Source organism: Flavobacterium sp. UBA5153, from assembly GCA_002413745.1.
Taxonomy (GTDB): domain Bacteria; phylum Bacteroidota; class Bacteroidia; order Flavobacteriales; family Flavobacteriaceae; genus Flavobacterium.
Map to the genome: position 1 here is coordinate 70,572 of DHXP01000073.1, position 115,343 is coordinate 185,914.

At 34.0% G+C, this 115,343-nt stretch carries 97 protein-coding genes and 1 other RNA gene (1 of these 98 only partly in view); 54 read left to right on the plus strand and 44 right to left on the minus strand.

Features of this window, described 5'->3' with window-relative positions:
* Window positions 1-31: 31 nt before the first annotated feature.
* The 4 genes from B2145_RS14755 to aroB all read right to left on the minus strand — a co-directional run bounded on the left by B2145_RS14755 (window position 32) and on the right by aroB (window position 4,266).
* Complete coding sequence (locus B2145_RS14755; protein ID WP_291103841.1) at window positions 32-439, minus strand: DNA primase; 408 nt, start codon at window positions 437-439, stop codon at window positions 32-34.
* Between the two features lie 7 nt (window positions 440-446).
* Window positions 447-1,418, minus strand: a complete 972-nt coding sequence (locus tag B2145_RS14760; RefSeq protein ID WP_291103844.1) for a deoxyhypusine synthase family protein — start codon at window positions 1,416-1,418, stop codon at window positions 447-449.
* A 92-nt stretch (window positions 1,419-1,510) separates the two neighbouring features.
* The gene (locus B2145_RS14765) at window positions 1,511-2,908 is read right to left on the minus strand and encodes an arginine decarboxylase (protein ID WP_291103847.1); all 1,398 of its coding nucleotides are present in this window, start codon (window positions 2,906-2,908) and stop codon (window positions 1,511-1,513) included.
* Between the two features lie 290 nt (window positions 2,909-3,198).
* On the minus strand, window positions 3,199-4,266 hold the full coding sequence (aroB, locus tag B2145_RS14770; protein ID WP_291103850.1) for a 3-dehydroquinate synthase: 1,068 nt from the start codon (window positions 4,264-4,266) through the stop codon (window positions 3,199-3,201).
* A 92-nt stretch (window positions 4,267-4,358) separates the two neighbouring features.
* Here aroB and B2145_RS14775 point away from each other — a divergent pair, with 92 nt between their 5' ends.
* Complete coding sequence (locus B2145_RS14775) at window positions 4,359-5,528, plus strand: proline dehydrogenase family protein (RefSeq protein ID WP_291103853.1); 1,170 nt, start codon at window positions 4,359-4,361, stop codon at window positions 5,526-5,528.
* A 215-nt stretch (window positions 5,529-5,743) separates the two neighbouring features.
* Window positions 5,744-6,661 (plus strand): bestrophin family protein, encoded by a 918-nt coding sequence (locus B2145_RS14780; protein WP_291103856.1) that lies wholly within the window; start codon window positions 5,744-5,746, stop codon window positions 6,659-6,661.
* Window positions 6,662-6,670: 9 nt separating this feature from the next.
* Here B2145_RS14780 and B2145_RS14785 read toward each other — a convergent pair whose 3' ends face one another.
* Window positions 6,671-7,516: a UDP-2,3-diacylglucosamine diphosphatase gene (locus B2145_RS14785; protein ID WP_291103859.1), complete on the minus strand. Its 846-nt coding sequence runs from the start codon at window positions 7,514-7,516 to the stop codon at window positions 6,671-6,673.
* A gap of 196 nt (window positions 7,517-7,712) precedes the next feature.
* On the opposite strand from B2145_RS14785, the gene aroC reads away from it, so the two are divergent.
* From aroC to B2145_RS14800, 3 genes are all read left to right on the plus strand, one after another.
* A complete protein-coding gene (gene aroC / locus B2145_RS14790; protein ID WP_291103862.1) occupies window positions 7,713-8,777 on the plus strand; it encodes a chorismate synthase in 1,065 nt (354 codons plus the stop codon).
* Window positions 8,778-8,832: 55 nt separating this feature from the next.
* A complete protein-coding gene (locus B2145_RS14795; RefSeq protein WP_291103864.1) occupies window positions 8,833-10,113 on the plus strand; it encodes a dicarboxylate/amino acid:cation symporter in 1,281 nt (426 codons plus the stop codon).
* A gap of 228 nt (window positions 10,114-10,341) precedes the next feature.
* Complete coding sequence (locus B2145_RS14800; protein WP_291103867.1) at window positions 10,342-12,591, plus strand: response regulator; 2,250 nt, start codon at window positions 10,342-10,344, stop codon at window positions 12,589-12,591.
* 64 nt (window positions 12,592-12,655) lie between these two features.
* On the opposite strand, the gene B2145_RS14805 is transcribed toward B2145_RS14800, so the two are convergent.
* From B2145_RS14805 to B2145_RS14815, 3 genes are all read right to left on the minus strand, one after another.
* Entirely contained in the window at window positions 12,656-13,123 is a 468-nt protein-coding gene (locus B2145_RS14805) for an Hsp20/alpha crystallin family protein (protein WP_291103870.1), read from the minus strand.
* Between the two features lie 179 nt (window positions 13,124-13,302).
* Entirely contained in the window at window positions 13,303-14,556 is a 1,254-nt protein-coding gene (locus tag B2145_RS14810; RefSeq protein ID WP_291103873.1) for a DEAD/DEAH box helicase, read from the minus strand.
* Window positions 14,557-14,699: 143 nt separating this feature from the next.
* A complete protein-coding gene (locus tag B2145_RS14815; protein ID WP_291103877.1) occupies window positions 14,700-15,728 on the minus strand; it encodes a formimidoylglutamase in 1,029 nt (342 codons plus the stop codon).
* A gap of 88 nt (window positions 15,729-15,816) precedes the next feature.
* Here B2145_RS14815 and B2145_RS14820 point away from each other — a divergent pair, with 88 nt between their 5' ends.
* Window positions 15,817-16,707 carry a hypothetical protein gene (locus B2145_RS14820; protein WP_291103880.1) on the plus strand — a complete coding sequence of 297 codons (891 nt, stop codon included), beginning with the start codon at window positions 15,817-15,819 and terminating at the stop codon, window positions 16,705-16,707.
* Between the two features lie 49 nt (window positions 16,708-16,756).
* Here the strand turns inward: B2145_RS14820 and hutI are convergent, their stop codons facing one another.
* Both hutI and B2145_RS14830 read right to left on the minus strand, forming a co-directional pair.
* Window positions 16,757-17,995 carry an imidazolonepropionase gene (gene hutI, locus B2145_RS14825; protein WP_291103883.1) on the minus strand — a complete coding sequence of 413 codons (1,239 nt, stop codon included), beginning with the start codon at window positions 17,993-17,995 and terminating at the stop codon, window positions 16,757-16,759.
* Window positions 17,996-18,008: 13 nt separating this feature from the next.
* Window positions 18,009-19,058 carry a glutaminyl-peptide cyclotransferase gene (locus tag B2145_RS14830; RefSeq protein WP_291103886.1) on the minus strand — a complete coding sequence of 350 codons (1,050 nt, stop codon included), beginning with the start codon at window positions 19,056-19,058 and terminating at the stop codon, window positions 18,009-18,011.
* Window positions 19,059-19,146: 88 nt separating this feature from the next.
* Here B2145_RS14830 and ffs point away from each other — a divergent pair.
* The 3 genes from ffs to fsa all read left to right on the plus strand — a co-directional run bounded on the left by ffs (window position 19,147) and on the right by fsa (window position 20,892).
* An RNA gene (ffs, locus tag B2145_RS14835) (signal recognition particle sRNA small type) lies at window positions 19,147-19,244 on the plus strand.
* A 119-nt stretch (window positions 19,245-19,363) separates the two neighbouring features.
* On the plus strand, window positions 19,364-20,167 hold the full coding sequence (locus tag B2145_RS14840; protein WP_291103889.1) for an SDR family oxidoreductase: 804 nt from the start codon (window positions 19,364-19,366) through the stop codon (window positions 20,165-20,167).
* Window positions 20,168-20,235: 68 nt separating this feature from the next.
* The gene (fsa, locus tag B2145_RS14845) at window positions 20,236-20,892 is read left to right on the plus strand and encodes a fructose-6-phosphate aldolase (RefSeq protein ID WP_291103893.1); all 657 of its coding nucleotides are present in this window, start codon (window positions 20,236-20,238) and stop codon (window positions 20,890-20,892) included.
* 98 nt (window positions 20,893-20,990) lie between these two features.
* Here the strand turns inward: fsa and B2145_RS14850 are convergent, their stop codons facing one another.
* The 3 genes from B2145_RS14850 to B2145_RS14860 all read right to left on the minus strand — a co-directional run bounded on the left by B2145_RS14850 (window position 20,991) and on the right by B2145_RS14860 (window position 24,349).
* Complete coding sequence (locus B2145_RS14850) at window positions 20,991-22,427, minus strand: MFS transporter (RefSeq protein WP_291103896.1); 1,437 nt, start codon at window positions 22,425-22,427, stop codon at window positions 20,991-20,993.
* Window positions 22,428-22,590: 163 nt separating this feature from the next.
* Window positions 22,591-23,307, minus strand: a complete 717-nt coding sequence (locus B2145_RS14855; protein WP_291103899.1) for a LytR/AlgR family response regulator transcription factor — start codon at window positions 23,305-23,307, stop codon at window positions 22,591-22,593.
* On the minus strand, window positions 23,297-24,349 hold the full coding sequence (locus B2145_RS14860; RefSeq protein WP_291103902.1) for a sensor histidine kinase: 1,053 nt from the start codon (window positions 24,347-24,349) through the stop codon (window positions 23,297-23,299). Before B2145_RS14860 ends, B2145_RS14855 begins: the two co-directional genes overlap by 11 nt.
* Before the next feature lie 408 nt (window positions 24,350-24,757).
* Between B2145_RS14860 and nagB the strand changes: the two genes are divergently transcribed.
* A complete protein-coding gene (gene nagB, locus B2145_RS14865; RefSeq protein ID WP_291103905.1) occupies window positions 24,758-26,695 on the plus strand; it encodes a glucosamine-6-phosphate deaminase in 1,938 nt (645 codons plus the stop codon).
* Window positions 26,696-26,733: 38 nt separating this feature from the next.
* Window positions 26,734-28,776 (plus strand): beta-N-acetylhexosaminidase, encoded by a 2,043-nt coding sequence (locus tag B2145_RS14870; RefSeq protein ID WP_291103908.1) that lies wholly within the window; start codon window positions 26,734-26,736, stop codon window positions 28,774-28,776.
* Between the two features lie 168 nt (window positions 28,777-28,944).
* Here B2145_RS14870 and B2145_RS14875 read toward each other — a convergent pair whose 3' ends face one another.
* Window positions 28,945-30,354, minus strand: coding sequence for a TlpA family protein disulfide reductase (locus B2145_RS14875; protein WP_291103909.1), 1,410 nt, complete (start codon window positions 30,352-30,354; stop codon window positions 28,945-28,947).
* A gap of 155 nt (window positions 30,355-30,509) precedes the next feature.
* On the opposite strand from B2145_RS14875, the gene B2145_RS14880 reads away from it, so the two are divergent.
* Window positions 30,510-32,126 (plus strand): ABC-F family ATP-binding cassette domain-containing protein, encoded by a 1,617-nt coding sequence (locus B2145_RS14880; protein WP_291103912.1) that lies wholly within the window; start codon window positions 30,510-30,512, stop codon window positions 32,124-32,126.
* A 68-nt stretch (window positions 32,127-32,194) separates the two neighbouring features.
* Here the strand turns inward: B2145_RS14880 and B2145_RS14885 are convergent, their stop codons facing one another.
* Window positions 32,195-32,368: a hypothetical protein gene (locus B2145_RS14885; RefSeq protein WP_291103914.1), complete on the minus strand. Its 174-nt coding sequence runs from the start codon at window positions 32,366-32,368 to the stop codon at window positions 32,195-32,197.
* A gap of 298 nt (window positions 32,369-32,666) precedes the next feature.
* Between B2145_RS14885 and pyrR the strand changes: the two genes are divergently transcribed.
* The 6 genes from pyrR (at window position 32,667) to B2145_RS14915 (ending at window position 38,274) form a co-directional block, all read left to right on the plus strand.
* Window positions 32,667-33,209, plus strand: coding sequence for a bifunctional pyr operon transcriptional regulator/uracil phosphoribosyltransferase PyrR (pyrR, locus tag B2145_RS14890; RefSeq protein ID WP_291103916.1), 543 nt, complete (start codon window positions 32,667-32,669; stop codon window positions 33,207-33,209).
* 5 nt (window positions 33,210-33,214) lie between these two features.
* A complete protein-coding gene (locus B2145_RS14895) occupies window positions 33,215-34,141 on the plus strand; it encodes an aspartate carbamoyltransferase catalytic subunit (protein ID WP_291103918.1) in 927 nt (308 codons plus the stop codon).
* Between the two features lie 71 nt (window positions 34,142-34,212).
* Window positions 34,213-34,545 (plus strand): ribonuclease Z, encoded by a 333-nt coding sequence (locus B2145_RS14900; RefSeq protein WP_291103920.1) that lies wholly within the window; start codon window positions 34,213-34,215, stop codon window positions 34,543-34,545.
* Window positions 34,546-34,639: 94 nt separating this feature from the next.
* Window positions 34,640-35,545: a ribonuclease Z gene (locus tag B2145_RS14905; RefSeq protein WP_291103923.1), complete on the plus strand. Its 906-nt coding sequence runs from the start codon at window positions 34,640-34,642 to the stop codon at window positions 35,543-35,545.
* A 244-nt stretch (window positions 35,546-35,789) separates the two neighbouring features.
* The gene (gene pdxH / locus B2145_RS14910; RefSeq protein ID WP_291103925.1) at window positions 35,790-36,434 is read left to right on the plus strand and encodes a pyridoxamine 5'-phosphate oxidase; all 645 of its coding nucleotides are present in this window, start codon (window positions 35,790-35,792) and stop codon (window positions 36,432-36,434) included.
* A gap of 583 nt (window positions 36,435-37,017) precedes the next feature.
* Window positions 37,018-38,274 carry a nucleoside permease gene (locus tag B2145_RS14915; RefSeq protein ID WP_291103927.1) on the plus strand — a complete coding sequence of 419 codons (1,257 nt, stop codon included), beginning with the start codon at window positions 37,018-37,020 and terminating at the stop codon, window positions 38,272-38,274.
* 128 nt (window positions 38,275-38,402) lie between these two features.
* Here B2145_RS14915 and B2145_RS14920 read toward each other — a convergent pair whose 3' ends face one another.
* The 7 genes from B2145_RS14920 to B2145_RS14950 form a co-directional block, all read right to left on the minus strand.
* A complete protein-coding gene (locus tag B2145_RS14920; RefSeq protein ID WP_291103929.1) occupies window positions 38,403-39,509 on the minus strand; it encodes an NADH:flavin oxidoreductase in 1,107 nt (368 codons plus the stop codon).
* A 6-nt stretch (window positions 39,510-39,515) separates the two neighbouring features.
* Window positions 39,516-39,815: an ArsR/SmtB family transcription factor gene (locus tag B2145_RS14925; protein ID WP_291103932.1), complete on the minus strand. Its 300-nt coding sequence runs from the start codon at window positions 39,813-39,815 to the stop codon at window positions 39,516-39,518.
* Between the two features lie 256 nt (window positions 39,816-40,071).
* Window positions 40,072-40,410 (minus strand): four-helix bundle copper-binding protein, encoded by a 339-nt coding sequence (locus B2145_RS14930; protein ID WP_291103935.1) that lies wholly within the window; start codon window positions 40,408-40,410, stop codon window positions 40,072-40,074.
* Window positions 40,411-40,824: 414 nt separating this feature from the next.
* Complete coding sequence (locus B2145_RS14935) at window positions 40,825-41,967, minus strand: restriction endonuclease (protein ID WP_291103938.1); 1,143 nt, start codon at window positions 41,965-41,967, stop codon at window positions 40,825-40,827.
* Window positions 41,957-42,652, minus strand: coding sequence for a hypothetical protein (locus B2145_RS14940; protein WP_291103941.1), 696 nt, complete (start codon window positions 42,650-42,652; stop codon window positions 41,957-41,959). The genes B2145_RS14935 and B2145_RS14940 overlap by 11 nt, the downstream gene beginning before the upstream one ends.
* A gap of 202 nt (window positions 42,653-42,854) precedes the next feature.
* On the minus strand, window positions 42,855-43,385 hold the full coding sequence (locus B2145_RS14945; RefSeq protein WP_291103944.1) for a hypothetical protein: 531 nt from the start codon (window positions 43,383-43,385) through the stop codon (window positions 42,855-42,857).
* A 45-nt stretch (window positions 43,386-43,430) separates the two neighbouring features.
* Window positions 43,431-44,159: a hypothetical protein gene (locus tag B2145_RS14950; protein WP_291103947.1), complete on the minus strand. Its 729-nt coding sequence runs from the start codon at window positions 44,157-44,159 to the stop codon at window positions 43,431-43,433.
* Window positions 44,160-44,787: 628 nt separating this feature from the next.
* On the opposite strand from B2145_RS14950, the gene rpsA reads away from it, so the two are divergent.
* Window positions 44,788-46,563, plus strand: a complete 1,776-nt coding sequence (rpsA, locus tag B2145_RS14955; RefSeq protein ID WP_291103950.1) for a 30S ribosomal protein S1 — start codon at window positions 44,788-44,790, stop codon at window positions 46,561-46,563.
* A 119-nt stretch (window positions 46,564-46,682) separates the two neighbouring features.
* Window positions 46,683-46,925 (plus strand): hypothetical protein, encoded by a 243-nt coding sequence (locus B2145_RS14960; protein WP_291103953.1) that lies wholly within the window; start codon window positions 46,683-46,685, stop codon window positions 46,923-46,925.
* A 216-nt stretch (window positions 46,926-47,141) separates the two neighbouring features.
* Here B2145_RS14960 and pheT read toward each other — a convergent pair whose 3' ends face one another.
* The 5 genes from pheT to recG all read right to left on the minus strand — a co-directional run bounded on the left by pheT (window position 47,142) and on the right by recG (window position 57,710).
* Window positions 47,142-49,562: a phenylalanine--tRNA ligase subunit beta gene (gene pheT / locus B2145_RS14965; RefSeq protein ID WP_291103956.1), complete on the minus strand. Its 2,421-nt coding sequence runs from the start codon at window positions 49,560-49,562 to the stop codon at window positions 47,142-47,144.
* A gap of 154 nt (window positions 49,563-49,716) precedes the next feature.
* The gene (locus B2145_RS14970) at window positions 49,717-51,027 is read right to left on the minus strand and encodes a TolC family protein (protein WP_291104501.1); all 1,311 of its coding nucleotides are present in this window, start codon (window positions 51,025-51,027) and stop codon (window positions 49,717-49,719) included.
* 5 nt (window positions 51,028-51,032) lie between these two features.
* A complete protein-coding gene (locus B2145_RS14975) occupies window positions 51,033-54,131 on the minus strand; it encodes an efflux RND transporter permease subunit (protein WP_291103959.1) in 3,099 nt (1,032 codons plus the stop codon).
* A gap of 67 nt (window positions 54,132-54,198) precedes the next feature.
* Window positions 54,199-55,257 carry an efflux RND transporter periplasmic adaptor subunit gene (locus B2145_RS14980; protein WP_291103962.1) on the minus strand — a complete coding sequence of 353 codons (1,059 nt, stop codon included), beginning with the start codon at window positions 55,255-55,257 and terminating at the stop codon, window positions 54,199-54,201.
* 344 nt (window positions 55,258-55,601) lie between these two features.
* A complete protein-coding gene (recG, locus tag B2145_RS14985) occupies window positions 55,602-57,710 on the minus strand; it encodes an ATP-dependent DNA helicase RecG (protein ID WP_291103965.1) in 2,109 nt (702 codons plus the stop codon).
* Between the two features lie 393 nt (window positions 57,711-58,103).
* Between recG and B2145_RS14990 the strand changes: the two genes are divergently transcribed.
* The gene (locus B2145_RS14990) at window positions 58,104-58,736 is read left to right on the plus strand and encodes a hypothetical protein (RefSeq protein WP_291103967.1); all 633 of its coding nucleotides are present in this window, start codon (window positions 58,104-58,106) and stop codon (window positions 58,734-58,736) included.
* 209 nt (window positions 58,737-58,945) lie between these two features.
* Here B2145_RS14990 and B2145_RS14995 read toward each other — a convergent pair whose 3' ends face one another.
* On the minus strand, window positions 58,946-59,221 hold the full coding sequence (locus tag B2145_RS14995; protein ID WP_291103970.1) for a hypothetical protein: 276 nt from the start codon (window positions 59,219-59,221) through the stop codon (window positions 58,946-58,948).
* Window positions 59,222-59,335: 114 nt separating this feature from the next.
* On the minus strand, window positions 59,336-60,790 hold the full coding sequence (locus B2145_RS15000) for a hypothetical protein (protein WP_291103973.1): 1,455 nt from the start codon (window positions 60,788-60,790) through the stop codon (window positions 59,336-59,338).
* A 760-nt stretch (window positions 60,791-61,550) separates the two neighbouring features.
* Here B2145_RS15000 and B2145_RS15005 point away from each other — a divergent pair.
* The 8 genes from B2145_RS15005 to B2145_RS15040 all read left to right on the plus strand — a co-directional run bounded on the left by B2145_RS15005 (window position 61,551) and on the right by B2145_RS15040 (window position 73,535).
* Window positions 61,551-63,269 carry a type I restriction-modification system subunit M gene (locus tag B2145_RS15005; RefSeq protein ID WP_291103976.1) on the plus strand — a complete coding sequence of 573 codons (1,719 nt, stop codon included), beginning with the start codon at window positions 61,551-61,553 and terminating at the stop codon, window positions 63,267-63,269.
* A gap of 3 nt (window positions 63,270-63,272) precedes the next feature.
* Window positions 63,273-64,544, plus strand: a complete 1,272-nt coding sequence (locus B2145_RS15010; protein WP_291103979.1) for a restriction endonuclease subunit S — start codon at window positions 63,273-63,275, stop codon at window positions 64,542-64,544.
* A 10-nt stretch (window positions 64,545-64,554) separates the two neighbouring features.
* Complete coding sequence (locus tag B2145_RS15015; RefSeq protein WP_291103982.1) at window positions 64,555-65,061, plus strand: hypothetical protein; 507 nt, start codon at window positions 64,555-64,557, stop codon at window positions 65,059-65,061.
* A gap of 84 nt (window positions 65,062-65,145) precedes the next feature.
* Entirely contained in the window at window positions 65,146-65,727 is a 582-nt protein-coding gene (locus B2145_RS15020; protein ID WP_291103985.1) for a hypothetical protein, read from the plus strand.
* Window positions 65,728-65,848: 121 nt separating this feature from the next.
* Window positions 65,849-67,519: an RNA-binding domain-containing protein gene (locus tag B2145_RS15025; RefSeq protein WP_291103987.1), complete on the plus strand. Its 1,671-nt coding sequence runs from the start codon at window positions 65,849-65,851 to the stop codon at window positions 67,517-67,519.
* A 97-nt stretch (window positions 67,520-67,616) separates the two neighbouring features.
* The gene (locus tag B2145_RS15030) at window positions 67,617-70,628 is read left to right on the plus strand and encodes a type I restriction endonuclease subunit R (protein WP_291103989.1); all 3,012 of its coding nucleotides are present in this window, start codon (window positions 67,617-67,619) and stop codon (window positions 70,626-70,628) included.
* A gap of 12 nt (window positions 70,629-70,640) precedes the next feature.
* Entirely contained in the window at window positions 70,641-71,903 is a 1,263-nt protein-coding gene (locus B2145_RS15035) for a DUF6161 domain-containing protein (RefSeq protein WP_291103992.1), read from the plus strand.
* A 144-nt stretch (window positions 71,904-72,047) separates the two neighbouring features.
* Complete coding sequence (locus tag B2145_RS15040; RefSeq protein WP_291103995.1) at window positions 72,048-73,535, plus strand: DUF2779 domain-containing protein; 1,488 nt, start codon at window positions 72,048-72,050, stop codon at window positions 73,533-73,535.
* A 64-nt stretch (window positions 73,536-73,599) separates the two neighbouring features.
* Here B2145_RS15040 and B2145_RS15045 read toward each other — a convergent pair whose 3' ends face one another.
* The gene (locus B2145_RS15045; protein ID WP_291103998.1) at window positions 73,600-73,998 is read right to left on the minus strand and encodes a hypothetical protein; all 399 of its coding nucleotides are present in this window, start codon (window positions 73,996-73,998) and stop codon (window positions 73,600-73,602) included.
* 274 nt (window positions 73,999-74,272) lie between these two features.
* Here B2145_RS15045 and B2145_RS15050 point away from each other — a divergent pair, with 274 nt between their 5' ends.
* Window positions 74,273-74,896, plus strand: coding sequence for a recombinase family protein (locus tag B2145_RS15050; protein WP_291104001.1), 624 nt, complete (start codon window positions 74,273-74,275; stop codon window positions 74,894-74,896).
* 7 nt (window positions 74,897-74,903) lie between these two features.
* On the opposite strand, the gene B2145_RS15055 is transcribed toward B2145_RS15050, so the two are convergent.
* The gene (locus B2145_RS15055; protein ID WP_291104004.1) at window positions 74,904-76,739 is read right to left on the minus strand and encodes a recombinase family protein; all 1,836 of its coding nucleotides are present in this window, start codon (window positions 76,737-76,739) and stop codon (window positions 74,904-74,906) included.
* 48 nt (window positions 76,740-76,787) lie between these two features.
* Between B2145_RS15055 and B2145_RS15060 the strand changes: the two genes are divergently transcribed.
* The gene (locus B2145_RS15060; RefSeq protein ID WP_291104007.1) at window positions 76,788-77,330 is read left to right on the plus strand and encodes a DUF1697 domain-containing protein; all 543 of its coding nucleotides are present in this window, start codon (window positions 76,788-76,790) and stop codon (window positions 77,328-77,330) included.
* Window positions 77,331-77,518: 188 nt separating this feature from the next.
* Here B2145_RS15060 and B2145_RS15065 read toward each other — a convergent pair whose 3' ends face one another.
* Window positions 77,519-78,253: a diphthine--ammonia ligase gene (locus B2145_RS15065; RefSeq protein ID WP_291104010.1), complete on the minus strand. Its 735-nt coding sequence runs from the start codon at window positions 78,251-78,253 to the stop codon at window positions 77,519-77,521.
* A 223-nt stretch (window positions 78,254-78,476) separates the two neighbouring features.
* Here B2145_RS15065 and B2145_RS15070 point away from each other — a divergent pair, with 223 nt between their 5' ends.
* Genes B2145_RS15070 through B2145_RS15085 form a run of 4 tightly spaced genes read left to right on the plus strand, consistent with a single transcriptional unit; the run spans window position 78,477 to window position 82,242 of the window.
* The gene (locus B2145_RS15070) at window positions 78,477-78,629 is read left to right on the plus strand and encodes a hypothetical protein (protein ID WP_291104012.1); all 153 of its coding nucleotides are present in this window, start codon (window positions 78,477-78,479) and stop codon (window positions 78,627-78,629) included.
* Window positions 78,616-79,203: a transposase gene (locus tag B2145_RS15075; RefSeq protein WP_291104014.1), complete on the plus strand. Its 588-nt coding sequence runs from the start codon at window positions 78,616-78,618 to the stop codon at window positions 79,201-79,203. The genes B2145_RS15070 and B2145_RS15075 overlap by 14 nt, the downstream gene beginning before the upstream one ends.
* A gap of 13 nt (window positions 79,204-79,216) precedes the next feature.
* Entirely contained in the window at window positions 79,217-81,322 is a 2,106-nt protein-coding gene (locus B2145_RS15080) for a M1 family metallopeptidase (protein ID WP_291104016.1), read from the plus strand.
* Window positions 81,323-81,339: 17 nt separating this feature from the next.
* Window positions 81,340-82,242, plus strand: coding sequence for a patatin-like phospholipase family protein (locus B2145_RS15085; RefSeq protein ID WP_291104018.1), 903 nt, complete (start codon window positions 81,340-81,342; stop codon window positions 82,240-82,242).
* Here the strand turns inward: B2145_RS15085 and B2145_RS15090 are convergent, their stop codons facing one another.
* Window positions 82,243-82,764, minus strand: coding sequence for a hypothetical protein (locus tag B2145_RS15090; RefSeq protein WP_291104021.1), 522 nt, complete (start codon window positions 82,762-82,764; stop codon window positions 82,243-82,245).
* An 88-nt stretch (window positions 82,765-82,852) separates the two neighbouring features.
* On the opposite strand from B2145_RS15090, the gene B2145_RS15095 reads away from it, so the two are divergent.
* The 3 genes from B2145_RS15095 to B2145_RS15105 all read left to right on the plus strand — a co-directional run bounded on the left by B2145_RS15095 (window position 82,853) and on the right by B2145_RS15105 (window position 86,794).
* Window positions 82,853-83,620, plus strand: a complete 768-nt coding sequence (locus tag B2145_RS15095) for a sulfite exporter TauE/SafE family protein (RefSeq protein ID WP_291104024.1) — start codon at window positions 82,853-82,855, stop codon at window positions 83,618-83,620.
* Window positions 83,621-83,756: 136 nt separating this feature from the next.
* Window positions 83,757-86,090, plus strand: coding sequence for an ATP-dependent helicase (locus tag B2145_RS15100; protein ID WP_291104028.1), 2,334 nt, complete (start codon window positions 83,757-83,759; stop codon window positions 86,088-86,090).
* A gap of 83 nt (window positions 86,091-86,173) precedes the next feature.
* A complete protein-coding gene (locus tag B2145_RS15105; protein WP_291104031.1) occupies window positions 86,174-86,794 on the plus strand; it encodes an L-threonylcarbamoyladenylate synthase in 621 nt (206 codons plus the stop codon).
* Window positions 86,795-87,024: 230 nt separating this feature from the next.
* Here B2145_RS15105 and B2145_RS15110 read toward each other — a convergent pair whose 3' ends face one another.
* The 3 genes from B2145_RS15110 to B2145_RS15120 all read right to left on the minus strand — a co-directional run bounded on the left by B2145_RS15110 (window position 87,025) and on the right by B2145_RS15120 (window position 89,380).
* Window positions 87,025-87,858 carry an OmpA/MotB family protein gene (locus B2145_RS15110; protein ID WP_291104033.1) on the minus strand — a complete coding sequence of 278 codons (834 nt, stop codon included), beginning with the start codon at window positions 87,856-87,858 and terminating at the stop codon, window positions 87,025-87,027.
* A 67-nt stretch (window positions 87,859-87,925) separates the two neighbouring features.
* Complete coding sequence (locus tag B2145_RS15115) at window positions 87,926-88,918, minus strand: glycosyltransferase family 2 protein (RefSeq protein ID WP_291104036.1); 993 nt, start codon at window positions 88,916-88,918, stop codon at window positions 87,926-87,928.
* Window positions 88,919-89,380: a type I restriction enzyme HsdR N-terminal domain-containing protein gene (locus B2145_RS15120; protein ID WP_291104040.1), complete on the minus strand. Its 462-nt coding sequence runs from the start codon at window positions 89,378-89,380 to the stop codon at window positions 88,919-88,921.
* 87 nt (window positions 89,381-89,467) lie between these two features.
* Between B2145_RS15120 and holA the strand changes: the two genes are divergently transcribed.
* The 3 genes from holA (at window position 89,468) to ettA (ending at window position 92,480) form a co-directional block, all read left to right on the plus strand.
* A complete protein-coding gene (gene holA / locus B2145_RS15125) occupies window positions 89,468-90,472 on the plus strand; it encodes a DNA polymerase III subunit delta (RefSeq protein ID WP_291104044.1) in 1,005 nt (334 codons plus the stop codon).
* A gap of 57 nt (window positions 90,473-90,529) precedes the next feature.
* Window positions 90,530-90,712 carry a CAL67264 family membrane protein gene (locus B2145_RS15130; RefSeq protein ID WP_291104047.1) on the plus strand — a complete coding sequence of 61 codons (183 nt, stop codon included), beginning with the start codon at window positions 90,530-90,532 and terminating at the stop codon, window positions 90,710-90,712.
* Between the two features lie 73 nt (window positions 90,713-90,785).
* Window positions 90,786-92,480 carry an energy-dependent translational throttle protein EttA gene (ettA, locus tag B2145_RS15135; protein ID WP_291104050.1) on the plus strand — a complete coding sequence of 565 codons (1,695 nt, stop codon included), beginning with the start codon at window positions 90,786-90,788 and terminating at the stop codon, window positions 92,478-92,480.
* A 79-nt stretch (window positions 92,481-92,559) separates the two neighbouring features.
* Here the strand turns inward: ettA and B2145_RS15140 are convergent, their stop codons facing one another.
* Together B2145_RS15140 and B2145_RS15145 are read right to left on the minus strand one after the other, a co-directional pair.
* Window positions 92,560-92,973, minus strand: coding sequence for a thiol-disulfide oxidoreductase DCC family protein (locus B2145_RS15140; protein WP_291104055.1), 414 nt, complete (start codon window positions 92,971-92,973; stop codon window positions 92,560-92,562).
* 191 nt (window positions 92,974-93,164) lie between these two features.
* Window positions 93,165-95,330 carry an endonuclease MutS2 gene (locus tag B2145_RS15145; protein ID WP_291104058.1) on the minus strand — a complete coding sequence of 722 codons (2,166 nt, stop codon included), beginning with the start codon at window positions 95,328-95,330 and terminating at the stop codon, window positions 93,165-93,167.
* Between the two features lie 82 nt (window positions 95,331-95,412).
* Here B2145_RS15145 and B2145_RS15150 point away from each other — a divergent pair, with 82 nt between their 5' ends.
* From B2145_RS15150 to B2145_RS15165, 4 genes are all read left to right on the plus strand, one after another.
* Window positions 95,413-95,703, plus strand: coding sequence for a nucleotidyltransferase family protein (locus tag B2145_RS15150; RefSeq protein ID WP_291104061.1), 291 nt, complete (start codon window positions 95,413-95,415; stop codon window positions 95,701-95,703).
* The gene (locus B2145_RS15155; protein WP_291104064.1) at window positions 95,696-96,058 is read left to right on the plus strand and encodes a DUF86 domain-containing protein; all 363 of its coding nucleotides are present in this window, start codon (window positions 95,696-95,698) and stop codon (window positions 96,056-96,058) included. Before B2145_RS15150 ends, B2145_RS15155 begins: the two co-directional genes overlap by 8 nt.
* 284 nt (window positions 96,059-96,342) lie before the next feature.
* On the plus strand, window positions 96,343-96,882 hold the full coding sequence (locus B2145_RS15160) for a DUF4468 domain-containing protein (RefSeq protein ID WP_291104067.1): 540 nt from the start codon (window positions 96,343-96,345) through the stop codon (window positions 96,880-96,882).
* Between the two features lie 9 nt (window positions 96,883-96,891).
* Window positions 96,892-97,533 carry a hypothetical protein gene (locus B2145_RS15165; RefSeq protein WP_291104070.1) on the plus strand — a complete coding sequence of 214 codons (642 nt, stop codon included), beginning with the start codon at window positions 96,892-96,894 and terminating at the stop codon, window positions 97,531-97,533.
* A gap of 75 nt (window positions 97,534-97,608) precedes the next feature.
* Here the strand turns inward: B2145_RS15165 and ltrA are convergent, their stop codons facing one another.
* On the minus strand, window positions 97,609-98,904 hold the full coding sequence (gene ltrA, locus B2145_RS15170) for a group II intron reverse transcriptase/maturase (protein WP_291104072.1): 1,296 nt from the start codon (window positions 98,902-98,904) through the stop codon (window positions 97,609-97,611).
* 709 nt (window positions 98,905-99,613) lie between these two features.
* Between ltrA and B2145_RS15175 the strand changes: the two genes are divergently transcribed.
* From B2145_RS15175 to ung, 3 genes are all read left to right on the plus strand, one after another.
* A complete protein-coding gene (locus tag B2145_RS15175) occupies window positions 99,614-100,111 on the plus strand; it encodes a hypothetical protein (protein WP_291104074.1) in 498 nt (165 codons plus the stop codon).
* Between the two features lie 254 nt (window positions 100,112-100,365).
* A complete protein-coding gene (locus tag B2145_RS15180) occupies window positions 100,366-100,509 on the plus strand; it encodes a hypothetical protein (protein WP_291104077.1) in 144 nt (47 codons plus the stop codon).
* 109 nt (window positions 100,510-100,618) lie between these two features.
* Window positions 100,619-101,299 (plus strand): uracil-DNA glycosylase, encoded by a 681-nt coding sequence (gene ung, locus B2145_RS15185; RefSeq protein ID WP_291104080.1) that lies wholly within the window; start codon window positions 100,619-100,621, stop codon window positions 101,297-101,299.
* A gap of 46 nt (window positions 101,300-101,345) precedes the next feature.
* On the opposite strand, the gene B2145_RS15190 is transcribed toward ung, so the two are convergent.
* Window positions 101,346-102,863 carry a succinate CoA transferase gene (locus B2145_RS15190; RefSeq protein ID WP_291104082.1) on the minus strand — a complete coding sequence of 506 codons (1,518 nt, stop codon included), beginning with the start codon at window positions 102,861-102,863 and terminating at the stop codon, window positions 101,346-101,348.
* 171 nt (window positions 102,864-103,034) lie between these two features.
* Here B2145_RS15190 and B2145_RS15195 point away from each other — a divergent pair, with 171 nt between their 5' ends.
* Window positions 103,035-103,850: an AraC family transcriptional regulator gene (locus tag B2145_RS15195; protein ID WP_291104085.1), complete on the plus strand. Its 816-nt coding sequence runs from the start codon at window positions 103,035-103,037 to the stop codon at window positions 103,848-103,850.
* Between the two features lie 40 nt (window positions 103,851-103,890).
* Here the strand turns inward: B2145_RS15195 and B2145_RS15200 are convergent, their stop codons facing one another.
* The 3 genes from B2145_RS15200 to B2145_RS15210 form a co-directional block, all read right to left on the minus strand.
* Window positions 103,891-104,757, minus strand: coding sequence for a nucleoside phosphorylase (locus tag B2145_RS15200; protein WP_291104088.1), 867 nt, complete (start codon window positions 104,755-104,757; stop codon window positions 103,891-103,893).
* A gap of 98 nt (window positions 104,758-104,855) precedes the next feature.
* Window positions 104,856-105,185, minus strand: a complete 330-nt coding sequence (locus B2145_RS15205; RefSeq protein ID WP_291104091.1) for a translation initiation factor — start codon at window positions 105,183-105,185, stop codon at window positions 104,856-104,858.
* Window positions 105,186-105,279: 94 nt separating this feature from the next.
* The gene (locus tag B2145_RS15210; protein WP_291104094.1) at window positions 105,280-106,230 is read right to left on the minus strand and encodes an isopenicillin N synthase family dioxygenase; all 951 of its coding nucleotides are present in this window, start codon (window positions 106,228-106,230) and stop codon (window positions 105,280-105,282) included.
* A gap of 175 nt (window positions 106,231-106,405) precedes the next feature.
* On the opposite strand from B2145_RS15210, the gene B2145_RS15215 reads away from it, so the two are divergent.
* On the plus strand, window positions 106,406-108,382 hold the full coding sequence (locus B2145_RS15215) for an alpha-ketoacid dehydrogenase subunit alpha/beta (protein ID WP_291104097.1): 1,977 nt from the start codon (window positions 106,406-106,408) through the stop codon (window positions 108,380-108,382).
* Window positions 108,383-108,471: 89 nt separating this feature from the next.
* Here the strand turns inward: B2145_RS15215 and B2145_RS15220 are convergent, their stop codons facing one another.
* The gene (locus B2145_RS15220; protein ID WP_291104101.1) at window positions 108,472-110,016 is read right to left on the minus strand and encodes a hypothetical protein; all 1,545 of its coding nucleotides are present in this window, start codon (window positions 110,014-110,016) and stop codon (window positions 108,472-108,474) included.
* Between the two features lie 153 nt (window positions 110,017-110,169).
* On the opposite strand from B2145_RS15220, the gene B2145_RS15225 reads away from it, so the two are divergent.
* The 4 genes from B2145_RS15225 to ilvB form a co-directional block, all read left to right on the plus strand.
* A complete protein-coding gene (locus B2145_RS15225) occupies window positions 110,170-111,345 on the plus strand; it encodes a 2-isopropylmalate synthase (protein WP_291104104.1) in 1,176 nt (391 codons plus the stop codon).
* 50 nt (window positions 111,346-111,395) lie between these two features.
* Window positions 111,396-112,514, plus strand: coding sequence for a 3-isopropylmalate dehydrogenase (gene leuB / locus B2145_RS15230; RefSeq protein ID WP_291104107.1), 1,119 nt, complete (start codon window positions 111,396-111,398; stop codon window positions 112,512-112,514).
* 121 nt (window positions 112,515-112,635) lie between these two features.
* On the plus strand, window positions 112,636-114,309 hold the full coding sequence (ilvD, locus tag B2145_RS15235; RefSeq protein ID WP_291104110.1) for a dihydroxy-acid dehydratase: 1,674 nt from the start codon (window positions 112,636-112,638) through the stop codon (window positions 114,307-114,309).
* Between the two features lie 122 nt (window positions 114,310-114,431).
* Window positions 114,432-115,343: the 5' portion of a biosynthetic-type acetolactate synthase large subunit gene (gene ilvB / locus B2145_RS15240; RefSeq protein WP_291104113.1), read on the plus strand. The gene runs 783 nt beyond the window's last position; the window shows 912 of its 1,695 coding nt (coding positions 1-912); it begins with the start codon at window positions 114,432-114,434; its stop codon lies off the right edge, out of view.

Here is a 115,343-nt window from a genome sequence, read left to right on the forward strand (position 1 = left end):
GTTCCTTTTTTGTTTTGTTAAATAATTTAAATTACTCGTCTTCATCATCGTCATCGTCGTCTTCAGACGAATCACTTTTTTCATCGTCATCGTCATCATCATCTCCATCTTCGATTTCTGGTTTATCAAGGTTTTCGTCATCATCATCGTCATCGTTCACATCATCGTCGTCGTCGATACCAATGCCTTCTATTGGCTCAATTTCGGCAGCAATTTCGTCGTCTTCATCATAATTTTCAATTCTATCGGCAAGTTTGGTACTTACTTTTACTAAATAAATAGTATCTTCAGTTTTTACCTCGACGGCTTCAATCAATTCGTTTTTCGCATTTCTAAAACGGATAATGTTTGAATCATCATAGCCGTCAGGAAATCTTTCGACCAGAAGGTTCAAAATTTCGTGGGTAAGTTTTGCGTAATCAACAATTACTCTTTTCATAAATATTCTATAAGTCTAATAAATAAGCGAAAATTAATGGTGCTACAATCGTAGCGTCTGACTCTATAATAAATTTTGGTGTTTTTATGTCTAATTTTCCCCATGTGATTTTTTCATTGGGAACAGCTCCAGAGTAAGAACCATAACTGGTCGTCGAATCTGAAATCTGGCAGAAATAACTCCAAAATGGAATGTCATGCATTTCCATATCTTGGTATAACATTGGTACAACACAAATCGGGAAATCACCAGCGATTCCACCACCTATCTGGAAGAAACCTACTCCATTAGCACTATTTTTGGGATACCAATCTGACAAGTACACCATATATTCTATACCAGATTTCATGGTTGAGGCTTTTAATTCTCCTTTTATTACATAAGAGGCAAAAATATTTCCCATCGTACTATCTTCCCAACCTGGTACAATAATAGGTAAATTTTTCTCTGCAGCAGCATACATCCAACTGTCTTTTAAGTCAATTTCGTAATATTCTTCAAGAACTCCTGAAAGCAACATTTTGTACATAAATTCATGTGGAAAATATCTTTCTCCTTTATCATCAGCATCTTTCCAAATTTTGTAAATATGTTTTTGCAAGCGACGGAACGCTTCGTGCTCCGGAATGCAAGTATCGGTAACTCGATTTAAACCTCTTTCTAATAAATCCCATTCGTCTTGTGGAGTCAAATCGCGATAATTTGGCACTCTTTCATAGTGGGAATGTGCAACCAAATTCATTATGTCTTCCTCAAGATTTGCACCGGTACATGATATGATTTGAACTTTATCTTTACGAATTATTTCGGCAAAAATCTTTCCAATTTCAGCGGTACTCATTGCGCCAGCCATACTTACCATCATTTTTGCCCCATTGGCTAATTGTTGTTCGTATGCTTTTGCAGCATCAACTAAAGAAGCAGAGTTGAAATGCAAATAATGCTTTTCAATAAACTGACTTATTGGTCCTTTACTCATTTTTTTAAATTTAAAGATTTAAAAATCGAAAACCTTGAAAAACATTTTCAAATTTAACGAATTTTCAAATAGACTAATTATTAATTATATATTTATTTTGCGTAACCTAATATTTTTAAAACATCCTCGGCAGTTTGTTGTTCCGAGAAAACTTCGGTTGCCATTATCCCGTTTTCATCCTTATCTATCAGTATATGTTTAGGTTCTGGAATCAAGCAGTGATGCAAACCACCGTAACCACCTATGGTTTCTTGATAAGCTCCAGTGTTGAAAAAACCAATGTATAACGGTTTTTCCTTGTTGTATTTTGGCAAATAGATGGCATTCATGTTTTGCTCTGAGTTGTAATAATCATCGCTGTCACAGGTCAAACCACCCAATAAAACTCTTTCGTAGGTATCATTCCAGCGATTGATGGCCAACATAATGAAACGCTTGTTAATAGCCCAAGTATCAGGTAAAGTGGTTATAAAAGAGGAGTCAATCATATTCCATTTTTCCCTGTCATTTTGTTGTTTTTGATATAAAATCTGATAGATGGCTCCTCCGCTTTCTCCCACGGTATAAGAACCGAATTCGGTGAAAATATTTGGAACATCCACTTCGGCTTCATCACATGCGATTTTTATTTGATTGATAATCTCGTCAATCATATATTGATAATCATATTCAAAAGCCAATGAATTTTTGATGGGGAAACCTCCACCTATGTTCAATCCATCGAGTGTTGGACATTCTTTTTTTAATGCCACATATACTTTGATACACTTTACCAATTCGTTCCAATAATAAGCATTGTCATTGATGCCTGTATTGATGAAAAAGTGCAACATTTTAAGTTCCAGTTTTTTATTGTCTTGGATTTGTTTCCTATAAAACTGGACTATGTTTTTGTAACCAATGCCAAGACGTGAGGTATAGAATTCAAATTTTGGTTCTTCTTCTGCGGCAATACGTATCCCTATTTTAAATTTTCTTTTTATCTGCTCTTGCAAAAGATCAAGTTCTTCGTAATTATCAATTATTGGAATCGTGTTTTTATGGCCATTATTGATAATTCGGGCAATGTTTTCGATGTATTGATCTCTTTTGAAACCATTACATATCACATAAGTGCTTTTGTTGATTTTGCCGGAAGCCATTAAATTTTCGACAATATTGATGTCAAAAGCCGAAGAAGTTTCTATGTGAATATTATTCTTGAAAGCTTCATTCATCACATATTCAAAGTGGGAACTTTTAGTGCAATAACAGTAGAAATATTTTGCCTCATACTTGTTTTTTTCCATCGATTTTCGAAACCAGTTTTTGGCTTTGTTGATGTTATTGGAAATTTGGGGCAAGTAGGTAAATTTTAATGGAGTGCCATATTTTTCCACTAGTCTCATCAAATCGATATTGTGAAACTGAAGGTTGTCTTTGTCTAAAGTAAACTCTTCTTGGGGGAAATAATAGGTTTGATTTATTAAATCAAAATATTTTGTATTCATTTGTTTTTCAGGATTTTATATTATTAGCATTGTAAAATAAAACAAACTAAAATTCAAACCCTAATGTTTGCGTATATAATTTGAAGCTTCTCGTGATTGGCTTTCAAATATTGAAATATATCAAAACTAAAAGTTTCTTTAATAGTATAAAAACGTTTCAATATTCTTATAAAAGAGCTATTGTTTTCGTTTTTAATGGAACTATGATTTCTTTGATTTTGATTTTTTTTCATTGCTGCAAATGTAAAAAATATTATAGACGTAATGCAATCCTTTTTTGTAAAAAAACATTAAGATTTATAATCTTGGAAAGCTTTTAGAATTAATTCATTTTCAACAGATTGATTGATTTTTATTTTTCCAATGCCATCAATCAACGCAAATTGGATGTTTCCATACTCATTTTTTTTGTCGTGGATGAGCAATTCCATTATAGGTTCAATATCGTTTTCTTCAAAAACTACGTCATCATAAATAGTCTTTATCGCATTTTTTATTTGCTGGTATTCCTGTTGGCTTATCAAATCTTTTTCCAAAGAAATATAACTTTCCAAAATCATTCCAATGGCAATTGCCTCACCATGTAATAAGGATTTCTTGTTTTCATTCTCCAAAAAATAGCTTTCGATGGCGTGACCAAGGGTATGACCAAAGTTCAATGCTTTTCGGATATTTTTCTCGGTTGGATCCTGCATTACGATTTCGTTCTTTATTTCTACAGAACGATAAATCAATTCGTCTAAATCGGCAAAATCTAAGGCTTTCAAGTCTAAGAATTTTTCCCAATAATCTTTGTCGTAAATTAATCCGTGTTTGAGCATTTCGGCAAGTCCGGAGCGCATTTCTCTTTTAGAAAGCGTCTCCAAATATTGGGTGTCAATAAGAACCATTTTAGGTACATTGATAACGCCAATCTGGTTTTTTAAATTGCCTAAATCGACACCAGTTTTTCCTCCCACGGAAGCATCGACCATAGAAAGCAAAGTGGTTGGAATATGAATAAAATCAATTCCGCGCTTGAATGTCGAAGCAACAAAACCACCCAAATCAGTGACAACACCGCCACCAAGATTGATAACAAGACTTTTTCTGTCGGCGCCAAGTTCTGTCAAAATATTCCAAATTTGGACGCAAGTCTCGATATTTTTGTTGGGTTCACCGGCTTCGAATTCAACTATTTCTATGGTAAGATTAGTTGCTAAATAAGGTAGAAATTTAGACAAGCAAAACTCTTCTGTATTGTTATCTACAACAATAAATAAGTTTGAATATTTACTTTCGTTTAGGAACGAATTTAATGCTTCATATCCTTTTTCATTGAAATAAATTGGATAATTGTTGGCTTGAATTGTTTGCATTTTATTTTATTGATTGAAAGCGCAAAATAAGGTAAATTTTGCTGAATAATATTTAAAACTCTCTCTATATTTGTACAAAAATATAACAAAAAATGAAAAATTTATTCAATAACACACAAATTGCCTTTTCATTAAAAAGCGATACCGAACTCGATAGAGCTTATTTTCTTTTCAAATTAATTGACAATCAGCCATTGGTTCGAATAGGAACTGCGGTGACGAATTTTGCCATAAAGGCAAATCTTCCGGTTGAAGGTTTGATTCGTGCCACTGTTTTCGACCATTTCTGCGGTGGAGTTAGCGAAGACGATTGTATACCCGTTGTTGATAAAATGTATGCTAAAGGAGTTTCTTCCGTTTTGGATTATTCGGTTGAAGGGAAAGAAGAAGAAGAACAGTTTGATGCCGTTTTAAAAAAAACGTTGAAACTCATTGATTTTGCCAAAGAAAAAAAGGCAATCCCTTTTGCTGTTTTTAAACCATCTGGTTTTGGACGTATCGATTTGTACCAAGCAATTGGAGAAGGAAAAAAATTGACACTGGCCGAAACAGAAGAATGGAATAGGGTAGTGGCTCGTTTCGATAAAGTGTGCAAGGCATCTCACGGCAATGATATTGCATTATTAATTGACAGTGAGGAAAGCTGGATGCAAGATGCAGTCGATGATTTGGTCGAAGAAATGATGCGCAAATACAATAAATCGAAGCCAATTGTTTTCAACACGTTGCAAATGTATCGCTGGGATCGATTGGATTACTTGAAAAAACTCCACGAAAAAGCAAAAAAAGAAGGTTTCTACATTGGGATGAAATTAGTTCGTGGCGCTTATATGGAAAAGGAAAATGAACGTGCTCAAGAAATGGGTTACCCAACTCCGATTTGCTCTTCAAAAGAAGCTACTGATGAAAATTATGATGACACCGTGAGATATATGGTGGATAATATTGACAGTATGTCTGTTTTTGCAGGAACCCATAATGAATTAAGTACTTATTTCTTGATGAATTTGATGGGGGAAAAAGGATTAAAAGCCAATGATTCCAGAATATGGTTTGGTCAATTATATGGAATGAGCGACAATATTAGTTTTAATTTAGCCGCAAACGGCTATAATGTTGCCAAATACTTGCCTTTTGGTCCAGTAAAAGATGTGATGCCGTACTTAATTCGCCGTGCCGAGGAAAATACTTCAGTGGCGGGACAAACAAGTCGGGAACTGAAAATGATAAAAGCAGAACGCGATAGAAGAAAAGGGAAATAGATTGTAGCATATATGTTTTAGATTTCAATACAGATTGATTTATAAAACAGATCAACTATTTTGCATAAAAAAACTCCAATTGCACTAATTGGAGTTTTTTTATATTAAAATTTTTCCCAAAAATAAAGGTGCTTTCCAACACAGGCCAACTGACCAGTTATTTTTTGTAGGTAACTTATATTTTAAAACTCTTATTAATCATTTATATTTGCAGTATGATTACAAAGAAAAAAACAAACTGGTTTAGAATGCTTTTTGAATGGAATGGTTCAGTGCTTCCTCAATTATTGCCGCGTTTACTTCTACTTTTTAGCTATTCCTTATTAATTGTCTATTTTAGAGATGATTTACTCAAGTATCACCTTCAGATCAATCCGTCTATTTTTACTCTTTTTGGAATAGCTTTAGCAATATTTCTAGGATTTCGAAATACGGTAAGTTACGATCGATTTTGGGAAGGCAGAAAACTTTGGGGTTCATTGCTGAACGATACAAGATCTTTGGCTAGGCAAGCACATACAATTGTTGATGGAGAAGATTATGAAAATGAAAGAACCTATTTTATAAACTTGTTAATTGCATTGGTTCACGCATTAAAACATCAATTAAGGCAAACTGATGCAGATAATGATATGAAGCGTTTATTGTCAAATTCTGATAATAATCAAATTAAAACAGCTGTTTTTAAGCCAATAATGATTCTAAAAGAACTAGGTTGTTGGGTAAAAAAAGCAAAAGCTAATGGTAAAATCGATTCGATAATTCAGTCCAGTTTTGATGTCAATTTGAATAAATTGTCAGATATTATTGGAGGTTGTGAAAGAATTGCAAGCACACCAATACCTTATACTTACAGTATTCTACTGCACCGCACCGTATATATTTATTGTTTTTTGCTTCCTTTTGGTTTTGTAGAATCAATGGTTTGGATTATGCCTTTTGTGGTTGTTTTTATTACTTATACTTTTGTTGCGCTCGAAGCAATTGCTGATGAGCTTGAGGAACCATTCGGAATTCAGCCTAATGATTTGGCATTAGAAGCTATGTCTGAAATGATTGAAAACACCCTTGCCGAAATAAACAATAAGCAAATTCAACCAATCACACCTTCAAAAGAGTATTATATTATCTAATATAATACTTCAAGAAACGGAATTTAAAGGGAGTAATTTATTTGGGAAAATAAGAGGCACAAATACTTGATTACTCAGAATATTCTCCATTTCAAAAAGATCTTCTTCCTCGGCAAGAAAGGAATCTTGGTATCTAAATAATTTCCAACGTTTTTTATTGTATTCCAATGTGGTCAAATTTTCTACCCAATCACCGGAATTCAAATATAAAGTTGAACCCTGTTTATTCTCTTTTTTGACGATTTTTGGTTCATGAATATGTCCGCAAATAACGTAATCGTATTTTTTTTCTATTGCTAAATCAGTTGCCGTCAATTCAAAATCAGAAATGTGTTTTACCGCTTTTTTCACGCCTGCTTTTATTTTTTTGGAAAACGAATATGGTTCTTTCCCCATTTTATTTAAGCACCAATTTACAAACCTATTTATCAGAATGAGATAATCATAACCCCAACCACCCAATTTCGCAATCCATTTTGCATGATTTACAGAAGAATCAAAAACATCACCATGAAAAATCCAGGCTTTTTTGTCGTCTAATTCCAATTTGTCTACCAAGGCAAAATTTCCCATACTCATTTCGCTAAACTTTCGAAGCATTTCATCATGGTTTCCCGTTATGTAATACACCTTTGTCCCTTTGGAAGCAAAACCTATAATTTTTTGGACGACTTTTAAATGTTCTTTTGGAAAATAAGATTTTCTAAATTGCCAAATGTCGATAATGTCACCGTTTAATACTAAAGTTTTCGGCTTTATTGATGATAAATAATTGTTAAGTTCTTTAGCATGACAACCAAAAGTACCAAGATGTATGTCTGAAATCACGACTAACTCAACTTTTCTTTTTTTCAATGGATTATAATTTTAATTTTCTACAAATTAATGACACTACCATTAATTAAAATAAAATTTAAAGTTAATAAATCTAGTAAAATACTGTCTCAAAGTCAATAAATTGTGAATATTTTTTTTAAAATTTATCCCGAAAATTCGGGATAAATTTTAAAACTTTGAACTAAAATATTACATTTGTTCAAAACTAATAATAATGGCAGGAAATAGCTACGGAACACTATTTAGAATAACAACTTTTGGGGAATCTCACGGAGAAGCTTTGGGCGGAATAATTGATGGTTGTCCTTCTGGAATTGAATTAGATTTAGAGGCAATCCAATTTGAAATGTCTCGAAGAAAACCGGGTCAATCTGCGATAGTTACCCAGCGAAAAGAACCGGATGACGTACAATTTCTTTCCGGTATTTTCGAAGGAAAAACCACTGGAACTCCCATAGGTTTTATTATCCCGAATACCAATCAAAAATCAGACGATTATTCGCATATAAAAGATAATTATAGACCAAGTCATGCTGATTATGTCTATGAAAAAAAATATGGCGTTCGCGATTATCGCGGTGGTGGTCGAAGTTCAGCCCGTGAAACTGCCAGTAGGGTAGTGGCGGGAGCCATTGCAAAACAAATGCTGCCATCTATTAAAATCAATGCCTATGTTTCCTCCGTTGGGCCAATTTTTTTGGAAAAACCATACCAAATGTTAGACTTTTCCAAAACTGAAAATAATCCTGTTCGCTGTCCAGATGAAGAATCTGCCATAATTATGGAAGAGTATATTCGTGACATTCGAAAACAGGGAGATACTGTGGGAGGAACCATAACTTGCGTAATTCAAAACGTTCCGATTGGGTTGGGAGAACCTGTTTTTGATAAATTGCATGCTGAATTGGGCAAAGCCATGCTTTCGATAAATGCCGTAAAAGGATTTGAATTTGGAAGCGGTTTTTGCGGTTCACAAATGAAAGGAAGCGAGCACAATGATTTATACAATCCTGATGGATCCACAAAAACTAATCTTTCAGGCGGGATTCAAGGCGGAATTAGTAACGGAATGGATATTTATTTTCGTGTGGCTTTCAAGCCGGTTGCAACGATAATGCAAAAACAGGAATCACTGGACAATAAAGGAAATATTACAGAGATGACCGGAAAAGGCCGCCACGACCCTTGCGTTGTGCCACGCGCCGTTCCTATTGTTGAGGCTATGGCTGCCATTGTTCTTGCCGATTTTTATTTGATAAACAAAACTTACGTTAAATAGTCTTCAGTTTGCAGAAAAAACTGAACCCTGATTCCCGAATACTGAACACAAAAAAATGACACAAACCGAAACCAAGAAAACATCTTTATTAGGAAATTTGACTGTTCAAATTCTTGCCGCAATGTTTTTGGGAGCTATTTTGGGAATTATCATTCACAATTCAATCCCAGAAGAAGCGGCTGCTGGATTTAGCAATAAAATAAAAATGCTTGCCACTATTTTTATTCGTTTGGTTCAAATGATTATTTCTCCATTGGTATTTACCACCCTAGTAGTGGGAATTGCCAAATTAGGTGACGTCAAAACCGTTGGACGCATTGGAGGAAAAGCATTGGGCTGGTTTTTTACGGCATCTTTTACTTCCTTATTATTGGGAATGTTTTTTGTAAACATTCTTGAACCCGGGGTTGGACTTAATTTATCAAATGTTGACTTGGCTTCGGTATCAGAAGTTACAGCAAAAACACGAAGTTTGTCCTTTGAAAATTTTGTGGAACATATTGTACCGAAGAGCATTATTGAAGCAATGGCAACAAACGAAATTTTGCAAATTGTTATTTTTTCCATATTCTTTGGTTTAGCTGCAGCGTCTTTAGGAGACAATGTGAAACCTGTAATTAACGCACTGGACAAAACATCTTATATTATTTTAAAAATGGTAAATTATGTAATGAAATTTGCTCCGATAGGAGTCTTTGGTGCAATTGCAGGTGTATTTTCAGTCAGGGATTTTCAAGAATTAGTCTTTACCTATTTTAAATTTTTCGGATCTTTCTTAATCGGAATTTCATCCCTTTGGTTAGTTTTAATACTTGTAGGCTATATTTTTCTTAAAGGCAGAATGAGTTTGTTGCTCAAAAGAATTATTAGTCCATTAATCATTGCTTTCAGTACAACAAGTAGCGAAGCGGTTTTTCCTAAACTTACCGAGGAGTTGGAACGATTTGGAATAAAAGACAAGATTGTTTCTTTCATGCTGCCATTGGGATATTCTTTTAATTTAGATGGCAGTATGATGTATATGACTTTTGCCAGTATTTTTATAGCCCAAGCTTATGGGGTTCATTTGGATTTAGGAACACAACTAACCATGCTTCTAGTCCTGATGCTTACCAGCAAAGGAATAGCAGGTGTTCCAAGGTCTAGTTTAGTGGTTGTGGCTGCCACTTGTGGAATGTTTAAAATCCCTATTGAAGGAATTGCCCTGATTCTTCCAATTGACCATTTTTGTGATATGTTTAGAACCGCCACTAACGTTTTAGGAAATGCCTTAGCCACATCTGTCGTAGGGAAGTGGGAAGGTGACGATGAAAATGAAACTTCAATTTCAGAATAATGTCATTTTAATATTTTGGGCCATTTCACAAAAAAGTAACGAATTTATTTAAACGCATTTTATTCTTGTTTTGGATAATTCAACAGTTTTCATATTATTCCTAAAAATATTAGAAATAAACTGAAATAGTAATCCTAATTTTATATTGAGAAATAACTTATAATAAACTCAGTTATATCGATTTCTTATATAATTTATTATGTATATTTGGCTTATTAATAGATAGATATGATTAAAATTAAATTCTTCTTATTACTGGTGTTTTTTCTGGGTATTTTCCTTTTTAGTAATAATTGCCCAGCACAAACAAAAACACCTTCTAAAGGAGAAATCACGAAATTATCGAAACAAGCAACTAAATATTTACGGACTGCCGATTTTGAAAAATCTTTAGCTACATCAAGGATTGCTTTGCATTATGCAATTGCTATCAAGGATGATTATCTCATCGCAAAGACCTATAATATTATTGCGGCAAATTGCGAACAATTGTCTGAATTTGACAAAGCTATTTTTTATTATAATAAAGGCTTATTGTATGCCAATAAAACTGATAATGACACCATAAAAAATTGGATAAATAATAATTTAGGGAACATCTATTGTTTTGATAGAAAAGAACATATAAAAGGCATAAATTATTATAAAAAGGCATTAGAATACAGCCAAAAGACGGCCGATACGAGTCAAATCGTTTTTACAAAACTCAATATTGCATGGGCTTATTTTGATATTGGTCATTTTGATGAAGGATTTCCGTATTTAGAATTTAGCAATAAATACCACAAAAAATTCGGGAAGAAATCGACCATTGTTCCCTTAAATATGCTTAATGGTATGTATTATGGACACGAAGGAGAAAACAAAAAAGCCACATCTTATTTTCTGAACGCCCTAAAATTGGGAAATGAAGGAAATGAGAAATCGAATTTGTCTTATTCGCACCAAGAGTATTCCAAGTTTTTATTAAAAAATGGGAATTATAAAAAGGCGTATGAAAACTTGGCCCTTTATAATAAAATAACGGAAAAACTTTATACCCAAGAAAAACTTAAGAAGGCCAATGTAGCTGGAATTAATCTTGAATTGGACGAGTACAAAAGAGAGGTTGATAAAATTGTAACCGAAAAGGAATTACAATACCAAAGTTTGAGAAAATCCAGAATTATAGTTGTACTTTTTATCATTACTTTGTGTGTTTTATTACTGCTGTTATATTCTTTATATAAAAATTATAATTTCAAGAAAAAGGCCAATAATGATCTTACTCTTGCCAATGAAGAATTGCTTGTTGCCAAAGAAAAAGCAGAAGAAGCATCACAACTAAAAACACAATTCGTATCAACTATAAGCCATGAATTGAGAACTCCATTGTATGGAGTAGTTGGAATCACAAATATGCTTTTGGACGAGCACAAAGAACTTGCTGGTAGTCCTCATTTGGATTCTCTCAAATTCTCGGCAAGATATCTATTGTCACTTGTTAATGATATTCTCCATATTAATAAAATTGAAGAAAACAGGATTGTTCTCGAAAATCTAGCTTTCAATGTTTCAGATGAAATTATTTCGATAAAAAATTCGCTTTCCTTCATAGCACAAAGTCATAACAATAAAATATCCGTCGAAATAGACCCAAAAATCCCCGAATTTTTAATTGGAGACAAATTAAGACTTTCCCAAATTTTAATGAATTTAGTAAGTAATGCATTAAAATTCACAAAAAACGGAGAAGTAATTGTTACCGCAAATTTGATAAAAGTAGAAAACAAATCTCATTTTGTTGAATTCAAAATTAAGGATAATGGTATAGGAATTGCGGATGTTGATCAAGACAAAGTTTTCGAAAAATTTGTACAGGTTGGAAGAAAAGACAATGATTATCAAGGAACAGGTCTAGGTTTAGCTATTGTAAAACGATTGTTAGAATTGTTTAAAAGTTCTATTTCGCTCGAAAGTAAAATTGGCGTGGGAACTTCATTTACATTCACAATAGCATTTGAATATGATCCCTATGAAACAAATGAAATAATTAATAACATTCAGGTTGATTTGAGATCAAGCCAGATATTTAAGATATTGGTAGTTGAAGACAACAAGATTAACCAAATTGTCACAAAAAAAATAATAGAAAAAAATAATTGCAGCTGTATTCTTGTCGATGATGGATTCCAAGCCATAGAAATATTAAGTAAGGAAAGTTTTGATGTTATTTTGATGGACATCAATATGCCCTTGATAAATGGTTTTGAAACCACAAGAAAAATTCGTCAAAAAGGAATAGGTACGCCTATTATTGCTTTAACCGCTTTTACAAAAGACGAAATAACCGAGGAAGCTATTTCTGCAGGAATGAATGATATAATGATAAAACCTTTTGAACCCGTAAAATTATTTCAAGTAATTAATGATCAGATAACAAAACAAAAAACGCTGACCAATGCCAACGCTTCTCGTTTTATATTTGCAGATAATTAAATCAAAAATTTCATTAAAAACCTACTTAAAAAGTTTATGTTTCAAAATGAATGAAACGTGAATTTTATTTAATAGCAATAGTTTTTGTTGTTTTTTTTCTGCTGCCATCTTTTTTGGCAATGGCAACATGTAGAATACCATCTTTGTAGCTTGCTTCTATTTTATTTTCATCTACATATTCCGGAAGATAAAAAGACCTGAAAAAAGATTCATAATTAAATTCTTTTCTAACATAATTGTTTTTTTTTCTTTTTTCCTCTTTTTCCTCTTTTTTTTCAGATGAAATCATTAGCATATTGTTGTCGATTTCGATTTTAAAATCTTCTTTTTTCATGCCTGGGGCAGCCAAATCCACTTCTAATTCAGTATCTGTTTCTTTTAAGTTTACAGAAGGCAAATTATTGCCTATTGCTGAAAAATTTTTATCGGCCCAATCAAAAATATCCTTTGAAAAAAAATCATCAAAAAGGGTACTGACAGACGTATTCACTAATGACGGGAACAAGCCGCCTCTTTCAACTAATTTTTTCATAATTTTGTATATTTAAAAATTAATAATTTATAATATCAAAGTTAATTAAAATTAATCATATCTAAAAGAAAAAAAACATATAAGTATCTAATAATAAAACACTTACTGTTAAAAAAAAACACTCTTTAGTTTTGCTAAAAAGTGTTTTTTTTGAATAAAATTACGGGATAAATATGCAATTAATACCAGCGTTTCTTATTCTGTTTTGATACATCCGATTTCCTTGATTTATGCGCACCGGCACTTCGGTTTGAATTTTTTTGAGGAGAGGCAGGAGCGGTTTCAGGGCTTCCGGAATACCAAGGATATGGATGGTCATTTATGGTTTTTACATCCACTTTTATGAGTTTTTGAATGTCTTTCCAATACTGATGTTCGTCTTTGCTGCAAAATGAAATGGCAATTCCTTCATTTCCGGCACGACCGGTTCTACCAATTCTATGCACGTAGGTTTCTGGAATATTTGGCAAATCGAAATTGATTACAAACGGCAATTGGTCAATATCAATACCACGAGCTGCGATATCAGTTGCTACAAGAACACCAACTTCTTTCTTTTTAAAAGCATCTAAAACGCGTTGTCTTGCATTTTGTGATTTGTCTCCGTGAATGGCTTCGGCGGCGATATTGTTTTTTCGCAACGCTTTGACAACATTATCGGCACCGTGCTTGGTTCTTGAAAAAACCAATACATCCGATAAATTTTCATTTTTTATCAAGTGGTACAACAAGTTTCTTTTTTCTGTTTTTTCAACAAAATAGACACGTTGTTCTACATTTTCAGCGGTTGATGATACAGGAGAAACTTCTACTTTTGCCGGATCTTTCAAGAACATTTCGGCCAATTCTCGAATGGCGATGGGCATCGTTGCAGAAAACAGTAGCGTTTGTCTGTTTTTTGGCGTAAGCTTTACAATTTTTTTTACATCATTTATAAATCCCATATCCAGCATTTGATCCGCTTCGTCAAGGACTAAGGTATGCAAATGGTCTAAATCTATGAAACCTTGTTTGTGTAAATCAAGCAATCTTCCAGGTGTTGCCACAAGTACATCGACACCTTTTCGTAAAGTGTCTACTTGCGGAACCTGTGATACTCCACCAAAAATGGTGAGTTGGGTTAAATTGGTATATTTACCGTAAGTATCAAAACTTTGACCAATTTGCACCGCCAATTCCCGAGTAGGAGTTACTATTAAGGCACGAATTTCTTTGGCTTTTTTTGATGAGCCTACAATTCGGTGTAATTGATGTATGATGGGAATAGCAAATGCTGCCGTTTTTCCTGTTCCTGTTTGTGCACAACCTATTAAATCCCTTCCTGCTAAAACTAGAGGAATTGATTGTTCTTGGATAGGAGTGGGGTTAGTGTAGCCTTCTTCAAATACGGCTTTTTGTATACTTTTTGAAAGTGATAAATCTTCGAATAACATATTTTTTGTATTAAATATCATGTAATAAGTACATAGATAGTGGCGCAAAGATAGGATTATTTGTTGATTTGCTATTTTGGTTAGTCGGTTATTCGTTTAAACAAGATTCAAAATCAACAAATAACTGAATTACCAAATTAAGTTTACAAATTTGCTTTTATAAAATCGGTTACTAAATAGCCTATAAGTTTACCTATTAAATGACCGTTTTGATCTTCACATAAATCGGGAGCGCCTTCACAAATATGCAAATAAGACGCATTTTTATTTTTTGCAAAATAAGAAACAAACTGTCTAAGTTCTTCAATGGAGAAGCCGCTCAATGTCATGGCACTGCTGGCAATATTTGGAATCGCATCAAGATCTATTTCAATTCCGTAAAAATCAGTTTTTATAAATTCCAGGGCATTAACCAGTTCCTGATTAAACTCTTTTTCTTTTCTAATATTAATACTGTCATACGTAGTATAGCGTACACGGTCTTCGGTTTTTTTAATAATATCCAATACGCTTTTGGAAGTATAATTTTCATGTAAGCCAAAGACAAAATATTTTTTCAAAAAACCTTCTTCATAAGCATACGAAAAACCATTCCCGCTATGACGTCCTTCCAGAATCCTAAAATCAGAATGGGCATCAAAATTTATCGCATTAATGGGTTTCCCTTTGGCAAGCGCGGTTCCCTTTATGTTTCCGTAGGAATTATTGTGTCCACCCCCAATAATTATGGGAATTTTCCCAGATTTAATAATATTGAAAATAATATGGGAAACATCTTTGTCAATTTTTTTTACCAGTTGACTCAATTTTGAGCGATCGTCAGCATTGTTAAAATTCAGATGTTCCACTTCCTTCATTTCTTCACATACGTCAAGCTGTCCTAAAACAAGTAATTGATTGCCTTTGCAAAAACGATTGTGTTGAATATTGGCAATGCTTTTTATGGCACTTTCCCATGCTGATGCGGCTCCAGGTCTGCCAAAATTGGCTCTTATGCCTATATCTTCAGGGATTCCGAACAGTATATATTTTGCTTCACAAGTTTTTAAAAAAGAAACGGGATCCATTTCCTTTGGTATCGTAAGCATTTTTTCTCCAAACTTTATTTCGCCACTTCTGTGGTTAGTAATTTTTGCAAGGTCTTTGGTGGTAAATGCGATGAGTTTTTCCATGATGTTTAATAATATTCAAATATAATATAATTGTTGAGAATTCGTTATTACGTCATATTATATTATTAAATTTGTAAAAAAAAAAAATATGGAAGATCAACAAAGCAGTTCAAGTTCAAGTCTAAAGGTAATTATTGCCGTTTTAGCAATTCTGTTAATAGGAAGTTTAGTTTATATTTTTAAAGTGACATCTGATGCTAAAGATGTAAAAACTGAATTAACAAAAACGGTTACCGAAAAAGAGTCTGTTATGAAGGACTTACAAGAGTTAAAAACTACTTATGATACTGCAATTTCAGAGAATACCTCTATGTCTGAGGAATTAATTAAGGAAAGGGATAAGGTGGTAAATCTAATTGAAGACCTAAAAAAATCTAAAGGAGATGTGGCTTCATTGGCGAAATACAAAAATCAATACGTTGCTTTACAAGGAAACATGAAAGTTTTAATGGCGGAGAATGAAGGCTTGAAAACACAAAATACGACTTTAACCACACAACGTGACAGTACTACTGTTGTATTGGGAGAATCAAAAAAATACAATGAAGTATTAGTGGGTCAAAACGAGGAGTTGTCAAAAACAGTTGAAAAAGGATCAAAATTGACTGTTTTAAATATGAAAACGGCAGCTTATAAAGTGAGAAGTTCAGGTAAACAAGTAGAAACTGAAAAAGCGGGTAGAGCCAATGTTCTTAAAATCAGTTTTACAATTGCCGAAAATCAAATTGCAAAATCTGGCGATAAAACCTATTATGTGCAAGTAATTGACAGTAAAAACAATGTTCTTGGTGACAAGAAAACCGATACTTTTGGCGATAAATCGTTGACCTATAGTTTTGTGACCAATGTAAATTATGAAAACAAAACAGTTCAGGTTTCAGAGGATTTACCAGGTAAAAATTTTGAAAAAGGAACGTATTTTGTAAATGTTTTCGACAAAGACGAGTTGGTTTCTAAAACAAGTTTTACCTTGAAATAATAGAATAAAGTTTTAATAAAGAAAAGAGGAGCATTTTGTTCCTCTTTTTTTATGCAAAAACCTCACCTTCGATGAATGTGGCGTCGATTAGATTGCTGCCAAAAGCATAAGGTAGCTGATAATAGGAAGAAATAGGTTTTGTAATAATAAAATTGGCTTTTTTACCAACGGTAATGCTTCCGTGGGTTTCTGATATGCCCATGGCATAAGCTCCATTTATTGTAGCTGCATTTATGGCTTCTTCGGGAGTCATTCTCATTTTTATGCAGGCTGTCGCAACTACAAAATTCATATTACCTGAGGGCGTTGAACCCGGATTATAATCGGTTGCGAGCGCCAATGGCAAACCTGCCGAAATCATTTCACGGGCAGGAGAATATGGAATACCCAAAAAATAGGAGCAAGAAGGCAAGGCTACTGGCATTGTTTCTGTGTTTTTCAGCGCTTCAATATCTTCCGATTTCATTATTTCGAGATGGTCGACTGAAAGTGCATTGTATTTTACCCCTGCTTGGATTCCGCCAATGGAATTAAATTGATTGACGTGGATTTTTGGTTTTAAACCAAATTTTATGCCGGCAGCCATAATTTGTTCTGTTTCGGCAACCGTAAAATAATCAGTTTCACAGAATACATCTATAAAGTCTGCCAGTTTGTTTTGGGCAATTTCAGGAAGCATTTCATTAATAATCAAATCAATATACTCTTTGCGGTTTTCTTTGAATTCCAGTGGAATGGCGTGTGCGCCAAGAAAAGTTGCTTTTATGGTAATGGGATAATTTTTTGACAATCGATCGATTACCCGAAGCATTTTTAGTTCGCCATCTACAGTAAGCCCGTAGCCCGATTTTATTTCGACTGCACCAGTTCCCAGTCGCATTATTTCTTCAAGTCGCACTTTTGATTGGTTATAAATTTCTTCCTCGGTAGTTTTGTTGAGTTTTTTGGCCGAATTTAATATTCCGCCACCACGATTGGCAATTTCCTCATAAGAAAGTCCGTTAATTCTATCTACAAATTCCCGCTCTCGATTGCCCGCATATACAATATGAGTATGACTGTCGCACCAAGAAGGCAACACCATTTTTCCGGTGGCATCCATAACTTTATCGGCATTGATTTTAGGCAAATCATACATTGGGCCAAATCCTGCAATTAATTCATTTTTAATCAATAAAAAGGCATTTTTTATTGTGGGAAGGACTGCCATTTCATCACCGGAAACTTTCATAATCGATGCGTTTCGAACTTGAAGTAATTCCTTTATATTGACGATTAGTGTTGTCATTTATTTTTTGAAATTATTCAGAAACTCTGATTTCAAACATTTTATCCCAGTTTTTGCCTGTTACAAAAATGGTTTTTGTTTTCGGGTTGTATGCAATTCCATTTAAATAATCATTAGGAGTTACATTGACTAATTTTCTTAAACCTGACATATCTAAAATTCCTTCAACTGCACCATTGTTTGGATTTACAACTGCAATAGCATCCTTTTGCCAAACATTGGTGTAAATCTTACCGTTAATCCATTCTAATTCATTGACAGATTTAATTTTAGAATCACCCGAATATACATTGATATAATCAATCATTTTTTGATTATTCGGATCCATTTTCCAAATTTTCTCCGTTTTGTCGGTTTGATAAATGTATTTACCATCATTGGTCATTCCCCAACCTTCAATGTCTTTATCGAAAGTAAAAGTCTTTTCTAGTTTCCAGTTATCAGCATTATAAATAAATCCTGTTTTTTCTTGCCAAGTTAATTGGTATAATTTATTATTTAAAAAAGTGATTCCTTCTCCAAAATATTTATCATCCAACTTCAAATTTTTGTAAATTTTCCCAGTTTTATAATCCGTTTTCAAAAGTTTAGATTTTTTATATAATCCAATACTTTCGTATAAAGTATCTTTATAAAACTCTAAACCTTCAGTGAAAGAAGCCGTATCATGGGGAAATGTATTTATAATGGTGTATTTTAATGATTTAGGTATAATGTTTGAAACCAACTCAACTCTGGTCGAGGCTTGTGCATTTTCGCCTTCATAATATATTATGGCTTTCAAGTTTTGATACCCCAGTTTTTGGTCTTTTAATTCAAAAGATAGTTTGTCAAGTCCTTTTTTTACGGCAATTTTTTTATCGTTGGCATAGTAAACAATACTGTCCACGGTTTTTGAATTTGGATTTAAAATCCCCAGTTCCAAAGCGTCTTGCGGCTGATATTGCTCCTTAAATTTAGATTCGTCAAAACTAAATAGAGTATTGTCACTTTTTTTTGTATCGCCACAGCTCGTCAATGTAATTCCTAATAAAATGATAGATAGGAAGTTATAATTTCTCATAAATTAAAATTTTAATAATGCAATATACAACGTTATTTAATAGGTGCAAAGCTCTTGCAAAAATATAAAAAAGATTGTATATTTGCAGTGGCAAGTCCTACACGACCAGCTCCTGCAAAATCCCCCAGGATGGGAACATAGCAAGGGTAAGTGGTTGAGCGGTGCGATGTAGGTCGCTTGCCATTTTTTTTATTTTAAGCAAAAGTAGTCTTCCTAACGGAAGATTTTTTTATTTTTGGACTATACCAAAAAGAGTTAAGTAATTTAGTTTTTTATTATACCAACAATCTTTAAACTAGAAATAAATGAACAAAGTAGTTCTAATTACGGGAGGTTCCTCGGGAATAGGGAAATCTATTGGTGAATTTTTGCACAATAGAGGTTTTGTAGTTTACGGAACCAGCAGAAATCCGGAGCGAGTTTTAAATTCTGTTTTTCCAATGGTAGCTTTAGATGTTCGAAAAACGGATACAATTATTGCGGCTGTAGCCAAAATAATCGCCACTTCGGGGAAGCTTGATATTGTCATCAATAATGCCGGCGTTGGAATTACTGGTCCTTTGGAAGAAATTCCAACAGAGGAAATCAAGAATAATTTCGAGACTAATTTCTTCGGTCCAATCGAAGTGATGAAAGCGGTTTTACCACAAATGCGTTCACAAAAATCGGGTTTAATAATCAATATTACTTCTATCGCGGGTTATATGGGTTTGCCTTACCGAAGCGTTTATTCTGCTTCAAAAGGGGCATTGGAATTAATAACGGAAGCCTTGCGGATGGAAGTGAAGCCGTTCGGGATTCAGATTACGAATGTTGCTCCAGGTGATTTTGCCACCAATATTGCTTCGGGACGTTTTCATGCACCTTTAATCAAAGGTTCGGCCTATGAAATCCCTTATGGAAATACGCTACAAATGATGGACGAACACGTGGATAGCGGCAGTAATCCGAATGAAATGGCAGAGGCAGTTTATGAAATCATACAAACCAAAGAACCGAAAATTCATTATAAAGTAGGTGCTTTTATGCAGAAATTTTCGATTATTTTGAAACGAATTTTGCCTGATAAAGTTTATGAAAAAATGCTGATGAATCATTATAAGTTGTAATTTTGCACCGAATTTTATGCAAACCCCAAAAGGTTATCGATTTTAACACACAATTAAATAAACAAAATATGAAATTTTTTATTGACACGGCTAATTTGGATCAAATTAGAGAAGCACAGGCATTAGGCGTTTTAGACGGTGTAACCACTAATCCATCGTTGATGGCGAAAGAGGGAATTACAGGAAAAAACAATATCTTGAAACATTATGTTGACATTTGCAATATTGTTGATGGAGATGTGAGTGCCGAAGTAAATGCGCTTGATTTTGCCGGAATGGTAAAAGAAGGAGAAGAATTATCAGATTTGCACGAGCAAATCGTGGTAAAATTGCCAATGACCAAAGAAGGTATTATGGCTGCAAAATACTTTTCAGATAAAGGAATAAGAACGAATGTGACTTTAGTGTTTTCGGCCGGACAAGCTTTGTTGGCTGCCAAAGCTGGAGCTACTTATGTTTCTCCATTTATTGGTCGTTTAGACGATGTGTGTACGGATGGTTTGGCACTTATTGAAGAAATCAGGTTGATATACGATAATTATGGTTATGAAACTCAAATTCTAGCCGCTTCGGTACGTCACACGATGCATATTCTTAATTGTGCAAAAATTGGGGCAGATGTTATGACTGGACCACTTTCAGCAATTGAAGGATTATTAAAACATCCATTGACAGATATCGGATTGGCTCAATTTATTGCAGATTTCGAAAAAGGAAATAAGTGAAAAAGTGTTCAGTGAACAGTGAACAAGTTTTAAATATTAAAAAATCCCATCAACCTAGGCTGATGGGATTTTTTTATGAGGTTAAATTCCATTGGAAATTAATGTCCTCCACTTATTTTTTTGTCAAAATCGATGCCTTGAACTTTCAAAATTCCGCTTACTTTCCAAGCATAAAATGCTAAATAAGCAAAACATAAAACTCCAACGATATAACTGCTTTGAATTCCGATACTTTCTGAAACAGTTCCCTGTAACCAACTTACAATTCCACCACCCATAATCATCATAACCAAGAAACTACTGCCTTGACTGGTGTGTTTTCCCAGACCACTAACAGCTAAGGTAAAGATGCAAGGCCAGAGGGTACTGCAAAATAAACCAACACTTGTGAATGCATAAACACTTAACATTCCGCTAGTTGAAATCCCTGTCAATAGGGCTATAATTCCTAAAGAGGCAAAAATCAGCAACATTCTTGCAGGATTTCCTTTACTGGCCATATCAGCAGCAATTAATACCAAAATGATAAGTCCGTAAATATAGAAAGGTGCTAAATCGTGTTTTGCTATCGCATTAACAAATAAGAAAACACCAAAAGCCAAGTATGGAGCCAAAAACCTCAATATTTTTTGTGTTGTCATATTATCAGTAAAAGCTTCAACTGCACCGGTCCAACGACCAATCATTAAACTCGCCCAATATAATGAAATATAAGGCGCAACATCCTTAGTTAAAAAGCCCAATTTAGTTTGCATATAAGCCGGTAAATTACTCGCTGTAGAAACTTCTACACCCACATATAAAAAAAGGGCAATCATTCCCAAAACCAATTGAGGATATTTCAAGGCTGAACTCCTTGAAGAACTTGTTTCATTCTCAACTTCAACAATAGCTGTCGGTCTTTCCGGAAGTGAAGAAAATTTCAGCATCACTGCCGCCAGTAAAAAAGCCACCCCTAATACTAAATAAGGAATCTTTACGCTTTCAATACTCATTTCGGTGTTTGTTGTGGTACTAGATCCAAAAATAGCAAAACTTACAATTAATGGCCCAATGGTAGTTCCAAAATTATTGATTCCTCCTGCCAAAGTCAATCGTTGTGAACCCGTTTTTATTGGTCCCAATGCTATCGCTAATGGATTGGCGACCGTTTGTTGCAAAGAAAATCCTAAACCAACTGTAAATAAGCCTGCTAACATTAAAGGATATGATCCAGAATTAGCGGCTGGATAAAACAACAAAGTTCCAAGGGCAGAAATTACCAATCCCAATGCCAGTCCGTTTTTATAGCCAATTTTGTTTACTAAATCTTGTTTCATCAATAAAGAAATCCCCATATAAATCAAGGAACCCACGGTGTAAGAAATATAAAAAGCGATGGATACAAACTGACTTTGACCTTGGGTTAAATCAAATGCTTTTTTGAATACCGGGATTAAAATATCGTTACTGGCAGCAACAAACCCCCAAAAGAAAAATACGGTTACTAAGGGAATAAATTGTCCCCATTTGGTTTTTAAATTTTCTGAACTCATGATTGTAAATTGGTTAATGGTTTAAGGTTAATTTTTTTGCATATCTGTTATAAGACTGTAAATATATCTGTTAGCTATTATAGAAAAAAATATATTAGAAAAAATATTGTTAAATATAAACAAACAACGTTATTTGTTCAACAATGTGTAAAATTTGAGGCAATTATTGCACTGTACTTTGTTCCAAAATTCTATTTTTTACATATTTACAATAATTTCGACCAATTGGTATTGTATAGGAAAGAATTTGGATTCTATTTCCTTCTATAAATTTTACTTTATCAATTGCAATGGTGTAGGATTTATGGATTCGTGCAAATCGATCCAGAGGCAGTTCCTCAGATAAAGAGGTCAACGATTTGTGTGTAATGTAGGTTTTATCTATAGTAACTACTTTTATGTATTCTTTCATTCCTTCGATAAAAAGGATTTCATCAATTGTGATTTTCACCATTTTTTTATCTACTTTAATGAAAATATGCGGATCAATTCGATGGTTTTCAATTTTAATATTGTTTTTCAAATTGAATTCAGCCGAAATCTTATTGATGCATTTGATAAATCGAGGTAAGGGTATGGGTTTTACTAAATAATCCAAAACTTCCAGATCATAACTTTCGGCAGCAAATTCTCTAAAAGCAGTAGTAATGATGATATTAGTTTTATTCTCTATTAAACTAATCAATTCAAAACCAGTCATCATTGGCATGTTTATATCCAGAAATATGGCATCAACATTATTGTTATTTATAAATTCTAGCGCCTCTAATGCATTGTAAAACGTACCAATAATTTCAAAATCCGAAAAATTACTAAAATAATTTCGCAAGACTTTTATGGCTAATGGTTCATCATCAATCAAAATACATTTAATCTTCATTATGAATTGGTATTTGCAAACGGATGATATAATAATTGAACTTTACTTTTTGTTCTAAAGTATAATTGTTTTTAAAAATTAATTTTAATCTCTTTTTAGTATTTATTAAACCAATACCTTTTTTGGTTTTAAAATTTTGTGAAAGTACAAAATTATTTAGTATTTCAAAATGCAATATGGAATCACCAATTATTTTACAATTTATCTTTATTTTAAGATTATCATTATTCAAACCACCATGTTTAAAGGCGTTTTCTAGAAGTGAAATAAATAATAAGGGAGGGACCTTGACCTCATCAATATTCGATTCTATATTTATGGTCACTTCTACGTTTTCAAAACGAAGTTTTTCAATCTCTATATAATTTTGGAGATAGTCAATTTCTTTAATCAACGGAACAAATTTAGTTCCCTGAACGTCATATAATACATATTCCATCACTTTTGAAAGCTTTATGATAACATCAGGGATTTTGTCAGAAGATTCTAATGATAGGGCATACAAGTTATTTAAGGTATTGAAGAAAAAATGAGGTTGAATTTGATTTTTCAAATATTTTAATTTGATTTTAAATTGATTTTCTCTCAAGGCTCTGTTTCGATCCCTTTCTTTTAGCCAAGTCAGCGTTAAATAAACCGAGGATGCCATTGCAAGAACATATAATTCGCCAATGCATACTGCTACAATATGATTGATTTCAAAAGGTTTATATTCTCTATTGGCTTCAGGCCAAATATTTTCTGAAATAATGTAATAAGTCAATCCCGTTTTCAACAAATAAATGGACATTAAACTCAATAGTAGCGCAATAGTATATTTGAAATATTTTGATTTCAATACATACCGAGGAACCAAAACAAACAAATTGAAATAGACTAAAGGAATGTGCAGCGCAAATTCAATAATATTCGATTTAAAGGAATATTCATAATCATTAAAATAAGCTCCCCAACGAAGAAAGTTTAGTAAAAAGTACAATCCCCAAAACCAAAAATGGTTCTGAAGTTTGATGTCGAATTTCATTTCTTTTATTTTACTCATCTTTTAAAGCTCTAATTATTGTTTTAAGACAGTATAAAAACACTATCTTAAAATTATGCAACTTTAATCAATTAGTTAATAAAAAACACCTTTTTTTGAATAAAAATATGAAAAAGTATCAAAAGAACTAAAAAAACACATTATTGATTAAATTATGTCGTTTGTTTAAAAATAGTAACTGTTGGTATAATTTATTTTTTTAGGAAAAACGTTTTAGTTAGCTTTATACCATGATTAAGCAAATAAAGCCAAAATCAATAGATTCAGTCAAAAATTATCTTTTTTTAGTTTATAAAAGACATATAAGGAATAATTTAAATAAGTTTTTATAAGAAGAATAAATCAACAGTTTATATTTGTAATATAATTAATATCAACGAAGTAAGTAAATCGAATAAAAAAAACAAAATGAAAAGTGCTTTAGAAATAAAATCTGATATTAGCTATAAAAGTGCCGGTAAATTTGAAGAAACAAGATTTGAAAAAATTCATAACGAAATTTTCAAAAATTCAGCAGAAGCCTCGATAATTGTTGCACACGAAATTGCGGATTTAATTAGATCGAAACAAAAAGAAAACAAATCTTGCGTTTTAGGTCTAGCCACAGGCTCTTCGCCCATAAAAGTATATGAAGAATTAGTACGGATGCACAAAGAGGAAGGGCTTAGTTTTAGCAATGTAATCACTTTTAATTTGGATGAATACTATCCAATGACAAAAGAGAATAATCAAAGTTATCATTATTTTATGCATCAGCATCTATTCAACCATATTGATATCAAATCAGAAAATATAAATATTCCTGATGGAAATGTGTCTTTTGAAGATTTAAATCAATATTGTATTGATTATGAGATGAATATTAAAAATGCTGGTGGACTTGATTTTCAATTATTAGGAATCGGACGCACGGGTCACGTTGGTTTCAATGAACCTGGTTCACACATTAATTCAGGAACTAGAATTATTACACTAGACCACATTACCAGAGTTGATGCTTCGTTTGATTTTAATGGTATTGATTTCGTGCCAAAAAGAGCAATTACTATGGGAGTTTCGACAATTCTTAGATCTAAAAGAATTGTTTTAATGGCTTGGGGACAGAACAAAGCCGAAATAATCAAAAGAACTATCCAAGGCGAAATTACTTCTGAAGTTCCTGCAACATTTTTGCAAAATCACAGCAATACCACTTTTGTTTTAGATCAATCTGCTGCCTCAGAATTGACTCGATATAAAACACCGTGGTTGGTTGGAGAATGTATTTGGACACAGGAATTAAAAAGTAAAGCTATTATTTGGCTTTGTAAAAAAACAAATCAATCAATATTAAAACTTACAGATAGGGATTACAACAATAATGGAATGTCTGATCTTCTTGCCTCAGGAGGTTCAGCTTATGATTTAAATATCAACATGTTCAATGTTTTGCAGCACACTATTACAGGTTGGCCAGGAGGTAAACCGAACACTGATGACAGCAATAGACCCGAAAGAGCCAATCCAGCCAAAAAAAGAGTGATACTTTTTAGTCCTCATCCTGATGATGATGTGATTTCTATGGGAGGAACTTTTTCAAAATTAATAAAACAAGGTCACGAAGTGCATGTAGTGTATCAAACATCTGGAAACATAGCTGTTACCGATGATGAAGCACTTAAGTTTTCCGAAGTTTGTAATGATTTTGTTGGAGAAAATGAGTGTAAAATTAATTTTCAAGCAGCGATAGATTTCTTGAATAATAAAACAGAGGATCAGATTGATTCTATTGAAGTTCGAAAATTAAAAGGACTTATCAGAAGGCGAGAGTCTTATGCTGCTGTAAGATATATTGGTTTGAAAGATGAAAATATTCATTTCTTGGATATGCCTTTTTATGAAACAGGGAATATAAAGAAAAAACCTGTTAGTGATGTTGATATTAACATTATCGCAGATATTATTGCAAAAATAAAACCACATCAAGTTTTTGCGGCCGGGGATCTCACTGATCCACACGGTACTCATGAAGTTTGTCTTAATGCGATTTTTGCCGCAATGAAAAAACTAAAAACTGAATCTTATATGGATGATTGTTGGTTGTGGTTGTATAGAGGTGCTTGGCACGAATGGGATATTCACGAAATTGACATGGCCGTACCATTAAGTCCAGACGAAGTTATGTTAAAAAGACATGCCATTTTGTACCATCAGTCTCAAAAAGACAGGGTGATGTTTCAAGGAAACGATTCAAGGGAATTCTGGGTAAGAGCCGAAGATCGCAACAAGAACACGGCAAAATTGTACGACGATTTAGGGCTTGCCGAATATGAAGCCATCGAAGCTTTTAAACGTTTTTATTATTAAAAACAGAATAATCAAGTCAAAAGTAAACAACCAAAAATATGAAATACATTTTCATCCTATTAATTTCAAGTGTGTTATCTAATGCTCAGGTAAAAATGGATCAATTAAATCTTATGCCTTGGCCTCAAAGCATTAATTTGACTGATGGAACTTTTACTTTAAGCAAAAGTTTTAAAGTAAACATTACTGGTAATCCTAATCCGCGCATTTTTATTGGTACAACCCAGTTTTTAAGACGCTTGGGTGGGAGAACAGGTTTGTTTTTTGAACAAGATTATTTAACGAAAGTTAACGAAAATCCAGAAGCAGAGTTACAAATTAACTGTGTTCGAAATGGGAAAGTAGGATTATATGAAGAGGAGAGTTATCAATTAGACATTCAACCCAATAAAATAACTATTGATGCTACTACCGATTTAGGAGCGCTGCATGCTTTAGAAACATTATTGCAATTATTACAAAACAATAATAATTCCTATTATTTTCCAACTACCATAATTAATGATTTTCCAAGATTTACCTGGAGAGGTTTGATGATAGATGTAGCAAGGCATTTTGAACCTGTAGATGTTATTAAGAGAAATCTTGACGCCATGGCTTCGATGAAAATGAATGTTTTTCATTGGCATTTATCAGATGACCAAGGCTGGAGAATTGAAATGAAGAAACATCCTAAACTAATTGAGATGGCTTCAGACGGGGATTATTATACGCAAGAGGAAATAAAAAACATTGTAAAGTATGCAGATGAAAGAGGAATTCTGGTTGTTCCTGAAATAGACGTGCCAGGTCATGCTTCGGCAATACTGACTGCTTATCCTGAAATAGGAAGCAAAATAGGCAATGGAAAAATTACTTATGCAGTTGAAAGGAATTCAGGAATTTTTACTCCAACATTAGATCCTTCAAATCCCAAAACATATCAATTATTAAGTGAAATTTTCGATGAGGTCTGTCCACTATTCCCGGGTGGTTATTTTCATATTGGCGGTGATGAAAATCAAGGAAAGGATTGGGATGCAAATCCTAAAATACAAGAATTTAAGAAGAAAAATAAATTGGTTAACAATCATGAGTTGCAAACGTATTTTAATATGCAATTGATCCCGATGCTTAAAAAGCATAATAAACAATTGATGGGTTGGGAAGAAATTATGACTGAAAACATGTCTAAAGATGCCATAATCCATGCTTGGAGAGGAACTAATGAAGGTCTTGACTCTGGTGGATCGCTTATCAAAGCGGCAAAAAGTGGTTTCAAAACAGTTTTGTCTAATGGGTATTATATTGATTTAATGCTTGGTGTGGAAAATCATTATTTGAATGACCCAATACCAAAAAACAGTATCCTTACTTCAGAAGAAAAAGCCAGAATATTAGGAGGTGAAGCAACCATGTGGAGCGAACTTGTAACGCCTTTAAACATAGATTCAAGAATTTGGCCACGAACAGCCGCTATAGCTGAACGTTTATGGTCCAATGAAAATGTTACCGACATGAATAGCCTGCTCAAAAGACTAAAAACTATTTCATTCAGATTAGAAGAACTAGGAATTACACACATTAGAAACAAAGAAGTAATTTTAAGAAACATTAGCAACAATGAAAAAACAAATGCATTAGAAAATTTTTCGAATATTTGTGAACCGCTAAAAATATATTCGCGCAATAGTGGCGGAACAAAATATAAAACGTATTCCCCATTCACTTTATTTGCTGATGCTTGTACTCCAGATGCTGCTGATGCCTTGGCTTTTGATATAGCCGTGAATCATTATTTAGACAATAAAAACATAGAAAATCAGATTTTTATAACTGATTTCTTAAAAAAATGGATCACCATGAATAGTGATTTAATAAATTTAAGTGCTAATGCTCCGCTGGTTCAACCGCTTTTGCCACTATCAAAAAGTTTAAGCGATTTGTCTCAACAACTTTTACTGATAATAGACAAAAAACAGTCAGTGAATTTAGCGGTATTAAATGATCTATTGGAACAATGTGATTCTAAAAAGCATGCCGATGTGGAATTGGCAATTTATAGTAGTTTAAAAAAATTATTGCAAGGATTACAATCTTAGATTCAATACATAAATGCAACTTTTATTTTTTTATTTCAAAATTTCACGAATAAATGCAATTTTTGGGGAGTGTATTAATTTGTTGAATCTAGGAAAGATAGCATCATAAACTTAGTAATCTTTTGGTAGTTTTCTTATTAAAGAAATCCAAAAATAAAAGCATACACTTTATTTAAGAAAATCCTCAAAGTTAGTTTCAAACAAGTTAGCAAAGGCGTTGTTTATTATTTCGTTTTTGTTTAGAATTATAGTTCTATTAATTTTTGTTATAGCCCATTTTGCCCTTAAATTTTCAAAATTATTGCAACGGTATTCTTGGATATCTCCAAATTTATATTTTGAAAGTAATTCTTTCCATTTGGTTTGATTGGCATCAAGATTAATGGCTATGAATTGATAATCCGGATGACGTAATTTGAATGCAATTGCCTTTTTATGAGCTGATGCTAAATTAGTTTCTGCATTTTCGGTATAAAAGAAAATAACGGTTTTCTTTTTCAATAATGAATTCGATGAGACTATTTGTCCATTCAAATCAATCAACTTTACTTCTGGCAACTTATTTCCGGGTTTTAAAAGTTGGATAGCATGACCAATTTTTAAAATTTCATTTTTAGCGCTTTTATCAGTAGAATATTTGCGGTAGGTTTCTAAAAAAGCCTGATCATTTACCATATTTTGGTCTTCAAGTAGATAATTGAAAGCAATGGTGTTAAAAACAGCATTCTTCACTCTCTCATTTTTTAGGAGTGTATCGGCAATATTTAGCTTATTAATATTGGAGTTTAATGCCTTATCAATAGCATTATAATGATTGTGATCTTTGATTTCTGCCAAATTATTCAATAAATTAGTGAGGTAAACAACAAATGGTGAAAAAGTGGTTAACTTGACATTATTGAAATCGATATTTTTGCGATAATCATAATAATTTTTGGGGAGTTTGTCAAAATTATCTTCACCGGTTTGGAGCTTGTGAATTTTTGGATAAATCTCTTTTTTAGAATAGTAATGAAAATCGATCAGGGCTCTTGCATAAGCATCGAATGCCTCATTCCATTTAATTTTCTTTTTCTTTGTAAGATAAAATTGCTCGTCTAATTTATAGGAGGAATCAATTGTTGCACTAAATTTATCAATTTCGTAATCAAAAATTGGCAACATTTTGTTTTTATCAGTTTCGTTTTTGAGATACATTTCCATTAAAAAATTATTTTTTTGGTCGCCACGACCACAAAAAACAATCGATTCATCAAAATCTTTCGGATTGATGCGTACCATTAGACTATCATTTTTATCAAAATAAACATATTGAAATTCAGGGTCATACCTAAAAGTATAAAGTCCAGAAGCAAGTGAATCAAATTTAATGAAAAAGGTGTTGTTTTTTTGGAGTGCAATCGTGTCAAGTACTTCGGAATCCTTACAAAACAAGACGTATCGGTGGGTAGGATTAATAATTTCACCTCCAAAGTAAGCGGAATAATCATTGCCTTTAAATCCTTTATTACAAGAACTAAACAATAAAATAATTATTGACACAAACAATAATTGACCAAAAACTTTAATTATATTCATGTAATAGTGTCATTTGGGTATACAAAAATATTCAGACCATTTCAATTATACTGTTAATGCACCGTTAAATATAACTTGTGATAAATGTGTAATTTAGACTTAAAAAAGTCACTATTTTTTTGTACTTTTGCAAAAATTTTATAAAAATACAATTCATGTTAGCAGTCAATAATTTATCAGTTCAGTTTGGCAAAAGAATTTTGTTTGACGAAGTAAATACAGTCTTTACAAATGGCAATATTTACGGCGTTATCGGAGCGAACGGTGCTGGAAAATCAACTTTTTTAAAGATAATTGCAGGTGATATGGATCCAACTTCGGGACATATTCATTTGGAACCAGGAAAACGTATGTCGGTTTTGAACCAAAACCACAATATGTTCGACGAATTCACGGTTCTTGAAACCGTGATGATGGGCAACAAGGTTTTGTATGCCATAAAAAAAGAAATGGATGCCCTTTATCTAGATTATACAGATGAAAATGCAGATAGAATAGGGGAGTTGCAAGTGCAATTTGAAGAATTGAATGGTTGGAATGCCGAATCAGATGCAGCTTCTATGCTTTCCAATCTTGGAATTACCGAAGACAATCATTATACGTTAATGGGCGATTTGGAAGGGAAAGTGAAAGTTCGAGTGCTTTTGGCGCAAGCCCTTTTTGGAAATCCAGATTTGCTTATTATGGATGAGCCAACGAATGACTTGGATTTTGAAACTATCGCTTGGCTGGAAAATTTCCTGGCCAATTATGAAAACACCGTAATCGTGGTTTCTCACGACAGACACTTTTTGGATGCCGTTTGTACCCATATATCCGATATTGATTTCAGTAAAATAAATCATTACTCCGGGAATTATACTTTTTGGTACGAATCAAGCCAATTAGCGGCAAAACAACGCGCACAACAAAACAAAAAAGCCGAAGAAAAGAAACAGGAACTGGAAGAATTTATTCGTCGTTTTAGCGCGAATGTGGCCAAATCGAAACAGGCAACTTCTCGTAAAAAAATGATTTCTAAATTGAATATTTCCGAAATAAAACCATCAAGTCGTCGTTATCCAGCGATTATTTTTGACCAAGAGCGTGAAGCTGGAGACCAGATTTTGAATGTGCAAAACTTGAGCGCTTCTGTTGATGGAGATGTTTTGTTTAAAGATGTCGATTTGAATATGGCCAAAGGCGACAAAATCGTACTTTTTTCCAAGGATTCTCGTGCAACAACTGCATTCTATGAAATCTTGAACGGAAATCAAAAACCGGATTCAGGAACTTTTGATTGGGGAGTGACCACTAATCAAGCCTATTTACCAGGAGATAATCATTCTTTTTTCGAAAGTGATTATTCATTGGTAGATTGGTTGCGTCAATGGGTAAAAACAGAAGAAGAGCGTGATGAAGTTAACATTCGTAGTTTCTTGGGGAAAATGATTTTCTCAGGAGAAGAAGCGCTAAAAACTTGTCGTGTTTTGTCAGGAGGAGAAAAAGTGCGTTGTATGTTGTCTCGAATGATGATGGAAAGAGCAAATGTATTGATGCTTGACGAACCTACAAACCACTTAGATTTGGAATCGATTACGGCTTTTAACAACTCATTGAAAAACTATAAAGGTTCCGTGATTTTTACAACACACGATCACGAGTTTGCACAAACTGTTGGTAATAGAGTGGTTGAATTAACGCCAAATGGAGCCATTGATCGTTATATGACTTTCGATGAATACTTGGACAACGAAAGTGTACAAGAATTAAGAACGAAAATGTATTCGTAAACCCTTCCATTAAATATAAAAAAAGCCCGCTACAATAATAATAGCGGGCTTTTTTATAAGTAATTTTATTATTTCTTTCCTATAATTTTGCTTATTACAAAAACAACGATTGCCAGTATTGCAACTACAATAAAAATTCCAACACCCATTCCTGCTTTAAATATACCTTCAACTATTGCACAACTTGTGAATGATATCAATACGATCAAAAGCATTACTATTCTTGTTAATTTGTTTTGCATGATTTCTTGGTTTTAAATTTTTACTTAACAATGTCTGGAAACGATTTTTTAAAGGCTTTTAAAAACATAAAGATATTAAAATTGATTAAAGAACTTGTTACATAATTTTTTTAATATTTAATATAATTTTTGATTGTTTGAAATAATGTGAACATCGGTTATTCCATTAAGATTTATTTAAAATTCAAAAAATGATTTAAAACTTCAGTATTTTTTTAATTCAAAAAATTCTCAACTAATAATTTATATTTCCTAACTCATAATTCCTATATTTGTATTCCAAACACAACACTTCATTATGAGTCAAAAAGTATTGCTCACTTCAAAGGAAGTCAATATCATTCTGCATCGTTTGGCCTGTCAGTTAATCGAAAAACACCTAGATTTTTCGGACACGATTTTGGTTGGTATTCAACCACGTGGCACTTTCTTGGCAGAACGATTAAAGGATTTGTTGGAGAAAGAATATAATATTCCAAAGATTGCTTTGGGTTATCTCGACATCACTTTCTTCAGAGACGATTTCCGCAGAACCAACAAGCCATTGGAAGCTAACAAAACCCAAATAGATTTTATCGTCGAAAACAAAAAAGTCGTTTTTATAGACGATGTTTTATATACAGGTCGAAGTATTCGGTCGGCTTTGACTGCCATTCAATCCTTTGGAAGACCTTCTGAAATTGAATTGTTGGTTCTCATTGACCGTCGTTTCAGTCGCCATTTGCCCATTCAGCCCGATTATCGAGGTCGTCAGGTAGATGCAATAAACAACGAGAAAGTAAAGGTTTGCTGGAAGGAACAAGACGGCGAAGATGCCGTTTATTTAATCAATAACAAGTAATAAAAATGAGCGAGCTAAGTGTAAATCATTTGTTGGGCATAAAATACATCAACAAGAAAGATATTGACCTCATTTTTGAAACTGCCGATCATTTTAAAGAAGTCATCAATCGTCCCATAAAAAAAGTGCCTTCACTTCGAGACATTACGATTGCCAACATCTTTTTTGAAAACAGTACAAGAACAAGACTTTCTTTTGAATTAGCCCAGAAAAGACTGTCCGCGGATGTAATCAGTTTTTCGGCAGCACAATCTTCGGTAAAAAAAGGGGAAACCCTGATTGATACCGTAAACAATATCCTTTCCATGAAAGTGGATATGGTGGTAATGCGACATTCAAGTCCCGGTGCGGCTCATTTTTTGTCTCAAAATGTGAAAGCAAGTATCGTCAATGCTGGAGATGGGGCACATGAACATCCGACGCAAGCTTTATTGGACAGTTATACCATAAGAGAAAAACTAGGCGATGTGGCCGGAAAAAAAGTGGTTATTGTAGGCGATGTTTTGCATTCCAGAGTGGCACTTTCCAATATTTATGCCTTGCAAATGCAAGGCGCAGAAGTAAAAGTTTGTGGACCAAAAACGCTAATTCCAAGACATATAGAGTCACTTGGAGTAACGGTAGAACCTAATATGCGTAAAGCACTCGAATGGTGTGATGTAGCTAATATGTTGAGAGTTCAAAACGAAAGGATGGACGTGAATTATTTCCCTTCAACACGGGAATATGCACAACAATATGGACTGGACAAAACATTGCTGGATTCGCTAAATAAAGAAATAATAATTATGCACCCGGGTCCAATAAATCGTGGTGTGGAAATCACTTCAGATGTTGCCGACTCGAAACAATCGGTGATTTTAAATCAAGTAGAAAATGGTGTGGCAATTAGAATGGCAGTAATTTATTTATTGGCATCAAAAATTCAGTAAATTTTACAACAATTGGTTTGTTATAACTGATATATTCTTTGTAAATTAGCAAAAACACTAAATTTACCATTATGAAAGTAGAACAAAAGGGACATACTGTTATAATAAAAGATACTCAAGGTGATTTGGTTTCATTTCGTTTAAAACTGACACACGAATATAAAACATTCCAAAAGAATAATATTGTTGTTGATCTTAGACCACATAAGGTACTTTCGATAAAAGAAATTGATAGTTTTTTACCGCTTTCAAAAACACACAAAAAATCCAAAAAATCATTTGTTATTGTGACTTCGGAACTTGATTTTAATGCTGTTTCTCACAAATTGGCTGTTGTCAGATCTTTGCAAGAAGCACACGATATTATTGAGATGGAAGAAATTGAACGTGATTTGGGCTTTTAAAAAGCTTAATCGTTTATTCGTTTAACTGTTTAATCGAATGAAATCCACCTTATTAATCAACGATTAAACAAATAAACAAATAACCGCATAAACTTTGAATTTAACAATACTCGGCTGTTATGCCGCAACACCTCGAACTTTTACCAATCCAACTTCACAGGTTTTAGAAATTAAGAATAGATTATTTCTAATTGATTGTGGCGAAGGTACGCAAGTACAGCTGCGCAAAAATAAAATCAGGTTTTCGAGAATCAATCATATTATGATTTCGCATTTACATGGGGATCATTTTTTTGGTTTGGTAGGCTTGGTTTCTACCTTTATGTTGCTCAATCGAACAACCGACTTGCATATTTATGGTCCAAAAGGAATCAAGGAAATTATTAATCTACAATTACGATTATCAAATTCTTGGCCTAATTATGGTTTGTTTTTTCACGAACTGGTATCCACTGAAAGTGAAATTATTTTTGAAGATGACAAGGTGATTGTAAGAACGATTCCACTAAAGCACAGGATTTACACCAATGGATTCTTGTTCCAGGAAAAAATCAGAGAACGAAAGTTGGACCTGAATGCCGTTCAAAACTATGAAATTGACAAATGTTATTACCAAAAAATTAAAAACGGGAAAGACATTATTTTAGAAGACGGCAGAGTTATTGAAAATCATAAATTGACATTTGACCCAATTCCGCCAATGAGTTATGCCTTTTGTTCGGATACGGCTTACGATGAGAGTATCATTCCCATTATAAATGAAGTCGATGTTCTGTATCACGAATCTACTTTTCTGGATTCAGAAGAAGTTTTAGCAGGAAAAACGATGCATTCAACGGCAAAAGAAGCGGCAACAATTGCTTTGAAAGCGAATGTGAAACAATTGGTATTGGGACATTATTCCACTCGATATGAAAGTCTTGAACTTTTTAAGGAGCAAGCCGAAACCATTTTTCCGAATATCCTTTTGGCCGATGATGGAAAATCATTTGAATTTTGATTTATAATAATATTGAAGGTCTTTACAATTGAATGCCTTGACAACATACCTTTATGAATAAATAACAGTTCATCGCGTACAGTGTAAACTCCTCCATTTGTCACGCTGGAAGCGTCTCAAAGTATGCGAGAGCAACATAATTTAGACGCTTCCAGCGTGACAAATAACAAGAATAATACATTTGCGGTAAACTCTTTTATGATGATAAGTTTGCTTATTTTTGTAAATAAAGAAAGAAACACAAATGAAAGATATAGGCAATTACAGAAAATCGTATGAAAAAAGCGAACTTCTTGAAACAAGTATTCCAGAAGATCCAATCAATTTATTCAATAGATGGTTTCACGAAGTAGAGGATTTTGGAGGAGTGGATGAAGTCAATGCGATGACGGTTTCGACTTTTGGGTTAGATGGTTTTCCGAAGTCTCGCGTCTTGCTTTTGAAACAATTCACTTACGAAGGATTTATTTTTTATACCAATTACAATTCCGAAAAGGGCAGAGCCATTGCCAATAACCCGAATATTTGTCTTTCTTTTTATTGGCATTCACTCGAGCGTCAAGTAATTATAAAAGGTATTGCCGAGAAAACTTCGGAGAATATTTCCGATGGATATTTTGAATCCAGACCAACCGGAAGTAAGTTGGGCGCGATTGTTTCCAATCAAAGCGAAATAATTCCTTCCAGAACTGTTTTAGAAGACGGTTTGAAACAATTGGAAAAAGATTTCGAAGGAAAAGAAATTCCAAGACCGAAATATTGGGGCGGTTTTTTGATTCGTCCCGTAGAAGTTGAATTTTGGCAAGGTAGACCAAATAGATTACATGATAGAATTCGCTATCATTTGCAGGATGATTATTCGTGGAAAATCGATAGATTGGCACCTTAAGAAATAGATTTTAATTCAATAATTCTTCCGTCTATTGGCGTATTTTTTATTTTTAGAATTTGAAAAACCACACAATAATATAAGAAAATACATTAATTAATATTTATTTTGTGTATTTAAACGATTTTATTTGGTATTTAATCGATATATGTTGTAATATTGATATAACAAATAAAAACAAAAGTTTTCAATTAGAAAGAATTTAAGAAGTTTGCCCCACAATCTACTTTAAAAACTTAACCTACTATTTTTAAAAAAAATAAATTGAGATTTTGTAGTTTGTCAATTGTGTTACACAAACAACTTCACCCCGAAAGTGATTTGTGTAACACAATTAAAAATAAATTTTTCAATTAGAAAGAATTTAAGAAGTTTGCCCCACAATCTGCTTTAAAAACTTAACCTGCTATTTTGAAAAAAAATAATTTTTTGGTTTATTAATTAGTTATAAAAACCATCCCGCCAAGCGGGATGGTTTTTCTATTTATAAGGAATATTTTTTTATTTTAATTTGAATATCTTAATTTATCATTAGATTTACCCAATAGATAGGATGGTTTTTTAAATTAAATCTAAAATTAGTATGAACATCAAGAATCGCCTAACGGTGATGAGTTTCCTTCAGTTTTTTATTTGGGGAGCTTGGCTAATAACGGTGGGAAATTATTGGTTTGCAACAGAACAATGGACCGGTGCCGAATTTGGCGCCATATTTTCAACATTGGGACTTTCTTCCATTTTTATGCCGGCCATAACCGGAATTATCGCCGATAGGTGGATAAATGCAGAAAAACTATATGGAATTTTGCATATTTTAGGAGGTCTAGCTCTTTGTTATATTCCACAAGTTGATAATCCAACAACATTTTACTGGGTTATTTTTGGGGCAATGCTTTGTTATATGCCAACGATTTCATTGTCGAATTCAGTGGCTTACCATATTTTAAAGAATAATGATTATGATGTTGTCAAGGTTTTTCCACCTATTAGGGTTTGGGGAACCATTGGTTTTATTGCTGCTATGTGGCTAACCAATTTATCTGGAAATAAAGCTTCTGCCAATATGTTTTATATAGCTGCTTTTGCTGCTTTTATATTGGGAATTTACTCTTTTACATTACCAAAATGTCCTCCGCAAAAACTTATTGATGAAGACGCTTCTTTTGTCAAAAAATTAGGTTTGAATGCTTTTAAATTATTTGGAACCTATAAAATGGCTTTGTTCTTTATTTTCTCCATGTTTTTGGGTGGAGCTTTGCAATTGACCAACATGTATGGTGATGTGTTTTTATCTGAATTTGGCAAGATTCCCGAATATACAAATAGTTTTGTGGTACAAAAATCTACTTTAATAATGTCTATTTCACAGTTTTCTGAAACAGCCTTTATATTAGCTATTCCGTTTTTCTTGAAGCGATTCGGGATCAAACAAGTAATGTTAATTTCGATGTTGGCTTGGGTATTGCGTTTCGGATTCTTTGCTTATGGCGATCCTTCTTTTGGAGGAACAGCTTTAATCATTATGTCTTGTATCGTTTACGGAATGGCGTTTGATTTCTTCAATATTTCGGGTTCGTTATTTATCGAAACTACTACCGATCCAAAGATTCGTTCCAGCGCTCAAGGATTGTTTATGATGATGTCCAATGGTTTTGGTGCATTCTTTGGCGGAATCATAAGCGGACAAATTATTGATACTTTTTTCACCCACGATGGAGTAAGAGATTGGCATAATATCTGGTTGAGTTTTGCCGGTTATGCCTTGGTAATCGCGATTGCTTTTGCAATTTTATTTAAACATAAACACAATCCTGAGGAAGTTGCGAAAGTGAGTCATTAGGAAGTTATTATATATGTCAAACCCGACAGGTTTTTGAAACCTGTCGGGTTTTTTATTGGACAAGATTATAAAAACAAAACCTCCTTTAAAACTGATTTAAAGGAGGTTTTTTTGTGATTGTTAGGTTGTTATTGCAATATCAATTCACCTAAAGCTTCTTTGCTAAAGCCTATCAACTCATTCGTTTTTCCTGATTTTATTTTGGTAACCCAATTTGGGTCAGATAAAAGAGGTCGTCCTACTGCTACCAAGTCAAAATCGCCTCGGTCTAAACGTCTTGTCAGTTCCTCTAAAGATGTTGGTTGAGAACTTTCGCCGGCAAATGCTCCGAAGAAATCACTAGAAAGGCCTACTGAACCTACGGTAATTGTTGGTTTTCCTGTTATCTTTTTAGCCCATCCTGCAAAGTTAAGGTCATTTTCTTCGAATTCGGGTTCCCAAAAACGGCGTTGTGAACAATGCAGAATATCCACGCCTGCATCAACCAATGGACTAAGCCAAGCTTCCATTTCTTGAGGTGTTTTAGCCAATTTGAAGTTGTAATCTGAGGGTTTAAATAGGGACAGACGAATGATAATTGCAAAATCTTCACCAACTTGTTTCCTGATTTCTTTGATGACTTCCACGGCAAAACGAGTACGCTCCGCAAGAGTTTTTCCTCCATAACCATCGGTGCGTAGATTGGTAGCCTCCCAGAAAAATTGATCAATCAAATAATCGTGGGCACCGTGTATTTCGATACAATCAAATCCTAATCTTTTGGCATCGGCTGCAGCCTGTCCGAAAGCTAGTATCGTGTCTTCAATATCTTTCGTGGTCATTGAGGTTCCATTGCTAAAACCCGGTCTGTTTAATCCTGATGGTCCTTCAAAAGGTACTGGTGGAACCCAACCAGAATGATGGTTATCCATGATTCCCATATGCCAAATTTGTGGTCCCATTTGACCGCCGGCCAAATGAACCTCATCGATTACTTTTTTCCATGCTGCCAAGGCTTGATCGCCATAAAAGTGGGGAACATTGGCATCATTTGAGGAGGAAGGTCTATTGATAACCGTTCCTTCGGATAATATTAAACCCACTTCACCTTCAGCGCGTTTTTGATAATAAGCGGCTACTTTATCTGTGGGAACTCCATTTGGAGAAAATGAGCGCGTCATTGGCGCCATTACAATTCTGTTTTTAAGATTTAGCGTCTTCAATTTGAAGGGCGCAAATAAGCTATTTGTACTCATGGTATTTTATAAATTAGATTCGATTATTTTGCTCAATGCAGTAAATGCTTCTTCGTTGCGTTTGTAGTAGGTCCATTGCCCGACACGCTTCGATTCGATGAAACCAGCTCGTTGTAGAATGGATAAATATTCGGAAACCGTCGATTGGGTGAGTCCCGCTTTGGCCTGAATTTGTCCCACGCAAACGCCGTGCTCGAAACCCGAGTAGATTTGTTCCGGGAAATTGATTTCGGGTTCTTTTAACCATTCCAGCATTTGCAATCTGGACTTGTTTGATAATGCCTTAAATACTTCTATATAATCCATGGTGCAAATGTATCGACTTTTTCCGATATATCTATATTGTGAAGAATATTTAGGATATTTTTAAGAGAGGAGGAGGAATTAATGCCGTTTACATATAGAAAAAACCTCGTTTAAAGCTGATTTAAAGGAGGTTTTATTAGTGGTTGCTGGGGAGACTAAATTGTTGTTTAGTCATAATTTATGGACACGGATTGCTTAGTTAGTTTGCTTTACTCGGGAAGAAATCCACGCTATCGGGTTGCATGTTGTTTGTTTCTCACATCTTGCTGCATTCGGTGGCACATTTACGACAGGCTTCTGCACATTTTTTACAATGCTCCATATGCGCATACTTTTCACATTCGTCGGCGCAAGCATTGCAAATCTCTGCACACAAGTTGCAAAATTTGTTTACAAAACTGATCGTGTGTTCGTTTGACCTTGCCATAAAAGCGGCAGCCATACGGCACATATCCGCACAATAACGGTCTAGCTCAATGCATTTGGCTTGCATGGCAGCATCGGGTTCGTTTGAACAAGCGGTTGCGCAATGTTCGCACTCAGCGGCACAGTCGTTGCAGGCATCGATGCATACTTTGAATTTTTCGTGACTCATCTTTACTTGATTTAGCGTTGCAAATGACTTTTTGCAACTACACAAAGGTGAGTGTATTAAAGAGGATGAGTGTTATACAACTTTAGCATTAAGTTGCATAATTTACACCTATTTAAATTACGACATTGTTGCTATTTCAATAGGCAACAAACACAAGTCATAAAATAATTTGCTAAAAAGTTATAGCGGCATATAGTGGTGGGTAAGAAGTCGGGAGAATTCGCACAGCAGCGTTTTTTACATAAGTATTTGTTTGCCTGTGTTTGTGGGCACGGTTTGCAAAACCGCGCTAACGAACGCAAGATATTTATTTCATATCCGAGCGATCGGGGCTTTAGATCGTGATAGATAGTTGGAGTGATTTTGAGTGTTGTTTAAATTGGAATGGGCAGAGTCTGCAATTCTGCTATCGGGTTAGCTGCTGGTTTTATTATTCTCAATTGAATCATTTAATATTCTTTTGGCTTCTTTTATATTAATTCTGGCTTTAGTTCCATGCTTTTCTAATAGATGTAATAAATTCCCACCATTAAGCAAAGTTATAGGTTTGCCTTTTGCGAACTCATATGAATCTGGACCATAATCTGAAGTTGTAACTAATATACCTTTATTAGCTCCTTCATTCATTACTGTACCATACAAATCACGAACAGCAGCTACGCCAACTGTATTGGTATATCTTTTGGCTTGAATAACAATTTTTCCACCTCGAATTGGGTCAGGGTCAAATGCAATTGCATCTACACCTCCATCTCTACTTGCTTGTGTAACTTTTACTTGACCACCGTTGTTACTGAATTCCTTTTCAAATAATTCTCTTATTAAGTGCTCAAACTCTTCCCAGTGCATTAAGGCTAGATTTGTGATTTCATCAAAATTTATATCTTTTGAATTGACAAATCTTTTGTCTGAATCCATTGTAGTCATAATAGGTTGTATAGCGCTTAAACTACTTAATTTACTACTACCTATTCCTTTTAGATTACGGAAACATTCTTTCGGGTCAACATTTTCTAAATTAATAAGTTTAAGTTCATCTTTATTTATCTGAATAGATAGAATACAACTTTCAATTTCAATTCCAGTAGCTTTGTTTATAGACTTAACCCAGCCATTAAAAGAAACTGCTTCTAAACATTGAATGTAATCTGAATCAAATAACTCATTAATGGATCTTAACGTTATTTTATAAATAATTTGGTCAAATATATTGTCAAGTTGTTTTTCGGTGATATGTTTTTCTATAATTTCATTTAGAGATGCTACAAATGAAATGTTTTTTAAAGTAGGTATATCTTTTGGGGAAGGAAGATAATAATCTACAACTATAATTTTATTTGCAGTGTTATATTCACAGTATATTTCTTTATTAAATAAAAACGGATAGTCAGATTTTTCTAAAATTAATTTATTATAATTATTTATAGCGTATTTATTTTTAAGTAAATAATCCTGTTTTAAAGAAATAATTTCAAGATTATGTTCTTGTTGATTATGGTGAAATATCTGTTTTCTTTCTTCCCATTCTTTTTCTTTTTTAAGAATATCATTGTCCATTTTTTTGCAGTATTTCGTTTACGATTGAATTGAATATTTGTTTTGCATTATATACTGCTTCCAAGAAATCTTGAGAATCAAAAAAATTATTTTCTTTTAAAGCAACAATATCATTATAATTTAATTTTAAACCGTTTTGAATTAAAAATTTTATAAAACCGATTGTTCTCCCTCTTTCAATTAATCTAATTATTGGATAAAATGAATCTGAAACATCAAATCCTCTAACAATTAGAAATCTTAATTTTTCAATGTCTTCTGGTCCGTTGTAATACATTTTTTTAACGAAATCTCTATTTGTAATGTTTATATATTTTACAAATTCTATTCGTTTATTTTCTTCACTCTCTTCCCTATCCCTTTCTAATTTGTCCTTACTAGCTTTTAATCTTTCTAATTCTTTTTCTATTTCAATTCTTGGATTTATTTCATTAAAAGTTAATTTGTTTTTTAAATTATCCATAAATTTTTCAAAATAAAAATCTTGATTTGAGCCTTTTAATATTGAATCTAAACTATCATTATATTCATTTAGTTTAAGATTAATTTCTTTGACTTTATTTTGAACTTCTGCCTTTCTTGCTTGCTTTTCTTTTGTGGTTAATTCAAAACTGTTTGAAAAACTATTATATTCAAGTATAATTTTTAAAATATCTATATCCTCTAAAATATTATTTATGTGCATATTTTGATTAAAATTAAATTTAGTGTTATTCAGATTTATTTTTTAAATTTTACAAACTGTTCGCCAACGTCTCCGCTACTACAATTCTGGTGCGACTTTTTAAACACTTCTTTTTCCATTACTGCAAACGAAGTTATAAAAATTATATTTTCCATTAGCACAAATCGAGCAATTTACAAAACCGTAGTTGTGCAATAGTTTTTTATTTAAAATAATATTTATCAACTAAAAGTCCACCAACAATCAAAGCAAAAGGTATCAATATTTGCCACCAAAATTTAGAAATAAATTCAAGAAGTTTATTTTCTTTTTTTTGCTCAAGAATTTTGGTTATGCTTTTGTTAGTATTTTTTTGAGATGAATTATCAATTTCTATTTTGGAATTTTTTATTGAGCCATTAAAAATGTTATTAATATTAGATTGACTTTGCTGCAATTCTTTTTCTTTTTTCAAGTTATAATACCCTTTAAATCCCCCACTTTGAATAAAACGTTCTGTTGAAAAATCACATTCAATTGTCGCATATCTTTTTTCACGATCTAAAATATTCCCTATCGAATGTTCGTTTAGTGAAAATTCTACAATTTTATTATATAAAAAATCATACTGTTCTAATGAAATTTCAAATTTTTCAATTAAGAAAGGTTTTTCATAACTATAACCTTTCGTATCATTTAAAAACATTAAAATCTCGTCTAATTTAGATGTTTCTTCATTACTTAATTCGGTCATTTTGTTGAAGTTAAAATTATTGCTAACGTTCACTAGTAGAAAGTGTTATGTGTTCGTACTTTTTTTATTATGTTTTACTTTAACTAATTCTAAATATTCAACTAAGTTTGATTTTTCAAAACTTGAAATATGATAATGCAAGTTTATTATGTTTGGTAATAAAACTGTAAATGGATTTTCCTTAATTTCTTCAAACTTTCTAAACATTTCTTCTTGTTTTTCGTTTGCAAAATTTCTTATTGTTTGCTCAGATGTACTTCTAAGCATATTAAGAATGTTAAATGTAATGTCTAAAATTCTTTGTCCATATTTTGTAGTTTCTTCATAAGTTGGAAATTTTCCTTTATGAATAATATCGTTTCTAAAGCTTCTTTCATTACTATTTAAATTATCCGGAATAGATTTGTATTTTTGAGTATATAAAAATATAAATGCGCCAAGCTGTCTTTCTGATTGTTGGCTCACTTCTTTCCAAGTTGTTTTGAAGAGTTCATCTGAAACTTCACTTTCTTTATATAATACTTTAATAGCAAATTCTTGTAAGCGTTCCAAACTTGCCGACATTGATGAAACTGCTTCTCTATAATAGCCATCAAGAATTGCATATACAGCTGATTCCATCAATAACTCAAACTTTTCATTTTTTTCAAAGTATACATTTTTATGACCTTGAGAACAAGTGTAAAAATATAAACTTTCGTCTTGAACTTGAATGAAATCTATTGTTTCTATTCGTTCAATAAAACATTTTGAACAAGGGAATTTAATTTTCATTACAAATTATTCTGAGATTATTTATTTTAAGTTGGTTTGGGCAGTATGACGCATAACTCGTTTATAGTGACGACTGAATCATCATAATACATCCTTTATTGGGCTGCTTTGTCTAATAAACTTCGGGCATTTATTACAAATCAAATATAGAATTTTTTTCTTACAAAATTTTAAAAAAATTATTTTTTATTTTTAGCTAATTATTTGATTTTTAGGATGTCTTTGTCCTAGTTTTATGGCTTCTTAAAAATGATGGGATTTGGTAGAAAGAACCTTTGTCAAAGTTTTGAACTTTGACAAAGGTGTTGAAATCTCTAAAAGTCATAAATAGCCCCGATTGCAGTGGAAATCCTTGTTATAGTGAGATTGCTTCGCAAGCTCGCAATGACGAGATTGCAACGAAAAGCAGGAGCAATGCACATAAAAACCCCAAAAAGTTGTGCTCCTAAGAATCAATTGATTATCTCCTTGAAATTATTTTGCAGATAAATAAAAAAGAATTACTTTTGCACACCTTTTGGTGAATAAGAGTTTCCTTTGGGTAAAGACTAATTATACAAACAACTTCTGTTGTTTTCTAGCACGTTATGAAACTCGAGAAAACACGGAATACAAATTTTTAATCAGCATGTCTGAACAAGTAAAATCACAAGAAGAGTTTTTAGCAAATTTTAACTGGCACAACTTTGAAGAAGGTATTGATGCAGTGGATCAAAAAAACTTACAAGAATTCGAAGACCTAGTTTCAAAAACTTTTATCGCGACAGATCAAGAAGAAGTAGTTGAAGGTATCGTTGTTAGAATTACTGATAGAGACGTTATCGTTGATATCAACGCAAAATCGGAAGGTGTTATTTCATTGAACGAATTCCGTTACAATCCAGCTTTAAAAGTAGGTGACAAAGTAGAAGTATTGATTGACATCCGTGAGGATAAAACAGGTCAATTAGTATTGTCTCACAGAAAAGCACGTACTATCAAATCTTGGGATAGAGTTATTTCGGCTAACGAAACTGGTGAAATCGTTAATGGTTTTGTAAAATGCAGAACTAAAGGTGGTATGATCGTTGACGTTTTCGGAATTGAAGCTTTCTTACCAGGTTCTCAAATTGATGTTAAACCAATTAGAGACTACGATGTATATGTAAACAAAATGATGGAATTCAAAGTGGTGAAAATCAACCACGAATTCAAAAACGTTGTTGTTTCTCACAAAGCGCTTATCGAAGCGGATATTGAAGTACAGAAAAAAGAAATCATCGGAAAATTACAAAAAGGACAAGTATTAGAAGGTGTTGTTAAAAACATTACTTCTTACGGTGTGTTTATTGACCTTGGTGGTGTTGATGGATTAATCCACATTACTGACCTTTCTTGGTCAAGAATCAACCATCCATCTGAAGTTCTTGAATTAGACCAAGTTCTTAACGTGGTAATCCTTGATTTTGATGACGAGAAAACAAGAATCCAATTAGGATTGAAACAATTGAACGCTCACCCTTGGGATGCTCTTGACGCTAAATTAGCTATTGGAGACAAAGTAAAAGGTAAAGTAGTTGTAATCGCTGATTATGGTGCATTTATCGAAGTTGCTGAAGGTGTTGAAGGTTTGATCCACGTTTCTGAAATGTCATGGTCTACTCATTTACGTTCTGCACAAGATTTCGTAAAAGTAGGAGATGTTGTTGAAGCTGTTATCTTAACTTTAGACAGAGATGACCGTAAAATGTCATTAGGTATCAAACAATTGTCACAAGATCCTTGGACTGATATCACTGCTAAATACCCAGTAGGTTCTAAACATACAGGTATCGTTAGAAACTTTACAAACTTCGGAATTTTCGTAGAATTAGAAGAAGGTATCGACGGATTGATTTACATCTCAGATTTATCTTGGACCAAAAAAATCAAACATCCATCAGAATTTGTAAATGTTGGTGAAAAATTGGACGTAGTAGTATTAGAATTAGATGTTGAAGGACGTAAATTATCTTTGGGTCATAAACAAACTACTCCTAATCCTTGGGATCAATATGAAGAATCTTTCGCAGTTGGAACTATCCACTCAGGTGAAATTTCTGAAATTGTTGACAAAGGAGCTACTGTAGAATTTGGCGAAGACATCGTTGCTTTCATTCCTACACGTCACCTTGAAAAAGAAGACGGAAAGAAATTGAAAAAAGGCGAAACTGCTGATTTCAAAGTAATCGAATTCAACAAAGAATTCAAAAGAGTAGTTGCCTCTCACACTGCCATCTTCCGTGAAGAAGAAGAGAAAGTGGTTAAAGCGGTTGCCGAAACAGCAGCATCTACAAATAATGCACCAGCTGCAACTTTAGGTGATGCAAATGATATTCTTGCTGGTTTGAAAGCAAAAATGGAAAAAAACGAGAAAAAGAAATAATCTTTTAATCGTTTGAATATAGAGGAGTCCCACAGAAATGTGGGACTTTTTTTTGTGATTTTTTTTCGAGGGATTGTAATTAGAATTATTTTTGTAAATTTGTTTAAAATCTATTCATTATGAATGCAATTTCAACCATAGAAATGTACAATATTCTTAAAGGAAAACTGGGTGAAAATGAGGCCAAAGCACTTACAGAATATGTTGAGAGCAAAGTTGAAAGAACTTTCGACAAGGAGAAAGATGTACTGGCAACTAAAGAAGATTTGGCAAATGTAAAATCTGACATTATAAAATGGATGTTCATTTTTTGGATTGGGCAAATAGCAGTGACTTTAGGAATTGTTTATTTTAGAAGTTAGAAAAAATATTTCAGTACTATAGAAAGCTCTGCAGCAATGTGGAGCTTTTTTTTGTAAAAAACCTGCTAATTAGGAATTAAATTCCTAATTTAGCAAGATATTAGAAGATATGTTAAATATAAATGCCAATCCTAATTTTAGGATTGGCATTTATACTTTTATACAATTAAAACCGTGCAACTTAAATGTCCTTAAATGCCTTATATGGTTGAATAATTACCTCAAACTAGCACCCAATTCCTCTTCAAAATTCTTCTGCAACTTGCCCATAATTTTGTCAATTTGAACATCGGTCAAGGTTTTTGTATTGTCCTGAATGGTAAAACTAACGGCATACGATTTTTTGCCTTCCGGAAGATTTTTGCCTTGGTACACGTCAAACAAATTAACGTCCTTCAATAATGATTTCTCCGTTTGTCTGGCAATGTTGTATATGGTTTCGAAAGAAACGTTTTCGTCTAATAACAACGATAAATCTCTGCGAACTTCAGGATATTTTGGAATTTCGGTGAATTTTATTTTATTGGAAAGTAGTTTTAAAATCAAAGCCCAATTAAAGTCGGCAAACAAAACTTCTTGCTTAATGTCAAAATGTTTCAAAACTGATTTTTTCACGACACCCAATTCAACAAGTATGTCATTTCCAAAACCTATTGCGATTCCTTCAGAAAAAACATCGGAAGTCATCGGAAGATTTTGTGTTTTTTGAATACCCAGTCTCGAAAGCACTCCATTTACGTAGCCTTTGAATAAAAAGAAATCAGAAGTTTTTTGGACATTTGTCCAACTTTCTTGGTTTCTATTTCCTGTCACAAACATCGTTAAATGCTTGTGTTCTTCATAGCCTGATGGGAATTTATGGTAGGTTTTTCCAAATTCAAACAATTTCAAATCCGAATTTCTACGATTGATATTATATGAAATGGCTTCCAATCCCGAGAATAATAAAGATTGTCTCATTGCTGCCAAATCATTGCTCAGCGGATTTAACATCATCACATTGTGTTCCTCTTTTAATATTTCTGATAACTGAACATAAGATGGAGTCGTCAAGGAGTTGGCCATCATTTCGTTGAATCCTTGAGAGTTCAATTGGGTTGCAATGACATTTTGAACTTTATAATCTTCAGTTCTTGGAGAGTTTGAAACCGTGGCATTCAATTTCTCCGAAAAATTGATATTGTTATATCCATAAACTCTCAGAATTTCTTCGATAACATCAATTTCTCTTTGAACATCAACGCGATAAGAAGGAATTATCAAACCTAATCCAGCATCAGAAACGCTGTTTATTTTGATTTCTAACGAAGCTAATATGTTTTTAATAATTTCCTTTGATAATTCTTGACCAATAATTTTCTTTACATTGTTGAAATTCAAAACAACCGAGAAATCTTCAATTTTCTTCGGGTAAATACCAATAATATCGGATGTTATTTCACCTCCGGCAACTTCCTGAATCAATAAGGCTGCTCGTTTCAAAGCATATTCCGTAATGGTTGGGTCAATTCCTCTTTCAAATCGGAAAGAAGCATCGGTATTTAATTGATGTCTTTTGGCACTTTTGCGAATGCTTACAGGATTAAAATAGGCACTTTCAAGGAAGATAGAGGTAGTGTTTTCTGAAACACCAGAATTTTTTCCACCAAAAACTCCAGCGATACATAAAGGTCCTTTTTCGTCACAAATCATTAGATCTTCTTCATGCAAGGTTCTTTCTACATCATCCAGTGTAGTAAATTTGGTTCCCGAAGGAAGTGTTTTTACGATTATTTTACCGTTTATTTTTGACGCATCAAAGGCGTGAAGCGGTTGGCCTAATTCGTGTAAAACATAATTGGTAACATCTACTATGTTATTTTTTGGATTGATGCCAATGGCTTTCAAGCGGTTTTGCAACCAGCTCGGAGAGGATTTCACAGTAATTCCAGAAATGGTTAGCCCACAATATCTTGGGGCAAGAATGGAATCCTCAACGCTCACATCAATTTTTAGCGTTCTCATATCTACTCTAAAATTGCTCACGGATGGGGTAATCAATTCAACATTTACTCCGCTTTGCATTAAACCGGCTCTCAAATCACGAGCTGTTCCCAGATGACTCATTGCGTCGGCACGATTAGGCGTGAGTCCGATTTCAAAGACTTCGTCATTTTCGATATTAAAAACATTTGCAGCCAATGTTCCAGCGACAATGGAATCGTCAAGTATCATTATTCCTTCGTGGCTTGTTCCAAGACCTAATTCGTCTTCGGCACAAATCATTCCGTGGCTTTCTTGTCCGCGAATTTTTCCTTTTTTTATTTGAAAAGCAACGCCTTCTTTGTCATATAATGTGGTTCCAATAGTGGCAACAGGCACTTTTTGACCAGCAGCAACATTCGAAGCACCACATACAATTTGAACCGGAACACCGTTACCTAAATCTACCGTTGTTATTTTCAATCGATCAGCGTCAGGATGTTGAATGCAGGTAAGAACGTGCCCTACAACAATACCTTCCAATCCGCCTTTTACCGATTGGTATTTTTCAACCATTTCTACTTCAAGACCTAAATCTGTCAATAACGCAGCGGTTTCCTCGGATTTCCAGTCTATTTTAATGAATTGTTTTAACCAGTTGTAAGATATTTTCATTTTATGATTTTTTCAAGATTGCAAATATAATCAATGTTTCTTGAGGTTCAAAGTCAGGAAGGAACAAAGTTGCAAAGTCTTTATGTGTCGTAAGAAATCAATTTTATTGTAAACTTTTATATTTTTACAGTTATTGATTTAACTCAAAAAAAAATTAAAAGGCAAGATTTCCAGCCAATTCCTTCAAAGCAATTTCAGATAATTTGGCTTGAAATTGAGCATTGCTATTTCTCACTTTTGCATTGATATAATTCAATTGTGCCGTTCTAAATTCTAATGTGGTTATGGTTCCGATTCGGAATTTGTCTAACGTAATATTCAGGTTTTGTTTGGCAATAGCTTCGTTTTTTTCTTCCAAATCAATCAATTCCAGATTTGTCAAATAAGTTTGATAAGAAATAGCCAACTGGGAATTTAGCGCTAAATTCTGCTGTTCAATTGCTATCTTGGAATTATCAATTTGAATTTGCGCAATTTTCTCGTTACGATTTTGCGAAAGTCCGTCAAACAAATTTAATGATGCTTTGAATCCGTAATTAAGTCCTCGAGCCGATGATTGTGAAGTAAACCCAAGACTGGAGTGACTTTCTGAAAAGTTATAACCCGTATTCACGTTCACAGTTGGATATCGCGCCGCCTTTATTTGTTTCAATTGCAATTCTGAAACTCTCTTATTGATAATCTGGGTCTCCAATTGTGGATTTTGTTTTTCAGCCAAAGCCGATAATTCAGGAAGCAATAAATTGCCGTCAATGATAATCGCATCAACCACTTTAAAATCAGTTTTTGAATCTCTAGCAAGAATTTGGTTCAATAAAATTTTGGTGTTTTTATACAATTCTTTTTGTCTCAACAGCGCAACTTTGTCTGTATTCAAGTCAACTTGTGCATTCAAAACTTCCAATTTTGAAGCCTTCCCGATGATAAAACGATTTTGTGCCAAATCCAGTCTTTGATTTGAAATCACGATAGTTGTGTCTAAAGCCGCCAATTGCTGTTGTTGCTGGACCAAATCAAAATAGGCAGCATTTACATCACTTATTTTTGTTATTATGGTTAGTTTTAATTGCGCTTCCCCTAACTTTTGCAATTCTTTCAATTGGTCGAGTTTGGCAAACATTTTGAAACCATCAAAAATGGTCCAATCCAATCCTACACCATAATTCAAACTGTTGTTTTTCGCATTATCAAGTGAAGTAACCGTTCCATCTTGCCGTGTTTGTGAACTATTTTGTATCCCATTATTATCTACTAATGTTGCGGTGACTTTTGGCAACATTCCTGCATTTCCAGAGGTCACGTTGGTTTTGTCAATTTTTAAATCGTTTGATGCAATTTTAATTTCGTAATTATTTTCCAATGCAATTTTCACGGCATCTTCTATGGTCAAAATTTCTTGGGCATCCATTTTTATGATGCAAAAGAAAAACAAAACTAGGCTTTGAAGTAGAATTTTAAAATTCATCATAATTATTTAGTTTCTTTTTCATATTCATCGATATGGTCAAATTCCGGATAATGTTTTCGAGCTTTTGACCACATTAAATACAAGGCTGGAATTACAAATAAGGTTAAAACCAAGGAGAAAATAGTTCCTCCAACAATCACAACTCCCATTCCAATTCTACTTTTTGAAGCAGCTCCTATCGATAAGGCAATCGGTAAAGCGCCTAATGCAATGGCTAGACTGGTCATTAAAATTGGTCGAAGTCGTGCTTCCGAAGCTTGAAGGATAGCATCAATTTTAGATTTTCCTTGTTCCCGCAATTGGTTGGCAAATTCTACGATCAGAATTCCATTTTTGGTTACCAAACCAATAAGCATAATGGTTCCAATTTGGCTAAAAATATTCCATGTTTGGTCAAACAGCCAAAGCGAAAATAAAGCACCGGCAACTGCCATTGGCACTGTCAAAATAATAATGAAAGGGTCGATAAAACTTTCGAATTGTGCTGCCAGAATTAAAAATATCAACAGCAAAGCCAATCCAAAGGCAAAGGAAGTATTCGAACTGCTTTCGACAAAATCACGTGATTCTCCACCCAAATCGGTAGTGAAGGAATCGTCCAAAACTTTGGCTTTTATCTCGTTCATTGCATTAATTCCGTCACTAATACTTTTTCCCGGAGAAAGCCCTGCGGAAACCGTTGCCGACATATATCTGTTGTTATGGTATAATTGTGGGGGATTACTTTTTTCCGCAATGGTCACAACATTGTCCATTTGAATCAATTCCCCTTTGTTGTTTTTGACAAACATCGAAGTTAAATCCAACGGTTTTGAACGGTCTTTTTGATCGAATTGCCCTATGACTTGGTATTGTTTTCCGTTTTTCATAAAGTAGCCAAAACGTTGTCCGCTTAACGAAAGTTGCAAAGTTTGGGCAATATCTATGACCGAAATCCCTAAACTTTCAGCTTTTTCACGATCGATGGTTACGTTAATTTCGGGTTTGTTGAATTTTAGATTTACATCGGTAATGGAAAAAGTATCGTTTTTTGCGGCTTCATCCATAAACAAAGGAATTTTTTCTTGTAATTTTTCAAAATTTGTAGCTTGGATAATGTATTGGATTGGCAAACCACCACGACGACTTACCGCAATTGTTGGTTGTTGAATTACAGATGTTTTGGCATCGGGATATTTTTTTGACAATTTGGTTAATTGATCCGCAATATCCATCTGAGATCGTTTTCGTTGATTTGGATCTTTCAAAGAAATCCGGATAAAGCCACTATTTACTGAGCCTCCACCGCTAAATCCAGGCGCAGTGATTACCAAACTTACTTGTTTTTCCGGAATGGAATCATCTACCAATTTCGAAATTTCTTGCATCAATCGATCGGTGTATTCATAAGTTGAACCTTCGGGAGTTGACATTCGCATAACAAATCCGCTGCGGTCATCTAATGGTGCCGTTTCTTTTTGAAGTACGTTAAAAAATAAATAGATTAACCCGAAACATGCAATTATAATGGGAAAACTAATCCATTTTCTTTTCATAAAACGTTTCAAGTAATTGGCATAAGTAGCATTTAATTTTTCGAAAAAAGGTTCTGTTTTGATATAAAATTTTGACTTTGTTTGTTCACCGCCTTTCATTAAATAAGCATTCAACATGGGGGTCAAAGTCAAAGAAACAAAGGCAGAAACCAAAACCGCTGCGCCAATGACGACACCAAATTCCCTGAATAATCGTCCTACAAATCCTTCCAGGAATATTACGGGAAGAAACACGGCAGCCAATGTGATGGAAATGGAAATCACGGCAAAAAAGATTTCGTTCGACCCTTTGATTGCGGCTTCGATGGGAGACATTCCTTGTTCGACTTTCTTGAAAATGTTTTCAGTGACGACAATTCCGTCATCGACAACTAATCCGGTTGCCAATACAATCGCCAATAAAGTCAAGACATTTATCGAAAATCCGAAAAGCCACATGATAAAAAATGTTGCTATCAACGAAACCGGAATATCGATTAAAGGTCTAAAAGCAATTGCCCAATCCCTGAAAAACAAATAGATGATCAAAATTACCAGGGTCAATGAAATTCCCAATGTTTCCGCAACTTCAAGAACTGATCTTTTTACGAAAACAGTGTTATCAATGGCAATGTTGAGTTTAACATCTTTGGGTAAATCTTTCTGTAATTTGTCAAATTCTTTGTAAAACGCCTTGGAAATATCAATATAATTGGCGCCCGGAAGTGGCACAATGGCAACACCAACGAGAGGCGTCCCTGATTGTGTCATTTGGGTTTCAATATTTTCCGCATCAAGATTTGCACGACCAATGTCGCTTAGTCTTACAATTTTTTCGCCATCGGAGCGGATAATTATATTATTGAATTCTTCTGCGGAAGTCAAACTCCCAACCGTTTTAACGGTCAGTTCGGTATTGTTTCCTGTTATTTTTCCGGAAGGTAATTCTACGTTTTGTTTGTTTAACGCTGCTCTAACTTCGGCAACCGTAATGCCATAAGAAGCCAATTTTTCCGGATCAATCCACAAACGCATAGCGTATCTTTTTTGTCCCCAAATTTGAATTCCGCTCACTCCAGGAATCGTTTCTAAACGTTGGCTGATAACATTTTCGGCATAATCACTTAATTCCAAAGCACTTCGGGTATCGCTTTGAACGGTCATTGAAATAATGGCTTCACTATTGGCGTCAGCTTTCGAAACAATAGGCTGGGAATCGATATCTTGAGGTAAATTTCTGATGGCTTGCGAAACTTTATCCCGAACATCGTTTGCCGCTGTTTCTAAATCTTTGCCCAAATTAAATTCTATTGTAATATTGCTGCTCCCTTGATTGCTCGACGAAGTGATATTTCGAATTCCATCAATAGAATTAATCGCTTTTTCCAGAGGTTCCGTAATTTGCGACTCAATAATATCGGCATTGGCACCGGTATAATTGGTCCGAACCGAAATTTGTGCCGGATCTATCGAAGGAAATTCCCTGACGCCAAGAAAACTGTATCCAATAATTCCAAACAAGACGATTGTCAAGTTGAGAACGATTGTTAACACGGGTCTTTTTATGCTTAATGTGGATAAACTCATTTTAGAATTTGTGATTTAGGATTTGTGATTTAGGATTTGCTGCAAACTGAAATCTGAAATCTGCTATCTATTTTACTTTCACTTTTACCGGAGCATCATTTTTCAAACTCATTACGCCGCTTGTTATAAGTGTATCACCCGCTTTTAAACCAGAAAGCACTAAAATAGAAGCATCAGTTCTTGTTGCCGTTTCCACCATTACTTCTTTGGCCTTTCCGTTATTTGAAATGAAAACTTTTTTACCGTTCTGAACAGGAATTATGGCTTCCGATGGAACCACGATGGCATCCTTAATGATGTCCAAAGGCAATTCTACGTTGGCAAAAGTACCAGGCAATAATTTTCCGTCCTTATTTTCGGCAATGGCGCGGACTTGTAATGTTCTTGTGGAAATTTCCACTTCGGGTTCAATGGCATATATTTTGGCAACAAACTCTTCATTTGAACCGGCTACCGTAAAACTTAAATTGGAATTGACTCTAACTTGGTTGGCATATTTTTCAGGAATGGAAAAGGTGATTTTCAATTTGCCGATGTTGACTAATTTGGCCACTAAAACGGCTGGAGTGATATAAGCCCCAGGCGAAATGGAACGCAATCCAATTTTTCCGGAAAATGGCGCTTTGACAGAAGTTTTAGCAATTTGGGCTTTGATTAACTGGCTTTGAGCTTGAGCCGATTTTAAATCTGCTCTTGCCACATCGTATTCTTCCTCACTAATGGCTTCTTTTTGTAGCAGCAATTTGGCTCTTCTTTCGTTTTCCGATGCCAAATTTTCTTTGGTAGTGGCTTGTCCCAGTTGCGCTCTCAATTCCAAATCGTTTACCTTAAAAAGCAATTGTCCTTTGCTTACATTGCTTCCTTCGTTGAAATAAATCCCTTCGACAATTCCGGAAACCTCGCTGCGGATTTCCACTTGCTCATTGGCTTCGATAGAACCCGAAAGGGAGAGATTATTGTCGAAAGTTTGAGGTTGAACGACAATCCCGGCTACGTTTGTCGTTTTGTTTTTTCCTCCTTTGTCTTTAGAATCATCATTTTTATTTTTGTTGGAAGTAATTCGGTAAGCAATAAAAGCACCAAATCCGACTATTAGTAAGGTATAAATAATATGTTTTAGTTTCATATGTAGCTATTTATTGTTTTTTATTGGTCATATGTAATTCGCATATATCTTTATCAATGTTTAAACTTAATTTCCGTTATGCTCATTTCATAATTTATTAAAAAAGTGAGATTAGACTTCACCTATTTGGGTTAAAAAAGACAAATTTAGGTTTTAGAATTTGGAATAAAGGGAGTTTTTGGAATTATTTAACAACTTATAAGTACGAATTTTAATATTTTTAAAAACGGACTCTTTTATGACTATAAAAAAAGGAAATGGTTTAAATCCAATTTTTAAAAATCAGTTTTTATCTGTGTTTTTATAAAGAAAATCAGAGTCATGAGCTTACTATTTCATATACTTTAACTAATGTAATTCCAAATGTTTTTCTTTTTCGTCAATTCGATATAAGTTGCTCTCAAAATAGCATTTTCCGCCTTTTGCATTGGCGCATCGTCCTTCAAAATTTTCATTGCATAATTTCGTGCCAATATCAAAATATCCCTGTCCCGAACAATATCGGCAATCTGTAGATTGAGCACGCCACTTTGCTGTGTTCCCATTAAATCCCCTGGACCACGAAGCTTGAGGTCAACTTCGGCAATTTCGAAACCATCATTTGTGCCTACCATTGTTTCCATTCGGGTTTTACTGTCGGAACTCAATTTGTGGCTCGTCATCAGGATGCAATAACTTTGCTCGGCACCACGACCCACGCGACCTCGAAGCTGGTGCAATTGCGATAATCCAAAACGTTCCGCACTTTCTATAATCATCACGCTGGCATTCGGGATATTAACACCCACTTCAATCACGGTTGTGGCCACCATAATATTGGTTTTGCCTTCAGAAAAGCGCTTCATTTCGGCATCTTTATCGGCTGGTTTCATCTTTCCGTGAAGAATGGAAATGGAATAATCTGGCAATGGAAAATCTCTGGAAACACTTTCGTAACCGTCCATTAAATCCTTGAAATCCATTTTTTCTGATTCCTGAATCAGCGGATAAACGATATAAATTTGTCTGCCAATGGCAATTTCATCACGAATAAATTTCCAGACTTTCAACCGATTGCTGTCGAAACGATGCACAGTTTGAATGGGTTTTCTCCCCGGTGGCAATTCATCAATCACCGAAATATCTAAATCGCCATACAAGCTCATTGCCAAAGTCCGCGGAATAGGAGTGGCGGTCATCACCAAAATGTGTGGCGGAATTTCGTTTTTCTTCCAAAGTTTCGAGCGTTGTTCCACTCCAAAACGATGTTGCTCGTCAATCACGGCCAAGCCCAAATTCTGGAATTTTACCTTGTCTTCCAACAAAGCGTGCGTGCCAATCAGAATGTGCAAAGTCCCGTTTTCGAGTTCTTCGTGAATGATTTTTCGAGCGGCAGTTTTGGTTGAACCCGTGAGTAATTTTATATTGATATTCAAATCATTGGCTAATTGTGTTAAGCCATTAAAATGTTGGTTGGCCAAGATTTCTGTTGGTGCCATCAGGCAGGATTGAAAACCGTTATCCAAGGCAATTAACATGCTCATCAACGCCACAATTGTTTTTCCGGAACCTACGTCACCTTGCAGCAATCGGTTCATTTGGGCGTTGCTTCCCATATCGATTCGGATTTCCTTGATCACTCTTTTTTGGGCGTTGGTCAGTTCGAAAGGCAGGTGATTTTGGTAAAAATCATTGAAATAATCGCCCACTTTGGTAAACGGATGCCCTTTTATTTTATGTTTCCGAATCAGGTTTTTCGTGATTAATTGCAATTGGATATAGAACAATTCCTCAAATTTCAATCGGAATTGGGCTTTCGCCAAAGCCTCGGCGCTTATGGGAAAATGTATGTTGAATAAGGCGGCATTTTTGGGAATCAGTTTTAATTCATTGGTCAAATAATCAGGCAAGGTTTCAGAAAATTGGGCTTGTGTTTCCTGAAACAATTGTTGCATCATTTTGTTAATCACCCGATTCGAAATTCCTCGATTTGCCAAGGTTTCCGTCGAAGGATAAACGGGCTGCATCGCCGAGCGCAGGCTTTGTTCGTGTTCCGTCATCAACTCAATTTCAGGATGCGCCATATTGAAAGTGTTCCCGAAGGAAGTGCATTTCCCAAAAATGACACACATTTCATTGAGCTTCAAACTTTCGCGAATCCATTTGTGACCTTGAAACCAAACGAGTTCCATTTGCCCCGTATCATCCACAAAAGTGGCGACCAATCGTTTCTGATTTTTGCCAAATTCAACGGTCTTAATGTTGATGATTTTGCCGATGATTTGAACTTCGGCAATATTGTTTTGCAACTCATTGATCTTATAATAACGTGTTCTGTCAATGTACCGATTCGGAAAAAAATTGAGCAAATGGCCATACTTATGAATTCCCAATTCCTTGCGAAGCAAAGCGCCACGGTTAGGACCGACGCCTTTGAGATATTCGATGGGAGTTTCGAGGAGGTTATTGGACATTTACTATTTTAGAGTTTAGATTGCTGATTTTAGATTTTTTAGAAAAGAGAACAAAGAAAATAGATTATAGAAGGTTAGATTTTTAGAATCTATTCTCTTTGTTCGATATTCTTTTTTCTTTTAAAAGCGAAGATAGCTTTTTGTTTGGAAATTTGGAAATAAGATAAATTGAAAAGGAAGTTATAAAATTGGTATTTTTGAGGAATTAAATATTCTAAAAAATGACAACTCATCTCGCACTTCTTCGTGGCATAATATAAATGTGTTTTGATTTTAAATAACTTATATTTAGTGTTTTACAAGTTGTTTAAATTTAAGAAAAAATAAAACTTTAACATTATTCATTTCTTCTGAAGAAAATTTCTATATTTAATTCGAATATTTAAAAAAAAAATGGAAGATTACAGCAATATTTTAGTTGTTTTTGTTATTGGCTTAGTACCAACTTTGCTAACATTATATTTAAATGAACGAGTGAAAGGTAGTGTTAGAAATTCCTTTGATGAAAAACTTGAACAACTTAAAAAAGAACACTCGAAAGAAATATCTCAGTTTCAAGCAGAGCTTAGTTATTTAAAATCCAAAGAGAATTTTAAGTTTACCAAGCTTCACGAAAAGCGATTCGAAGTTTTACAAAAAACTTTTGAATATTTGAATAATAATTTAAATGTACTAGCTACGCATATTTCACCATTTAAATTCACGCCAGATGGTCAAAATTTTGACGAAAATGAGCGACAAGCAAGTAAACAATATCGTGATGCGCACAATGAGTTTTTGAAGTATTTTAAATTTAATTCGATTTACTTTGATGAAGAAACTGAAAGCTTACTAAATAGCTTCTTTCAGGAATCTGGTGATATATTTAATGCTTATGACCAAAGACAAATTATGAAGTCAATGGGTGATAGTCTAGATAAAGAAGGTTTGCTTAATTCTGCTATGGCATACAAGAAAATTCCAGAAATAATTCATCCGTTAAAAAAAGAAATAGAAATTAAGTTTCGAAAACTTTTAGGGGAATAATTCATAGTATATGAAAATTATTGTAAATATAAATTATAAAAATATATGATTCACCTTTGCTTGCTTCGTGGTATAATCTAAACAAGTAATGATAATTTTATACATATAATATGTTTACAATTAATGATTTACGAAGTTTTAGTAATTTTAAATAATGTCTAAATATGCTAAAAAAAGACACCATTGTACAAATATATTAATGATTCAATTTAGTTTAAATCTACATCATTTATCAACATTAGAAATTCTGGGGTTAATTCACTTGTTCTTGAATAACTTGAAGAAACAACCTTAGTATAAATATAACCAACTTCAACCAAATTGGATATTGCTTCAAGTATTTTTTTTCTCGTTGTTCCGAGTTCTTTAGCTATATCTCCAGCTCTTAGATTGAATAAAAGAATAGAAGGAAAATCTAGCATAAGCATTAGTACTAATTTTTCTGTACTTCCAATAGTTTTAAGTTTTAATAGTTTTGTATTCATTTTATATTTTTTTAATCTCGTAATTTTACGTAGTAACCATTTTCATTTTGATAGTCAATTTGTATGTTGGAATAATTTTTAATTTTTTCAGTAATATCCCTCATAAATTTCAGTTCATATTTGTACGGATTTATAATTCTCAATTTTGATATTGGGAACCGCACCAATTTTTTTCTCTAGTATTGAAGACATAATTTCTAAAGTTTTTTGTTGATGCTCAATTGGAACTAACAAGCCATCGTGCATTGTATATGGAATAATATCTTCTTTTACCAATTCTTTACAAATTTTATCTATAAAAACTTCACTTTCAATGATTTGCAATGATATTGCAAATTGCTCGTATTCACCCTTTTTAATTGATTTCATAACTGATGAAATAAATGGATATTCTTCAGCAAACTTATTTTTTAACCCAGTTAACTGATTATTTTTAGAATACGCTAGTAACATCCAAACCTTTTTTGCTAAATCTCTAGCAACCGAAAATGAAACTGTTTCTGGTGTCCCATATTTTATGTCAAAAACCCTTATTAATTCCTCATACCAAACCCCTAAAGTTGTAGCTTTTAAATACCTATCCAATTCTTTCATAACTTCTACACTTGCATCTTTTCGATATTTACTAAGTGTAATATTAAAAAGTACTGGTTGAGAATTAGAAAGGTCTAAGTAGGACATATTTTCATAACCTTTTATATATGGTCTTAGGTCGCTTGCCATGTTAGTAAGATTTGTATCTAATCGCTTATTGGTAGGGTTTCTTTTGAAGCGAAGTGTTTTGTTATTCCTACCATTATGAATACCATTGATTGATGCAATTCTCGATGAATAACGCTTAAATGCAGAAACTTCTTCATCTTTATTTATTGCAGAGTCAATCTCATTTTGATACCTTGTTGAAGCATGGCTTAATGCACCTTCATAATCAATTTCAAGATTGTTTCGGAAGTGGCTCCCCATCTTCTTTATATGATTAGGAGCATTATTTATGTATTTTGAATCAGCTTCATAATCTTTAGTTAGAAACTTTTTATTGGTTCTGGTTATTGGTACTTTTATATTATACCATAAATCATACATCCTACTTTTTTGATTGTTCTCTATCCCTTTAATATCAATACATTCAAGGGTTATTTGTATGCTATCTCTTAAACAATAGGTATCTATTACATCCTTCAATACATCTCCATTTCTATTTAATAATAAAGAAGTAATATTAATATATGTATCATTACTTTGAAGATAATAATATGTTGTTCTACCTTTAAAATAATAATCATGCCAAATAACATTATTGATAATTAACCAATGAATATAGGATTTATAATCATTACCATATTTCAATTGAAGGTATCTGGAATCCATTGGTATGCAATGAAAAAGATAGTCTTCTAAATCTCTATTCTGATTTGATTTTGATAAAATATCATTGATAACTGATAATCCAACGATGATTTCAGATTCTTTGCTATCTTGTAATGGTGATAAGTGGGCTGATATGAAAAGGAAATCAACCATTTCTTTAGGTAATAGGAAGCTCCTAAACTTTTTATATTTGATACTCATAATAATACATTCTCTCTTTTGTTATAGTATCTCTCAATTTTATGCTGGGGAGAGAACCAAGTGTTGCAAACCACTTGGAACCCAGCTGTATGATATTAAATCCTACATTTATAAATATAGGCATTTTATAAAATATGTCAAGTAAATTGTAAAAATAAATTCTGTACTACCCCCTATGGTAGTCCGTCCCTCGTTAGCCGCCTTTCCAGGACTGCCGTAAGTGCTAATATATAGGGCTATAATTGTCTATTTGGAATTCTGAAAATTTTTTGTTCTAGTTTTTTTTGTTCTAGTTTTTTAGACTGCTTTTTCAAAAAATTATTTTTTTCAAAAATTCTACAAAAAATAGTTCCTTCAGATAATGGTTGAGAATATTTTGGTAATAATGCACACGTTCACACTATACAGATTCACACGTTCCAGCTATAAGGGTTTATTGAAAAAACCCCGTTTTTGATGCTAAAATCAAGGATAACTATGGATAGGCTCGTAAACGTTTATATTATATTAATTTCATTTAAAAATTCGGGTGAATTTCTATAATCGATATAGACAAAACAACAACTTTTTAGAAAAAACTTCACCATTTTACGGTTTCCTACACTGAAGTGATTCATTTTAAATGTACGTTTGACTCCTAATGGTTTTTTTGGAAATATTTTAATTCAATACATCCAAAAAAAACATCAACTTTTATCCATAATATTTTTATTACATTTATAGTCTAATTTATCATATACTAATAATCAGAAATACATAAATGAAGAACGTTAAAGAATCAGCCAATTTTATTTGGTCAATTGCAGACCTATTAAGAGGGGATTACAAACAAAGTGACTATGGCAAAGTAATACTGCCATTAACCGTTTTACGAAGATTAGATTGTGTTCTGGAAAGCTCTAAAGTTGCTGTACTCAGTAAGTTTGAGCAAATGAAAACGATGAGTATTGAAAACCTTGACCCAATACTCAATAAAACAGCTGGTTTTAATTTTCATAATAAAAGTCTTTTCGATTTTAATAAACTGATTGCCGACCCTAACAATATTGCTTCCAACCTTCGAAACTATATCAATGGATTCTCGGAAGATGCCAGAGAAATAATTGAACAATTTGAATTTGAGAACCAAATCACCAAGATGGATGACAATAACTTGTTGTTTATGGTGGTGAAACGTTTCCAAGAAATCGACTTGCATCCAGACCGTATCTCAAGTATGGAAATGGGATATATGTTTGAAGAATTGATTCGCAAATTTGCCGAGATTTCAAATGAAACCGCTGGGGAACATTTTACACCAAGAGAGGTTATCAAACTGATGGTGAACATCCTGTTTTTGAATGATAGAGAAATCCTAACCAAAAAAGGAATCACCAAAACCATTTATGATTGTTGCGCTGGCACAGGAGGAATGTTATCCGTTGCAGAAGAATACTTGAATGAGCTGAATCCTGATGCACGTTTGGAAGTTTTTGGACAGGAACTCAATCCAGAATCCTATGCCATTTGCAAATCGGATTTAATGATTAAAGGACAAAACGCTTCCAATATCAAAAAGGGGAATAGCATATCGGATGACAAATTAGAGAATGAAAAATTTGATTATTTAATTACCAATCCGCCATTTGGTGTGAAATGGGAAAAGTTTGCCAAGAAGGTAAAAGAAGAACACGACCAATTGGGACACGGTGGACGGTTTGGAGCTGGATTGCCTAGTGTTGGTGATGGTTCTTTCTTGTTCCTGATGCACTTGATGTCCAAGATGAAACCAGAAGGTTCACGTTTGGCTTTGGTTTTTAATGGTTCACCATTGTTTTCTGGTTCACCCAGCAAGACTAAAAATGAAAGTAGTATAAGACAATGGATTATAGAAAATGACCTATTAGAAGCTGTAATTGCGTTGCCAAATCAATTGTTTTACAATACTGGTATTAGCACTTATGTTTGGGTGATTTCCAACAAAAAACCAGCGGAACGCAAAGGAAAAGTTCAATTGATTAATGCCATTGATTTCTCCAAGAAAATGAGCAAATCGTTGGGAAACAAACGAAACGAAATAAGCAACAAACAAATTGCTGAAATTACCAAGATTTACGGAGATTTCAAACCCAACGAATATTCCAAGATATTTGACAACAAGGAATTTGGTTATGCCAAAGTAACGGTGGAGCGACCAGAACGCAATGCGAAGGGTCAAGTGGTTGCTGATAAAAAAGGAAATCCAAAAGCGGATAGTTCACTTAGAGATACCGAAAATATTCCTTTGACAATGGATATGAAAGATTATATGAAACGTGAAGTATTGACTCACGTTCCAGATGCTTGGATAGATGAAACCAAAACCAATATTGGTTACGAAATAAATTTTACCAAGTATTTTTATCAATACAAACCACTACGTTCTTTGGATGAAATCCGTAAAGACATTATGGCTATTGAACAAGAAACGGATGGTTTACTAAAAGAGGTTATCGGATAAATTATGAAGAAATACGATAACTATAAGGATTCGGGTATTGAATGGATTGGAGAAATTCCGAAGCATTGGGATTGTTTTAGATTAAAAAACATTGTTAAGGCACCTCTAAAATATGGAGCTAATGAATCAGCGGAAGATGATAACCCAAATAATCCACGTTACATTAGAATAACAGATTTTGGAGCAGATGGTCTTTTAAAAGATGATACATTCAAATCATTACCACTGGAAGTAGCAAAAAATTATTTCCTAGAAGATGGTGACTTATTATTTGCTAGAAGTGGTGCAACAGTTGGGAAAACATTTCTTTTTAAAAATTATGATGGTATAGCCTGTTATGCTGGTTATTTAATCAAAGCATCATTTGATAAAAATTATATAAATAGTACATATATTGATTATATAACCCGTTCAAATTATTATGAAAATTGGAAATTATCAATATTCCAACAAGCAACTATACAAAACATTGGAGCTGATAAATTCAATTTGTTTAATATTCCAATTCCCAATAATATAGAAGAACAAACCCAAATCGCCAAATACCTAGACCACAAAACCAATCAAATAGATACTTTAATTTCCAAAAAAAAGCAGTTCATCAACTTATTACAAGAAGAACGCATAGCGGTTATCAATCAAGCTGTCACGAAAGGTTTAGACCCAAAAGTAAAGATGAAAGATTCTGGGATTGAATGGCTGGGAGAAATTCCAGAGCATTGGGAGGTGAAAAGGATGAAATATCTATGCGATGTTACTACTGGAGGAAAAGATACAGAAAATAGAGAAGATAATGGGAAATATCCTTTTTTTGTACGTTCACAAACTATAGAAAGAATCTCAAGTTATTCATTTGATGGAGAAGCTATTTTAACTGCTGGTGATGGTGTTGGAGTTTGTAAGGTATGGCATTATGTAAATGAAAAATTTGATTTTCACCAGAGAGTATATATGATGAGTAACTTTAAACCTGTTCTCGGTAAATACTTATTTTATTACTTGAAAGAAAATTTTGGAAAAGAAGTAATGAAACTATCTGCTAAATCAACAGTTGATTCATTAAGAAGACCAATGTTTCAGAACTTTATGGTTTGTTTTGGTTCTTTAGAAGAACAAAAAGAAATTATTAATCAAATTGAAAAAGAAGATATTAGAATTGAAACATTAATTTCCAAATCACAACAAGAAATCGAACTATTAAAAGAATACAAAACGGCTTTGATTAGTGAGGTGGTAACTGGTAAAGTAGATGTGAGGGAAGAAATATTAAATTAACAATTTAGTTATGAATGCAAAAGAAAATGAAATATTAGAATACATCAATACAGAAGGGTTTGTTTCTGTCACAAAAGACACACCAAAAAATGAGCAGGATTTTATTAGAAAGCTAAAAGCTTTTGGGCTTCTAGTTAGCACAAAAAATACTTATCAACACAGCCCATCATCTGTTTTTTACAAACACTATAATTCATTATTAGTATGGGAAGGAAAAATTGAAGAATACCAATTTGAAGATAAATTAACAAATTCAATAGTAAATAATTTTACTGGAAGTACTATTTCGCAATTCAATCAAAATTCAAAAAAAATCAGTTTTGAACAAATTAACAATCCTGTTTTTATTGAAGCGATAAAACAAGAATTGAGCGATGACCAATATAAAATATTAGAAGAATTAATCAAAAAGAAATCAGATAAGAAAACAATTGTACAAACTCTCGGAAGTTTTGGAAAAGATGTTATCACAAACATTATTGCTAACATCTTAACAAACCCAAACCTGTATAATTAAAAACCGAAAATAGAATACAAAACAGCTTTAATAAGCGAAGTAGTTACAGGTAAGGTTGATGTGAGAGTTTAAAAAATAAATACAATGATAGATAAAGAAGTAGCAATTAAGGCAATTAATTCTAAGTTAGAACAACTTAAAAGTGTTGGAGGGCATCAAGAATTTAATAATTGGAGAAAAATTACATCAACAACACTTTCAAATATATATACTAATAAGGAAGATTTGATTCAAAAATTTGAATCTATTAAAGCCTGGGTGACAGTAATGTCTGGAAGTGGTGACAGAACAAATCAAGCAAAACGAGAAGCTGAAGATTATTTAAAAAGTATTATTTCTGATATTGAACATTTTGGTTTGCCACAATTAATTGACAGTAAACAAAGTGAAAAATTAAGTGTTAATGTGCACCAGCAAAATAATCAGAACCAATCAACATCTGTTAATATTAATATTGATTTTATTTTAGATGTACTTAAAGGTGAATTAAGAAATTCTGAAATTGAAGAAGTAAAAGATATTTTAGAATCTGATGACGAACCAAAAGAAAAGAAAAAGAAGTTTATAGATAAAATTAAGTCATTCGGTTCAGATGTAGCTTCAAATATTTTAGCTAATATTTTAACAAACCCACAAGTTTACGAACAAATTGGAAAGATGTTATAAAAAATTAAATTATGGCAAAAGGCATAGATACAGAATTAACATTTGAAACATTGAATAGGATGTTTTAGGGTTTAATTGCGAGATAATTTTTTAAATTAGCACGAATTAATAAATAACAAGTATGACAGAAGTTGAGTTAAAGCAATACATCCAAACCCATTTTCCAAAAGAAAATGAAGCTTGTGAATGGAAAGATTTCAAATCTTTAAAGCACTCCTTTGGTGGGCAAGCTGGTGATGATATAATTTCCTATATTTCTGCTATTGCTAATATGGAAGGCGGTTATATTGTGGTAGGTATTAAAGACAAAACACAAGACATATCAGGCATTACAGAATTTAATAATTATACGACACAGAACATAAAGCTTAAAATTGTTGAAAAATGCACCAATATCAATTCTGAAAAACTAAAAGTAGAAGAATTTAAAACTTCTGATACTGAAAAAATAGTATGGGTTTTTCATATACCAAAACATCTGCCTAGATTGATTGTTTATTCGCATTCTAAAGCTTGGCAACGTATTGAAGATAGCTTGGTAGATTTAAAAAAAGAACGCCAAGATGCCATTTTAAAAGAACCTATCTCAATTAATGAAGATTGGTCATCACAAATAATTCCAACAGCAACTTTAGATGATTTAGACCCGAAAGCCATCACAAAAGCTAGGGAAGAGTATAAAGAAAAAAAACCAAAAAAAGCCACTGAGTGCGATTTATGGGATGACACTACATTTTTGAATAAGGCAAAAGTAACCATTCAAGGTAAAATCACCAATACGGCTATTTTATTGCTGGGTAAAGAAGAATCAGCACATTATATCAATCCAGCGATAGCGAAAATTTCTTGGATTCTAAAGGATGAATATAATGTAGAACGAGATTATGAGCATTTTTCAGTTCCTTTTATTATCAACTCAACGGAAGTTTTTAATAGGGTAAGGAATTTGACTTATCGCTATATGAAAGACGATTCGCTTTTCCCTACCGAAATAAAAATGTATGATTCATTCGTTATTCGAGAAGCATTACACAATTGTATTGCACATCAGGATTACGCTATGCAAGGACGAATTACGGTAGTGGAAAAACCAGACGAATTAATTTTTTCAAACGTAGGAAGTTTTATTCCAAAGAGTGTTGAGACTGTAATAGAACAAGATGCACCACAGGAATACTATAGAAATGCTTTTTTAGCAGAAGCAATGGTTAACTTGAATATGATTGATACTATTGGAAGCGGAATAAAACGAATGTTTATTGAGCAACGCAAAAGATTTTTCCCTTTGCCTGATTTTGATTTGTCTGACCCGAGTAAAGTTGTGGTAAAAATTGCGGGTAGAATTTGGGATGAAAACTACACCAAGTTACTAATGAGTAAAACAGATTTAGACTTAAAAACTGTTGTTTTATTAGATAGAGTTCAGAAATCACTACCAATATCAGAAAACGAAATTAAGCTACTCCGAAAAGAAAAATTGGTTGAAGGCAGAAAAAACAGTTTATATATTTCGGCTTCTATTGCCAAAGTAACAGGAGACAAATCATCTTACATAAAGTTAAGAGGGTTCAAAGATGAACATTATAAAAAAATGATTCTCGACTATTTAGGTGCATATCGAACCGCAAGTAAACAAGATATAGACAAACTAATTTTAGACATACTTCCTAATATTTTAGATGAAAACAAAAAGGCAAATAAGGTTCGGAATTTAGTATATGCAATGTCAAAAAGAGATAAAACCATAGTAAATAAAGGGACTACAAGAAATCCAGTTTGGCAGAAAGTATAACTAAAAGCAATTTTATTTAGATGAACTTTAGATGAACTTTAGATGAACTTGCAAAGTAGATAAGCCTATAACTGAATCACAAAAAGAAGAACAAAATATGGCAAAAGGCATACATACAGAACTAACCTTTGAATCTGCAATTGAAATTTCATTGCTGGAATCTGGTGGCTATAGAAAAGGTTTTTCAGAAGATTTTGATGCACAGTTGGGTTTGTTTCCAAAATACATTATTGATTTTCTTAAAACATCACAACCAACAGCGTGGGATAAATTAGCCAACATCCACAAAGATGAGGTGGATAAAAAAGTAATTCAAAGACTTGTAAAAGAAATTGACCTTCGTGGTATTCTGGATGTAATTCGTAAAGGCTTTACCGATTATGGTGTGAAGTTTCAAATGGCTTATTTTAAGCCCGAAAGCACACTCAATCCCGAAGCGGAATCACAATATTTATCCAATCATTTATCAGTCACCAGACAGCTTTATTATGAGCGAGTTGGCAAGAATTCGTTGGATATGGTATTGTCTTTGAACGGTCTTCCAATTGCCACCATTGAACTTAAAAATCAATTCTCTGGACAATCCGTTGACAATGCCAAAAAGCAATATGTGTATGACCGTGAACCCAATGAACCCATCTTTCAATTCAAGAAAAGAACGTTGGTACATTTTGCAGTAGATACCGATGAATGTTTTATGACCACCAAATTAGATGGAAAACGAACTCGTTATTTACCGTTTAACATTGGAAATAATAATGGTGCTGGAAACCCAGTAAATAAAATTGGTTACAGAACTTCTTATTTATGGGAATACGTTTGGTCAAAAAGCAGTTTTATGGATATTATTGGCAAATTCCTTCATCTGAGTGTGGAAGAATTTGAAATGAATGGGGTGAAAAAGAAAAAAGAAACTATCATTTTTCCAAGATTCCATCAAATGCAAGTGGTGCGAAAAATTACCAATGATTCCAAATTAAATGGAGCTGGTAAAAACTACTTGATTCAACATTCTGCTGGTTCAGGAAAATCAAATTCAATTGCTTGGTTATCCTATAGATTATCGAGTCTTCACGATGATGCAAACAATCGAATTTTTGATTCAGTTATTGTAATAACTGACCGTAAAGTATTGGATTCACAGTTGCAAAACACCATTTACCAGTTTGAACATAAAGATGGTGTGGTTCAGAAAATTGACAAAGATTCACAACAACTTGCCGATGCACTTTCAGCTGGTTCAAACATCATAATTACTACACTCCAGAAATTTCCTTTTATCCTGGATAAAATAGGTGAATTACCATCCAGAAAATATGCAGTTATCATTGATGAAGCTCATTCCTCACAAGGTGGTGAAGCAACCAAAAAAATGAAAGAAGTTCTTTCTGCAAAATCATTGGAAGAAGCTGAAAAAGATGAAGCATACTCAGGATTGGAAGAAGATGCCGAAGATGAAATTAGAAAATCAATGTTGGCACGTGGCAAACAAACAAATCTGAGTTTCTTTGGATTCACTGCAACACCAAAACCAAAAACAGTTGAGGTTTTTGGCACAATGGGAAGCAATGGTAAACCAGAACCGTTTCATTTGTATTCGATGAAACAAGCCATTGAAGAAGGTTTCATTTTAGATGTATTGAAGAATTACACCACTTATAAAACCTACTTCAAATTATCGAAAGAGATTAAAGATGACCCAAAAGTAAACAAGAAAAAAGCATCCAGAGCCATAGCAAGATTTATGTCACTCCACCCACATAATTTGGCTCAAAAAACGGAAGTAATGGTGGAACACTTCAGACAAATAGTGTCCAAAAAAATTGGTGGTAAAGCCAAAGCAATGGTGGTGAGTAGCTCTCGCCTTCACGCTGTGAGATACAAAGAAGAATTTGATAAATACATCCAAGAAAAAGGATATAAAGACATTAAAACAATAGTGGCATTTTCTGGAAAAGTGATTCACAACTTTGCACCAGAAGGTGTTACCGAAGTGGAACTGAATGGTTTTAGTGAAAAAATGCTTCCAAAGAAATTTGCATCCGATGAATATCAATTATTATTGGTTGCTGATAAATATCAAACAGGATTTGACCAGCCCTTATTGCATACAATGTATGTAGATAAAAAATTATCAGGTGTGAAAGCAGTGCAAACCCTATCCAGATTAAACAGGATGTGTGCTGGGAAAGAGGACACATTTGTACTGGATTTCGCAAATGATACCGATGAGATTTTGAATTCATTTCAACCATATTATGAACTTACATCCATCAAAGAAAACTCAGACCCAAATCATTTGTATGATTTAAAAGGAGAGATAGAAAAAGCAAATATTATTTGGGAAACGGAGATAAATAATTTTTGTAATGTGTTTTTCAAATCTGTCAAAACACTATCAGTATCGGAACAAGGGAAATTGAATTCTTACATTGACCCAGCAGTAGAACGATTCAAACAATTACCATTAGAAAACTCAAAAGATGATGTTATTGGAACAGAAATAACACAGGAAGATTTTAAAAACACGCTTCAAAGCTTCAATAGAACCTATTCGTTTCTGACCCAAATTATGCCGTTTTCGGATGTGGAATTGGAAAAGTTATTTACCTACACCAGATTCCTGTATAAGAAGTTACCTAGAACAAGTGAAAACGATAAATTCAAATTGGGTGATGAAGTTTCATTGGAATATTACCGACTTCAAAAGATTGCAGAGAATAACATTCTAATGGAAGACCAAGCCGTTTATGAGTTAGAAGGTGGTGGTGAAGCTGGAATCAGATTATCCAAAGAAGACCAAGTTGCATTATCTGAAATAATAGACGTTTTAAACAAGCGATTTTCAACTGAATTCAATATGGCTGATAAATTATTCTTTGACCAAATCGAAGAAGAATTAGCATCCGATTTAAAGTTATCAGAACAGGCGAAAAGCAATCCAATTGAGAATTTCAAGTTTGGTTTTGACGATTTGTTTATGGATAAGCTAATTGCAAGAATGGAACAAAATCAGGATATATTTTCTAAGATGATGGATGATAAAGATTTTGGAAATATTGTTAAGAGTTATATGTTGAAGAAGGTTTATAATAGGTTGAGTAAGTAAAATATTTAGAAAATGACAAAAGCTGAATTAAACAAGAAAATTGCAGAATCTGTTAATTATGAATGGTTTAAAACTCCACAGGAGGTTTTTAATTTTCACTATGTGAACATCGTTATGACCTTTACAGGAGTGTCTGCTATTTACGAATTTGTTAATCAACAGGTAAATGGTTGGGAAGGAATTGAGCAGGATTTGCCTAATGAATTTGTTCAATCGAAACAATATTTTAAAAGCATCCAGTCTAGTATTATTCAATTTGTTCAAAATTATTCAGAACTTGATGTTAACCAGCTTAATGGTCAATGGTCAACAGTCAAAAATACTATAATACAAATAAATCCAAAACCAATCACTTACAATTCTTCAATTACGAGTTTTTTAATTGACTTATATTCAAGTAATAGGGATTATTTTCAAGGGGCTTATAATTTTATTTTTGGGATAAGTTATAATATAAATGATAAGAATTTATTTTTCGGGGCAGTATTAGCCTATGAATTCACATTAAAAGAAAAAACAGAAATAACTGGTAGAAAAAAGCAAGAGCAGAAATCAATTTCAAGATTGAAAAATGATTTCCAAAAATACATTGAAAAATCTGAACTAGAGGTTGTTGATTACATTGAGAAAACATATATTTCATTCAATGATTATGTTCAAAAAATTGATGATTTAAAAAATGAAAAAGAAACAGAATTTTCCGAATGGTTTGAGAACACAAAAACAGAAGAATGGCAAAAATGGTATGATGAAAAAATTCAATCTCTAAAACGATTAGAAATTACCTATGAAGCAAATCTCAAATTAGAAAAACCAGCAAAGTATTGGCAAATTAAATCTACAAAATATTATGAACAAGGAAATACTGCAAAAAAAATATTGTTTTGGGTGATTGGGATTTCAGTAGTGTTTTTAGGAGTTATTCTAGTAGTTTCACCAAGTTGGATTTTCAATACCGTATTTAATGGAAATTCAATTGCTATTGTTAGATGGTCGATTGTCTTTATCACACTAATTTCATTAATAGCTTTTTCAGTAAAAGCACTAACTAAGTATATGTTTAGTTCATATCATTTAGCAAGAGATGCAGAAGAAAGACATACTTTAACCTTTTTCTATTTGGCTTTATTAAAAGATACAGAAGTAAAAGATGAAGACCGAAATTTAATATTACAATCATTATTTAGTAGAGTTGAAACAGGATTGCTCAAGGATGATTCATCTCCTACTATGCCTAGCGATACTATAAGTAAAATATTTACTAAAAATCAATGACACTAAATCAAAGTTAATGAAGGAAAATCAGAGGAAAAACTCTAGCAATCAAAAGAAAATTATTTGAGATTGATAAATGATTAAGTTTATTAGAATTCAATAACACTTTTTTTCCTTATTGTAATATGGTTCAGACAAAAATAAATGGAAAAACCTATCCTTTCAAAATCAACTTTTATTAGAGGCTTACAATGTGAGAAGTCATTGTATTTATACAAACATAATTACAATTTAAGAGATGGGATTTCATCTCAACTACAAGCTATTTTTAATCAAGGTACAAATGTTGGGATATTTTCACAACAATTATTCCCCAATGGTGCGGATGCTTCTCCAGTTGACCATTTCAAAATTCAAGAATCGGTTTTAAAAACAAAGGAATTTATGGACAATGGTGAATCAATTATTTATGAAGCCACTTTTCAATATAATGGTGTGTTGGTTGCCTTGGATTTATTGGTAAAAGACAATGAGGGGTGGAAAGCTTTTGAAGTAAAAAGTTCAACAAGTATCTCTGAAACTTATATAAATGATACTGCCATACAGTATTATGCAATTACCAATTCTGGAATCGAACTTAAAGATATTTCAATTGTTTACATAAATAATCAATATTTAAAAAACGGTGATATAGAAGTAAAGGAACTGTTTACAATTGAATCGGTTTTGGAAAGAGTTAAAGCAGTTGTTCCATCGATACCAAATCAAATTGAGTCTTTTAAAAAATTAATAGTACAAGATTCTGTCCCTGATATTGATATTGGAATTCAATGTTCCACACCTTACGGTTGTGATTTTATGGGTCATTGTTGGAAACATATTCCAGAATATTCCATTTTTAATATTTCTAATTTATACACCACCAAAAAGTTTGAACTATATGAAAATGGTATCATTTCTTTTGAACAATTGGATTTAAACAATTCCAAATTAAATCCAAATCAACTTTTACAAGTTACAAGTGAATTAAACAGCACTACATACATTGATAGAAATAATATTATAGAATTCATAAAAGACATTGAATACCCATTGTATTATCTCGATTTTGAAACAATGACATCAGCTGTTCCAATCTTTGATAACAGCAGACCATATCAACAGCTAGTTTTCCAGTATTCATTGCACATTCAAACAGAAAACGGTAAATTAGAACATAGAGAATACTTAGCAGAAGCTAATCCAAATATAGACCCCAGAATTAACTTCATTAAACAATTGATAAATGATTGTGGTGACACTGGTGATATTTTGGTTTATAACATTGGATTTGAAAGGGGTAAACTAAATGATTTAATTTCATTGTTTCCTATCTACACTTATGAAATTAGTAATATCATTGGTCGCCTTAAAGATTTGATGATACCATTTCAAAAAAAATGGTATTACACCCCAGAAATGAAAGGCAGTTACTCAATCAAATATGTATTACCAGCTTTAGTTCCAGAACTCTCGTACCAAGATTTAGAAATAAAAGAGGGTGGTACAGCAAGTTCAATATTTGCTAAAATGGTTTTAGGTGAGTTTCAAGGTGATATTGATAAAACTAAAATGGATTTATTAGAGTATTGCAAATTAGATACTTATGCAATGGTTAAAATATTGGAAAAGCTAAAAGAAGCTACTCAATAAAATATTTATCATACTTAAAGTAGCTTTCATATTTTCATTGACACAAGTGTGTACTTGAATGAGATTAATAAACGAAGTTCTCACAGTGGCTATTCCAGTTAAATGATTCTAACTCAAATTTTATTATTTCTTGAATGGATTTATTAATTGGTTCATTTCCATACCAAACCATGACAATAGAAGAACCATCAAATTGATTTTTTTTATCATTTACAGGTTTGCTGGTCAACCAAGCCGAATACGTAAAAGGTTTGAGTTCCGTTTCTGAAATTTTTATATTGGCTTGTTTGTAAACAACTTTTCTTTCGCCCCATTCAGATGGATATGATGTTCTTTTTAAGATTTCATCGTTTAATTCTTCATTTGGCTTACCTGATATTAATCCAGAATATGTAGGAGTCATATTGAATCCTTCAATTGTTATTATTTTTCCTGTGCTTAGTGTGATTATTAAATTTCTCATTTTTATCTCTTTATTTATAAATATCTTCAATATTGAAAATGACCAAAAAGTTTGACTTCTAAAAATAGTGAAACCCTAAATTATAAATAAAAAATCTCTTAGCCCAGGAAAAACAGGCTTTTACTTGTGTAATCCAAAAATCCCTGGAACCTTTGCAAAGTTGTTATAAAATAAGGTTTACCTTTTCGTATAACAGCAAAAGAGCAAAAAAAGACCTTTGAGACCAACAAAATGACCTCAATAATCAGTAACCCTTTTTTTATAACAGTAAACTATGAAAACACCAGTTGCAATTTTCGGAAGAGTAAGTTTGGATTCTATGGATTTCCAAAGACAGATTAGTGATTTACAAAAGGTCGCTGATAGATTGAATTATGAAGTTGTAAGTATAATAACAGAGAAAATATCAGGTGCTAAGAACAATGATGAACGTTTGGGTATTCGGCAATTGCTTCTTGAAGCCCGACAAGGTAAATTTCAAAAAATTTTATGTACTGAGGTCTCAAGATTAGGTAGGTCAACCATTCAAACTTTAAGACTTTTGGAAGAACTACACCAAATGGGAATTAGTGTTTATCTACAAGACCTAAATTCAGAAACTTTAAATGAAAATGGAGAAATAGGATTTCAAACAGAAATTATGCTTCACATGTTAAGCTTGTTCGCAAAAAATGAGAGAAGAAATTTGATTGATAGGATTCGTTCTGGAATGTTACAAGCAAAAAAAAATAATATCCATTGTGGAAGACCAATTAACAGCAAAGAAAAGAAAGCTGATTTTTTAGCAAAATACCCAAAAGTAATAGATGGGCTTGGTAGAGGATTCAGTATTAGAGAGTGTGTAAAATTGTATGATGTATCATTGGCTACTGTGGCTAAGGTAAAGGGATGTTTGTAATATCCAGTTAATCAATTATTTTATCTTGATGAATTTGTAATAAGTTATCAGTTATCGTTGTGAAGCCAGCTAAAATTTCACTTAATTCAGATACATTTTCATACTCATACATTGAATCATCATAATATCTTTCATAATAATCTTCATCCATTTGTTCAGAAGGGTCAAATGCACTTAAATACTTATCTTGATATTGATATATGAATGGTTTTTTCCTTAATCCTTTTCGGCACACAACAACTTTAAGTGTTCCTCCAATTTCTTGACCATTGATTTGCAATTTAATATCCAACCTAATAAACTGAAAGTTGATAGCTGTAATTTTAACATTCTTTATAATTTGTTTAAATATAGATTGTAGTTTGTTTCTATCATTTTTGGCTTGTTTTAAAATGCTATCGTCAAGTTTAATTTTTGATAGATTCTTTAAAGATTTTTTATTTGATTCAAGTTGTTTTGTTTGTGTTGAAAGTTGAACTGATAGGTTATTTGATATTGATATTAATTCAGCTTTTTTAATATTGTGTCGTGTTTTTGATGCAACTTTAACATCTTCAGTATCATTTTCGTTTTCATCAAGGTAAGCATTAACCAACTTGTCGATTTTAATTTCATTTTGTTTTATCTCTTTTTCAATAAATGGAATTGATGTTTCAAGTAAACTTATTTTATTAGTAATATCTATTTTGATACTGTCAGTATCATTTAAGTATTTTAATACAGTTGGAGATTTACAAAGTATGTTATATATTGAACTATCAACAAGGTCAATATTCACACCTAAATTCGCACAAGGTTTAACATCATTTACAACCCTTGACGAACAAACATACACTTGTTTTAAATCTGATACTTGATGCGTATAATTACGACCACATACACCGCATGTAGTTAAATATTGAAGTAGTATAACATTCTTTGTATGTATATTTCTACCATTCCCTTTTTTACCTAGACGTATATCAGTACATTCATCAAATATTTTTTTTGATATAATTGCTATATTTGGTGCATCGAATGGTTCAGAATTATCAATTAATTTCCCATTAGCATCTTTTCTTTTTTTCTTTTTGAATATTCGTTTACCATAGTATATAGTATTTGTTAAAATGACATATATTTGATTTGCTGTCCATTTAATATTATTAGCTTGTTTGCCTTTATATTCTTTGTCTTCGAATGCTTTATTGGTTCTTGTTGGTATATTATCTTTGTTTAATTCCTTTGCAATATGCCCCATTCCAAAACCTTGTTTATATTGTTCAAAAATCAATTGAATTATCTTTGATTCTTCTTTATCAATTGCCAGTTTTTTATGTTCATCTTTTAAATATCCATAAGGTTGCATTAGTCCACCAGTTACACCACCATCAAAAATTTTTTGTTTCAATCCAGATGAAGCCCTAGATTTAAAAACATCAATTTCAATTTGAGCAAAATCCATCAACAACCCAAGTACAGCGAATTTTGTTTTATCAATACTACCGTCAGGATTTAAGAAATGTGAACCACCATTTGTTGATGTTACACACACATCAATACCTTGTTCAAGTAGGTTAGTTACTATTATTCTTGCCTCAATAGGTTTTCTTCCTACACGAGAAAGTTCAGTAACGTAAAGACATTTATAAAATTTGGGTTTAGATTCAACTTTATTTAAAAAACGTGTTAACTCGGGTCTCTCTTTTGAACCTTTGAAACCACTTATTTTTTCAGCATAAACATCAATATTTATTTCATTTTCTTTATACTGACTATGTATATACTTTGTTATATCTGTTATTTGTCGTTCAAACATTTGATTTTTTGTTGAGACCCTTACATAAATTGCTAAATTTACCATCTGAAAAAGTTTAAATTCAATTACAAATATAATTAAATAAATCAAAGTATGGTTCACTTATGCTTGCTCCGTGGCATCAATGTTTCCGGACACAATATGATAAAAATGGAGGCTTTGAAAACGACTTTAGAAGCCATTGGTTTCGAAAATGTGCAAACCTATGCACAATCTGGAAATGTTTTTGTGGATACCAATGAAGAAAATGCTGCCAAGGTAGGTTTCCAAATCAAGCAGGAAATCTTCAAGGTTTTTGGTCACGAAGTTCCGGTCGTGGTTATTGGCAAAACAGATTTAGAATCCTGTTTGAAGAACAATCCTTTTTTGAAAGAGGCGGCTATGGATTCCAAGAAATTATACGTGGCTTTTGTTTCTATGGAGTTACGAAGCGACAGTATCAACGATTTGAGAATTAGCCAATTTAAACCCGACGAAGCCAGTATTGACTCCAGTCGGATCTACATTAAATATGCCGTTGGTGCTGGAAAAACAAGGTTTGACCAAAAATATATTGAAAAAAGATTGAATGTAACGGCGACGATTAGGAACTGGAATACGGTGAGGCAATTGTTGAAAATGTTTGAAGAGAAATAAATAATCGTATAAGTGATAAATGTTGTCAAGTCGGGCACATTCAAGACCAAACGTTGAATCTCGATTGCGCCAGACTTGACAGTTAAAGAGATTAAGGACAGAATTAGTGGAAATTTGTGTAATTCGTAGCGAAGAGCATCCAATACGAATCGTCTTAAAAAACCTTTTTTTAATAGTTCAAAAACAACCTATTTCCCCACCAAATCACAATACCAAAACCCAAAATCAAAAGCATCGGAAGTATTGCTGTCGCAAGCTGTATCCGAAGAATCCTCTTTCGGTTTTTCGTATTTTCGATACACGACTTCGCCAATTTCAAAGTCTATGGGCTTGGAGAAAATAGGGCCGTCAAAAGTGAAAGTGTGGAATTCTCCGTTCTCGCCGCAAACATCCACGTTTTTGGGCAAATCGTTGATGAAATCTTGATCGATGACGCGACCCACAAAACTTTTGTCCAGAAAACGCTCGTTGACACAAACCACAATGGTTTTAAAACCCAGACTTATAAATTCCTGTATTAGGTTTTGGGTTGGAATTTTCCAAAGCGGGAATACGCCTTCAAAACCTATTTCGGACAATTTATCTTCCCGATATTTTCGTAAATCCTCCAGAAAAATATCTCCAAAAACAGAATGGGTGACGCCTTGGTCTTTCAGTTTTACCAATATTTCCCGCATCACCTTTTCATAGACTTCCATCGAAGGCATTTCGGGAATTTGCATAATTTCAAGCGGTAACCCGATGCTTTCGGCTTGTTGTTCCAGTAATTCTACCCGAACGCCGTGCATAGAAATGCGCTGAAACTGTTGGTTTACGCTCGTGAGTAAACAGGCAATATCAAATTCTTGATCTTGCACTATTTTGTATAAGGCCAGCGCGGAATCTTTTCCGCTGCTCCAGTTAAATAAGGCTTTCTTTTTCAATGGGATTTTCTTATGGTTTTTGTAGTTGTAAATTTAAACTATTAATTTGTTGTGCTGAATATTTTGTGTAGAGACTATGCGTCTCTACGTCGTACGTTTCTGCAAATCTAATCGGTTAAAAAATCTGGGGTTATTTTGAATTCTTGCTTTAGAATTTATAGCAATAAAATGCTTACTTTTATTGCTTTCATCTTTTTGCAAATTAACAAAACCCTTTGATTAAATGTCATTATTCAAAAACAAATACAGAATTGAATCAAACCGATTGAAAGATTGGGATTATTCCAGCAATGCCATTTATTTTCTAACTATTTGTACTTCACATAGAGAATGCATTTTCGGTTCAATTGAAAATAAAAAAAATGATTTTAAATGAAAAGGGGAATATCGTCGAAGAAGAAATTCTAAATTCCATAAAAATCAGGGAAAATTGGATTTTTCATAATTGGAAAGTTATGCCAAATCACGTCCATTTATTGATTGAAATAAACAAACCGTTTATCCAAAAATGGAATTATTCTATAAAAACAATTTTGCAAGAGGATATAGATATTGAATTAGAAAATTTAGTTCTTTTCAATAAAAATTTTGAAACACAATCCAAAGAGACGCATAGCAATGCGTCTCAACAATCCGTTAAAAAAAAATCTAAAGAGATGCATAGCAATGAGTCTCAACAGAATAAACTAACGGATGAAAATGAAAATAGCACAAAAAAATTATCAAGGAGGCCAAGATCGATTTCCTCATTTGTTGGAGGAATTAAAGGTACCGTTACATCAAAAATCAATGAATTAAACAATCTTTTCGAAGGTTCAATTTGGCAATCTAATTTTCACGACCATATTGTAAGAAGTTATGAGGAATTCAAAACTGTCTATTACTACATAGAAAACAATCCGAAGAATTGGGAAGATGACACTTTTAATCCAATAAATTCTAAAAAATAACTTTTGATTAATTATGCGCTATCTTTTTCTCTTAATTTCCACCATCACATTTGCACAACAAACTAAATTTGTTGATTTCAAATCGGTTTCCGGTCAAGTGACAATTAATCCCAAAGAAAAATCAGTTTCGGGAGCGGTTCGTTATTGGTTTGATGTTTTGAAACCCATTGACACCATCAAAATTGACGCCCAGAATATGACGTTTTCCGAGGTGGAAATGAACGAACAGAAAATTAAATTCAGCACCAATGGGAAACAACTTTTGTTGATTTTTCCGTTCGAAAAAGGGAAAAACACAATCCGCTTTAAATATAAGGCAATCCCAAAACAGGCATTGTATTTTGTTGGACATTTCGACTGTGCTCAGTGTGACAAATCGAATGTCATCCCGAGCGCAGTCGAGGGACAGATTTGGACGCAAGGTCAGGGAAAATATACCAGCAATTGGTTTCCGAGTTTTGACGACGTGAATGAAAAAATGATTTTTAATTTGGAAGTCGTTTTCGACTCCAAATACCAAGTGATTTCGAATGGAAAATTAATCAATGGCAATATCAATATCAATGGCAATTTTAAAAATTGGAAATACAGTATGCAAAAACCAATGAGTTCCTATTTATTGATGCTTGCCATCGGGAAATTCGACAAAAAAATCGAGTTTTCAAAGTCCAGAATTCCTTTGGAAATGTATTATGAACCCAATACTTTGGCCAAATTTGAACCCACTTATCGCTATTCAAAACAAATTTTCGACTTTCTGGAAAAGGAAATAGGAGTAAAGTATCCTTGGAAAATATACAAACAAATTCCGGTTCGGGATTTCCTTTATGGCGGAATGGAAAACACCTCGGCAACGCTTTTTTCCAGTCAATATGTCGTGGATTCAACCGGTTTTGAAGATAGAAATTACACGAATGTGAATGCACACGAACTGGCACATCAATGGTTTGGAGATTTGGTCACAGCCGAAAGCGGAAAAAACCATTGGCTTCAGGAAGGTTTCGCCACGTATTATGCCTTGCTGGCCGAAAAAGAAATTTATGGCGACGATTATTTTTATTCCAAATTATACAACTATGCGCAAGAACTCAAACAGGCTTCAAAAACCGATACGATTCCAATTTTGAATCCGAAAGCGAGTTCGTTGACTTTCTACCAAAAAGGAGCTTGGGCGTTGTATGTTTTGCGAGAAGGAATTGGCGAAAAAGCCTTTAGAAAATCAGTTCAAAACTATCTCAAGAAATATTCCTTCCAGAACGTAACTACGCAGGATTTCCTTGCCGAAATCAAGAAAATTTCGGATTATGATTTGGATAATTTTTGTAAAGTATGGCTCGAAACACCTGGTTTTAATAGTCAAATTGCCAATGATTTACTTTCTAAAAATAAATCTATCCAAACGCTTTTTGAAATTGAAAAATCAAGAAATAAACCTTTGTCCGAAAAGAAAGTGTTTTTTGCCAAAATCCTTCAATCGGATGTGTATTCGTCTGTAAAAGAAGCTATCATATATCAATTGAAAAACGAAAATTTTGAAGACTCGAAACCGTTGTTGATTCTTGCTTTGGCAACCAAAAATAGGCAAGTTCGCCAAGCGGTTGTTGGTATTTTGACTAAAATCCAGGAAGAATTTAGAACTCAATATGAAAGTCTGCTTGATGATAAATCGTATCAAACACAGGAAATCTCCTTGTATAATTTGTGGAATAATTTTCCCGAACATCGTATAGAATATTTGGAAAAATCAAAGAATTGGATTGGTTTCAATGATTATAATTTGAGGACTTTGTGGTTGTCGCTGGCATTGTCGACTGCTGAATATTCGGTAAACAAAGAAGGGTTAATCGATGAATTGATTAATTATTCTTCACCCAATTTTGAAGCCACGACACGACAAAATGCTTTAGAAAAACTGATTGCTTTCCATTTGATAAACGAAACAGTTTTGAAAAATTTGGTCAACGCAACGACTTCTCCTATGTGGCAATTTTCTAAATTTGGCAGAGAAAATATTCGGGCGTTGCTAAAAAATAAAGAAATGAGAATTTCATTTGAGAGAATTTTACATAATTTAGACGAAAAAGAGCAATTTCAATTGAACCGATTGTTGAAGGAGTAATATTTTAAACAAATTCTATGAGAGCATTAGTGATTTCGGGAGGAGGGAGCAAAGGCGCGTTTGCCGGTGGCGTGGCTCAGTATCTTTTGGAAAAAGAAAAAAATGAATACGATTTATTCATAGGGACATCATCAGGAAGCTTACTCATCTCTCATTTGGCTTTGGGAAAAATTGATAAAATCTATGGTGTTTTTACGAGGGTTCATATGGATAAAATATTCGATATCAACCCCTTTATTGTCAAGAACAAGAAAGGAATAGACGTAGTTACGGTTAACCATTTCAGTGTTATTTGGCAGTTTTTAAGAAAAAAAAGAACTTTTGGGGAAAGCAAAAATTTACAAAAATATATCAAATCCAATTTTTCTATTTCTGAATTCAACCTTTTGAAAGCTACGAAAATCGATGTTGTGGTTACCGTTACAAATATCTCAAACAATGAAGCAGAATATAAATCAATAAATGATTGTACGTATGATGAATTTTGCGATTGGATCTGGATTTCAAGTAATTATGTTCCTTTTATGAGTTTGGCTACCAAAAATGGAAATGAATATGGTGATGGAGGTTTTTCGAGTTTGGTTCCAATTAAGGAAGCAATTAATCGTGGAGCTACAGAAATTGACGTTATTATTTTGGAAACAGAAATTGCAGTTAGCAAAATTTCAACTGGCAAAAATCCTTTTTCATTGCTGATAGATTTGTTTAGAATTACATTGGATCAAGTCGAAAAACAAAATATTGCATTAGGCAAACTAATCGCAAAAAATAGGAATATAAAACTTAATTTATATTATACCCAAACAAAACTAACTGACAATTCACTTATTTTCAATACAATAAATATGAAAAAGTGGTGGAAAGAAGGATATGAATATGCTCAAAACAAGAGTGATATTATGAGCGACAATAAACTATAATTACCACAATTGTGCCACTTCATTTTTGATAAATGCCAATGCGGCGCTACTTGGAGATGGTTTTTCCAATAAATCTCTTAAAATTACTTCCCGCAATTGATTGGCATCATTTATTTTTTCATTTTTTGTGGCCAAAAGTATCATTTGTATTGTAGCATTTTTGGCAGTTGTGATTGTTGACCAACATTCGTCTGAAATATAAATTTGTTGTGCTAAATTGTGCTCATATTCTTGTTCGATTTGTGCAATTACAAAGTTTTGGTAGTCTTTTTTATCTTCTGAAATAGGCGTAATTCGAACCAATAATTGAGATGGATTAATGCGCTCCAAAAACAAAGTCATTCGCTCATAAGCTTGTAAACGCAGTGCTAAAGTGTCAGGTTTTGTGTCTTTTTGCAATAAATATTTTCTTTTTTCAGTCTCATTTTTTGTGTACAATTCAAAGAAACTATAAGCCACAAATGCCATTATTAATGTTGGCAAAGTGTAACTTACTAATTCTATTATTCGTGTTGAATCCATTGGTGATTTTTATTTTTTATTAACCAAAGACAAATTAACGAATAAACAAATAAACTTATATATTACATTTGGTAAAATTTTAATAAAAATGGAAACCTACATCATTGTTATACTTTGTTTAGCCGCTTTTGCCGCTGGATTTATAGATGCCATCGTGGGTGGCGGCGGATTGATACAAACCCCGGTTGGATTGATTATGCTGCCCAATTTTCCCGTTTCCACAGTCATTGGCACATTAAAAGTACCCGCTTTCAGCGGAACTTCCTTTGCTGCCTATCAATATCTTAAAAAAGTGGATATGAACTGGAAACTACTCATTATTATGATGCTTTTAGCATTTCCATCGGCATTTTTGGGATCGACTTTGTTGACTTATGTGAGCAATGATTTTATGAAACCTTTATTGTTGGTTGTTCTGTCGTTTTTGGTGATTTACACTTATGCCCAGAAAAATTTTGGGCAGCATATTGTAAAAACGCATTCTGCCAGAACCCAAGTTCTTTATGCCGTCCTAATCAGTTTTGTGGTTGGTTTTTACGATGGATTCATTGGTCCCGGCACAGGAAGTTTTTTAGTTTTGGCTTTCATTGCCTTGATGGGATTTGATTTTTTGCACGCTTCCGCCAATGCAAAAATGGTCAATCTGGCGACCAATTTTGGTTCAATTTGCCTGTTTATGTTGAAAGGCAAAATCTTATGGGCAATCGCAATTCCAATGGCTTGTTGCAATGCATTTGGTGGCTGGCTTGGCGCAAAATTAGCCATCAACAAAGGGAATAAGTTTATTCGGATTTTCTTTTTGGTCGTCGTTGTTGGCACCTTGATCCGGTTTGCTTACGACGTGTTTTATAAATAGTTTTAAATCTACTTTTAAAGTCCCAGTATTCAGTTGCAGTGTGCGGTTGCTTGCTGAAAACTGCGACTGAAAACTGTTTACTAAACTCAATTCTTAATTCTTAAATCCTTATTTTTGCATTCAACAGAAAAATTTTATGCGTAAATACATTGACCAACTTAACGAAGCCCAACGTGAACCCGTATTGCAAAAAGATGGGCCAATGATTATTATTGCCGGTGCCGGTTCAGGAAAAACGCGTGTATTGACGATTCGTATTGCCTATTTGATGAGTTTGGGAGTTGATGCTTTTAGCATTTTGGCACTTACTTTTACCAATAAAGCGGCGCGCGAAATGAAAAAACGTATCTCCGATATTGTGGGTTCCAATGAAGCCAAAAATCTTTGGATGGGGACTTTTCACTCGGTTTTTGCACGAATTCTGCGTTCCGAAGCGGATAAATTGGGTTATCCTTCAAATTTCACGATTTACGATACTCAAGATTCTGTTCGGTTGATTTCGGCAGTCATCAAGGAAATGCAATTGGATCGAGACGTTTATAAACCCAAACAAGTTTTAAGTCGGATTTCAAGTTACAAAAATAGTTTGATAACCGTAAAAGCCTATTTCAACAATCCCGAATTGCAGGAAGCCGATGCGATGAGCAAAAAGCCTCGATTGGGCGAAATTTACCAAAATTATGTGGACAGATGTTTCAAGGCTGGCGCAATGGATTTTGATGATTTATTATTGAAAACCAATGAACTGCTGACTCGTTTCCCAGAAGTTTTGGCCAAATATCAAAACCGTTTTCGATATATTTTGGTCGATGAGTACCAAGATACCAATCATTCACAATATTTGATTGTTCGAGCTTTATCGGATAAATTCCAGAATATATGCGTCGTGGGCGATGATGCTCAAAGTATTTATGCGTTTCGTGGCGCCAACATCAATAATATCCTGAATTTCCAGAAGGATTATGAAGGCGTGAAAACCTTTCGATTAGAACAGAATTACCGTTCGACAAAAAATATTGTGGAAGCGGCGAATTCGATTATAGACAAAAACAAAACCAAACTTGACAAAATTGTTTGGACTGCCAATAGTGATGGTGCCAAGATAAAAGTGCATCGCAGTATGACTGATGCCGAAGAAGGGCGTTTTGTGGCCAGCACTATTTTCGAACAAAAGATGCAAAATCAGATGCTCAATGGTCAATTTGCCATTTTGTATCGCACCAATGCGCAGTCCCGTGCTATGGAAGATGCGCTCCGGAAACGAGATATTCCGTATCGAATTTACGGTGGTTTATCCTTTTACCAAAGAAAAGAAATCAAGGATGTTTTGTGCTATTTGCGATTGGTCATCAATCCAAAAGATGAAGAAGCTTTGATTCGGGTTATCAATTATCCGGCGCGTGGAATTGGAGACACAACAGTCGAAAAATTGACTGTCGCCGCCAATCATTACAAGCGTTCCATATTCGAAGTAATGCAGAATATTGATAAAATTGACTTAAAACTGAATTCGGGAACCAAGCAAAAACTACAAGATTTTGTTACGATGATTCAGAGTTTTCAGGTGATAAATGAAAATCAGGACGCCTTTTATATCACGGATCACGTGGCCAAGAAAACAGGATTAGTACAAGAATTAAAGAAAGACGCCACGCCGGAAGGAATGGCAAAAATCCAAAATATCGAGGAATTATTAAACGGAATCAAGGATTTTACCGAAGGTCAAAAAGAAATTGACGGAGCCCGTGGTGCCTTATCCGAGTTTATGGAAGATGTGGCATTGGCAACTGATTTGGACAAAGATACCAGTGACGAAGATCGTGTTGCGTTAATGACAATTCATTTGGCTAAAGGACTCGAATTTCCGTATGTTTTTGTCGTGGGAATGGAAGAAGATTTGTTTCCTAGCGCGATGAGTATGAGCACCCGAAGCGAGCTCGAGGAAGAACGCCGGTTGTTTTATGTGGCATTGACAAGGGCTGAACATCAGGCGTATTTGACGTATGCGCAATCGCGTTACCGTTGGGGAAAACTGACCGATAGTGAACCTTCCCGTTTTATTGAAGAAATCGACGGACAATACCTGGAATATCTCACCGCTGAAGAAACCAATTATCGCTACAAACCGATGATTGACAGCGATATTTTTGGTGATATTGATAAATCCAGATTGCGTTTGGCAAAACCTGTTACAGGAACTCCACCCAAATATATTACAGATAATGAGCCGGTTTCTTCGGTAAATATTCGTAAATTGAAACCAGTTTCCAATAATTCTTCTTCGGGAAGTGCCAATTTATTTGACAATAAATTGGTCGCAGGAAATATCGTGATGCACGAACGTTTTGGTAAAGGAGAAGTCTTAAACCTTGAAGGCACGGGTGCCGACAAAAAAGCGGAAATCAAATTTGAAGTGGGAGGAATCAAGAAATTGTTGTTGCGATTTGCGAAATTGGATGTGATTGGATAAAAAATTTGTTTCAAGTTTAAGGTTTAAAGTTGTTGGTAAGAAGAACTTTAAACTTTAAATATTTTAACCTTAAACTAAAAAAAATGGCACAATTCATAAAAATATACCCGGATAAACCCAACGAAGCGGCTATAGCCAAAGTCGTAAAGGTTTTAAAAGAAGGTGGTTTGGTTATTTATCCAACGGATACGGTTTACGGATTGGGTTGCGATATTACCAATACTAAGGCTCTGGAACGCATTGCCAAAATAAAAGGAGTGAAGTTGGAGAAAGCTAATTTTTCGTTTATTTGCCACGATTTAAGCAATCTTTCGGATTATGTGAAGCAGGTGGATACGGCTACTTTTAAATTGCTAAAAAGAGCTTTGCCGGGTCCATATACTTTCATTTTGCCCGGAAATAATAACTTGCCCAAGGAATTCAAGAAGAAAACTACTGTCGGAATCCGTATTCCGGATAATTCGATTGCATTGGAAATTGTCCGTCAATTAGGCAACCCAATTGTTTCCACTTCCATTCACGATGAGGATGACGTAATTGAATACACCACAGATCCAGAACTCATTTTCGAGAAATGGCAAAACTTAGTTGACGTTGTTGTTGATGGCGGTTATGGTGACAATATCGGTTCAACCATTATTGATTTATCAGGAGATGAACCAATTGTAGTGAGAGAAGGGAAGGGGAGTTTGGATATTTTATAAAATCCAACAATTCAGTGTGAAATAATTGTTACCGTAATGTTGTTATGTAGGGAATAATTTATACATTTACATAATTTCTTAAGAAGATTTCACTTCTGATATGACAATATATACCGAATGTTGTTCTTAATTTATATATTTAATTGGTTATTAATAAACGAATTAGGAAACATAAAAAGCAGGTCAATTGACCTGCTTTTTTCTTGATTATAAAATAATAAAAGAAATATTTACTGTTGTTGTTTTTTCATTTCTTTTTCAACCATTTCGTAGAACTGATCGATTTTTGGCAATACCACAATACGTGTTCTTCTGTTTCTTGCTCTGTTTTCAGCAGTATCATTTCCAACTAATGGAACATATGAACTTCTACCTGCAGCAATAAGTTGCGCTGGATTTACTTTCAAATCATTAGCTAACACACGGATGATAGAAGTAGAACGTTTTACGCTTAAATCCCAGTTATCAAGTAAAACTCCGTTGCTGATATAAGGAACATTATCCGTATTACCTTCAACCATACATTCAAAATCAGGCTTATCGTTAACCACTTTGGCCACTTTTGCCAAAACTGATTTTGCTTTATCTGTTACATCGTAGCTACCACTTTTAAATAATAATTTGTCGGCGATTTGTATAAAAACCACTCCTTTTTCAACATTTATTTCGATATCTGGATCAGAAATTCCAACCGAAGCTTTTAAACTTGTTACAACAGCAAGTGTCACACTGTCTTTTTTGGTAAGGGCATCTTGCATTCTGCTTATTTTCAAATCTTTCTCTTTAATTGACTCCAAAGCTTTTTCAACATTATCAGCCCCTTTCGTGGTCAATATTGTCATATCTTTTGAGCTGTTGATTAAAGTTTGGTTGTGTTCTTTTAAACCAGCAACAGTTGCCGTAAGACCCGCTTTGTCTTCCAGACAAGAATTCAATTTTACAGTACAAGTATTCAGTAAATCTTGAGTTTCTTTATTTCTGGCTTCAAGATCAGTGTATTTCTTTTTTGAAACACAGGAAGTCAAAAGAGCTAAGACGGATAAGGCAATTACAATTTTTTTCATAAATTTAGAGTTAAGTATTAGTGACAAATTTAGGTTTTAATGATTAAATATTATATATAATTTTTTGTTAATTTTTTTTAACAAAAACTGTGCCGCCATTTATATAATAGGAATAAACGATACTTCTCTTATTATAGTATTTTTCGGATTGAAATTTGGCTCTTTTTTTATAATGAACAGAAAAAAGAGCATAAAATGAAAAATGTGCTTTTACTATTGCCAATAAATGTTTGGATTTTCCCTGCAAAAGAAATTGTATTCCGGCAATTCCATCTAAAATTAGACGAGTGAAAATCACGGGAAACAATTGTTTTTTTGGTAGGTTTTTCAATAACATCAACAACGAATTTCTGAAATTCAAAAAGGTTTTTTTAGGATTTCCCAGTTGCAAAGTGGCTCCACCCACGTGATAAACAACTGATTGTGAATTGTATTTTACTTTATATCCTTTATTGAGCGCTCGCCAACACAAATCTATTTCCTCTTGATGCGCAAAAAAATCGGCATCGAAACCTTCTAATTCATTGTAAACCGAACTTCGAATGAAAAAGCAGGCACCCGAAGCCCAAAATATTTCACAATTGTCATCGTATTGCCCCTTATCTTTTTCCAAAGTTTCAAAAATGCGACCACGACAATAAGGGTAACCGTATTTATCAATAAATCCTCCGGCAGCACCGGCATATTCAAAGTATTCCTTGCGCTTATAATCCAATATTTTAGGTTGAATAATGGCCGTTTGAGGTTCGTTTTCGAAAGTTTCAATGATAGATTGTAGCCAATTTTCGGTCACCTCAATATCCGAATTGACCAAGGCATAAATTTCGGCATCAATATGCTTTAAAGCTTCATTATATCCTCTGGCAAAGCCAAAATTACTTTCGTTCCTGATGATTTGTACCGTCGGGAAATTGGCTTTTACAAATGCAATAGAATCGTCTGTTGAAGCATTATCTGCGACATAAATTGTGGCTTCAGGGGAAAATTGGACAATGGAGGGTAAAAACTGTTCCAACAATTTTGTTCCATTCCAATTGAGTATAACAACAGCTATTTTCATTTAGATTATTTCATTTTTAGATTTGAAATCCGGCAATGCTGCCAAAAACTCGTATTTTTCGTTTTCAAAATCCATAAGGCAAAAGTAATGATTATGACCATTGGTTACCATCAAATATTCGGCTTTCAAAGTCATATTGTAACGGGCAATTTGGTCAAAAGTGGCTTGAGCCGTTTTAATTTCGGGAGCTTTGCATTCGATTAATAGAAAGATGGAGCCATCAGGATTGAAAACAACAACATCATATCTTTTCCGTAATCCATTGACATTTAGAACTTTTTCTACGTTTATCAATGATTTCGGGTATTTTTTTTCTTCCAATAAAAAACGGACAACGTGTTGGCGAACCCATTCTTCGGGAGTGAGAATGATAAATTTTTTCCTGATTTCATCAAAAATAGATACTTTATTTTCGCTATTTTTGAAACGGAAAGAATAAGAAGGAAAATTCAGTTGCTGCATCTTGCAAAAATAGTTAATTTAGTTTAAGGTTTCAAGTTTCAGGTTGCGCAACTTGAAACTTGAAACCTTAAACCTGAAACAAAAATAATGGACGAAGTAATAAAAATAGTAAACAATATCAAGAGCGGCAATATCAAACCCATCTACTTTTTGATGGGGGAGGAATCGTATTATATTGACAAATTATCCGATTATATTGAGCAAAATGTGTTGACCGAAGACGAAAAAGGCTTCAATCAAACTGTTTTGTATGGACGTGATGTTTCGATAGAAGATATTGTTTCGACAGCCAAACGTTATCCAATGATGGCCGAACGCCAAGTCGTGATTGTAAAGGAAGCACAGGATTTGTCACGAACCATTGACAAACTCGAAAGTTATGTCGAAAACCCAATGCCATCAACGGTTTTGGTTTTTTGTTATAAATACAAAACATTGGACAAGCGCAAGAAAATGACCAAAATGTTGGACAAAGTTGGCGTGGTTTACGAAAGCAAGAAATTGTATGAAAATCAAGTGGGCGAGTGGATCAAGCGCGTTTTATCAGGAAAAAGTTATTCGATTGAACCCAAAGCCAATGCAATGTTGGTGGAATTTTTGGGAACTAATTTGAGTAAAATCAATAACGAATTAGAAAAATTGCAAATTATTTTGCCGAAAGGCAGCACGATTACTCCCAAGCATATCGAGGAAAATATTGGATTCAGCAAAGACTTTAATGTGTTTGAATTGCGAAAAGCCATTGGAGAACGCAACCAACTCAAAGCCTACACCATCGCCGATAATTTTGCGCAAAATCCAAAAGACAATCCAATTGTAATGACCACAAGCTTGGTTTTTGGATTTTTTGTCCAATTATTAAAGTATCACGGATTGAAAGACAGAAATCCCAAAAATGTTGCGGCAGCATTGGGGGTAAACCCATTTTTCTTAAAAGAATACGACGTCGCTTTGCGCAATTACCCAATGAGGAAAGTGAGCCAGATTGTTGCCGCTTTAAGAGATGTTGACGTAAAAAGTAAGGGAGTTGGCGCTAATGCCTTGTCACAATCGGATTTGTTAAGAGAAATGCTTTATAAAATTTTTAATTAGCCGCTAAAATTCACGATATTTACACCTCCAAAAAATATAATATATAATAATAGAATTATGGGAATGAATAAAAATACCGTTTTAGGATGGGCTACTTTAATAATGCTAGTAATGGGATTGTTATTGATAGGATTAGGTGCTTTCAGATACGATGATGTGGCAGGTTGGGGATTTGTAGCTGTTGGAGTAGGTTTTTTGGCTAATGCCTGGGTATTTAGTTCATTAAAAGGAAGGCTTTAGAAATTATATTAAACATTGACCCGAGCCTGAAAGGCGAATTGACGAAGTAATTTTAAATTTTAAACTAAAAAAAATGGCAGACGATAAAAAGGTAATATTCTCAATGTCTAAATTGAGTAAAACCTATTCAAGCAGTAATAAGCAAGTTCTAAAAGATATTTATTTAAGTTTCTTTTATGGAGCAAAAATTGGTATTTTGGGTCTAAACGGTTCAGGGAAATCCACCTTATTGAAGATTATAGCTGGAGTGGATAAAAACTACCAAGGCGATGTGGTTTTTGCGCCGGGTTATACCGTGGGTTATCTGGAACAAGATCCACAATTGGACGACACAAAAACGGTGATCGAAATCGTAAAAGAGGGTGTTGCAGAGACAATGGCGGTTTTGGACGAATTCAACAAAATCAATGATAGTTTTGGTTTGCCGGAAGTCTATGAAGACGCCGATAAAATGCAACAATTAATGGATCGTCAAGCCGACTTGCAGGACAAAATAGACGCGCTTGGTGCTTGGGAAATCGACACCAAATTGGAGATTGCGATGGATGCGTTGCGCACACCGGAACCAGACACACCAATCAGAAATTTATCTGGAGGAGAGCGTCGTCGTGTGGCTTTATGCCGCTTGTTGTTGCAACAACCGGATGTTTTGCTTTTGGATGAGCCAACGAATCACTTGGATGCCGAAAGCGTACTTTGGTTAGAACAACACTTGGCACAATATGCAGGAACTGTAATTGCGGTAACGCACGATAGATACTTTTTGGATAACGTGGCAGGTTGGATTCTAGAACTCGATAGAGGAGAAGGAATTCCTTGGAAAGGAAATTATTCTTCTTGGCTGGAACAAAAAACGGGACGTATGGCCCATGAAGAAAAAGTGGCCTCAAAACACAGAAAAACACTGGAGCGTGAGTTGGACTGGGTTCGCCAAGGCGCGAAAGGACGCCAAACGAAACAAAAAGCCCGTTTGCAGAACTATGACAAACTCTTGAACGAAGACCAAAAACAATTGGATGAAAAGCTGGAAATCTATATTCCAAATGGACCAAGGTTGGGAACTAATGTAATTGAAGCTAAAAACGTGTCGAAAGCATTTGGAGATAAATTATTATATGACAACTTGAATTTTAAGTTGCCACAAGCTGGAATTGTTGGGATTATTGGTCCAAATGGTGCCGGTAAATCAACCATTTTCAAAATGATTATGGGAGAAGAAAAACCAGATAGTGGCGAATTTATCATTGGTGACACCGTAAAAATCGCTTATGTGGATCAAGCGCATTCGAATATTGATCCGAATAAATCGATTTGGGATAACTTTGCCGATGGTCAGGAATTAATTATGATGGGCGGACGCCAAGTAAATTCTCGTGCTTATTTAAGCCGATTCAACTTTGGTGGTAGCGATCAAAACAAGAAAGTTTCAATGCTTTCGGGTGGAGAAAGAAATCGTTTGCACTTGGCGATGACTTTGAAAGAAGAAGGAAACGTGCTTTTACTGGATGAGCCAACAAATGATTTAGATATCAACACGCTTCGTGCTTTGGAAGAAGGTTTGGAGAATTTTGCCGGTTGTGCCGTTGTTATTTCGCACGATAGATGGTTCTTGGACAGAATTTGTACCCATATTCTAGCTTTCGAAGGCAACTCCGAAGTGTATTATTTTGAAGGCGGATTCTCTGATTATGAGGAAAACAAAAAGAAACGCTTGGGTGGTGATTTAACTCCAAAACGATTGAAATACAGAAAGTTGATTCGAGGTTAAAAAATAATATTTTTTTAATTTTTTAACAAAATTACAAACCCGACAGGTTTTAAAAACCTGTCGGGTTTTATATTTAACCTTATAGAAATCTGGATTCAGATTCTTTTGTTGGAATCATACAACTTTCTTTTTTGCCATACCATTTATAACGATTTTTGGCAATGTAATCATAAAGATGGTTTCTAATTCCCGCGGGTATAATCCTGAAAATTGTTCCAAAATGTAAAAATCCACCTAGACTTTTTGCAATTTCCAATGCAGCTTGTGATTTGTAATAATAAGCAATTCCCGGTTGGTAAAGAATGATACTGTCAATGTTCATTGGGTTGATACCAATGTGTTTCAAAATTTGTTGCCCTAAATCAGATTGCAATGCGACAAATCGAAAGACGTCTTTCGTATCGTGTTTGATAACAAAATGAACAGCTGAATCGCATAAATTACAAACGCCGTCAAAGAGGATTATTTTTTTGTTCTTAGGTAAGTTTTGCATTTTTCAATTATATATTTTTCTATCACAAATCGTATGTGATTTTTTTGCCACGAATTACACAAATTTTCACGAATTATTTTTTTATAATTTTAAAGAAATTAGTGCAAATTCGTGACCCGAGACCAAAGGTCGAACAGACGTAGTAAATTCGTGGCTGACTTTTTTTGCGATATTTGATAGCCAATTAATGATTACTTTTTAACCGCTTCAACTAATTCCAAAACATCCAAACTCACTTTTGAAGTGAATATTCCGTAATTTACGGTTGCCTTATTTTTCTCAATGTTATCAATACTTCCCACGGCTTTTCCGTCAATCATTCGTACTCGATCTCCCACTTTCAAAATAGCTTTTGGTTTTTCGATAACGGGTTTGAGTTTCTTTTCCTTTTTGGCAACCCTAATTTCTTCAACCTTAACCTCAATCTCTTTAATAACTTCCTTTTTCTTTTCGACAATTGCCTTAATTTCTTTGGGAGTTGCTTTTTTGCGTTTTGAATTTTCGATTTCGATAATCTTCAAAAACTCGCCAATAAGATCTTTCTTGTTTTTATTATTGAAATATTTCTCGGCAATATCTTCAATTTTTTGTCCAATGTAAATCGTTTTCTGGTTACTGTCATACAATTCTTGGTAGCTTTCCAGTTTTTGCTTGATTTTCACGTTGATAGTTTCCATTTTTTTGCCTTCCTCACGCGCTTTTGTTTCTTCTTCTTTCAGCGTTTGCGATGTTTTTTCCATCTTCGAACGCTCTTTTTGCAAGGTGGCGATGGTTTTGTCAAAACGCACTTTTCCCACTTCAATTTTCTTTTTCGCCCGATTGATTAAACTAAACGGAATTCCATTTTTCAGTGCCACTTCAAATGTGAAAGAACTTCCTGCTTGGCCTAAAACCAATTTATACATTGGTTCCAAGGTTTTTTCGTCAAACAACATATTAGCATTTATGGCAAAAGGCAATTCGTTGGCAAGAATTTTCAGGTTCGAATAATGGGTCGTAATTATGCCGAAAGCTTCCCGATGATAGAACTCTTCCAAGAAAATTTCTGCCAAAGCACCACCCAATTCCGGATCAGAACCGGTACCAAATTCATCAATCAGGAACATCGTTTTCTTGTTGCATTTCTTCAAGAAGTAGTTCATATTCTTGAGTCGGTAACTGTAGGTACTCAGATGGTTTTCAATAGATTGGTTATCTCCAATATCCGTTAATATTCTATCAAACAAAAAGGTTTCGCTGCGTTCGTGAACGGGAATTAACATTCCGGATTGCAGCATTAATTGGAGCAATCCCACAGTTTTTAGTGAGATTGTTTTTCCTCCTGCATTGGGTCCTGAAATCACGATGATTCTTTTTTCCTGATTTAACTCAATAGTTTGAGGATGCGTAACCTCGTTCTTCTGTTTGTTATTCAAATACAAAATGGGGTGGAAGGCATCCCGAAAATACAACCTTCTATTTTCAGTAATTGCCGGTAAAATCCCGTTGATTCTGTTGGCGTATTTGGCTTTGGCTGCAATCACGTCAATATCGCTCAAGAATTCCTGATATTGAATAAGCAACGGTAAAAAAGGACGAATCTGGTTGGATAATTGTTTCAGAATTCGGGTGATTTCTTCTTTTTCCTCATATTCTAAATTACTCAATTCACGCGAATATTTCAAGGTAGTTTCGGGTTCAATATAAGCGATACTTCCCGTTTTGGAACTGCCCAAAATAGAACCTTTGACTTTGCGACGATACATAGCCGAAACCGCCAAAACTCTACGATTTTGAACAAAACTTTCTTTAATGTCGTCTAAATAGCCAAGTGCATTATATTGCGTTAATGCCACTCCAAAACTCTGGTTGACTTTGCCACGAACGAGATTCATTTCTCGACGAATATTTGATAATTCGGGAGAAGCATTGTCTTTTATTTCCCCATATTTATCGACCACAACATCTACAAGGCTGCTTATTTCCTTGGTTAATTGCACTTCGGAAGCTTTTACATTTAGATTGGGATAATAATCATCGAATTTTTTGAAATAATTCAGCAGGAAATTCGTGGTTTCTGATATGGTGGCAATTTTTCTAAAACTTCCCACTTCAAGAAAACTGTCTTCTATAGCCAAGAACTTGATTTCGTAGGTAATGGCATCAAATCCGTGATTGGGAATAGCATTATTATTTTGGAAAGAGGAAACATATTCGGTGGTTTGCATCAAAGCCTTCATCAAGGTTTCTTTCTCGTTGAAAGGCGTGATTTCCAAGGCTTTTTGCTTACCAATATCGGTATTGCAAATTGCCGAAATGGTTTCGAGAACGGTTGGAAATTGTAAATCTTGAAGTGTTTTTTCTGTAATGGAGATCATTTAAATAGGTAGAAATTTTATACAAAGTTACAAACTTGTTAAGTTGTATTAATCTAAAACAATTAATTTTTATATTTGTTAAATGAAAAAGGATGAAATAATCGATACTTTACAAACGGAAAAGCAATTCCTTAAAGATAATTACGGTGTTATTACCATTGCTTTGTTTGGTTCTTATGCAAAAGGAATGGAAAATCCGGATAGCGATGTTGATTTCATTGTCGAATTCAAAGAGCCATCTTATAGCTTGTTGATGGGTTTGTATTCCTATTTAGAAAATAAATTAAATTCCAAAATTGAAATTGTTAGAAAAGGACCTCATTTATCGGAGCGATTTCTTAATAACATCAAAAACGACTTGATTTATGTATGATGCTGTTTATAAATATTCGCTGGAAACTATTTTAGATCATATCAACATTTGTAATAAAAGATTTTCTGAAATTCATAATCCTATTGATTTTACTTCAACCGATTATGGGAAAACGCTACTCGACTCCATTGTTACTAGGCTTCAAGCCATCGGTGAAAACTTAAAAAACACTTCAAGAAAAAACAATTTATTGCAGACCAATTATCCGGAAATTGAGTGGAACAAAATCATTCGATTTCGGGATTTTATTTCTCATCATTATGAAATGTTGGATTATGAGATTGTTTTTGAAATATGTGAGGATTATTTACCAAAATTAGAATTGGTCATAAAAGAAGAATTAGCTAAATTTTAATAAGGATGCAACCCAAACTCAATCCTTCTTTTAGCCGATATGCGCTGTTTTTTACCCAATACGCAACGTATTTTCAGTCTTTCAGCACCCTAAAATTAAAAGTCCTTTCGCTGATTCGTAATAATTTATCTATATATTTGATAAAAAATAATGTATGTAGGATTATCATACAAAGCCGCCCAAATAAGGGAGGATTGGAATGATTTTATCAGATTAATCTACGAGTTACCTGATATTTTCGAGCAACAGAAACAGAAACAAAAACTAAAACAAAAATTAAAATTATGAAAAACAAATTATTACTTACAATTGCAATTCTTTTATGCGCAATTTCTTATTCTCAAGATTTTCCTAAACTAAAATTAACACCAAATGGTGTTGAACCAATAATTGTAAATACAGATAGTTTAAAAGCAACAGATTTATATGAAAAAGCATTGAATTGGGTACAAGAAACTTATAAAAACCCTGAAAAAGTTCTTAAAGCAAAAATAGAAAACGAAAAAATTAGAATAGATGCTTTTGCTGAAAATGCTTGGTGGTATAAATCACTTGGAATGAAACAGAATTATAATATGGCATATTCTGTAGAAATTTCATTCAAAGATGGTAAATACAAGTTTGAGTATATAATTGGACAATTTTTTATTGAAGGCGGACAAAAAGTATTGTATGATTACAAAACATTTTATAAAAAAACAGGAGAAGTAAGGAGTGCTTATACTGACGCTGTTCCGAGTTTAGAAGAAACAATGAATAATTTATCATTGAATTTTTATAATTATTTGACTGGAAAAACAACAAAAAAAGATGATAAATGGTAAAATAGTCAAATGAAAAATTTAGAAATTTATAAAGAATTTTATTTTAGAGAAATCGACCGTAAAAATGAATTAAACAACATCATAAATATACCGATTTTAATTATTACAGGGATTATTTCAGTTCAGTTTTATTTTTACAGCCAACAAATTGAAAATTCTTTAAAAATATATTTGGAAGTTTTATCTATAATTTGTGCGTTAAGTATTCTTTATTCAATATTTTATCTTTTGAAATCATTTGGTAATTTTTTCAAAAATCATAGTTATAAAGAATTGAATGAAATGAACTCAATTTATAAGTATGAAAGGGAATTAATAAAGGAACAAACAAAAATTGCGGACGCTGAAAGTTTCTTTTTAGAATACTTAAACGAACAGTTTTCTGATTGTGCAAGTCATAATTTTTTAATCAACAAAACAAGAACTGAAGACATAGCAAAATCAAAAAAAGGAATTTTTATAAGTATAATTTGCACAATTTTATTTTCAATAATATTTTTAATTTCAATTATTACTATGGCAAAAAAAACTGAAAATACCAAACCAATAGTTAAACCAGTTACAACTATTCAACAACCACAAAGTGTTTTAATAAAAAATAGTAAACAGACAAAAGAAACACCTAAAACAAACATAAAGAGAAGTAATTAAAAACATCAGGTAATCGAGTAGACGGCTCCGCCAGAAACTGACGGAGTGCGCCTCTCACACCACCGAACGTACGGGTCACGTATTCGGCGGTTCGCAAAGTGATGGGTTGAGTTCGATGTAAACATCGGTTAATGATTGATAGCCTCGCTGTTTCAAGCGTTTCAAAGTAATGGTGGTATTCAAAATTGGACTCTGTGCAATTGCCCAACCGCCTTTCCTCGTCCTGCTCCAAGCATAGGCGTGGTCTTGGTCAACGCCTAATCGAATCAGGTTTTTCCTTTTTCGTTCGGGTTTCTTCCAGTCGTGCCAAATGCAATAGCGCAGGCGATTTCGTAGCCAGCCGTCTAAATCACGTAATTTGCCCATAATGCTCGTTCCCCGAAAATAGTTTAACCATCCTCGTTGCACTTCTTTTATCTTGGCAATCCGTTCTTCTAGCTTGACTGGTGCGGTTTTTCGGCTGATGCTTTTGAGCCGTTCTTTGAGTTTCTTCCACGCCTTTTCTGCCACTACCAACTGGTATTGGTTTTTGCTCCCTTTTTGATACGTTGGCACAAACCCAAATCCCAACAAAGTGAAGTTTACAGGACGTCTAATCCCGCTTTTCTCGGTGTTGATGGTGAGTTGGAGCTTCGTTTTCAAGAATTTTGCAATTACCTGTGCTGTGGCTTTCGCCTGATTTTGGCTTTTGCAGTAGATGCTAAAATCATCGGCATAGCGAACGAATTTCAGTTTCCGCCTTGTCATTTCTTTGTCCAACTCATTGAGTAGAATATTAGACAATAACGGACTCAATGGGCTTCCTTGCGGAACGCCTTTTGTTCGTTTTTGTAATTTTCCGTTGATTCGTATCGGCACTCGCAACCAGTTTCGTATCAAGCGCATTGTGGTTTGGCATTTCACTTTTCGATAGACTAAATTCAGCAATAAACAATGATCTACTTCGTCAAAGAAGTTCTTGAGGTCGATGTCCACGATGTGGTTCAGTCCCTGATGGATGTATTCCCTCGATTGCCCAACGGCTTGTCGGGCGTTTTTGTTGGGTCTAAATCCAAAACTATTGCTACTGAATTCGGGTTCAAATAGTGGTGCAATTACTTGTGATACGGCTTGTTGCAACACTCGGTCGGTGGTGGTGGGAACGCCCAAAAGTCGGGTTTTGCCGTTGCCTTTGGGAATCTCTACGCCTAAAATGGCTTGTGGCAAGTAGTTGCCTTGTCTGATGGCTTCGAGCAATTGTGCTTTCTTTTGGGGGAATAACATCTTGAGTTGAGTGGTTTTTATACCATCGACTCCTGCGCTTCCTTTGTTGGAAATCACTTGCTCTACTGCTTTTTGCAGATTGTAAGGATGTACTACTCTCTCAATCATTTTGTTGTTTTAATCGGTTAACCTGTTCTTGTTTTTCAGAGCTATAACTTGCGCCATTCCGTTGAAAATTAAGAACCATTTTGCGTTCGGTCCTTCCTTGTTTGTGAGTCCTATGCGGTATCTATTCGCAACTCGTTGCCCCAAGTACTATGACTTCTGCTGACTTCTTTGCCTAACCAACTCGTGGTTGCAAAGACCTCCCCTGGTAAGAACTTTTTCCTTCATCCAATCACTGGAGCATCTACATCTAAAAGGTTTGGTAATCTTCGGACGTTACGTTGCTGTGGACGCTTATCCCCTTTTAAATGCCTCGTATGCACTTTCTGTTCGTCAGTACCGGATTTTGTCGTTTCGCTTCCTTCAGTTCTGGCTTCACAGCCAACAACCTTGCGACGTACTAGTGGTTCGGGTTTTCAATCCGCCCACAAGGGACTTGCACCCTCTGGAAAAATAACACGCTGTAAGATTTGTTTTCTAATCCAAAATTTGTAATTTCGGATTTTTATCAAAGCCTACAGCGTGTGTCCTGCTCATGCAGGGCACACACAGCCGTTTTGAGCTAGTGTGTGATTTAGTGGAATTAGCGTTTCGCATTATGTTTTCTGCAAAGCCGAAAATTGAAAGGTTACGAAATCCCCACCATCTCAAAGCAGCGGAACGTTAGGCACAATGTTGCCAAAAAAAAACAATTAACTTAAAATAAAAATAAATGGGATTTTTCACATCAAAACCGAAAAAAAAAGCACTTCAAATTTTAGAAATTGAAATAACAGATAGTCTTTTATCAAAATTAGTTGAAACGCAAAAACTGAATGGTTTTACAGACTATTCAATTGAAATTTCAGAAAAATTTAAACTATTTGATATTGCAATTTTCAGAAGTTTTGAAAACACAAAAGAACTTACAAACGAAACTTCATTCAATTTAATTCTCGAAAACAAAAATCAATCAATAACTATAAATAAAGTTAAAGAATTAGTGAATTCTTTTTCAGCTGAATATGGAAATGACAGAAATGGAAAATCAAAATGGACGAATGAAGATGATAAAGCAATCTCAACTTATTGGGAAGGGCGTGAATGGATTTTAGATAGTAAAAGAAAATCTCAAAAGGTTTTTGAAAAAGATTGCTGTCAAATTAATTTTCATTTTAACCTAGATGACGGAGTAGATTTTTCAATTTTAGGAGCAAATAGTCAAATTTAAAAAAATTAACATCGAAAGAAACACTGTGCCTAACAGCTAGAGTTTCGTTGCGTGCGCAGTACGAACAATGAAACTCGTGTTGAACGGAACCAAAGTACCTGCCGTTAACACTATGGAGTTATCATAAAGTTTTTAGAGAGAATGCAAATAGTCCAATAGCCGTCAGGATTGTCCGCTTCGCTTAATGCTAAAGTGTAAACATTAACCATTGCATTTTGCGAAAACTTCACGAACTTTACTGCAAATTAAATTGTATGCAACTCAAACTCAATCCTTCTTGGCAAACTATTTTAGATGACGAAATCCAGAAACCTTATTTCCAGGATTTGATGAAGGCTGTCGATGAAGAATACAAAAATCATACTTGTTTTCCCCCTGCTGGCGCAAGCATTAGGTAACACAGACGCTAGTGCGAGTTTCCAAACTCGTACCCTAAATAGTGGGCACAAGCGTGACGCTTGCGACAGCGGAGGAAAACTTTGCGAACTTTACGGCAAATTAAATTATATGCAACCCAAACTCAATCCTTCTTGGCAAACTATTTTATCAGATGAAATCCAGAAACCTTATTTTAAGGACTTGATGAAAGCTGTCGATGAAGAATACAAGAATCACACTTGTTTTCCTCCAAAGGAATTGATTTTCGCCGCTTTCGATCATTGTTCGTTTGACCATTTGAAAGTGGTCATTATTGGACAAGATCCGTACCACGGGATTCATGAAGCGAATGGTTTGTGTTTTTCGGTAAACGATGCTGTCAAGATTCCACCTTCGTTGCGCAATATTTTTAGGGAATTGAATGATGATTTGGGAACTGTTTTCCTGCCTACTTCCGGCAACTTGGAACATTGGGCAAAACAAGGCGTTTTACTTTTGAATGCTTCTCTTTCGGTTCGAATGGACAATCCAAACAGTCATAAACATTTGAAATGGGCAACTTTTACCGATGCTGTTATCCAGAAAATTTCGGATGAAAAAGAAAATATAGTGTTTTTGCTTTGGGGAAGTTTTGCCAAGAAAAAAGGTTCCAAAATTGACAGAAATAAACATCTGGTTTTAGAATGCGGACATCCTTCGCCTATGAGCGCCAATCAAGGAAAATGGTTTGGGAACAAACATTTTAGCCAGACGAATGAGTATTTGAAATCGAAAGGAAAAACCGGAATCGATTGGTCAATTATAAATTAAAAAAATCCCTTAAACATTTAAATTATGGATAAAGGATTAATAAAAATTATGAAGCGATTTCTACCGATTTTTTTTGTTTCATGCTTCCCGTTTTTGATAATCGGGTGTAAAAAGTAAAGGCTTCTTCCAAAAGATGAGGAGTTTGCCCGCCACGTAAACAGGCACGATCATAATAATCGATGAGTTCCTCTTTATATTCCGGATGGGCACAATTTTCGATGATTACTTTTACGCGTTCTCTTGGCGCAAGGCCTCTCAAATCGGCCAAACCTTGTTCCGTCACCAAAATATCGACATCATGTTCGGTATGGTCCACATGGGGAACCATTGGCACAACATGCGATATGGAATTGAATTCCTTGGAAGCGGACTGCGTAACAAAAATGCTCAAATAACTGTTTCTGGCAAAATCCCCAGAACCCCCGATGCCGTTCATCATTTTGGTGCCTGAAATATGCGTTGAATTTACATTGCCATAAATGTCAAATTCAATTGCGGTATTAATTGATATAACTCCTAATCTCCGGATTACTTCCGCTGAATTGCTGATATTTTGCGGACGAAGAACCATCTTGTCTTTATATTGATCGAAATTGTCTAAAACGTGTTTGTAACAGGCTTCTGAAACTGTAATTGACGATGCCGAAGCAAAATCCATTTTTCCGGAATCAAATAATTCAAAGGTACTGTCTTGTAATACTTCCGAATACATGACCAAATTTTCAAAATTTCCTCTGGAAAATCCTGACATCACCGCATTAGCCACTTTTCCGATGCCAACCTGTAATGGCATTAATGATTTTGTCAATCTGCTAACTTCAATTTCATTTTCAAAAAACGCTAACAAATGATTTGCGATTGCTGTAGTTTTTGCATCTGGCTCGCTTACCAAAGCAGCACTGTCGGGAAGTTCTGTAAACACAATTCCGGCAACTTTGTCAGGATCAATAGTGATATAATCGACTCCGATTCTGTCTTCGGAAGATTTAATGTTGATGACATCCCGATTTGGATATTTTTCATGAATAAAAATATCATGTATACCTTTGAAATTTAATGGTATAGAAGTATTTATTTCAATGATAATATTATCTGCTAAATGTGCAAAAGTAGCCGAGTTTCCCACAGAAGTTGTTGGGATAATATTCCCATTTTCATCAATATAGGTGGCTTCAAGAATGGCAAAATCGAGTTTTGGAAGATGCTTGTTTTCTAATAATTCGGCAGTTTCACTGAGGTGTTGGTCTATAAAAAGCACGTCACCTTCGTTAATTTTTTGTCTGAGCGAACTATCAGCCTGAAAAGGCATTCTTCGGTATAAGGCATTGTTTTTCGCCAAATCGGCATCGGTATTGTGTCCTAAAGAAGCGCCGGTAATCAGCGTAATGGCGATATTTTCGAATTCTGCTTTTTTCGCAAAAGCAGGAAGTACGGCTTTGCTGTCCCCTGCTTTTGTAAATCCGCTTGTGCCAACTACCATTTTATCTTTTAAAAAATTGGCGGCTTGTTGCGCAGAAATTACTTTGTCTTTGTAACTTTGAAATCGAATTCGCTCTAAGTTCATATTTTTGGTTTTTTAGTAATTAATTTGACGATAATGTTTTTTTTCATTAATAAATTAAAAGAAAATTAAAATTTAATTTATTTATATTACAATAATAGTAAAATAAACAATTGACAAATTATCTTAAAAAGACAAATATGTATTCATTTCGGACACTATAAAATTAAATAAATGACAAAAGAAAAATATTATATAAAGGAAGTTGATGCGGATAAAAAAAGTATTTATTGTCATCATGACTTAATGGGAGAACTATTGATTCCGACCCATAAACATGACAAAGCGCAAATGTTGTATACTGAAGGCGGAATAGTTTATGTTATTACCCAAACGAATACTTATTTCTTGCCTGCCCGTCATTTTATGTGGATTCCAAAAGGAGTGGAACATAGTATCCATACCAATTCTGAAAACGTAATAATGAGAAATTTATATTTTCCGGTAAAAACAAACGAGCATCTTTTTTATGAAAGTGAAGGAATTTATCCGATTAACGATTTGTTATTGCAAATGATGCTTTTTACCAATAGATGGGATGGAAATTTGAAGAAAGGAACCAGAAATTACGATATCACCAAAGCGATTAAAGCGATTATGCCTAAAATTTGTTTGAATAATTTACCGTTATCATTGCCTTTTTCAAAGGATATTCGGCTGACAAAAATAGTGGATTACTTAGATGGGAATTTAGCTGAACCCATTTTATTTTCTAAGATAGCTATTCAATTTGGATTTAGTGAACGCTCTTTATATCGGTTGTTTCAAAAAGATTTGGGAATGTCATTTATTCAATACCTTACTATTCGAAGAATTTTAAAAGCAATAGAATTGTTGTTGGAAAAACACCTTACCGTTAACGAAGTGGCACTAGCTGTAGGTTATAATAGCGTGCCGACTTTCAGCAACACTTTTTACAAAATTCTTAGACAGCGACCATCAGATTATTTAAATGGAGAGCGAATCCTAAAAAAAAAGTTAGCCATTTAATTGGTTAACTTTTTTAATAATTTCCAAAAGTCAATACATTTTACTCCGCTAATTTATCCAAGGCATACGCAATCAATTCATCAACAGCTTTATACGGATCTTCGCTAAAAGTGCCGTTGGCACGGTTCGCAATTATGGCATTTAGCGACAAACAATGATGTCCCATTAATTTTCCAAGTCCATAAATAGCGCCAGTTTCCATTTCTAAATTAGTAATTCGATTTCCTTCAAAATTGAAATTATCCATTTTTGAATTCAAGTTTTCGTCCTGGATATTCAACCGCAAAACACGACCTTGAGGGCCGTAAAATCCGCCGGCAGTTGCTGTAATTCCTTTAAATATTCTGTCACTTTCCATTCTTTTTTCCAGTTTTTCCGAGCAAGTAATGATGTAAGGTCTCCCTTTTCTTAAATCCCAGTTGGTGTGTTTTATAAAAGCGTCTTCCATTGCAGTTTCCGAAATTTCATCGATCAAGTAGGAGCGGAGCATATTATCTAAGCCCAATCCAAATTTTGCCATCACAAAACTATCCACGGGAATATCGGCTTGTAAAGAACCCGAAGTTCCGATTCTGATGATATTCAAAGAGGTAAGATTTTCTTTTGGAGTTCTGGTTTTCAAATCAATGTTGACCAAAGCATCTAATTCGTTCATCACAATATCAATATTGTCAGGACCAATTCCGGTTGACATTACCGTGATTCGTTTGCCTTTGAAAAGACCGGTTTGGGTTTTGAATTCTCTTTTTTGGGTCGAAAACTCTATGCTGTCAAAAAACTGCGTAATTTTTTCGACACGATTTTGGTCACCAACGAAGATGACATCGTTCGCAACATGTTCGGGTTTTAAGTTCAGATGATACACACTCCCGTCTGGATTAAGTATCAATTCGGATGATTGGATCATTGTTTATTTTTTACCGCAAAGGCGCAAAGTTTTTTCGCAAAGCACACAAAGCTAATTAGTGTTGTTTTTTAGTTTTAAATCTGAATATTGCAACAGAATTATCCTCCTACTCGTTTTACTTTAAATCCTTTTTCTTTAAATATTTGCATAATTTTATCACGATAATCTCCCTGTATAATTATGGAATCGTCTTTGAAAGTACCGCCAACGCTCAATTTAGTTTTAATTTCTTTGGCTAGAATTTTAAAATCCTCGTCTGTCCCTTCGTAACCCTCAATTATGGTCGTGGCTTTTCCTTTTCGCTTTTCGAATTTGCAAATCATGGGTTCTTTTTGAATAAAAAGCACGTGATTTTCTTCTTGAATTTCTTCAGGTTCCGATTCTATATGGTCTGGAAATAAATTTTTTAATTGCTCTTGTAAGTCCATTTTTTATCTTTTTGTAGGCGATTGTATTTATCTAAAAATCAAAAAAGACATCAAGCAAAAACTCAATGTCTTTTTTACAGTATAAATTTATAATTTATTTTTTGATTAATCCCAAATCTACCAATCTTTCGTACAAGTATTCTCCAGCCGTAATAGCCTCGAATTTCTTTGGATTTTCGGCATCAATACAATTTTCCAAACAATCCAATCGCATATCACTTATGGGATGCATAAAAAACGGAATAGAAAAACGCGAAGTTCCCCATAATTCTTTTGGAGGATTCACCACTTGGTGAATGGTGGATTTTAATTTATTATTGGTGTGACGCGATAACATGTCGCCTACATTTATGACTAATTCGTCAGGTTGGGCAATGGCGTCAATCCAAACTCCATCGTGATTTTGAACTTGCAAACCTCGACCTTGGGCGCCCATCAAAAGCGTAATCAAGTTAATATCGCCGTGAGCTGCGGCTCGAATGGCATTTTCGGGTTCCGAAGTAATGGGTGGATAATGAATTGGTCTTAAAATCGAGTTTCCTTCTTTGGCATATTCATCAAAATAAAACTCGTCTAATCCAAGGTATAAAGCCAAAGCTCTCAATACATAAACTCCTGTTTTTTCGAGCATTTGGTAGGCTTCTTTTCCCACAATATTAAAACGAGGCAATTCTTTAACTTCTACATTATCGGGATATTCTGCTGCGTGTTTTGAGTCTTTTTCAACATATTGTCCAAAGTGCCAAAACTCTTTCAAATCACCTTCTTTTCTACCTTTAGCGTGTTCTTTTCCACAAGAAACGTAACCTCTTTGTCCTCCAATTTCCGGGATTTCATAACTGTGTTTTGTTTCTAAGGGAAGGGAGAAAAAATTCCTTATTTCGCCGTACAATTCATCAACCAATTGGTCGTCTAAAAAATGACCTTTCAAGGCTACGAATCCAATTTCTTCAAAGGTGCTTCCTATTTCATTTACAAATTTTTGTTTACGTTTCGGGTCATCCGAAAGGAAATCACGCAAGTCAACACTAGGTATTTTTAGCATACTATTAACTATTTTTTAATATCTTAGAAGTCCTTAAACCTCGTGTCAACAAATGTAAAGAATTATTCTAATTCATAATTTTAAAAGTTACAAACAAAGCGAAATTAATATAACAAAATCAAGTGAAACTGTTATTTTTTTATACTTTTGAACCACAATAAATAAAGCAAAACTAATGAATTTCGACAGAAAAAATCTTACCGACAATCAATTATTGGATTTATATAAAAGATTGGTAAAACCAAGGTTAATTGAAGAAAAAATGTTGATCCTTATCCGACAAGGAAAAGTGTCCAAATGGTTTTCCGGAATTGGTCAGGAAGCCATTTCTGTGGGAGTTACGGCGGTTTTGGACGCTGACGAATATATTTTGCCAATGCACCGAAACCTCGGTGTTTTCACCGGACGAAACATTCCGTTATACCGACTTTTTTCGCAATGGCAAGGCAAAGCCAATGGGTTCACCAAGGGTCGCGATAGAAGTTTTCACTTTGGAACCCAACAATACAAGATTATCGGGATGATTTCGCATTTGGGTCCACAATTGGGTGTTGCTGACGGGATTGCATTGGCAAACAAATTGAAGAAAAACGGAAAAATTACCGCCGTTTTCACTGGCGAAGGAGCTACCAGCGAAGGTGATTTTCACGAAGCCTTGAATATTGCCGCCGTTTGGGAATTGCCAGTACTATTCATTATTGAAAATAACGGTTATGGACTTTCAACACCCACAAACGAACAATTCCGTTGTGAAAACATTGCTGATAAAGGAATCGGTTACGGAATGGAAAGCCATATAATTGATGGAAATAACATTCTTGAAGTTTATAATAAATTATCAGAATTGAAAGTTTCGATGACTGCGAATCCGCGTCCCGTTTTATTGGAATTCAAGACATTTCGAATGCGCGGACATGAAGAAGCAAGTGGAACTAAATATATACCTCAGGAGTTAATGGATTTATGGGCCATCAAAGATCCCGTAGATAATTACAGAAAATACTTATTCGAAAATAAAATACTAACTGCCGGTTTTGATGAAACTTTACGTTCTGAAATCAAGGCAGAAATTGATGAAAGTCTGGCGCTTGCCAATACAGAACCAGAAATTGAAGCCGTTTTAAGTGAAGAATTAAATGATGTTTACAAACCATATCAATTTGAGGAAGTTAATCCTTCTGACGAAGTAGAAAATATTCGTTTCATAGATGCAATTTCCAGTAGTTTGAGACAATCTATGGAACGCCATAAAAACTTGGTAATTATGGGCCAGGATATTGCCGAATATGGTGGTGCTTTCAAAATTACGGATGGTTTTGTGGCGCAATTTGGTAAAGAGCGTGTTCGTAATACGCCAATTTGCGAAAGTGCCGTGGTTTCGGCAGGAATGGGATTGTCAATCAACGGTTATAAAGCGATAGTAGAAATGCAGTTTGCTGATTTTGTTTCGACTGGATTCAACCCGATCGTGAATTTATTGGCAAAATCACATTATCGTTGGCAGGAAAAGGCAGATGTTGTTGTGCGGATGCCTTGCGGAGGAGGTACACAAGCGGGACCTTTCCATTCGCAAACCAATGAAGCCTGGTTTACCAAAACACCGGGTTTAAAAGTGGTTTATCCGGCCTTTCCTTATGATGCCAAAGGGCTTTTGGCAACTTCAATCAATGACCCAAATCCGGTGCTGTTTTTTGAGCACAAACAACTGTACAGAAGTGTTCACCAAGATGTGCCAAAAGACTATTATACCATTCCGTTAGGAAAAGCGGCTTTATTGAAAGAAGGAAAGGATGTTACTATTATTTCGTTTGGAGCTGCAGTGCATTGGGCTTTTGATACATTAGCTAAAAATCCTGAAATTTCAGCTGATTTATTGGATTTAAGAACGCTCCAACCTTTGGATACGGAGGCTATTTACGCTTCTGTAAAGAAAACGGGAAGAGTAATTATATATCATGAGGATTCGATGTTTGGTGGAATTGCCAGTGATATTTCGGCTTTGATTATGGAAGAATGTTTTGAATATTTAGATGCGCCAGTAAAAAGAGTAGCAAGTTTAGACACGCCAATTCCGTTTACAAAAGCATTGGAAGATCAGTATTTACCAAAAGGAAGGTTTGAAATTGTTTTGAGGGAATTACTAATATATTAGAATAAATAATAGTAAAAAATGGTTTTCAAATTTTGAAAACCATTTTTTATATTTTAATAATTGATGCTCTGATTAATAAAATTACATACTTATCGATTACTCAACTTGGCTTTTTCCTTAATAATATCACCGATTTTTCTATTTTCAATTTTACTTTCGAGCCATGAGATAATATCAAGATATAGAAAAGCTCTTTTTTCGTAAGTGTTTTTTTCCAGTTCTATAAATCGTTCCTTAATTTTTATGAATTCCTTTTTGATATCTGTAGGATAAATAGTGCTCAATTTTTTCAAAAAACGAATCATTTCCTTTTGCACTTCATGTAAATCATTCATTTTTATCAGAAATTTATATGTACTTTTTAGCTGATTTTCCATGTTGAAATCTTTACCCGATTCATAATGGGCAATCAAACACAAAATACGTGCAAAACACGCTAAATCTTCCCGAACATAGAGATTTTTGTTGTTAATGATTTTTTCGAGATAAAATATCGATTCAGTATATTTTTCGTTTCCAAAATAAATACAGGCGATTTTATAGTAAAATAACATTTCGTGATGCTCATCGAGATGTTCGCTGTGCAACTTTATTTTGTCTAAAATTTCAGGAATCAGATATTCACTTTCAGCAAAAGTACCTTCCAGAATATGATAATTCAATTTGTTGTTATACAAATACAAGAACGATAATGAAGCAATATTGTCATTCACCGGAAATTGGGGATCATTTATTGTTTCTTCCAATAATTCCAAGTATTTTTTGAAATTTGATTTATATTTTAGCATAAATAGAGACTCCAATAAATAATGGTTTCCTTTCAGGAAAAACACGGGATTTAGAAAAATCATATTTCTATTGTCATAGAAAAGAGTCACCCATTTGTGAGCATATTTATAGCAGGACAGGAAGTCTTGGACTAAAAAACTACGCCAAAGATAGGCATTGTAATACCAGTATTTCTCTCGAAACCCAAACTTGCTTTCATCAAATCTAGAAATGTGTTTCTTGAAATAGTCATCGATGTATTTATATTCTTCATCACTTTTTACATAGCCGGTCTTAAGCATAATGCCGTATAATTGCAATGATAAATTTGATAATTTGCTTGAAATGGTATTTTTATAGTTCAATTCTTTGGCCTGGACAACCAATTCATCGGCGCGTCCTTGAATACTGCGGGTAATGTATTGTGATTCTATCAGTTTTTCGAATTCAACAATTTCATAAGCCATATATTTCTCGTCATTTTCAAGAGCCTGTTGTTTGGTTTTGTCCAAAATTTTTAAACTTTGTTTATACAAACCTTTATTGTATAGTATTGTGGCAAAATCAATCTGTTCGCGTAACTGGTAGCGAATGTTTTGGCTGGGAATATTCAAACGAATACTCACCAAAATTTGTTTGTATAAATACGATTTAAGGTTGGATAATTGTACTTTCTTGATGATGCCGCTTTTCAAAATAATTTTCTCATCATAGACTTCTGATTTGTCTAAAATGTTGAATAATTCGATAAACTTTGTGTTAGAACTCGTTTCGAGCCGACTTGCAAAAATCTTGAATTGTCTTTTTTCAGACTTCGAAAGCGATTTTATCAATACAAATAAAGAATCTTTTTGATGGTTAGCCATTGTAAAATATAGTATAGTAACTTATTGTTTATCAGTTGTTTATAAAGTTTTCATTTACTTTATAAACAGTATAATTCATGAAAATGGATTTTATATTAAAGTAATGAAATCTATTTTTGTTTCGAAATGTGAAATTACATTAAATATTTTAAAATGAATAGAGAGAAAGTCCAAATTTTTGATACCACTTTAAGAGATGGAGAACAGGTTCCGGGATGCAAATTAGATACCCATCAAAAACTCGTTATAGCCACTAGGCTTGACGAAATGGGAGTTGACATTATAGAAGCGGGTTTTCCTGTTTCTAGTCCTGGAGATTTTTTGTCCGTTTCAGAAATAAGTAAGATTGTAAAAAACGCTACGGTTTGCGGTCTTACCAGAGCAGTGAAAAATGATATTGATGTGGCTGCCGCCGCTTTAAAATACGCCAAAAAACCTCGTATCCATACAGGCATTGGAACTTCAAATTCGCATATAATTCACAAACTTAACACTACTAGAGAAGACATTATTGTCAGGGCAAAATATGCAGTTTCCTATGCCAAATCGTATGTTGAAGATGTAGAATTTTATGCTGAAGATGCAGGTAGAACCGAAAATGATTTCTTGGCAAGAGTCTGTGAAGAAGTAATAAAATCAGGTGCTACTGTATTAAATATCCCAGATACAACAGGTTATTGCCTGCCTGATGAATATGGCGCAAAAATAAAATACCTGAAAGAAAATGTAAAAGGAATTGAAAACGTAATCATTTCTTGTCATTGTCATAATGACTTGGGAATGGCTACCGCCAATTCAATTGCCGGTGCCATAAATGGAGCAAGACAAATAGAATGCACTATAAACGGAATAGGCGAAAGAGCAGGAAACACAGCACTTGAAGAAGTAGTAATGATTCTCAAGCAACATCCCTATTTGAATTTAGACACTAATATCAATACTAGGCAATTGAACGAAATGAGTCGATTGGTTTCAGAAAGTATGGGAATGATGGTACAACCCAATAAAGCTATTGTTGGTGCCAATGCCTTTTCGCACAGTTCCGGAATTCACCAAGATGGTGTTATTAAAAACAGGGAAACTTATGAAATTATGGATCCTTTGGAAGTTGGCGTCACTGAATCTTCAATTATTCTTACTGCACGTAGTGGTAGAGCAGCATTGGCTTACAGAGCCAAAAAAGTAGGTTATGAATTGACAAAAGTACAATTAGACATTGTATATGTCGAGTTTTTAAAGTTTGCCGACATCAAGAAAGAGGTATTGGATAATGACATTCATCAAATCATTGAAGCTTGCAAAATAGAAGGGGATTTAATTAGAAGTTAATACCCATTTTAGCATTCAAATTATAGCATACCTTTACAAAAAAATATAAAATGGACTTAAAAATAGCAGTGCTTTCGGGAGACGGAATTGGTCCTGAGGTTATCTTACAAGCAAAAAAGGCATTGAATGCAATTGGAGTGGTTTATGATCACGAATTTGTATTTGAAGATGCTCTTGTAGGTGCCGTTGCTATTGATCAAACTGGAAATCCACTTCCAAATCAAACATTAAATCTTTGTTTAAATACGGATGCAGTTTTGTTTGGAGCTATCGGACATCCAAAATATGACAATAATCCTGATGCCAAAGTGCGTCCAGAACAAGGATTACTTAAATTAAGAAATGAATTAGGGCTTTTTGCCAATATCAGACCTATAAAACCATACAAAGCATTATTGGATTGCTCTCCGTTAAAAAGAGAAATAATCGAGGGTGTTGATTTTGTTGTTTATAGAGAACTCTCCGGGGGTGTTTATGTTGGTGAAAAAAAATTAAATGAAGATGGAACAATAGCTTCTGATTCCTATGAATATTCAGAAGAACAAATTAGCAGAATTACACATTTAGCTTTTAAAGCAGCCCAAAAACGTAGAAAAAAAGTAACAATGGTCGATAAAGCCAATGTTCTCGAAACTTCCAGATTATGGAGACGATTGGTAAAAAAAATTGGAGAAAGTTATCCCGACGTTGCTTTGAATTTTCTTTTTGTGGATAATGCAGCAAAGCAAATTATTCTGAATCCAAGACAATTTGATGTTATCTTGACCGAAAATATGTTTGGCGATATTCTTTCTGATGAAGCCAGCGTAATTGCAAGCTCAATCGGATTATTGGCTTCTGTATCATTAGGAAATGACAAGGCACTTTTTGAATCCATTCACGGTTCATATGTCGAGGCAACAGGGAAAAATATTGCAAATCCAATTGCTTCCATATTATCGGCGGCGATGCTTTTGGAACATTTTGGACTCGATAAAGAGGCACAAAAAGTATATGAAGCTGTTGAAAAAGCTTTCGAATATAAAATAGTAACCGCTGATTTGAATTCATTTTCAAAATTTGGCACCAATGAAGTAGGAGACTTTGTCTCGAATTTTATTTTAAGTAAAGAAGACTTATTATATTTTAATAATGATAATGTTTATATAGGACAATCAACTATAGTATAAGCCCCCCGACCCCCGAAGGGGGAGTAAGGAAAGAAAAAATAATAAATAATAAATAATAACAGTCCGCTTACGGCTCCCTCTCCTTTGGAGAGGGTCGGGGTGAGAAAAAATTAAAAAAATAATGGAATTAAATAAATACAGCAAAACCATAACGCAAGATGTAACCCAACCCGCGGCACAAGCAATGCTTTACGGGATAGGTTTGACTGAAGAAGATTTGAAAAAAGCGCAGGTAGGAATTGTGAGTATGGGCTATGAAGGCAATACTTGCAATATGCACTTGAACGATTTGGCAAAAGAGGTTAAAAAAGGAGTTTGGGATGCAGATCTAGTCGGATTAATTTTTAATACTATTGGCGTAAGCGACGGAATTTCGAATGGAACCGAAGGAATGCGTTTTTCATTAGTTTCACGTGATGTCATTGCTGATTCTATTGAAACAGTTATGGGAGCACAATGGTACGATGCTTTGATTGCAGTTCCAGGTTGTGATAAAAATATGCCAGGAGCTTTAATCGCAATGGGAAGAGTAAATCGTCCTTCCATTATGGTTTATGGTGGAACAATTCACTCAGGAAGATGGAAAGGAGAGCACCTTAATATTGTTTCTGCTTTTGAAGCTTTAGGAAAAAAATTCAAAAATGCTATTTCTGATGAGGATTTTAAGGGAGTTATAAAAAATTCTTGTCCTGGACCAGGTGCTTGTGGCGGAATGTACACGGCAAATACAATGGCTTCTGCAATTGAAGCATTGGGAATGAGTTTGCCTTATAGTTCATCAAATCCTGCAGTGAGTAATGATAAATTACAAGAATGTGAAGATGCTGGAAAAGCCATCCGAATATTATTGGAAAAAGATATTAAGCCAAAGGACATAATGACTCGCAAGGCTTTTGAAAATGCAATTACTATTGTAGCTGTTTTAGGAGGTTCCACCAATGCGGTAATGCATTTAATCGCAATGGCTCACTCCGTTGATATTGAAATTACGTTGGAAGATTTTCAGGCGATAAGTGATAGAACACCTGTTTTAGCAGATTTAAAACCTAGCGGAAAATTTATGATGGAAGATTTACACGCTGTTGGAGGTGTTCCAGCTGTATTGAAATATTTATTGAAAGAAGGTTATATTCACGGAGAATGTTTAACTGTGACAGGAAAAACAATGGCCGAAAATTTAGCTAATGTTCCTGATTTGGATGAAGGACAAGAAGTTATTTTTGAAATTCAAAACGCATTGAAATCGACAGGAAACATTCAGATTTTATACGGAAATCTAGCTTCAGAAGGTTGCGTTGCCAAAATTAGCGGTAACGAAGGAGAATATTTTGAAGGAACCGCAGTAGTTTTCGAGAGTGAATTTACAGTTATACCGGGAATTCAAAGTGGACTGGTTAAACCTGGAGATGTCGTCGTCATTAGATATTGTGGACCAAAAGGCGGACCAGGAATGCCAGAAATGTTAAAACCAACATCGGCCATTATGGGAGCTGGACTTGGAAGCAGTGTAGCTTTGATTACTGATGGTAGATTTTCAGGAGGTTCACACGGTTTCGTGGTAGGACACATCACACCAGAAGCCTACGATGGAGGTGGAATTGCTCTCGTTGAAAATGGAGATTTGATTACTATTGACGCTGTTAAAAACACCATCAATTTAAAAATTTCTGACGAGGAATTTGCCAAAAGAAAAGCAGCTTGGGTTCAACCAGCTTTGAAAGCAACAAAAGGAGTTTTACTAAAATATGCCAGGTCAGTTTCAAGTGCTTCAACAGGATGCGTAACCGATAAGTAAAGTCCTCCCCAACCCCTCCGAAGGAGGGGCTTTAAAAGGAGAATAAAAAAATAGTAATATTATACCAGTCTCGGCTCCCTCTCCTTCGGAGAGGGTCGGGGAGAGGAAAAAAAATACAATCAATGGAAAAAAATAAAATATCTGGTGCAGAAGCTGTTATTAGATGCTTGTTAGAAGAAGGAGTAGACTTGGTTTATGGTTATCCCGGTGGTGCCATAATGCCGGTTTATGACGAATTATATAAATTTAAAGAGCAATTGCATCACGTTTTGGTGCGTCACGAACAAGGTGCAACGCATGCTGCCCAAGGTTATGCCAGAGCAACCGGTAAAGTGGGTGTTGCCATTGCGACTTCGGGTCCAGGCGCAACAAATTTGGTGACTGGAATTGCCGATGCACAGATTGATTCCACTCCAATGGTTTGCATCACGGGTCAAGTGGGAAAACATTTACTGGGTTCGGATGCTTTTCAGGAAACTGACATCATCGGAATTTCAACTCCTGTAACCAAATGGAATTATCAAATTACCGAAGCTTCAGAAATTCCTGAAGTTATTGCCAAAGCTTTCTATATTGCAAAATCAGGTCGCCCAGGACCAGTATTGATTGATATTACAAAAAATGCCCAGTTCGAGGAATTCGAATTTAGTTATAAAAAATGTACTGGGATTAGAAGTTATAATCCAAAACCGGTTTTAAATCTTGAAAAAGTAAAAGAAGCCGCTGATTTAATTAATAATGCCAAAAAACCATTCATCATCTTTGGACAAGGAATCATCCTTGGACAAGCCGAAGCCGAATTAAAAGCATTGGTTGAAAAATCAGGGATTCCCGCCGCTTGGACTATTTTGGGACTTTCTGCATTACCAACGGATCATCCTTTGAATATGGGTATGTTAGGAATGCACGGTAATTATGGACCTAATGTTCTAACCAATGAATGTGATGTTCTGATTGCGTTTGGAATGCGTTTTGATGATCGTGTTACGGGAAATTTGGCAACATATGCCAAACAAGCCAAAGTAATTCATTTC

Bases quoted from the DNA above. Each gene is read 5' to 3' on its own strand.
- B2145_RS15195 (WP_291104085.1), top strand. From the start codon at position 103,035: ATGACAAAAGAAAAATATTATATAAAGGAAGTTGATGCGGATAAAAAA.
- B2145_RS15090 (WP_291104021.1), bottom strand. From the start codon at position 82,764: ATGGATTCAACACGAATAATAGAATTAGTAAGTTACACTTTGCCAACA.
- B2145_RS15010 (WP_291103979.1), top strand. From the start codon at position 63,273: ATGAAGAAATACGATAACTATAAGGATTCGGGTATTGAATGGATTGGA.
- B2145_RS15225 (WP_291104104.1), top strand. From the start codon at position 110,170: ATGAATAGAGAGAAAGTCCAAATTTTTGATACCACTTTAAGAGATGGA.
- B2145_RS15200 (WP_291104088.1), bottom strand. From the start codon at position 104,757: ATGATCCAATCATCCGAATTGATACTTAATCCAGACGGGAGTGTGTAT.
- B2145_RS15160 (WP_291104067.1), top strand. From the start codon at position 96,343: ATGAAAAACAAATTATTACTTACAATTGCAATTCTTTTATGCGCAATT.
- B2145_RS15020 (WP_291103985.1), top strand. From the start codon at position 65,146: ATGATAGATAAAGAAGTAGCAATTAAGGCAATTAATTCTAAGTTAGAA.
- B2145_RS15175 (WP_291104074.1), top strand. From the start codon at position 99,614: ATGGGATTTTTCACATCAAAACCGAAAAAAAAAGCACTTCAAATTTTA.
- B2145_RS15115 (WP_291104036.1), bottom strand. From the start codon at position 88,918: ATGAAAATAGCTGTTGTTATACTCAATTGGAATGGAACAAAATTGTTG.
- B2145_RS15085 (WP_291104018.1), top strand. From the start codon at position 81,340: ATGAGAGCATTAGTGATTTCGGGAGGAGGGAGCAAAGGCGCGTTTGCC.
- ltrA (WP_291104072.1), bottom strand. From the start codon at position 98,904: ATGATTGAGAGAGTAGTACATCCTTACAATCTGCAAAAAGCAGTAGAG.
- B2145_RS15165 (WP_291104070.1), top strand. From the start codon at position 96,892: ATGAAAAATTTAGAAATTTATAAAGAATTTTATTTTAGAGAAATCGAC.
- B2145_RS15025 (WP_291103987.1), top strand. From the start codon at position 65,849: ATGACAGAAGTTGAGTTAAAGCAATACATCCAAACCCATTTTCCAAAA.
- B2145_RS15180 (WP_291104077.1), top strand. From the start codon at position 100,366: ATGCAACTCAAACTCAATCCTTCTTGGCAAACTATTTTAGATGACGAA.
- B2145_RS14855 (WP_291103899.1), bottom strand. From the start codon at position 23,307: ATGAAGATTAAATGTATTTTGATTGATGATGAACCATTAGCCATAAAA.
- B2145_RS15070 (WP_291104012.1), top strand. From the start codon at position 78,477: ATGTCATTATTCAAAAACAAATACAGAATTGAATCAAACCGATTGAAA.
- B2145_RS14860 (WP_291103902.1), bottom strand. From the start codon at position 24,349: ATGAGTAAAATAAAAGAAATGAAATTCGACATCAAACTTCAGAACCAT.
- B2145_RS15040 (WP_291103995.1), top strand. From the start codon at position 72,048: ATGGAAAAACCTATCCTTTCAAAATCAACTTTTATTAGAGGCTTACAA.
- fsa (WP_291103893.1), top strand. From the start codon at position 20,236: ATGAAATTTTTTATTGACACGGCTAATTTGGATCAAATTAGAGAAGCA.
- B2145_RS14875 (WP_291103909.1), bottom strand. From the start codon at position 30,354: ATGAATATAATTAAAGTTTTTGGTCAATTATTGTTTGTGTCAATAATT.
- B2145_RS15075 (WP_291104014.1), top strand. From the start codon at position 78,616: ATGATTTTAAATGAAAAGGGGAATATCGTCGAAGAAGAAATTCTAAAT.
- B2145_RS15150 (WP_291104061.1), top strand. From the start codon at position 95,413: ATGAAAAAGGATGAAATAATCGATACTTTACAAACGGAAAAGCAATTC.
- B2145_RS15050 (WP_291104001.1), top strand. From the start codon at position 74,273: ATGAAAACACCAGTTGCAATTTTCGGAAGAGTAAGTTTGGATTCTATG.
- ung (WP_291104080.1), top strand. From the start codon at position 100,619: ATGCAACCCAAACTCAATCCTTCTTGGCAAACTATTTTATCAGATGAA.
- B2145_RS14780 (WP_291103856.1), top strand. From the start codon at position 5,744: ATGATTACAAAGAAAAAAACAAACTGGTTTAGAATGCTTTTTGAATGG.
- B2145_RS14820 (WP_291103880.1), top strand. From the start codon at position 15,817: ATGGAAGATCAACAAAGCAGTTCAAGTTCAAGTCTAAAGGTAATTATT.
- B2145_RS15105 (WP_291104031.1), top strand. From the start codon at position 86,174: ATGGCACAATTCATAAAAATATACCCGGATAAACCCAACGAAGCGGCT.
- B2145_RS14870 (WP_291103908.1), top strand. From the start codon at position 26,734: ATGAAATACATTTTCATCCTATTAATTTCAAGTGTGTTATCTAATGCT.
- B2145_RS14810 (WP_291103873.1), bottom strand. From the start codon at position 14,556: ATGTTATTCGAAGATTTATCACTTTCAAAAAGTATACAAAAAGCCGTA.
- pdxH (WP_291103925.1), top strand. From the start codon at position 35,790: ATGAAAGATATAGGCAATTACAGAAAATCGTATGAAAAAAGCGAACTT.
- B2145_RS15095 (WP_291104024.1), top strand. From the start codon at position 82,853: ATGGAAACCTACATCATTGTTATACTTTGTTTAGCCGCTTTTGCCGCT.
- B2145_RS15205 (WP_291104091.1), bottom strand. From the start codon at position 105,185: ATGGACTTACAAGAGCAATTAAAAAATTTATTTCCAGACCATATAGAA.
- B2145_RS14755 (WP_291103841.1), bottom strand. From the start codon at position 439: ATGAAAAGAGTAATTGTTGATTACGCAAAACTTACCCACGAAATTTTG.
- B2145_RS15045 (WP_291103998.1), bottom strand. From the start codon at position 73,998: ATGAGAAATTTAATAATCACACTAAGCACAGGAAAAATAATAACAATT.
- B2145_RS15060 (WP_291104007.1), top strand. From the start codon at position 76,788: ATGGTTCACTTATGCTTGCTCCGTGGCATCAATGTTTCCGGACACAAT.
- B2145_RS14840 (WP_291103889.1), top strand. From the start codon at position 19,364: ATGAACAAAGTAGTTCTAATTACGGGAGGTTCCTCGGGAATAGGGAAA.
- B2145_RS15015 (WP_291103982.1), top strand. From the start codon at position 64,555: ATGAATGCAAAAGAAAATGAAATATTAGAATACATCAATACAGAAGGG.
- B2145_RS15000 (WP_291103973.1), bottom strand. From the start codon at position 60,790: ATGAGTATCAAATATAAAAAGTTTAGGAGCTTCCTATTACCTAAAGAA.
- B2145_RS15155 (WP_291104064.1), top strand. From the start codon at position 95,696: ATGTATGATGCTGTTTATAAATATTCGCTGGAAACTATTTTAGATCAT.
- B2145_RS14815 (WP_291103877.1), bottom strand. From the start codon at position 15,728: ATGGAAAAACTCATCGCATTTACCACCAAAGACCTTGCAAAAATTACT.
- B2145_RS15080 (WP_291104016.1), top strand. From the start codon at position 79,217: ATGCGCTATCTTTTTCTCTTAATTTCCACCATCACATTTGCACAACAA.
- ilvD (WP_291104110.1), top strand. From the start codon at position 112,636: ATGGAATTAAATAAATACAGCAAAACCATAACGCAAGATGTAACCCAA.
- B2145_RS14760 (WP_291103844.1), bottom strand. From the start codon at position 1,418: ATGAGTAAAGGACCAATAAGTCAGTTTATTGAAAAGCATTATTTGCAT.
- B2145_RS14830 (WP_291103886.1), bottom strand. From the start codon at position 19,058: ATGAGAAATTATAACTTCCTATCTATCATTTTATTAGGAATTACATTG.
- B2145_RS14775 (WP_291103853.1), top strand. From the start codon at position 4,359: ATGAAAAATTTATTCAATAACACACAAATTGCCTTTTCATTAAAAAGC.
- holA (WP_291104044.1), top strand. From the start codon at position 89,468: ATGGACGAAGTAATAAAAATAGTAAACAATATCAAGAGCGGCAATATC.
- B2145_RS15190 (WP_291104082.1), bottom strand. From the start codon at position 102,863: ATGAACTTAGAGCGAATTCGATTTCAAAGTTACAAAGACAAAGTAATT.
- ettA (WP_291104050.1), top strand. From the start codon at position 90,786: ATGGCAGACGATAAAAAGGTAATATTCTCAATGTCTAAATTGAGTAAA.
- B2145_RS14950 (WP_291103947.1), bottom strand. From the start codon at position 44,159: ATGAAAATTAAATTCCCTTGTTCAAAATGTTTTATTGAACGAATAGAA.
- B2145_RS14960 (WP_291103953.1), top strand. From the start codon at position 46,683: ATGAATGCAATTTCAACCATAGAAATGTACAATATTCTTAAAGGAAAA.
- leuB (WP_291104107.1), top strand. From the start codon at position 111,396: ATGGACTTAAAAATAGCAGTGCTTTCGGGAGACGGAATTGGTCCTGAG.
- aroC (WP_291103862.1), top strand. From the start codon at position 7,713: ATGGCAGGAAATAGCTACGGAACACTATTTAGAATAACAACTTTTGGG.
- B2145_RS15100 (WP_291104028.1), top strand. From the start codon at position 83,757: ATGCGTAAATACATTGACCAACTTAACGAAGCCCAACGTGAACCCGTA.
- B2145_RS14800 (WP_291103867.1), top strand. From the start codon at position 10,342: ATGATTAAAATTAAATTCTTCTTATTACTGGTGTTTTTTCTGGGTATT.
- B2145_RS14850 (WP_291103896.1), bottom strand. From the start codon at position 22,427: ATGAGTTCAGAAAATTTAAAAACCAAATGGGGACAATTTATTCCCTTA.
- B2145_RS14990 (WP_291103967.1), top strand. From the start codon at position 58,104: ATGGAAGATTACAGCAATATTTTAGTTGTTTTTGTTATTGGCTTAGTA.
- B2145_RS14885 (WP_291103914.1), bottom strand. From the start codon at position 32,368: ATGCAAAACAAATTAACAAGAATAGTAATGCTTTTGATCGTATTGATA.
- B2145_RS14915 (WP_291103927.1), top strand. From the start codon at position 37,018: ATGAACATCAAGAATCGCCTAACGGTGATGAGTTTCCTTCAGTTTTTT.
- B2145_RS15030 (WP_291103989.1), top strand. From the start codon at position 67,617: ATGGCAAAAGGCATACATACAGAACTAACCTTTGAATCTGCAATTGAA.
- B2145_RS14940 (WP_291103941.1), bottom strand. From the start codon at position 42,652: ATGCACATAAATAATATTTTAGAGGATATAGATATTTTAAAAATTATA.
- B2145_RS15055 (WP_291104004.1), bottom strand. From the start codon at position 76,739: ATGGTAAATTTAGCAATTTATGTAAGGGTCTCAACAAAAAATCAAATG.
- B2145_RS14975 (WP_291103959.1), bottom strand. From the start codon at position 54,131: ATGAGTTTATCCACATTAAGCATAAAAAGACCCGTGTTAACAATCGTT.
- aroB (WP_291103850.1), bottom strand. From the start codon at position 4,266: ATGCAAACAATTCAAGCCAACAATTATCCAATTTATTTCAATGAAAAA.
- hutI (WP_291103883.1), bottom strand. From the start codon at position 17,995: ATGACAACACTAATCGTCAATATAAAGGAATTACTTCAAGTTCGAAAC.
- B2145_RS15210 (WP_291104094.1), bottom strand. From the start codon at position 106,230: ATGCTAAAAATACCTAGTGTTGACTTGCGTGATTTCCTTTCGGATGAC.
- B2145_RS15005 (WP_291103976.1), top strand. From the start codon at position 61,551: ATGAAGAACGTTAAAGAATCAGCCAATTTTATTTGGTCAATTGCAGAC.
- B2145_RS15130 (WP_291104047.1), top strand. From the start codon at position 90,530: ATGGGAATGAATAAAAATACCGTTTTAGGATGGGCTACTTTAATAATG.
- recG (WP_291103965.1), bottom strand. From the start codon at position 57,710: ATGTCCAATAACCTCCTCGAAACTCCCATCGAATATCTCAAAGGCGTC.
- B2145_RS14930 (WP_291103935.1), bottom strand. From the start codon at position 40,410: ATGAGTCACGAAAAATTCAAAGTATGCATCGATGCCTGCAACGACTGT.
- B2145_RS14795 (WP_291103864.1), top strand. From the start codon at position 8,833: ATGACACAAACCGAAACCAAGAAAACATCTTTATTAGGAAATTTGACT.
- nagB (WP_291103905.1), top strand. From the start codon at position 24,758: ATGAAAAGTGCTTTAGAAATAAAATCTGATATTAGCTATAAAAGTGCC.
- B2145_RS15140 (WP_291104055.1), bottom strand. From the start codon at position 92,973: ATGCAAAACTTACCTAAGAACAAAAAAATAATCCTCTTTGACGGCGTT.
- B2145_RS14920 (WP_291103929.1), bottom strand. From the start codon at position 39,509: ATGAGTACAAATAGCTTATTTGCGCCCTTCAAATTGAAGACGCTAAAT.
- B2145_RS14980 (WP_291103962.1), bottom strand. From the start codon at position 55,257: ATGAAACTAAAACATATTATTTATACCTTACTAATAGTCGGATTTGGT.
- B2145_RS14945 (WP_291103944.1), bottom strand. From the start codon at position 43,385: ATGACCGAATTAAGTAATGAAGAAACATCTAAATTAGACGAGATTTTA.
- B2145_RS14895 (WP_291103918.1), top strand. From the start codon at position 33,215: ATGAGCGAGCTAAGTGTAAATCATTTGTTGGGCATAAAATACATCAAC.
- B2145_RS15120 (WP_291104040.1), bottom strand. From the start codon at position 89,380: ATGCAGCAACTGAATTTTCCTTCTTATTCTTTCCGTTTCAAAAATAGC.
- B2145_RS15220 (WP_291104101.1), bottom strand. From the start codon at position 110,016: ATGGCTAACCATCAAAAAGATTCTTTATTTGTATTGATAAAATCGCTT.
- pheT (WP_291103956.1), bottom strand. From the start codon at position 49,562: ATGAAAATATCTTACAACTGGTTAAAACAATTCATTAAAATAGACTGG.
- rpsA (WP_291103950.1), top strand. From the start codon at position 44,788: ATGTCTGAACAAGTAAAATCACAAGAAGAGTTTTTAGCAAATTTTAAC.
- B2145_RS14880 (WP_291103912.1), top strand. From the start codon at position 30,510: ATGTTAGCAGTCAATAATTTATCAGTTCAGTTTGGCAAAAGAATTTTG.
- B2145_RS14995 (WP_291103970.1), bottom strand. From the start codon at position 59,221: ATGAATACAAAACTATTAAAACTTAAAACTATTGGAAGTACAGAAAAA.
- B2145_RS15035 (WP_291103992.1), top strand. From the start codon at position 70,641: ATGACAAAAGCTGAATTAAACAAGAAAATTGCAGAATCTGTTAATTAT.
- B2145_RS14805 (WP_291103870.1), bottom strand. From the start codon at position 13,123: ATGAAAAAATTAGTTGAAAGAGGCGGCTTGTTCCCGTCATTAGTGAAT.
- B2145_RS14925 (WP_291103932.1), bottom strand. From the start codon at position 39,815: ATGGATTATATAGAAGTATTTAAGGCATTATCAAACAAGTCCAGATTG.
- B2145_RS15215 (WP_291104097.1), top strand. From the start codon at position 106,406: ATGAATTTCGACAGAAAAAATCTTACCGACAATCAATTATTGGATTTA.
- B2145_RS14765 (WP_291103847.1), bottom strand. From the start codon at position 2,908: ATGAATACAAAATATTTTGATTTAATAAATCAAACCTATTATTTCCCC.
- B2145_RS15110 (WP_291104033.1), bottom strand. From the start codon at position 87,858: ATGAAAAAAATTGTAATTGCCTTATCCGTCTTAGCTCTTTTGACTTCC.
- B2145_RS14900 (WP_291103920.1), top strand. From the start codon at position 34,213: ATGAAAGTAGAACAAAAGGGACATACTGTTATAATAAAAGATACTCAA.
- pyrR (WP_291103916.1), top strand. From the start codon at position 32,667: ATGAGTCAAAAAGTATTGCTCACTTCAAAGGAAGTCAATATCATTCTG.
- B2145_RS15145 (WP_291104058.1), bottom strand. From the start codon at position 95,330: ATGATCTCCATTACAGAAAAAACACTTCAAGATTTACAATTTCCAACC.
- B2145_RS14935 (WP_291103938.1), bottom strand. From the start codon at position 41,967: ATGGACAATGATATTCTTAAAAAAGAAAAAGAATGGGAAGAAAGAAAA.
- B2145_RS14970 (WP_291104501.1), bottom strand. From the start codon at position 51,027: ATGAATTTTAAAATTCTACTTCAAAGCCTAGTTTTGTTTTTCTTTTGC.